Source organism: Citrobacter sp. R4, assembly GCF_026719175.1.
In the GTDB taxonomy this organism is placed as follows: domain Bacteria; phylum Pseudomonadota; class Gammaproteobacteria; order Enterobacterales; family Enterobacteriaceae; genus Citrobacter_A; species Citrobacter_A sedlakii.
Window position 1 is genome coordinate 57,672 of the sequence record NZ_JAPPSU010000011.1, and the last position, 94,461, is coordinate 152,132.

The 94,461-nt window shown below is 45.4% G+C and carries 98 protein-coding genes and 3 pseudogenes (1 of these 101 cut by a window edge); 65 read left to right on the plus strand and 36 right to left on the minus strand.

Going from position 1 to position 94,461, the window contains the following annotated elements:
- A protein-coding gene (locus OOJ60_RS19185) for a metallophosphoesterase (protein WP_046788422.1) crosses the window boundary here: on the minus strand, positions 1 to 933 show its 5' portion. It extends 15 nt beyond the left edge of the window; only the first 933 of its 948 coding nucleotides appear in the window; the start codon lies at positions 931 to 933; its stop codon lies off the left edge, out of view.
- 363 nt (positions 934 to 1,296) lie between these two features.
- On the opposite strand from OOJ60_RS19185, the gene parM reads away from it, so the two are divergent.
- The 10 genes from parM (at position 1,297) to trhN (ending at position 15,937) form a co-directional block, all read left to right on the plus strand.
- Positions 1,297 to 2,334 (plus strand): plasmid segregation protein ParM domain-containing protein, encoded by a 1,038-nt coding sequence (parM, locus tag OOJ60_RS19190; protein ID WP_000818955.1) that lies wholly within the window; start codon positions 1,297 to 1,299, stop codon positions 2,332 to 2,334.
- An 11-nt stretch (positions 2,335 to 2,345) separates the two neighbouring features.
- A complete protein-coding gene (locus OOJ60_RS19195; protein WP_001107537.1) occupies positions 2,346 to 2,984 on the plus strand; it encodes a hypothetical protein in 639 nt (212 codons plus the stop codon).
- Positions 2,985 to 3,387: 403 nt separating this feature from the next.
- Positions 3,388 to 3,840 carry a H transfer determinant A gene (hdtA, locus tag OOJ60_RS19200; protein WP_000952689.1) on the plus strand — a complete coding sequence of 151 codons (453 nt, stop codon included), beginning with the start codon at positions 3,388 to 3,390 and terminating at the stop codon, positions 3,838 to 3,840.
- Positions 3,830 to 4,255, plus strand: a complete 426-nt coding sequence (locus tag OOJ60_RS19205; RefSeq protein ID WP_000836980.1) for a hypothetical protein — start codon at positions 3,830 to 3,832, stop codon at positions 4,253 to 4,255. Before hdtA ends, OOJ60_RS19205 begins: the two co-directional genes overlap by 11 nt.
- Before the next feature lie 8 nt (positions 4,256 to 4,263).
- Positions 4,264 to 4,818, plus strand: coding sequence for a plasmid transfer protein (locus tag OOJ60_RS19210; RefSeq protein WP_205613051.1), 555 nt, complete (start codon positions 4,264 to 4,266; stop codon positions 4,816 to 4,818).
- Positions 4,819 to 4,937: 119 nt separating this feature from the next.
- Positions 4,938 to 9,242, plus strand: coding sequence for an IncHI-type conjugal transfer protein RSP (gene rsp, locus OOJ60_RS19215; RefSeq protein ID WP_001232107.1), 4,305 nt, complete (start codon positions 4,938 to 4,940; stop codon positions 9,240 to 9,242).
- 277 nt (positions 9,243 to 9,519) lie between these two features.
- Positions 9,520 to 10,032, plus strand: a complete 513-nt coding sequence (gene trhF, locus OOJ60_RS19220; protein WP_001286759.1) for an IncHI-type conjugal transfer protein TrhF — start codon at positions 9,520 to 9,522, stop codon at positions 10,030 to 10,032.
- Positions 10,019 to 11,530 carry a TrbC family F-type conjugative pilus assembly protein gene (locus tag OOJ60_RS19225; RefSeq protein WP_001256133.1) on the plus strand — a complete coding sequence of 504 codons (1,512 nt, stop codon included), beginning with the start codon at positions 10,019 to 10,021 and terminating at the stop codon, positions 11,528 to 11,530. Before trhF ends, OOJ60_RS19225 begins: the two co-directional genes overlap by 14 nt.
- Before the next feature lie 144 nt (positions 11,531 to 11,674).
- On the plus strand, positions 11,675 to 12,730 hold the full coding sequence (trhU, locus tag OOJ60_RS19230; RefSeq protein WP_181196458.1) for an IncHI-type conjugal transfer protein TrhU: 1,056 nt from the start codon (positions 11,675 to 11,677) through the stop codon (positions 12,728 to 12,730).
- A gap of 18 nt (positions 12,731 to 12,748) precedes the next feature.
- Positions 12,749 to 15,937 carry an IncHI-type conjugal transfer protein TrhN gene (gene trhN / locus OOJ60_RS19235; protein ID WP_000776705.1) on the plus strand — a complete coding sequence of 1,063 codons (3,189 nt, stop codon included), beginning with the start codon at positions 12,749 to 12,751 and terminating at the stop codon, positions 15,935 to 15,937.
- A gap of 28 nt (positions 15,938 to 15,965) precedes the next feature.
- On the opposite strand, the gene OOJ60_RS19240 is transcribed toward trhN, so the two are convergent.
- Positions 15,966 to 16,838 (minus strand): hypothetical protein, encoded by an 873-nt coding sequence (locus OOJ60_RS19240; RefSeq protein ID WP_000771832.1) that lies wholly within the window; start codon positions 16,836 to 16,838, stop codon positions 15,966 to 15,968.
- A gap of 179 nt (positions 16,839 to 17,017) precedes the next feature.
- Here OOJ60_RS19240 and trhI point away from each other — a divergent pair, with 179 nt between their 5' ends.
- From trhI to OOJ60_RS19360, 24 genes are all read left to right on the plus strand, one after another.
- Complete coding sequence (gene trhI / locus OOJ60_RS19245; protein WP_042634277.1) at positions 17,018 to 18,802, plus strand: IncHI-type conjugal transfer helicase TrhI; 1,785 nt, start codon at positions 17,018 to 17,020, stop codon at positions 18,800 to 18,802.
- Positions 18,803 to 19,196: 394 nt separating this feature from the next.
- Positions 19,197 to 20,069 carry a hypothetical protein gene (locus OOJ60_RS19250; protein WP_000041927.1) on the plus strand — a complete coding sequence of 291 codons (873 nt, stop codon included), beginning with the start codon at positions 19,197 to 19,199 and terminating at the stop codon, positions 20,067 to 20,069.
- 57 nt (positions 20,070 to 20,126) lie between these two features.
- Positions 20,127 to 20,504 carry a hypothetical protein gene (locus OOJ60_RS19255; protein ID WP_000120822.1) on the plus strand — a complete coding sequence of 126 codons (378 nt, stop codon included), beginning with the start codon at positions 20,127 to 20,129 and terminating at the stop codon, positions 20,502 to 20,504.
- Positions 20,505 to 20,564: 60 nt separating this feature from the next.
- Entirely contained in the window at positions 20,565 to 21,542 is a 978-nt protein-coding gene (locus OOJ60_RS19260; protein ID WP_042634278.1) for a hypothetical protein, read from the plus strand.
- A gap of 57 nt (positions 21,543 to 21,599) precedes the next feature.
- On the plus strand, positions 21,600 to 22,658 hold the full coding sequence (locus OOJ60_RS19265; RefSeq protein ID WP_205613052.1) for an ATP-binding protein: 1,059 nt from the start codon (positions 21,600 to 21,602) through the stop codon (positions 22,656 to 22,658).
- 131 nt (positions 22,659 to 22,789) lie between these two features.
- The gene (locus tag OOJ60_RS19270; protein ID WP_001176647.1) at positions 22,790 to 22,963 is read left to right on the plus strand and encodes a hypothetical protein; all 174 of its coding nucleotides are present in this window, start codon (positions 22,790 to 22,792) and stop codon (positions 22,961 to 22,963) included.
- Between the two features lie 63 nt (positions 22,964 to 23,026).
- Positions 23,027 to 24,154, plus strand: coding sequence for a DUF3150 domain-containing protein (locus OOJ60_RS19275; protein WP_000174395.1), 1,128 nt, complete (start codon positions 23,027 to 23,029; stop codon positions 24,152 to 24,154).
- Between the two features lie 77 nt (positions 24,155 to 24,231).
- On the plus strand, positions 24,232 to 26,244 hold the full coding sequence (locus OOJ60_RS19280) for a VWA domain-containing protein (protein WP_046788423.1): 2,013 nt from the start codon (positions 24,232 to 24,234) through the stop codon (positions 26,242 to 26,244).
- A gap of 71 nt (positions 26,245 to 26,315) precedes the next feature.
- Positions 26,316 to 26,537 carry a hypothetical protein gene (locus tag OOJ60_RS19285; RefSeq protein ID WP_042634307.1) on the plus strand — a complete coding sequence of 74 codons (222 nt, stop codon included), beginning with the start codon at positions 26,316 to 26,318 and terminating at the stop codon, positions 26,535 to 26,537.
- Positions 26,538 to 26,650: 113 nt separating this feature from the next.
- Positions 26,651 to 27,883, plus strand: a complete 1,233-nt coding sequence (locus tag OOJ60_RS19290; protein ID WP_000220381.1) for a DUF7146 domain-containing protein — start codon at positions 26,651 to 26,653, stop codon at positions 27,881 to 27,883.
- A 270-nt stretch (positions 27,884 to 28,153) separates the two neighbouring features.
- Complete coding sequence (locus OOJ60_RS19295) at positions 28,154 to 28,675, plus strand: hypothetical protein (protein WP_001010933.1); 522 nt, start codon at positions 28,154 to 28,156, stop codon at positions 28,673 to 28,675.
- A 78-nt stretch (positions 28,676 to 28,753) separates the two neighbouring features.
- Positions 28,754 to 29,632: a hypothetical protein gene (locus tag OOJ60_RS19300; RefSeq protein WP_000762004.1), complete on the plus strand. Its 879-nt coding sequence runs from the start codon at positions 28,754 to 28,756 to the stop codon at positions 29,630 to 29,632.
- A 70-nt stretch (positions 29,633 to 29,702) separates the two neighbouring features.
- On the plus strand, positions 29,703 to 30,638 hold the full coding sequence (locus tag OOJ60_RS19305; protein ID WP_000691118.1) for a hypothetical protein: 936 nt from the start codon (positions 29,703 to 29,705) through the stop codon (positions 30,636 to 30,638).
- A 68-nt stretch (positions 30,639 to 30,706) separates the two neighbouring features.
- Complete coding sequence (locus tag OOJ60_RS19310; protein ID WP_000991699.1) at positions 30,707 to 31,627, plus strand: hypothetical protein; 921 nt, start codon at positions 30,707 to 30,709, stop codon at positions 31,625 to 31,627.
- Positions 31,628 to 31,693: 66 nt separating this feature from the next.
- A complete protein-coding gene (locus tag OOJ60_RS19315) occupies positions 31,694 to 32,632 on the plus strand; it encodes a hypothetical protein (protein WP_000472043.1) in 939 nt (312 codons plus the stop codon).
- Between the two features lie 171 nt (positions 32,633 to 32,803).
- A complete protein-coding gene (locus tag OOJ60_RS19320) occupies positions 32,804 to 33,760 on the plus strand; it encodes a hypothetical protein (protein WP_046788424.1) in 957 nt (318 codons plus the stop codon).
- 263 nt (positions 33,761 to 34,023) lie between these two features.
- Positions 34,024 to 34,299: a hypothetical protein gene (locus tag OOJ60_RS19325; protein ID WP_001004201.1), complete on the plus strand. Its 276-nt coding sequence runs from the start codon at positions 34,024 to 34,026 to the stop codon at positions 34,297 to 34,299.
- A 44-nt stretch (positions 34,300 to 34,343) separates the two neighbouring features.
- Positions 34,344 to 34,934, plus strand: a complete 591-nt coding sequence (locus tag OOJ60_RS19330; RefSeq protein WP_000578892.1) for a hypothetical protein — start codon at positions 34,344 to 34,346, stop codon at positions 34,932 to 34,934.
- A gap of 7 nt (positions 34,935 to 34,941) precedes the next feature.
- Positions 34,942 to 35,199 carry a hypothetical protein gene (locus OOJ60_RS19335; RefSeq protein ID WP_001371933.1) on the plus strand — a complete coding sequence of 86 codons (258 nt, stop codon included), beginning with the start codon at positions 34,942 to 34,944 and terminating at the stop codon, positions 35,197 to 35,199.
- Positions 35,200 to 35,272: 73 nt separating this feature from the next.
- Positions 35,273 to 35,809 (plus strand): hypothetical protein, encoded by a 537-nt coding sequence (locus tag OOJ60_RS19340; RefSeq protein ID WP_000107168.1) that lies wholly within the window; start codon positions 35,273 to 35,275, stop codon positions 35,807 to 35,809.
- A gap of 16 nt (positions 35,810 to 35,825) precedes the next feature.
- Positions 35,826 to 36,272, plus strand: a complete 447-nt coding sequence (locus OOJ60_RS19345) for a hypothetical protein (protein ID WP_000549069.1) — start codon at positions 35,826 to 35,828, stop codon at positions 36,270 to 36,272.
- A gap of 90 nt (positions 36,273 to 36,362) precedes the next feature.
- Positions 36,363 to 37,325 (plus strand): DNA replication terminus site-binding protein, encoded by a 963-nt coding sequence (locus OOJ60_RS19350; protein WP_000119427.1) that lies wholly within the window; start codon positions 36,363 to 36,365, stop codon positions 37,323 to 37,325.
- A 9-nt stretch (positions 37,326 to 37,334) separates the two neighbouring features.
- The gene (locus OOJ60_RS19355; protein WP_001198594.1) at positions 37,335 to 38,240 is read left to right on the plus strand and encodes a hypothetical protein; all 906 of its coding nucleotides are present in this window, start codon (positions 37,335 to 37,337) and stop codon (positions 38,238 to 38,240) included.
- Entirely contained in the window at positions 38,176 to 38,520 is a 345-nt protein-coding gene (locus OOJ60_RS19360; RefSeq protein ID WP_001805195.1) for a hypothetical protein, read from the plus strand. Before OOJ60_RS19355 ends, OOJ60_RS19360 begins: the two co-directional genes overlap by 65 nt.
- Positions 38,521 to 38,541: 21 nt before the next feature.
- Here OOJ60_RS19360 and OOJ60_RS19365 read toward each other — a convergent pair whose 3' ends face one another.
- Positions 38,542 to 39,717, minus strand: coding sequence for a tyrosine-type recombinase/integrase (locus OOJ60_RS19365; RefSeq protein WP_000795947.1), 1,176 nt, complete (start codon positions 39,715 to 39,717; stop codon positions 38,542 to 38,544).
- A gap of 170 nt (positions 39,718 to 39,887) precedes the next feature.
- On the opposite strand from OOJ60_RS19365, the gene OOJ60_RS19370 reads away from it, so the two are divergent.
- Together OOJ60_RS19370 and OOJ60_RS19375 are read left to right on the plus strand one after the other, a co-directional pair.
- A complete protein-coding gene (locus OOJ60_RS19370; protein WP_001285422.1) occupies positions 39,888 to 40,100 on the plus strand; it encodes an Hha/YmoA family nucleoid-associated regulatory protein in 213 nt (70 codons plus the stop codon).
- Between the two features lie 360 nt (positions 40,101 to 40,460).
- Positions 40,461 to 41,543 (plus strand): competence protein CoiA family protein, encoded by a 1,083-nt coding sequence (locus tag OOJ60_RS19375; protein ID WP_001232449.1) that lies wholly within the window; start codon positions 40,461 to 40,463, stop codon positions 41,541 to 41,543.
- 166 nt (positions 41,544 to 41,709) lie between these two features.
- Here the strand turns inward: OOJ60_RS19375 and OOJ60_RS19380 are convergent, their stop codons facing one another.
- From OOJ60_RS19380 to OOJ60_RS19440, 13 genes are all read right to left on the minus strand, one after another.
- Entirely contained in the window at positions 41,710 to 43,209 is a 1,500-nt protein-coding gene (locus tag OOJ60_RS19380; protein ID WP_001284313.1) for a helix-hairpin-helix domain-containing protein, read from the minus strand.
- A gap of 25 nt (positions 43,210 to 43,234) precedes the next feature.
- A complete protein-coding gene (locus OOJ60_RS19385) occupies positions 43,235 to 44,872 on the minus strand; it encodes a PP2C family serine/threonine-protein phosphatase (RefSeq protein ID WP_000081622.1) in 1,638 nt (545 codons plus the stop codon).
- Positions 44,872 to 45,912, minus strand: a complete 1,041-nt coding sequence (locus OOJ60_RS19390; protein WP_001253653.1) for a TerY-C metal binding domain-containing protein — start codon at positions 45,910 to 45,912, stop codon at positions 44,872 to 44,874. Before OOJ60_RS19390 ends, OOJ60_RS19385 begins: the two co-directional genes overlap by 1 nt.
- A gap of 85 nt (positions 45,913 to 45,997) precedes the next feature.
- A complete protein-coding gene (locus tag OOJ60_RS19395) occupies positions 45,998 to 46,636 on the minus strand; it encodes a vWA domain-containing protein (RefSeq protein ID WP_001253658.1) in 639 nt (212 codons plus the stop codon).
- Positions 46,636 to 47,277: a TerD family protein gene (locus OOJ60_RS19400; protein WP_000116681.1), complete on the minus strand. Its 642-nt coding sequence runs from the start codon at positions 47,275 to 47,277 to the stop codon at positions 46,636 to 46,638. Before OOJ60_RS19400 ends, OOJ60_RS19395 begins: the two co-directional genes overlap by 1 nt.
- 22 nt (positions 47,278 to 47,299) lie before the next feature.
- On the minus strand, positions 47,300 to 47,938 hold the full coding sequence (locus OOJ60_RS19405) for a vWA domain-containing protein (protein ID WP_001388628.1): 639 nt from the start codon (positions 47,936 to 47,938) through the stop codon (positions 47,300 to 47,302).
- 462 nt (positions 47,939 to 48,400) lie between these two features.
- Positions 48,401 to 48,868: a tellurium resistance protein TerW gene (terW, locus tag OOJ60_RS19410; protein WP_001176767.1), complete on the minus strand. Its 468-nt coding sequence runs from the start codon at positions 48,866 to 48,868 to the stop codon at positions 48,401 to 48,403.
- 17 nt (positions 48,869 to 48,885) lie between these two features.
- Complete coding sequence (locus OOJ60_RS19415) at positions 48,886 to 50,094, minus strand: DUF4236 domain-containing protein (RefSeq protein ID WP_000506887.1); 1,209 nt, start codon at positions 50,092 to 50,094, stop codon at positions 48,886 to 48,888.
- A gap of 10 nt (positions 50,095 to 50,104) precedes the next feature.
- Positions 50,105 to 51,061 carry an HpcH/HpaI aldolase/citrate lyase family protein gene (locus tag OOJ60_RS19420; RefSeq protein WP_000797366.1) on the minus strand — a complete coding sequence of 319 codons (957 nt, stop codon included), beginning with the start codon at positions 51,059 to 51,061 and terminating at the stop codon, positions 50,105 to 50,107.
- Positions 51,061 to 52,140 (minus strand): cysteine protease StiP family protein, encoded by a 1,080-nt coding sequence (locus tag OOJ60_RS19425; protein ID WP_053287333.1) that lies wholly within the window; start codon positions 52,138 to 52,140, stop codon positions 51,061 to 51,063. Before OOJ60_RS19425 ends, OOJ60_RS19420 begins: the two co-directional genes overlap by 1 nt.
- A gap of 1 nt (position 52,141) precedes the next feature.
- On the minus strand, positions 52,142 to 52,915 hold the full coding sequence (locus OOJ60_RS19430) for a hypothetical protein (protein WP_001040059.1): 774 nt from the start codon (positions 52,913 to 52,915) through the stop codon (positions 52,142 to 52,144).
- Complete coding sequence (locus tag OOJ60_RS19435) at positions 52,908 to 54,050, minus strand: phosphoribosyltransferase domain-containing protein (RefSeq protein WP_001285478.1); 1,143 nt, start codon at positions 54,048 to 54,050, stop codon at positions 52,908 to 52,910. Before OOJ60_RS19435 ends, OOJ60_RS19430 begins: the two co-directional genes overlap by 8 nt.
- Before the next feature lie 9 nt (positions 54,051 to 54,059).
- Positions 54,060 to 55,118 (minus strand): ATP-grasp domain-containing protein, encoded by a 1,059-nt coding sequence (locus OOJ60_RS19440; protein ID WP_001035162.1) that lies wholly within the window; start codon positions 55,116 to 55,118, stop codon positions 54,060 to 54,062.
- A 323-nt stretch (positions 55,119 to 55,441) separates the two neighbouring features.
- Here OOJ60_RS19440 and OOJ60_RS19445 point away from each other — a divergent pair, with 323 nt between their 5' ends.
- The 8 genes from OOJ60_RS19445 (at position 55,442) to OOJ60_RS19480 (ending at position 61,883) form a co-directional block, all read left to right on the plus strand.
- Positions 55,442 to 56,023: a TerD family protein gene (locus tag OOJ60_RS19445; protein WP_042634303.1), complete on the plus strand. Its 582-nt coding sequence runs from the start codon at positions 55,442 to 55,444 to the stop codon at positions 56,021 to 56,023.
- Positions 56,023 to 57,180 (plus strand): TerD family protein, encoded by a 1,158-nt coding sequence (locus OOJ60_RS19450; RefSeq protein WP_001054787.1) that lies wholly within the window; start codon positions 56,023 to 56,025, stop codon positions 57,178 to 57,180. The genes OOJ60_RS19445 and OOJ60_RS19450 overlap by 1 nt, the downstream gene beginning before the upstream one ends.
- Positions 57,181 to 57,202: 22 nt before the next feature.
- Positions 57,203 to 57,658, plus strand: a complete 456-nt coding sequence (locus tag OOJ60_RS19455; RefSeq protein ID WP_000007448.1) for a tellurite resistance TerB family protein — start codon at positions 57,203 to 57,205, stop codon at positions 57,656 to 57,658.
- A 22-nt stretch (positions 57,659 to 57,680) separates the two neighbouring features.
- Positions 57,681 to 58,721 (plus strand): tellurium resistance membrane protein TerC, encoded by a 1,041-nt coding sequence (gene terC / locus OOJ60_RS19460; RefSeq protein WP_000255079.1) that lies wholly within the window; start codon positions 57,681 to 57,683, stop codon positions 58,719 to 58,721.
- A 48-nt stretch (positions 58,722 to 58,769) separates the two neighbouring features.
- Entirely contained in the window at positions 58,770 to 59,348 is a 579-nt protein-coding gene (terD, locus tag OOJ60_RS19465) for a tellurium resistance membrane protein TerD (protein WP_000116677.1), read from the plus strand.
- A gap of 67 nt (positions 59,349 to 59,415) precedes the next feature.
- Positions 59,416 to 59,991 (plus strand): TerD family protein, encoded by a 576-nt coding sequence (locus OOJ60_RS19470; RefSeq protein WP_000301242.1) that lies wholly within the window; start codon positions 59,416 to 59,418, stop codon positions 59,989 to 59,991.
- Positions 59,992 to 60,419: 428 nt separating this feature from the next.
- A complete protein-coding gene (locus OOJ60_RS19475) occupies positions 60,420 to 61,661 on the plus strand; it encodes a vWA domain-containing protein (RefSeq protein WP_001053338.1) in 1,242 nt (413 codons plus the stop codon).
- A 90-nt stretch (positions 61,662 to 61,751) separates the two neighbouring features.
- Positions 61,752 to 61,883 carry a hypothetical protein gene (locus tag OOJ60_RS19480; protein WP_000374059.1) on the plus strand — a complete coding sequence of 44 codons (132 nt, stop codon included), beginning with the start codon at positions 61,752 to 61,754 and terminating at the stop codon, positions 61,881 to 61,883.
- Between the two features lie 578 nt (positions 61,884 to 62,461).
- Here the strand turns inward: OOJ60_RS19480 and OOJ60_RS19485 are convergent.
- The 6 genes from OOJ60_RS19485 to OOJ60_RS19510 all read right to left on the minus strand — a co-directional run bounded on the left by OOJ60_RS19485 (position 62,462) and on the right by OOJ60_RS19510 (position 65,719).
- Positions 62,462 to 64,075 carry an IS66-like element ISEc23 family transposase gene (locus tag OOJ60_RS19485; RefSeq protein WP_000080193.1) on the minus strand — a complete coding sequence of 538 codons (1,614 nt, stop codon included), beginning with the start codon at positions 64,073 to 64,075 and terminating at the stop codon, positions 62,462 to 62,464.
- Between the two features lie 30 nt (positions 64,076 to 64,105).
- Positions 64,106 to 64,456, minus strand: a complete 351-nt coding sequence (tnpB, locus tag OOJ60_RS19490) for an IS66 family insertion sequence element accessory protein TnpB (protein ID WP_000624722.1) — start codon at positions 64,454 to 64,456, stop codon at positions 64,106 to 64,108.
- Entirely contained in the window at positions 64,453 to 64,878 is a 426-nt protein-coding gene (gene tnpA, locus OOJ60_RS19495) for an IS66-like element accessory protein TnpA (protein ID WP_000422741.1), read from the minus strand. The genes tnpB and tnpA overlap by 4 nt, the downstream gene beginning before the upstream one ends.
- Positions 64,879 to 64,892: 14 nt before the next feature.
- Positions 64,893 to 65,045, minus strand: a complete 153-nt coding sequence (locus tag OOJ60_RS19500; protein ID WP_205613053.1) for a hypothetical protein — start codon at positions 65,043 to 65,045, stop codon at positions 64,893 to 64,895.
- A 49-nt stretch (positions 65,046 to 65,094) separates the two neighbouring features.
- Complete coding sequence (locus tag OOJ60_RS19505; protein ID WP_000398480.1) at positions 65,095 to 65,286, minus strand: DUF7706 family protein; 192 nt, start codon at positions 65,284 to 65,286, stop codon at positions 65,095 to 65,097.
- A 91-nt stretch (positions 65,287 to 65,377) separates the two neighbouring features.
- The gene (locus tag OOJ60_RS19510) at positions 65,378 to 65,719 is read right to left on the minus strand and encodes a hypothetical protein (RefSeq protein ID WP_001151575.1); all 342 of its coding nucleotides are present in this window, start codon (positions 65,717 to 65,719) and stop codon (positions 65,378 to 65,380) included.
- A gap of 372 nt (positions 65,720 to 66,091) precedes the next feature.
- Here OOJ60_RS19510 and OOJ60_RS19515 point away from each other — a divergent pair, with 372 nt between their 5' ends.
- The 9 genes and pseudogenes from OOJ60_RS19515 to OOJ60_RS19555 all read left to right on the plus strand — a co-directional run bounded on the left by OOJ60_RS19515 (position 66,092) and on the right by OOJ60_RS19555 (position 72,041).
- Positions 66,092 to 66,484: a hypothetical protein gene (locus OOJ60_RS19515; RefSeq protein WP_000341066.1), complete on the plus strand. Its 393-nt coding sequence runs from the start codon at positions 66,092 to 66,094 to the stop codon at positions 66,482 to 66,484.
- Between the two features lie 603 nt (positions 66,485 to 67,087).
- Complete coding sequence (locus OOJ60_RS19520) at positions 67,088 to 67,381, plus strand: helix-turn-helix transcriptional regulator (protein WP_024136327.1); 294 nt, start codon at positions 67,088 to 67,090, stop codon at positions 67,379 to 67,381.
- 4 nt (positions 67,382 to 67,385) lie between these two features.
- The gene (locus OOJ60_RS19525) at positions 67,386 to 68,711 is read left to right on the plus strand and encodes a type II toxin-antitoxin system HipA family toxin (RefSeq protein ID WP_000088046.1); all 1,326 of its coding nucleotides are present in this window, start codon (positions 67,386 to 67,388) and stop codon (positions 68,709 to 68,711) included.
- A gap of 60 nt (positions 68,712 to 68,771) precedes the next feature.
- The gene (locus tag OOJ60_RS19530) at positions 68,772 to 68,978 is read left to right on the plus strand and encodes a hypothetical protein (RefSeq protein ID WP_000134171.1); all 207 of its coding nucleotides are present in this window, start codon (positions 68,772 to 68,774) and stop codon (positions 68,976 to 68,978) included.
- A gap of 101 nt (positions 68,979 to 69,079) precedes the next feature.
- Positions 69,080 to 69,490, plus strand: a complete 411-nt coding sequence (locus OOJ60_RS19535) for a hypothetical protein (protein ID WP_000985911.1) — start codon at positions 69,080 to 69,082, stop codon at positions 69,488 to 69,490.
- 12 nt (positions 69,491 to 69,502) lie between these two features.
- A complete protein-coding gene (locus tag OOJ60_RS19540; RefSeq protein WP_001572439.1) occupies positions 69,503 to 70,318 on the plus strand; it encodes an HNH endonuclease signature motif containing protein in 816 nt (271 codons plus the stop codon).
- 253 nt (positions 70,319 to 70,571) lie between these two features.
- Positions 70,572 to 70,997: a hypothetical protein gene (locus OOJ60_RS19545; protein ID WP_001043843.1), complete on the plus strand. Its 426-nt coding sequence runs from the start codon at positions 70,572 to 70,574 to the stop codon at positions 70,995 to 70,997.
- 453 nt (positions 70,998 to 71,450) lie between these two features.
- Positions 71,451 to 71,672, plus strand: a pseudogene (locus tag OOJ60_RS19550) (type I restriction-modification system subunit M N-terminal domain-containing protein); the annotation flags it as partial.
- A 69-nt stretch (positions 71,673 to 71,741) separates the two neighbouring features.
- Positions 71,742 to 72,041: a hypothetical protein gene (locus OOJ60_RS19555; protein WP_001572440.1), complete on the plus strand. Its 300-nt coding sequence runs from the start codon at positions 71,742 to 71,744 to the stop codon at positions 72,039 to 72,041.
- 312 nt (positions 72,042 to 72,353) lie between these two features.
- Here OOJ60_RS19555 and OOJ60_RS19560 read toward each other — a convergent pair whose 3' ends face one another.
- Positions 72,354 to 74,393 (minus strand): ATP-dependent helicase, encoded by a 2,040-nt coding sequence (locus OOJ60_RS19560; protein ID WP_032192809.1) that lies wholly within the window; start codon positions 74,391 to 74,393, stop codon positions 72,354 to 72,356.
- Positions 74,390 to 75,244 carry a hypothetical protein gene (locus tag OOJ60_RS19565; protein WP_074149649.1) on the minus strand — a complete coding sequence of 285 codons (855 nt, stop codon included), beginning with the start codon at positions 75,242 to 75,244 and terminating at the stop codon, positions 74,390 to 74,392. The genes OOJ60_RS19560 and OOJ60_RS19565 overlap by 4 nt, the downstream gene beginning before the upstream one ends.
- Before the next feature lie 762 nt (positions 75,245 to 76,006).
- On the opposite strand from OOJ60_RS19565, the gene OOJ60_RS19570 reads away from it, so the two are divergent.
- Together OOJ60_RS19570 and OOJ60_RS19575 are read left to right on the plus strand one after the other, a co-directional pair.
- Positions 76,007 to 76,345, plus strand: a complete 339-nt coding sequence (locus tag OOJ60_RS19570) for an HNH endonuclease signature motif containing protein (protein WP_223231361.1) — start codon at positions 76,007 to 76,009, stop codon at positions 76,343 to 76,345.
- A gap of 61 nt (positions 76,346 to 76,406) precedes the next feature.
- On the plus strand, positions 76,407 to 76,610 hold the full coding sequence (locus OOJ60_RS19575; protein ID WP_001194555.1) for a hypothetical protein: 204 nt from the start codon (positions 76,407 to 76,409) through the stop codon (positions 76,608 to 76,610).
- A 341-nt stretch (positions 76,611 to 76,951) separates the two neighbouring features.
- Here the strand turns inward: OOJ60_RS19575 and OOJ60_RS19580 are convergent, their stop codons facing one another.
- The 5 genes from OOJ60_RS19580 to OOJ60_RS19600 form a co-directional block, all read right to left on the minus strand.
- Positions 76,952 to 77,356, minus strand: a complete 405-nt coding sequence (locus OOJ60_RS19580; RefSeq protein ID WP_001287392.1) for an H-NS family histone-like protein — start codon at positions 77,354 to 77,356, stop codon at positions 76,952 to 76,954.
- A gap of 497 nt (positions 77,357 to 77,853) precedes the next feature.
- The gene (locus tag OOJ60_RS19585) at positions 77,854 to 78,090 is read right to left on the minus strand and encodes a hypothetical protein (RefSeq protein ID WP_000175476.1); all 237 of its coding nucleotides are present in this window, start codon (positions 78,088 to 78,090) and stop codon (positions 77,854 to 77,856) included.
- A gap of 41 nt (positions 78,091 to 78,131) precedes the next feature.
- A complete protein-coding gene (locus OOJ60_RS19590) occupies positions 78,132 to 78,587 on the minus strand; it encodes a hypothetical protein (protein WP_001572344.1) in 456 nt (151 codons plus the stop codon).
- Between the two features lie 59 nt (positions 78,588 to 78,646).
- A complete protein-coding gene (locus OOJ60_RS19595; protein WP_000490638.1) occupies positions 78,647 to 79,312 on the minus strand; it encodes a hypothetical protein in 666 nt (221 codons plus the stop codon).
- Between the two features lie 57 nt (positions 79,313 to 79,369).
- Positions 79,370 to 79,750 carry a hypothetical protein gene (locus OOJ60_RS19600; protein WP_001426317.1) on the minus strand — a complete coding sequence of 127 codons (381 nt, stop codon included), beginning with the start codon at positions 79,748 to 79,750 and terminating at the stop codon, positions 79,370 to 79,372.
- Between the two features lie 642 nt (positions 79,751 to 80,392).
- Between OOJ60_RS19600 and OOJ60_RS19605 the strand changes: the two genes are divergently transcribed.
- Both OOJ60_RS19605 and OOJ60_RS19610 read left to right on the plus strand, forming a co-directional pair.
- The gene (locus OOJ60_RS19605) at positions 80,393 to 81,211 is read left to right on the plus strand and encodes a DUF4942 domain-containing protein (RefSeq protein WP_000193209.1); all 819 of its coding nucleotides are present in this window, start codon (positions 80,393 to 80,395) and stop codon (positions 81,209 to 81,211) included.
- Positions 81,208 to 82,413, plus strand: a complete 1,206-nt coding sequence (locus OOJ60_RS19610; RefSeq protein ID WP_001572381.1) for a hypothetical protein — start codon at positions 81,208 to 81,210, stop codon at positions 82,411 to 82,413. Before OOJ60_RS19605 ends, OOJ60_RS19610 begins: the two co-directional genes overlap by 4 nt.
- Positions 82,414 to 82,692: 279 nt before the next feature.
- Here the strand turns inward: OOJ60_RS19610 and OOJ60_RS19615 are convergent, their stop codons facing one another.
- From OOJ60_RS19615 to OOJ60_RS19625, 3 genes are read right to left on the minus strand one after another with little or no spacing between them, the layout of a single operon-like run.
- The gene (locus OOJ60_RS19615) at positions 82,693 to 84,012 is read right to left on the minus strand and encodes a DUF1173 family protein (RefSeq protein WP_000078514.1); all 1,320 of its coding nucleotides are present in this window, start codon (positions 84,010 to 84,012) and stop codon (positions 82,693 to 82,695) included.
- 22 nt (positions 84,013 to 84,034) lie between these two features.
- The gene (locus tag OOJ60_RS19620) at positions 84,035 to 84,202 is read right to left on the minus strand and encodes a hypothetical protein (protein ID WP_000220758.1); all 168 of its coding nucleotides are present in this window, start codon (positions 84,200 to 84,202) and stop codon (positions 84,035 to 84,037) included.
- Positions 84,203 to 84,262: 60 nt separating this feature from the next.
- Complete coding sequence (locus OOJ60_RS19625; protein ID WP_000833382.1) at positions 84,263 to 85,690, minus strand: DNA cytosine methyltransferase; 1,428 nt, start codon at positions 85,688 to 85,690, stop codon at positions 84,263 to 84,265.
- Between the two features lie 214 nt (positions 85,691 to 85,904).
- On the opposite strand from OOJ60_RS19625, the gene OOJ60_RS19630 reads away from it, so the two are divergent.
- The 6 genes from OOJ60_RS19630 to OOJ60_RS19655 all read left to right on the plus strand — a co-directional run bounded on the left by OOJ60_RS19630 (position 85,905) and on the right by OOJ60_RS19655 (position 89,901).
- Complete coding sequence (locus tag OOJ60_RS19630) at positions 85,905 to 86,420, plus strand: thermonuclease family protein (protein WP_001572389.1); 516 nt, start codon at positions 85,905 to 85,907, stop codon at positions 86,418 to 86,420.
- Positions 86,421 to 86,422: 2 nt separating this feature from the next.
- The gene (locus tag OOJ60_RS19635) at positions 86,423 to 87,319 is read left to right on the plus strand and encodes a hypothetical protein (protein ID WP_000975182.1); all 897 of its coding nucleotides are present in this window, start codon (positions 86,423 to 86,425) and stop codon (positions 87,317 to 87,319) included.
- Between the two features lie 47 nt (positions 87,320 to 87,366).
- Positions 87,367 to 87,774, plus strand: a complete 408-nt coding sequence (locus OOJ60_RS19640) for a hypothetical protein (RefSeq protein WP_001572392.1) — start codon at positions 87,367 to 87,369, stop codon at positions 87,772 to 87,774.
- A gap of 694 nt (positions 87,775 to 88,468) precedes the next feature.
- Complete coding sequence (locus tag OOJ60_RS19645) at positions 88,469 to 88,666, plus strand: hypothetical protein (RefSeq protein WP_000710701.1); 198 nt, start codon at positions 88,469 to 88,471, stop codon at positions 88,664 to 88,666.
- 336 nt (positions 88,667 to 89,002) lie between these two features.
- On the plus strand, positions 89,003 to 89,464 hold the full coding sequence (locus OOJ60_RS19650; RefSeq protein WP_000185304.1) for a hypothetical protein: 462 nt from the start codon (positions 89,003 to 89,005) through the stop codon (positions 89,462 to 89,464).
- Between the two features lie 29 nt (positions 89,465 to 89,493).
- Entirely contained in the window at positions 89,494 to 89,901 is a 408-nt protein-coding gene (locus OOJ60_RS19655) for a hypothetical protein (RefSeq protein WP_000074418.1), read from the plus strand.
- Between the two features lie 50 nt (positions 89,902 to 89,951).
- On the opposite strand, the gene OOJ60_RS19660 is transcribed toward OOJ60_RS19655, so the two are convergent.
- From OOJ60_RS19660 to OOJ60_RS19670, 3 genes and pseudogenes are all read right to left on the minus strand, one after another.
- Positions 89,952 to 90,479 (minus strand): hypothetical protein, encoded by a 528-nt coding sequence (locus OOJ60_RS19660; RefSeq protein WP_001027750.1) that lies wholly within the window; start codon positions 90,477 to 90,479, stop codon positions 89,952 to 89,954.
- 166 nt (positions 90,480 to 90,645) lie between these two features.
- Positions 90,646 to 91,032: a hypothetical protein gene (locus tag OOJ60_RS19665; protein WP_181728339.1), complete on the minus strand. Its 387-nt coding sequence runs from the start codon at positions 91,030 to 91,032 to the stop codon at positions 90,646 to 90,648.
- A gap of 73 nt (positions 91,033 to 91,105) precedes the next feature.
- Positions 91,106 to 92,857 (minus strand): annotated as a pseudogene (locus OOJ60_RS19670) (Tn3-like element TnAs1 family transposase); the annotation flags it as partial.
- 3 nt (positions 92,858 to 92,860) lie between these two features.
- Between OOJ60_RS19670 and OOJ60_RS19675 the strand changes: the two are divergent.
- Together OOJ60_RS19675 and OOJ60_RS19680 are read left to right on the plus strand one after the other, a co-directional pair.
- Positions 92,861 to 93,253 carry a cysteine hydrolase family protein gene (locus OOJ60_RS19675; protein WP_001351729.1) on the plus strand — a complete coding sequence of 131 codons (393 nt, stop codon included), beginning with the start codon at positions 92,861 to 92,863 and terminating at the stop codon, positions 93,251 to 93,253.
- Between the two features lie 137 nt (positions 93,254 to 93,390).
- Positions 93,391 to 94,275: a DMT family transporter gene (locus OOJ60_RS19680; RefSeq protein WP_000058717.1), complete on the plus strand. Its 885-nt coding sequence runs from the start codon at positions 93,391 to 93,393 to the stop codon at positions 94,273 to 94,275.
- 31 nt (positions 94,276 to 94,306) lie between these two features.
- Here the strand turns inward: OOJ60_RS19680 and OOJ60_RS19685 are convergent.
- Positions 94,307 to 94,461 (minus strand): annotated as a pseudogene (locus OOJ60_RS19685) (TCR/Tet family MFS transporter); the annotation flags it as partial.

Sequence of the window (94,461 nt, forward strand, 5' to 3'; positions counted from 1 at the left end):
AATGTTGTTTTCAATCGAATCGAGTTCTAACGGATAGGTTTTAAGTGAATAAAACTTGTTTGTTGTTTGTATTAGCTGATGACACAATAAAACTGGATTGTTCTTCATGATTATTTCTACTAATGTAAGTGCTGGTGAGTCAGTTGGCGGTATACCCGGAGCAACTATTACCTGGTCTTCTAATTTTGACATATAGAGTGATCCAGTATTTATATGTAAACAATTACCGATCAGTACTGGAAGATTGTTTTGAGTACGACCATGGGCTTTTCGAATGCTGTTTACAGGATTCCTACCTAGGACCATAAGGTTGACGTCATTTATCATCATTGGTATTACGGCATGGTCCATACCGAATAGAAACTGGCTCTGAAAAATATTCACATTGGCATAGTTGAATGCTTGAAGCGCATTATAAGTATCAGTGAATGATGTGCGGATAGGGGCGTAATCAGAAGGGCAAACCCCAATTTTTATATCGCCTTTGAGTAAAATCTGCATCATCGTACCAAGCTGGGTATTAAGAAGTTTTTTTATCTCTTCCTCTAAATAGTAACGATTTACAGCTTTATGCCACTTTCCGCCCATTACACACCATCTCTCATTGAGGTATGTGCTGGGGTAAAATGTTCTCCGGTCTTTGTTTAATGGTAACAATTTTTTTAACATTTCTTCTCCGGCTCCGGCAGCTGAGAAATGCCTCACAAAACGTCCATCGAAAAAGCCACTGTTTATCGCCTTCATCAACTCTATGGGTTCCGGCCCATAGTCAAACAAATTTCCAGTAGAGAAAATTACTATCTCTTCTTCTGGCTTTGTAACTGATTGAATCAAGTTGCACAGCGCAGAGTAATGTCCATGAGGATCTGCCAGAAAGAAAATCCTTCCCGAGAAGTTTGTAAGGTCTATAGTTTGGACGTGCTCAGCTGCCATAAATTCCTCTACGTATGTTTACATCGATGATACGGTATTTCGAGCTATGATTTTTTTACATAAAGGCGTCATTTTGGATTCTAAGCCTAAGGACCTTTGTTACTTACTGGTAAAGGCTCCAGTCCTGGCTCTCAAACAGTTCATACTTAGGATGCAAAGTAACTTTCTGATTATAATTGGCTCCTTTATAAACATGTTTACTTCATGAATACAGGATATTTAACGGTAATGTATTTAAAATGGAAGGATGCTGAAATAACATAGAGTTACGTATTTTTTTAATAGTGTTGATGTTGATAATAGGTCACCATTAATGTATAAAGTTAATATCTAATATGGTCCTATTAATAAAAGAGAGTTTTTATGGCTGAACTATTAAAATCTGAAAGTCCTGTTTCACAATCATTGCAGGATATCACTGAAGCTTTAAAAATCGTTGTCGATGATGGAAGTAAAGCTGCAAAACTGGTTTGTCTTAATGAAAGAAACGAATTAGTTCCCTTGCTCACACAAAATAGTTTTGTTCCAGATTTCCGTGTTCGCCATGAGGGTCTCAATCCTTTTAACTATCTTATTGATGGGCTGGAAAGGTTTTCGCATCACAGCGAATCTAGTAACTCACTGGAATCGACTGATGTATCTCACCAATACGATGAAATTAGCCGGTTAAATGTTCACCATGCACTTCATGCTTCTGGTTTAGTTCCTCAGGATGTTCACCTCTTTGTTACTTTACCTCTTAGCCAGTTCTATACTGCTTTAGGGGAAACGAATATTGAAAATATTCAGAGAAAAAAAGATAACCTGATGAAACCAGTTGAGCGTTATCTTGACGGTAAACGCTATTCTTTCAACGTTTTGTCTGTGACTGTTTTCCCTGAATCTTTACCAGCTGTGACCCGGGCAGATGAAATTGAGGATATTGCTTCATTTGAATCAAGTTTGGTAATTGATCTTGGTGGTACTACTCTTGATGTTGCAAGTATTACTGGGCAATTAGAACAGATTTCGAAAGTAAAAGGTTTTGACCGTATTGGTTGTTCTATTGTTTACGATGAGATCAGCAGGTATCTTGAATCTGAGAAACTGAATACGAGTAATGCTTACATTCATCATCTTGTTGATAATCGTCATGATAAATCAGCTTTGAAGGTTGCAGAGGACAAGCGTGACGGTGTTTTTGATGCGGTAAACTCTGCGGTACAGAAGTTGCAAAGTAAAGTAATCAGAGCGGTTACACAAGTCGAAGAGAGGCCTCATAATGTTTTCCTTGTTGGGGGAGGTTCATATCTCATCGAAACAGCTATTCGTAAACATTTTGAAACGGCTAAAGTTATCATGGTAGACAATCCGCAGTTCGCATTATCTTTGGCAATTGCTGATACTATTTATTCAGAATAATGAGCTAGAACATGGCTAAAAACCCTATCTCAAATAAGGCAGATAACGACCGGATTCAGATCCGGTCTTTCTGGATATCCGAAAGAAAAGCACCCTATGTTTATAGTTTCTTGAAAAAAACAGAACTTTCTCATAGGGGTGACCAACTGGATTTAATTAGGTCGGCTATTAGTACCGGGTTGGTATTGAATAATTTATTTCCTGACTTGGCAAATTTTATAAATGGTTTAAACGAAAGATTAACACTTGCAGATCTTAATAGGTTTCTGAATGATGGAAATACTATAGATACTGAACCTAAGCCTCCTATTAATGTATTGCTAGAGAATGTCTTAGATCAAAAGTTTAAGGAGTATTTAACACCTCTACAATTAGATAATTCAAAGCAGGATTCTGTTTCTGTAAAAGAAACCTTCCTTGTACAAAAGGAACATGCCTGCTTTGGTGTGAAGATTGAAAATGAGGGAAGCGATACCTCTATACCATCTGAAAGCCCACTTTCTTCAGATGCATCCAAAATTTCAAAAGAAAAGTCCATTTCCGCTGTGGTGCCAGTGCTAGAAAAAGTATCGGATGAAAATCAAACCGCCTCCATAAGCATAAAATCTAAAGCTAAGGCAAACAAGCGACTGGCAACTTTGGCAAGATAGGTGAGAGACAGTACAATCGACTTCTGAGTTCCAACTTGTCTTACCAGGAAAGCCAGCATACTTGCTGGCCTTTTTTTTGTTATAATAATTTCAGGCTTCACCTGGGTATGTAAAATTACTGTTAATGAAACGGTATTTTAGGTTAATTTGGGTGCTGTTACAGGAAGTGCGGATTTTTCCTAAATTTGTAAAAAACCTAAGAATTATCTTAATAAATCTGGTACTTAATTATTATTTTACTTATAAAGTCTCTGTGCTTTAATGGTTATGTAAGGATTTTTTGATACCCTTATACCCGATGGACCTAAGGTCACTGACAACGATGTTCATGTAGAATCTTCGTTTCTGTAATCCCTTTTGTTCTTGTCCCAAATGTTTGATTATTATAATAAAGGCTGATCGAATGCTATCTCGCAACTCACTAATACATGGTTTACGCCGAGACCAGTTAATCGGAGTTCTGACTATTTCAGAGTTTCCGGTAGTTATGGTAGAAAGCCACTTCATTCAGTCTGAGGTTATGGGAATAAAACCCGTAATTTTTAATATTGATGAGCTTCTTGTTTCTATATCCCCAATTTCCTCTCTTAAGTTCGATTGGGAGTGGGCCCCAGTTGATACAATACTCATTGAAGTTATCATTCCACCTGTAGAGTCAGACCTTGTAAGTGCAGAAAATGACTTCCTCCGTGATTCTGGTATCGGCCATATCCAGTGCGAGCCTGGCGGAGCATCAATACGACGTACAGTTACCTTCGTTGGTGGAATAACCGCTGATAACTTACTGTATCAGTTGAGGCTTATGTGCGTAAGTGCGTTAAAACTTTTAGGAGAGGAACTGGGGGATGAAGTCTAAGATTAGATATGTTTTATCTGGTTTTGTTGTGATATGTGCATTTGCTGGAGTTTATAAAATCCTAAACAATGTTCCGGTTAAACCTGACCTTTTGGACTTCACTGGAAACACATTTAAAAAGACATCACTCTTCCTGCCATGTGATAAAAGCTCGCCTTCTTTAAACATTAAAATTGCTGATAACGAGAAAATCGTGATCAACGGCATCGCTTCAAAAGTAACTTTTGTTGAAAAGGCTGACCCCGTCAAAAGCCCTGGTTTTTGTGATGATCTTGATCTAAACAATTCTCGCCTTGTACATACGGCATCTTACAGCATGGTGATTTCTGAAACCAAAACAGGATATACACTCTCAAATTTCAAGCATCTTGCCGATGATGAATCATTAGGTGGTATGTGGTTTTATCAAAAGTGACTTTTTATATGGCAACTTCAGACTTCTCTCTTAAAAACCATAATGTAAAAGCTTTTGGTCAGGATGCAGCACTTGTCATTGAGATGAACAATGAAGATGTTAGCTCATCAAAACCTTCACCTTTTTCAAATGAGATTGATAATTATTATCTTACATTGCACGTCGCTCCGAGGAACGCCAAAAAAGATTATGACTGGGGCTCAAACCGTTCTGTACTTCTAAAATTGTCGACGAATGAAGTTATGCAGATGGCATCTGTATTTCTTAGAATCATGCATACTTTAAAAATTGATAAGAGGAAAACCTCACATCATGGCCACGTCGTATACAAAAATATAAGCGTTACCCCAAACGAGAGGGGCGGTTTGTTGTTATCAGCAGGGATAGTTCCAGTCGATAAAGACGGCTTAAAACCCTTCATGCACATGGTCCCCGTCTCACAAATGGACTGCGTTAAAATTGGCCTCTACATACTTGGATATCTTGCTCAAAAAAAGCCTTGGGTAAGCTCCGAGTCTATAATTACCGCGCTTCGCTTATCTGAAGCCAAGAATTCAAAATAGCGTATTAACATACGGAATACATGGAAAAATACAGGTTTTTTTAAATATTATACGAACGGATATTTCTGTTTTTCATCGTAAAGTGAGTTTAATTTTGCTCAGAAAAACAGGTATTCGTCATGAGAAAATCAGGTTTAGGTTTAGCCCTGTTGTTTTCTTTAATTGCTCCGATTAAAGCGGTCTATGCCGAAGCGATTATGATTTCAGGAAAGCTACAGGCTGATTTGCCAGCCGTATCCTTTGACCCGGGGCCGGGCGACTTTGTTGCATACGTTAATTCTAACACTATCACTGCCTCAGGTGCAGGCACAGCCTGTAATGTAACGGTTGATGATCGAGCGACTTCCTCTGTTGATAACCTCGTTTGTTTTTTTGAGTGGTTACCCAATACCTTGGGATTTACTTCTAACGGTTTCACTCTTTCAGGCGTTCCCAACACCACCGGTGATTTAAAACTACCTTACAAGATTTCTTACTTCTCTGGTTCTGAACGGAAAAAAGTTGAAATAGTAAAAGGTGAATATTCAATCAAAAGTGTGGCACCGGTAAAACCTACTATCACCGGTCTTAAATCATCCCTGAACGGATTAGTCTATGACGGCTTTTCTTTCAAATCGTATTTAAAGGATGAAGCGATCAAAGATATCGCTGTTTCTGTTGAGCCCCGCAATTATATTCAATACATCTCAATAGGTTCAGGCTCCGCCTGTGAAGTTCCTATTGGCGGAACTTCCTGTACCATTGAAGTTGGAAGCATTAAGGCCAGTGATACAGATGAACTTTTGGGTTCACGTGATATCACAATTACAGCAAACTCTAAGAATAATTATTTCGCACCTCCTGAATCCAAAAAGCTTGTTGTTAACTGGGATTATCGGCCTCCTGTAGTAGACCATACACTTTGGAATTTTACCGATGAGGCTAAAACAATCAAAGTAGGTGGCCAGGACATCTATACCGGAGCCAAAACCGTTGCTGTGGCCGTTAAGGTACCCCAGCAAGAAACAGAAGGTGAATGGTGGCTCCCAACAGCTATGTCGCTCACTATGACTCCGGATGGCGTGTTTAAACCGACGACTAAAGTGACTTTAGATGATGGCACTGAGATTGATTTCAAACAGTCCTGGGCAACCCCTTTACGTAGAACTTTACAGCCGGTAAGTGGACCTCAAAAAGTCGGTGATGAGTACCTCTATATCTTCGACTTAACGGATCTTATAAACGGGTCCTACGCAGCGACTTTTACAGTAGAAAATACGAGCAAAAACTCTTCTACGTACACTGAGCCTGAAAGCAAACTGATGCTGTCTGATAACCCAACGCTTATGGTTCTCAAAGATGGGCAGGTATTAACTAAACGAGCACCCGTATACTTCCTGAACGAGATTATCGTTGCAGCTTTCCAGGGGCAGGCTGGGGTTGCTGACATAAAATCAGTAACAATAGACAACAAAGTAGTTTCGTTAACACCTACAAATTATAGAGGTATTTACTACCTGCCGGTTGGAGACGATTTAGCAGTTAATTCGGATCACGAGATTACTGTGGTGGCTGAAAACCTTTATGGAAAAAACGTTAATTTCAGTACCGTTTTCACTTATCAACCTACTGGATTCACTCTCAAGAATCTGGAAAAAAACGTAACTCTTTACTCGCGTGTACGTCAGTATACGGACCTGCTTAGTCAAACAGCTGGTGATAAATGCACTCTGTTTACCACAGAGGAAAATGCGAATGCTTACCTCGCCTGGTATGGGGAAAAATCAGATGTTACAGCATGCTACCCTCAGTGGAACAATGTCCCTGATGGGTTGGAGTTCTATTTTAAAGGACGTACCCCGGGTCTAACTGGATTCTTTAATAAAACAGGTGAGAATCTGCTCGACTATCAAGTCTATATGATTAACGGGAAGGGCTCTAAAGCGGTATCCGCAAGGAATCGCCGTACTCTGACCACACAATTACCATACAACCCGATCATCTCTTACAAAAAGAATAAAGTCATAGCTGGCATCAATCCGAACACTGCTCTGGCTTATACGACCGGGGGGGAGGCCGCTCGAATATTAGCGAAGGTGGTACCAGCTGACGTTACGATGATCGTCTCTCAAAACGGCTCTGAGGCTGTCAAAACGTCATTTAAAAATCGTTCCTCAAACAACGATGCAACGACCTTTGTACAAAGGGTTAAGGTTGCTGCTGCACCATTGTGGACAAAGAACGTCTTTGACATAGCTGTAGAATACTCAAAGGATCCAGAATTAAGAACTACAGACACACTCAACGTATATACGGTGCCTGATTTCAATATTCGAGCATCGATGGAAGTGGATGACAGAAAAACAGCCACATCTCTTGAAGTGCCCTTAAAGGTAACAGTGGGGCGTTATAACAACTCCACACGTAAAAGTGCATTTGACCGTAAAACAATGGGAGAATGGGACGTCACGATATACTCGCAAAAAAGTGTATACGGCAAAGATCCAGAAACAGGCCGTTATAAAACTACATACGAAAGAACTGCGCTGACTGAAGCATTGCCGGTCAATGATGCGGGCATTGTCGAAACCAAGATTAAAATTGAAAATATGGATCTGGGTAATATGCGTCTGGTTGGTGTGGCTAAGGTCAGATCGCCATTCTCTGATTTTGAAATGAAACGTGAGACCAGTGCTGTAGGCATTCGAATCTATAAAGGTGAGGAACTGGAGGGTAACCTGTCGAAAAGCCTTATTATCGGAAGGATCCCACTTAGTACTCTGGTAAGCTTCAAATCTGCCAGTACTGCTAACTCTGACGCACTTGCCCCCACCGAATGGCAGCAGTCCTCTGATAATGGTCAAACCTGGAATATGCTTTCCGACATGACCGGAAAGAGAAGTGTAAGTATCAAAAAGACAGAAGTAGGAAAGTGGCTTTATAGGGCAAAAATGACCAATAAATTCACATCTAAGGTTTCCTACACAGATGCCTTAACGGTAGTTACCTACAAGCAGCCTAAGCTCAGTATAGATGTGACAGACATTCTTCAGGGCTCAGATGTACCTGTAACCCTGCTTGATAACGATGAGCCTATACCAGCAGGCACCGCTGAGGTTCTCTGGTCAGAGGATAAAGTCAACTGGGTGCAGGGAGATACAACTTACACTGTGGCTTCAGCTGATACCCTACCGTCTACGATTTATGCCCGGATGCGTTACCTTGATTCCGATGAACTGGCAGAGGAGTCTTCATGGAAGGAAACGTCTGCTCGGTTGGCAGCCGCAAAACCCAAGCGCCTTTCTGTCTCGGTAACGGGGGTTTCTAAGGTAGAGGTTGGTCAAAAAGTTACTTTGGAAGGTAAGTTCACGAACCCTAACAGTAAGTACCAGAATGGTAATAACGTAGTTGAAGAATGGAAAACACCGGATGGCCAGACATTTAAAGGCTCTACACTGTCTGTTACCCTTACTGAGCAAATGTTGGATAAACAGGGATATGCTGCTTTTGAATACAGTGCATGGTTAGCGGACAATAAGGAGAATACGGTTTCTACCCGTAGAGTTTCTGTCAAATCGTGGGTTTATAAATTCCCCGAAATGAAAATAAGCTCCAAACTTAAATACGACATGGCACCGACCACCCTACGCGTTGCGTTGAGCGGTATTAAGGATGGAGACTATCCTGGTGTTACTTATTCCCGAGAATGGATTTACGACAAAGAGAATCTGGTAATCACTAAAGATGAAGGTGACACCAAAGAATTTACAATTGAAAATCCTGGCAAATATACATTGATGGTTGTTTTCAAAGATAACCGCAACAATGAACAGCGTATCGAAAATACCTTTGTTGTCGATGAACAAACGCCAATGAACGTTGAGATGACACCCAAGTTCTCTAACAAATATATGAGAGCTCCACTCGATGTAACCTTAAGGTCAAACATCAAGCTATCTCATTCGGCGGACTCGATAGATACGGTCACATACAAGGTGAACGGTGAGGTAATACCCAGCGGCAAAAATTATTGGGCTCAACTGATTTCGGGTTTAAAAGAAAAGAAATACGAGATCACAATTGATGTTGTTAGTAAACTTGGACAGAGAGGTTCAGCATCTGTTGAGTTTGATGTCGTTAAAAACGCAGTGCCTAATTGTACATTGAGCTACACGGAAACCAACCTAAGCTGGAGCTTTACCAATAAATGTGATGATACTGATGGAAAAATGGTTAGATATGAATGGTTCATCAACGGCGAATTAAGGAACGTTTTCGGTAGTACGGCTACACTTTCTAAAAACCTTAACCGTGGTAAGCAGGACATAAAAGTAATTGCTTATGATGATAGTGGAGACTTTGCAACGCAGCACGTGACAGTTTTCGGACCGGCTGAAGAGGCAAGTAAGTCTGAAAACACTGTATCAATACCAAGCAGTGAGTAATAAATTTTTAAATATAAAGCCGGGACATTTTGTCCCGGCTTTTTTATGCCCAACAATTGGACCTTTGAAAAATTAATACCGGAAAGTAACTTTGCTACAAAGGTATCTTTCATGGCCGCTAACAAGGCTGCGTCTACATGCTGAGAAATTAACATCCTTATAGGTTAATATTAGGTTAGTTTGCAGACTTCCGAGCGTTGAAAAACATGGATAATAGTTACTTGGATAGAGGTGTATCTACTTAGTAAAAATATTCTTCAGTGCTAGTGAGAAAAATATGAGCGACTACATACCTAAAAAGAGAGGGCTGCTTATACTGGATTGGTATGTCCCCATTAATATTTTATTGCTGATTCTCGTTATGTGTGTCTTTTTCACCCGTTATACATTTGGATACGGTTTATTGAATGGGTGCCTGCCTGCTGATTTTTATATGATTGATCATTCGGATAAAACTATTAAAACTGGTGAACTCATAGCTTTCAACATGCCGAAATCGGTTCGTTTTATCCCAGAAAATGAACGAGTCATAAAAATTGTTGCCGGTGTGGGCGGTGACAAACTCAAAGTAACAATGGATGGGGTTTATAACGGGGACAAATTTTTTGAAGCTAATGCACGTCGTATTTCAAAGAAATACAGTATTCCGTCCATTTTGATTGAAAAAGAATTGATAATTCCTGAAGGCGAAGTTTTCCTAATTGGGCAAACCGATCACTCATGGGATTCCCGTTTTTGGGGAACAGTAAAGCTGAATTCAGTAATTGGGAAAACATATGCGATCTTTTAATGTAAATAAAAAATATTTACCAATACTTCCTGGACTTGCGTTATGTGCAGTTTTAAGTAATACAAATGCAAGCACTGAGTATCAACATGATGCTGACCTAATCGCTCAGCAAGCAAAAGGGCTTGGCGCTCAGGCTAAAGGTGCACAGCAGCCAGATGGGGCTCTTAGCCTTGATGCTACGCTAAATTCACCAGATGTGCAGAAGTACATTGCGCAAGCTGAAGCACTCAAAAAAAACCAGGACCTGAGCAGGCAAACAAACCGTGGTTACGTGCCCGGTATGAATGCGGATAGTGTTCAAGCAGTTATAGACCATACCCAGGCTATAAGGGCCCAAAGTAATAACTCTGATGCTGTCAACGATATAATTAGAAGACGTGATGAAATTCAGGAAAACGCCAGCCTTAATGAAGCGGCTCTGAAAGCTGTGGAAAATAAGCCGGAAGTCATGCGAGGACAATCTAAAAATATCGAAAAATTGTTTGGTTCCTCGGGCATCACAGCTGCTGACTTCGAAAGAAAAATGGATAGCACACGTGAAGAAGCACTATCAACTGAAAATGGTATAACGATCTTTGCTTCATTTAGCTTACCGGATTATGTACTGGAAGACCTTTTACGTACGGCCTCAGAGCATAAAGCTCGTGTAGTTTTCAATGGTCTAAAGAAAGGAACTACTCGGCTACCAGAGACACAGGCAGCAATAAACCAAATGATTGTCAAAGGAAAATTTGAATCTCCTTTGATTACAATTGATCCTGATAGCTTCAGTCAGTATCAAGTAACTCAAGTACCGACAATTATTTCTCGGGAGCAAGCTCGTTTTGCAAAAATGGTAGGGTCCTTCAACGTTGAGTTTTTTCAGCGAGAACTTGCTAAAAAACCCGATCAGGACATTTTTCCTGTTGCTGGTACGATTTATCCCGTTGAAGAAAAGAGCATCATTAAAGAACTGGAAGAACGCGCACAAAAATATGACTGGGAAGGTGCAAAAAAAAGGGCCGTTGCGGACACCTGGAAAAATCAATGGATGGTCGATCTCCCTCCTGCCCAGGAACACAAAGAATTTTTAATTGACCCTACAGTGAGGGTCACTCAGGACGTAAAAGATAAGCAGGGCCGTGTAATAGCTTCCGCCGGTGAGTTGATTAATCCACTTTCGAGATTTCCTCAAAACCTGACGATGATAATTTTCGATCCACTCAATCCGGGCCAGCTGGTATGGGCTGAGCAGCAGTATCGACAACGTCTGGGTAGTGGAAAAGTAATGCCAATGTTTACCCGTATCCAAAAAGATAATGGATGGGATCACCTAAATGATTTACGTGAAAAATTTAACGGTAAGGTGTTTAAAGTAAACGAACAGATTATCTCACGCTTTCAGATTAAAAATACACCTGCGCTTATAACTACTGACCAAGATAAATTCCGGATCACCCTGTTTAGCGAGGCAGAAGTCCGTGGAATCGGAGCCCCAAATCTTTCAGAGGAAAAATAATATGAAACTCGGATTTATTATAGGCGCTCTCTTTGCAACATGGCTGACGCTAAATTATCCGGACCAGATGAGAAGTTATTTTACCAAAGCCGTCGACTATATCGAAAGTGTTGCAACATTTATTACATCCAAGTGAGCATGATGGTGAAAAAATTCAAAAAGTTACTTTTAGAGTTCATTGTAGCAGTTATGCTTTCGCTTTCTATACCTGGTATGGCTATGGCAGCAGATGCTGGAGTCCCTGGGGCTATGTGTCAGTCAGCTGGAGTGTGGCAGGGCTTGATTAAGAATATCTGTTGGAGCTGCATTTTTCCCATGAGGATAATGGGCATAGGGGCTGCTCCAGAAGGCGCTGCACCTTCACGTCCGGGTTGCTACTGCACAGATCAGAACGGCGTACCGGAAATAGGTTGGCAATTGAGCTTCTTTCAGCCGGTGAAGATTGTAGAAGTTGTAAAGAGCCCCTGGTGCAGCCCCTTTCTTGAAGGCACGATGCTTCAAAAATCGCAGTTTGATATTGGTAAAAGCAACACTAATCAGCCAATGACAGCAACTGAAGCCGGATTTTACGATGTTCATCTTTGGGAGTTCCCAATCATGACAATGCTCAAATTACTGATTATTGGCGAGTGCACTGCTGAACCCTATATAGATGCCAGCCTGACCTATATAAGCGAAGTGGACCCTATGTGGGAAAGTGATCTGCTTACACTCGTCCTGAATCCCGAGGCAGTAGTTTTTGCAAACCCAATTGCCTCAATGGTGTGCGCTGCTGACTGTGTAGCAGTAACAGCAGGAAAGGATAATCTCGCTGCATACTTTTGTGCCGGATGCGATGGCAACCTTTACCCATTAACCGGCCACATTTACGCAAATGATGACGCTGTAAGGACGAGTTCACTGATTACCCAGCGTCTTCTGACAAAACTACATCGCCAAGGCATGCTGATGCGAACGATGGGAGCAGACGCAATGTGTGAGAAAACGTGGGAATACTTTACACCACGTTCCCAGTATCGGCTTTCAATGCTTTTCCCTACTCCTGAGGCGAAGGGACCGGATTGCTGTCATCGTCTTGGTGATTCGGTACACGACTGGTCAACCCTTAAAGGTGGGCGCAAAAAAATAGGCAACGATAATTATGTCTATATGTTGTGGCGTTACAATGACTGTTGTGTTCGCTACGTTCCAGGCGTTTGATTTCTAAGGAGAAAATAAGTGAAACTTAGAAAAACAATCACCTCAGCGATTATTGCATCAATGGTTGCCAATACTATGAGTTGGGCTTTTTATGTCACACTCATAAACATGGTAATGACACCACGTGTTTACGCTGCTGACGCTATATTTGACCAGCTCGAAAATAATTTTAACCTTGCAAATCCTAACGCAAATCGCAATGCAACCACCAGTGCTCAGGACATTGTGGAGAAATACAAGAACGCGGATTCAGGCGAGAATGTCAGTGGGAAGATCACCGAGAAATACGTGGGTAAAGCCGAATCCGCTAATCTTAATCTCGGGAAGTATGGGGCAGGGAACTCTAATGAAAGTGTCATGAAAAATGCCGCATCCGATGGAAAGTCTATTGGTAGCGCCGTACAACTGCCGAGTATGTCTGGAGGGACAATCAATTCAAACTACACCAAGGAAGGGGCAAAGCTGCTCTCTCGTGATGCTAATGGCAACATTGGTATAAGCAGTAATCCCAATACTACTCCTGGAACCAAAACAAATACGGGAGAGATTTTCAGCTCAGAGCAAAAGCACAGCGATATAAAGTTCAACGCCGCAGATCGTTATGGGGATGAGGATGGCTTTGTTAACGATATAAAGAATCGGAAAAGCCAGTTATTTGATGCTCAAAGTTATGATGGCGTTGCCTACCGCACCCTCGTAAATGCTAACAAGGACAACCCGGCATCGTCTGTAAAGCCTAACGATCCCATGTTTACTGCGGGGAGAAATGAGATAACCAATGCTGTTGCTGGTACTGGAAACTGGCTTCAGAACTGTAATGTTGAGACCTCCAAAAAAACAGTAACCACACACTATCCTGATTACAAAGAGTTCTACTGTAACTCGCCTAAGCAAGATAACTTCAGCAGCTGCACGATAACTCGTGACTTCTCTGTTCCTGTATACATTTCAGGCGGAAACGGAGACATGTCGATGTGCGGCGATAATTGTGTGCGTATATGGTTTGGTCGCCGTGATGACAACTACTGGAGTGACGGGGTATTTGATAACGAACTGACATTAAAATTCCATCCGGATGCAAAATTGGCCTCAGCAAAGATTGTTAACGCGGAGTGGGATGACCACATGCGGGTAACACTTGATGGCACGCAGATTTTTGCTCACATAGATGGTGCATATCGAGAAAGTGACTATCCGGCTCCAAAGGGATCTTGGGAGTTAAAAAAATCGTGGAAACTCGACAAAGTATACGATGTAACTGAAAAGGTCAGAAAATCAGTTTATGAAGAACCTGATCGTGAAGTGACAATGGCATCCAGAGTCTGGGTTGGTGGGGGAGGTGAAGGGTACTTTGAGGTTGAGCTGACGTTTGAAAATATGAAGCTCGAAGATAAGCACGTCCAGGAACCAGCTGGTTGTTACGATGCTGTACAAACACCAAATACATTCTGCCGTTTCGATCGGTTTAAAGATATGGATGTTGGCACGAAGCGGCTTCCGGAAAGCGTGCTTTCTATGGCAAAGCCGCTGTATGAAGGCGATAAAGGCTTTCTTACCTGGAAGACTAACCTTGAAGGCTATTTTTGTGATCCATTGGCTAAAGACAAGATTTGCTCTTATGACGCCAGTGGGAAAATTATGAAAGACGCTAATGGAAAGGACCTCTGTTACAACTACGAAGAAATTAAGAGTATGCCTGATGCATGTAGTTCTTATAAAAATGATGCAGCATGTGTACTCGATAAACAAACATGTGCAGAGGGTTGGTTCGATGAGGGCACTAACAGCTGCTACATGTATGAACAGAAATACACCTGTGACAGAGGTAAGGATGTAGTTCGTGAGGTTGAATCTTCTACAAATGCCTGTGTTGGCATGATCCCATGTTCTGGAGGAACATGCGAAACTGGGCCAAAGGAAGAGAACAACGATTTTGGAAAAGTTGCGGCTTATTCAAACATGGTTCAGTACATGCAGGGCGAAGCCAAATGCGAAGACCCTAACGATGCCAATTCCTGTTCTGTCTTTGAAGGAAAACCTGAATGGTGTGGTCGTTCAGTAGGCTTTGTAAATGGCCTGGCAAAGACGGACTGCTGCGAAGCACCGCAGGGAACCGCAGGAGCACTTGAAGGTATCATGCTTGCCGGATCTATGATCAGAAACACTAACTGGACCAGAGTTAATGCTCAGCTAATAAAATGGACCGGCGGTGATACAGGTACATGGGCTTCTATGTCCAATGCGGTCGGTGAGTGGACTGCATCAGCTGGTAAAACAGTAGGGCAAATGTGGAACAATGTCACGAGCTCCTTAACGAGCGTATATGAAAACGTCGCTGGTAATCTAAGCAGGGCAGTTGGGTCTTCCGCAACTTCTGGAGGGGCAGGAGGTGCTGGCCAGTTGGCACAGGAAACAATGTCCAGCTTCGGTATAGGTCAGCTTAAGCAGATGGCAATGAAGAAAGCCTACGAATTGCTACCAGATACAGTTCGAGACTTTGTCTTTAAGAACGTTGCTACTACCGGAGGAGAGGTTGTCTTCTCGGCTGCGGTTCAAAACTTTATGCTTGCATTAAACGTGATCGGTTGGATTTATACAGCCTATCAGGTCACTAAAATGCTTTTAGAAATGTTGGTAGCATGCGACCAGAAAGAGATGGAAGCTTCTATTCATAAGAATCAAAAATCCTGTTTTACATTAGATACGGAACGATGCGTCAAATATCTGAATGTTGGTTTCACAAAGAAATGCGTTAAAAAAGCAACAGACATGTGCTGTTATAATTCCATGTTGTCACGCGTTATTATGCAACAAGCTTATCCGCAATTAGGAATAGACCCTGTCGCCTCTAATTGCGTGGGGCTATCAATAAAGCAAATACAGCAACTGGATTTCGATAAAATTGATCTGACGGAGTGGATTAATGATGCAGTTCAGGTAGGAGAAGTTCCTGATCAATATTCAAAATTCTCCGAAGAATCAATTGTGGAAAACTTACCATTCCAGAATGAGAACTATCAACTTCCATCAGAACGTACCAAGGAAGCAATGGGCGGTGAAGAAAATATGATAAAGGCCAGACAAGAAAATGCTCAGGCTATAAAAGAGGAAAATGTAGATTGTAGCTATTTACCTCGACCGGCCATATGTGAGGTAGGTTCAACTACGCTGGATCCGGTTACGGGCAAGCAGTTGCCGAAATATTGAAGAAGGGGCCGTTAGGCCCCTTTTTTAATTACTTGGCTTTCAATGTTTTTTCTGGGAAGCCTTTTTTACCGTATTCACCGGTAAAGAGGTAATAATCTTTTCCGTTGATGGAGGCTGCAACACCCCCTGGAGTTGTTGTATTTGGGCTATCAGAACGGAAAATGATACCCGAAAAATCAGCGCTTGTTTCGTTTCCTTTAAATGGGATGAACACATAACGAATTACAGCGTAATCACCAGCGGGAAGGTTTAGCTGAGGAATTTCGGTTCCTGTTGCGGGGCGAATCGCCTGAAAGCTGTACATTGAATCTGTAGGGAAAACATCAGCATCAGGCTTAGAGGGCAGATCACAGGTACTCCATTTATTGACGACTGCCATATCAATTTTACATGTGGCCAGAGCTGCTTTCTGTTTTTCAGGGTTGTATCCAAATGAGGCCTGAGTTGCTTTTGTATGCTCAAAAACATACTTAGCTCCTTCACGTACCAAACTTTCATCATTGTAAGGCAATTTTTTTGGATTGGGGACGAACACTAGGTATTGATTGACCTGGATGTATTCGGCGTCAGAAGAACTGTACAAAGAGCCGAGGCTCATGATCCCAAAACCTTTTAGACCGCCTGTTACGTAGCCCATCGAACTATTGATGAGATACTTAGAAAGAAAGTTGTCGGCATCCCCTCCAGGAGTAACCTCTTGCTCCTTAAAATTAACGTCGAAACCAGCAAACGAATAGGCATTCTTGGCGACAGAATCATTTGCTTTAGCATGCCAGTACTGGCCGTGACTGTACGCATTCAGAGCGGTGCCTGGCGTAGTGCCGGTGTCACCGGCACAACCCGATAGGGAAAAACCAATGACGACAGAAGAGACCAGAGATACTAAACGTAAAAGTTTCATTTAAAGCCCTTTTTGTAATGTCTTTTGGAGATGGAACCATTATTCCATAGTCACGCGTTTCACAAACAACCTGATTGCATAAAAAAGGAAAAAAAGTGATTTCCAGTAGAACCAGCAGTACACAAGAAAAGCGCTTTTATAAAAATGTATAATTATTAAAACGAAGTAATGAGGTTGAAATGGGTAAGCCAACAGAAGAGCAAAGACCTGTTATCGAGAATGCTAGCGCAAACAATATGGTGATAGCAGCGCCTGGATCAGGCAAATCATTCACCATGATAGAAGCGGTTATATCGATTCTCAAAAAGTATCCATATGCAAGAATCGGGATGGTGACCTTTACTCGCGCTGCAACAAACGCACTTGCAGCAAAGTTACAAAAGCGATTGAGCAAGAAGGATCTTGACCGGGTGCTGGTGGATACTTTTCACGGACTCGTTAAGAAGCAACTGGACATGATTCGCTGGCCGGGAAAGATGTTGATAGGGCCAGCACAGAGATCTGTCATTCACCGGGCTTTGAAAGAATCCGGTGTAACGATGAAGTTTGCTGAAGCTGAATTCGTTATTGATGCTATCGGCAGAGAAATGGATACGGATGTGATTTCAGTTCGGCATAACAGACAACAGATCCATTTATTTAATACCTATCAGGCGTTATGCCAGAAAGACCATGTGGCGGACCTCAATGCTCTTTCAAAATTTGTTGTCGGTCAAATGCATTCGGGAAAAATGCGCACGTTAGATTTGACACATTTGATAGTAGACGAAGTTCAGGATACTGACTCTATACAATTCTCATGGATAGCATTGCATACAAGAGCTGGAGTCTATACGAGTATAGTTGGAGACGATGATCAGGCCATCTACTCCTTCAGATCCTCAGGAGGAGTCAAAATATTTCAACAGTTTGAAAAACACTTCAGACCTAACATATTTTACTTAAACACATGCTTTAGGTGTGAACCTGAAATTTTAGAGGTGGCCGGAGCACTGATAGGAAAGAATGTTTACCGTTATGCCAAAGAGTTACGCTCGGCAAAAAAGGGAGGAGGAAAGGTCACTTTTCGTTCATATGTAGATATGGAGGAACAGATACAGGGTATTTTAAGCCTTATAAATCAGGATCCACATGGATGGGCAATTCTAAGCCGCAATAATGCTCACTTGGATGAGCTAGAAAGTTTGATCGAACAGCCAGTAATTCGTTACGGAGGTAAATCATTCTGGGATGAAAAAGAAACAAGCGATGTGTTAAGCCTTATGGCCTTTTTCCGACAATCAAATGATCCTCGCTTAATGAAGAGAGTATTGGCATTGTTTGGAGAACAGGAATCAGTTTTGGATGATGTGGCATTGAGTATGAGAGGAAGAAAAGTTACTTTTGGCGACCTTGCCATCCCGGAGGACAGTTCTCTCGAAACAAAAACATTACATTCAAACTTCGTGCGCTTTACCCAGGAAAGTACTGATAAAGTTGAGATAGCAAAACGTTTCGCCAACCTTACGAAATGGATGGAATCGTCGTCAATCAAGATGAGGAGTAATAAAGGTACAGCAACCTTAACAAAAATTGCTTTAGACACTTGTAAACAGTGGGCAGAAAAGACTGGTTGGATGAATATGATCAATCGTGCTGCTGCAATGTCATTAGGCCCTAGGAAGAAGGACGAGGAATACAGCCCAGAGAAAGTAGTCCTATCAACCTTGCATGGTTCAAAGGGTCTTGAGTGGAATAAAGTAATAATAATGAGTTGTAATGCGGATCAGATACCAAGTAAAAGATCAGTTGGGGAGGAGGCAATAGAAGAAGAAAGACGTTTGCTTTATGTTGGATTTACGCGTGCAGAAAAGCAACTTTTTGTAATGTGGTATGGTGACCCTTCTTTCTTTTTAAGAGAATGCAGTGAAGAAAAGATAAAAGAAGCAGCTAATATTCGAATTTCTCCAGTTTATACAGAATAATTCGATATGGGCATTTACTTATGCTTAAAGCTATAGTATAAAAACAATGAGCTTAAATATCAGCTCCCAAATTTGAGTAACTTTGCTTAAAGTTACTTTCGCGTTAAGCGTTGATTTAGCCGTGAAAAGCGGCCAGCTTAAACAAGCTGTAAGACACCACCGGCAAAATGTCACCTTTGTCGCTGGTGCACTTCCCATGCCTGAAAAAGGCAATCTGAATTTACCAAACCGTAACTAATTTAGCTCCTCCTGGAGCTATTTTTGTTGCGTACTTCTAATGCCAGATAGTATAAATCAGGCGGTTCATAGCTTACGGGAGATGAATGACAGGCTTTGCCTTCGTGTTGAAACAAAAAATTGTTTCTTCCTTCTTACTATATATAGGTGACCCCAAATGTCTAAAAATAAAGCTCGCAGTAAAGCCCTTCATCAAACCTTTAGTGAAATTATTCCAGAGATGGATAAGGCGCTAAACAAACAGCTCTTAGAAGTTCTGATGAAATATACAGAACGTGATAATGAACTGATTGTTATTTTGAATGAGGACGGCCCAAATATCATTGAACTTAAGTCTCTTAAGCCTGTGTCTTTGTTGGCCGAAAAGCTTTCTGCTTATTCAAGCTATTATCATGTGGATGTTGTGGAGCTCGTGGTCAAGAAAATTGATTTCGAAGGAGCTTATAAGCTTCTTAAAGCTTCCCCAGATGTACCACTTTTTAAAAGCTTAACTGAACTGGATAAATATCTTGTTGAGGAGTTTGAAAAATACGGATTAAATTCATTTCTTGACGTGGATAATCTGGATTACTCACTTGAAAAAGCCAGTGAACTCAAAAATGAGCAGTTAATAAATTGGGTTTCGGACATCATTTGCAAACGTGAAAAATTAACTTTACGTAAGCGTTTTGATGTCGCAGTAAAGGCCCACTACGAAAATGTAGAAAAAATGTATGATACCATTCGTCCGTTAATGAAAAAACTGGGTTTCCCAGAAGATCTCATGACGCACACCTTTAGTGAGTTAAGCGTTTTTGAAACTAAAGGATGGGACCATGCAATAAAATCGAAAATTGAGACTCTCGCTAAGCGTGAAACTCAATATTTAGATGATGCGGCTAAAGCAGAGAATCGACGTCTTGTAACAGAGAAGTTGGAGAACTCTTTAGCGATTGCACCAACTAAACCAACAAGAAATTGGTTACATATTGCCGGAATTGCCTGTTTGGTAGTCTGCACGTTCATGTATGTAACTAATAAATTTATTTAATCCTGTTAAGGGGGAACCCTAACGGGGCTTCTCTTTGAACAAATCGAGGAGCGGAAAATGTCATATCTTGAATATATCAATGAAGTAAAAGTGTCCGGGATAGTTATCAGTGCTGTGGAGAAAAAAATGACTGACCAGAGTATAGGTTTGTTAATAAAGCTCAAAAATAGGATGAAGACAGAAGTTGATGGTGAAATCACTGAGAGAGAATTTTCAGTTCAAATCAAGGTGTCGCCTGAAATGTATTCAACCTGTTTCACTGGTATAAATCAGGGTGATGAGTTGATGGTCTCCGGTTATATTGTTGTCGATACTATTATGATTGAAGGGAGAGAACATCCTCTTGACTACATGAGAGTGGTAGCAACAAGTAAGTTGGCTCACATACCTAAACCTCTAAAAGGTTTTGGACAAAGTAGCTTTAATCAGATCTGACATTAAACCCACCCTAAAGGGGAGAAATCCCTTCATGGGATTTCTCCTTTTGGAGTCCCCATGAAACAAAAATTTAGGGCTACTGCAATAAGTAGTAATCAACTTAGTTTTTTTTCTATACTCGATATAGATGAAGATGAAATAACGCAAATAGTTGATTCACCCAAAGAGCATTTAAATGATGCTTACACGTCCGGATTAAACTTTAAATCAGAAGAAAGTAACATTTCTGAGATAAATTATGATTCTGAAAGGCGTGAAAATCACCTTTATGAAAAATCCAAATTACTTAAAAATCAGATTTTGCATACAATTAATTTTGCAGCAGAAACAGATTATCTATATACGGTTGAAGAATATAACCCAGATTTGGGTGGTCTGGTAATAGAATGGACCCCTGAGGATGTGTATGTTGTTTTTCTATCCGCTATGGAAGAGTCTTTGGAAATCATTAAAGAACTAGTGTTGAGGAGAAAGTTATTCTTCAAAGATGACAATGGTAATATCACAGTGAATCCACTTTTAGAAGCTGAAACACGGTGGTATATGTCAAAATCATTTGAATACACTTGTTTATGTCATGGACTTGATGCATGTGAATTTAGAGCGGAATTAAAATCATGGCTCTATTATCATTCGCATCGTTCGATTAGTGAAAACACGAAATTAGCTGAATGCAGGAATGATGATGAAATCATTTTGCATGATTGCAATGACGATATGGGCTGGGACATCTTCTTTGATCAGGATTATTTAATGTCAGAAAAAAAACTGGCTGTTAAATGGACTGACAGGGAAATTATGGATGTTTACATAAAAGCTTTTAAATCCACATTAGAGTTGTTTGACGAGCTTGTTTCATGTGATCTGTTAACTAAACGAAACGCTTTTGGCAAGTTAGAAATCAATCCAATATTCGAAAATCATTTTGAATGGATCATGTCTGAAGCTTTTGAAATAGTGGGAAATCATCTTGGTTATAATGTGCCTCAAATCAGGAAACTGATGGCAACTATTTGCCAAATGAATCTCAAATAAAATGCCACTGGCAAACATCTGCCAGAGGGCGGTGTTTGCATTTTACCGGAGTTAAAAATGTCTAATGCCGCTATGAAGTTAAATGAAACATCTTCTGATGCTTATGAAAAATTAGAAGCTCTTCTTTCCCCGGATGTTATAAAGTTAAAACATTATGTGGATAAAGGTGAGTATCTTTTAGTTCTAGCAAAGGACCTTTTTGGTATTCCAGAAATAGATCCAAAGATGGCTGTGCCTGTTTTCAAAACTAAAACCTCGTATCGAGCTCCGCTGAACAAAGACTACATACCAAATCCCCGAATACTTGAACAAGTGGTTAAACTGCTTATCAGTCCGGATATAGATTTAAGTGTGTGTCTTAAAGGTGAGTCCGGTTCTGGCAAGACTGAAATGGTAATGTACATTAGCCACATGATGAATTGGCCGCTGACAATTAAGCAGATCAACAGCAATATTCGAGTTGATGAGCTTGAAGGTGAGCGCAGTCTTAATGGTGGTAATACAGGTTTTGTACACAGCGATTTGGTAACGGGATTTCGTAATGGTCACCTCATTCTTCTGGATGAAGTGGACAAAATCGATCCTGATACGGCAGCAAAACTTCACATGCCCATTGAACGTAAGCCCTGGTCACTCAGTGCTAATGGTGGTGAGGTTATAACTGCTAATGGCTACACGCGATTTATTGGTACTGCAAACACAAACATGAGTGGAGGCGCTCGCCGGTTCGTTTCTTCTCAACGTCAAGATGCAGCTTTTATAAAGCGGTTCTTGATAGTTGAAATGGAGAAGCCCGACAAAGTTGCTTTAACCAATGTGCTTACTAAACGATATAGCTCTTTGCCTTTTCAGGTCATTGAGAAGTTCGTAAGAGTAGCGATTGCAGTAAATGACTCTGGTACAGAAGACAGTGTGATGGATATTCGTCAATTAGTAGCTTGGGTTGGCACGTCGATGACGTTAAAAACCTTTAGTCTTCTTGACACTTTCAAAATAGCTTTTGCTTCTGCTTTACCTTTACATGTGGTCGATCTTGTTCTTCAAGCTATAGATCTTTCTCTTGGCGAAGACAAGGATAAATCGCTGGAGTATTTCACAGCAAAAAAGTCGAGTTAGATGGGATTTGTTATGAAACCTCTGATATTTGTATCTCAGAGTTATCCCATCTTGAATTTAGTGCGTTTTTAAGTACGGATGGTGCTGCTACCATTGCTATAGCAAAAAACGGAACTAATTTTACTGGACTTATGCAACTGAATAACGACTATTCTTTATTGTTTTATCATGATGGTAAAATAAATATGGAAGGTCTGATTAAACAAATGGAATTAAAAGGTTATATGTATCAGGGAGCAATGGGCAATGATGATGTTGTTGCTGAGTTTCCCGGTATTCTTTTAATTTCACCAGAGAAGCTTTAATATCAACCCTATCGGGAAATCTTTCCCGTTGGGGAGGGTTTCCCCTTTTTTTTGGAGAAACCCATGACTTTAAATACTTCAATGCTTAACAAAGTATCTGCAAAACAAATCTCTGAGAATTTTGCAAAATCATATCCAGATTTACTGGAAGGTGCAGTTATAACAAAAATTGAAATAAGTGGCTGTCAAGGATCGCGTCGAACCGATAAAATCGATTTGTCTTATGATGGAGATGATATTACGGATCAAAAAAGCGTATCTAAAAGCGAAGTACGCTGGATTGACATAAAAGCCCTTAGCTTCAAAAGTACGATTACCAGCAGAATATCAACTCTTTGCTCACGCTTGTGCATCCGCTATAGCAATATGTGGATTTTACCAGTATCCAGTATGGAAGAGTTTCTGGAAGGGGCCCAAGAGATTGAACGAGAGTTTCAGGCAGGTATTCAAAACGTTGTAGACAATTATGAGATGCATATTGAGGCTGAAAAAAATAGAAGCCCAAGAATGTCTTCTTTGATTGATCAGTTGAAATTAACTAAAGATGATTTCATAAAATCCTTTAGATTTAATATTGCTCACTTTATTCCTTTTACGCCTATTAGCGTTGAAGGTGATGAAACCCAGGACTACTATCAGGAACAATTGATAACAGATCTGGCAGAAGAAGCAATGAAGGTTTATGAAAAAATTAGCAAAAATAACAATTTGCGCTCAAGTACTATTGACCGACTGAAGCAAATGCAAAATAAGATCATTAGCTTCATGTTTATACATAAAGAGGCGGCAGTACTTGCAGAAGCTATAAAACACATAATGAATAATTTACCTAAAGGTGCCATTTCTGAACCTCGCGACGTTGCGGTGTTACAGCAGTGGTTTTATTTCATGAGTGATGCTTCAATGTTAAAGCGTATTATTTCAGGAGAGCAAAAGGTTACTGACTGGTTGGAATCTATTACCAGATCATTTAATCAAAGCTCACAAACAGAACCGAACGCGCTACAGAACACAGGTATTGAAGCTATTTTAGATTCAACAAATGTGTTCCAGGTTGAACCTGTCGTAGAGAACGATATAAATAACAGCACGTTTTCAAACACTGATCCTGTAGCTGAACCTGAGAAATCAGTTTCGCAACAGGAAGACAATGTTGAAAATGGTTTTGATATCGAGCTCAAAGGCTGGTAACTGTTTGCTTTATTAAAAACCCCAGATGGGTACTTCACCATCTGGGTGAGTACCCCTTTTTTATAAAGAGGTATTCTATGAAATTAGATCTTAAATCATCACCGCGCCATATTAAGCGTTTACAGAATATAGCAAAAGTCATTAGCGGCTTAGGCGATGTAAGAGTTGTAATAGACGACAATACCAAAGGACCGTATTTTGATCCTGTAAATAAAGTTTGTGTTTTACCAAACGGCGATTATAGCGATGATGACTTTGTCAGTCTGATTGAAGGTTTTACCTGTCATGAAGCTGGTCATGGTCGCTATACCGACAGCGAGGTTTACAGTGACGCCTTTAATAGTGTTCTCAAGTCATCTGAAGGGTTTACACGCTTCGATGACGGAATGAATGCAGAGTTTGAGAGCCTCGCTGAGAAACGTAAAGCTTATAGCAGGGCAAAACGTCTTACCGGGCTTATAAATCTGTTCGATGATGTACAGATGGAAGAGAAGGTTGGTAACGATTATCCGGATGCAAAGCGGCGGCTTGCAGCCACTTACGCACTGATGGTTAAAGCCGGAAGGATGACTCCTGATATATCTTCTCGTCCGGAAAATCCTGTCCTATTTATTGAGTGGTATCTGCTTAACTCATTGCGAGTAAAAGTCCTTCAGCAGGCAGGTCACAAAGAAACACTCGATCCGTTTTTTGACTATGCCCAAAAGATACTTTCTCCAGTAATTTCTGATGTTGAGGAAATTTTTCATGATGCTCTTGGTTGTGAAAATACTCAGGGCTGTGAATCCCTTGCTCGTAAGACCCTGGCTCTTTTAGAGAGACTGCGGGATGAGGCAAGGGAACAACAGCAGCAGACAGAGCAGGAGGAGCAGGAGGCATATGATGAATCCGAGACCGATACCGATACCGATACCGAATCAGAAGATAAATCGCTTGAGTCGACTGATAGTCGTGAGGATGATTCTGAGGACGATAGTGAAGGTCAGGCAGATACTTCCGATAACTCTGATCTTGCTCAAGAGGGATGTTCTGAGCCTTCAGAACTTGCTGAAGATAACGAGGGAAATAATGAACCCACCGGTGGCAATCCCACAGGTGATAACATTATTGAAGACGATACTGATGCGATTAACCCTTCCGAGAGTGAATCAGATGAAGCCAGTTCGACTAACGTTGAAGATGAAAGTAACTTTTCATCGGCTCAATGGGAGATACTGGCAGATTTGTTGGATGCCTTTCTTGGCAGTGATGAGGATAGCGAAGATTATCACGATGCTTTGGCTAAAGAGATTGAAGGTATTGCATCAAAAGTATCCGATGACGTGAAAGCCGAATTCGGTGCTTCTGAATGGGATATCCCTGATCTCCTTATCGATTTGAATGTTTACAATGAGGCTTTGTCTCTGAGTCATTCAATCGGTAGCGACTTGTCTGTTTTACAGCAGGTTAAAATGCGTGGCCGAAACAAAACTCATGAGCGTGGAATTACCTTCGATGGAAATCGATTAATTCTGTCACCAATGGGAGTTCGTGATGTCTTCAGAGCTCAAAGCGAATCTAAAAATAGAGGGCATGTTGGCCTCGTATTAGTTCGTGATATTTCAGCGTCAATGGCTAATGATGAAAGATATATTCATGCCATTAAGTCAGATCTTGCTTTATCGATGGCCGCTGAAAGTTTGTCAAAAATGCATGTCTCCAATATAGTCTTTCCCTTCAAGGAAAGTGAATTTGAGATTATCAAAACGTTTGATCAAAGCGTTGAGGAATCTCTATCGAAATTCACTCTTGGATGTAAGGGTTATTATACCCCTACGGGATCGGCTTTAATGGCAGCTGTTGATCTGTTACTTGACAGCCAATTCGATAGGAAAATAATTTTTCTTATAACTGATGGTTATCCGAATAAATCGGAATTTACTATCGGCGAAGTTATGGAAAAGGCTAAATGTAATGGAATAGAAATCGTTGGTGTTGGTATTAAGACTGATGAAATAATTGGTTTTGAAACGGACACTTTCGTAACAGTTGATGATACTTCTTTATTGTCTATTGAAGTCAGTAAGCTAGTTCATCAAATACTTTCTTAATAAACTCTACCCAATCGGGGCAAAAGGCCCCGGTGGGTCTTTTTGCTCCATGAAGGAATAAGGAGCAAAATATGACTCAGATAAAAACTTACCGTGTAGAACATGAAAAAGTCGGTGCGATGCATAAAGTCCGTATTTTCGGACGTGTTGGTGAAGTTATAAGCAATGATAGCCCTCAGGAAAGAATCTTCCGCGAAGTCACTATAGCGGAGGGTAATAGCCAGCAGGCTGCGTTACTTGTAGATAACTACATACAGTGTCTTGAGAATAATGGCTTCACGACTGAAGCATAAATGTTGAGGGCCCCCGGGCCCTCTTTCTTAAATTCTGCGTTGTGGGTTTCTCCCTGTCTTCTGCACCGCAGAAGGCATTGAGAAACTCACAATGCCAGATAAGAGAGATCATCATGACTTATGCATCCCCGGCTCTTCGTCGTAATCCACAGGAAGTATCTGAACACTTTATTAAACTCGTTCATGCTCGAATTGCTGAAGTGTCTGGCTGGAAGTATATATTCGAAAGAATACCTGCTTTCAAAGACGCTTGTGCAAAAGCCCCGAGCCAGGTTCCTTGCCCGTTTACTGGCGCAGGGAAATCGAAGTTTCGTTTCCGACAAAAAGACCTTTATACCGGATGTGCGATCCATAATGACTTTCCGGTAAATGAGTTTTGCGACGGAATTGATGTTCTGGCGAAATATTATGAATTAAGTAAAACGCAGACTTGCAAAAAGATTCTCTCAGATTTTTTCGGGATGGATCTGCATGCTCCGTTAACTGACGCCGACATTGAAAATGAACGACGCTATAAATCAGCAGTTCGTGCCACAGAAACTCTTGACCGAGAGGAAGTGGCAAAGCGAATGCGAAAACTTGATGTGATGTATCACTATACCGGTGAAATCAAGCCTAATACTCCTGTTGCTTTGTACCTCCGTAATCGTGGGATCTCCCGCTTACTGAGTCACTTACCAAAGGATTTAGGCTTTAATAACCGGATCTACTATTGGGATAAAGATAAGCAGAAATCGATTATCTATCCGGGAATGATTGCGATCTATCGTGACACCCGAGGTCGGCCTCTGACTATTCATAGAACATACGTAGACAAAAATGGTGATAAGGCACCTGTAGAAAATCCAAAGCTGATGATGAAGCCTCCTGCCGATATGACAGGTGGCTCAATTCAGTTGTTTGACCCTCACTATGATTCAGGTAGTTCGACCTGGACACTGGGAGTGGCTGAAGGGATCGAGAACGCGCTTTCTGTTGTAGAAGCGACTTCAACACCATGCTGGGCAGCCAGCTCCGCATGGTGCCTTGAAAACGTTACTGTTCCTGATTTTTTACTGCCTCCGCCGGATGTAAAATCTATAAACTTTTATATCTGGGCGGATAAGGATATTGCTAACTCACAAGGCACTCGTGCCGGTATTGAAGCTGCTCAGCGACTTCAAAGCCGCATGGTTGAGTTTTTGGCTAAACGATATCCCGCATCAAAGCTGACAATTGAAGTCTTCGAACCAGCACAAGATATTCCTGATGGGAAAAAGGGTATCGACTGGAACGATGTTCTCCAGTTAACAGGGCAGGATGGATTCCCGATTCACTGGGCTCCTGAATGTCTTAATCAGCTGTAACAACGATAACTCCCCCGCTTTTTGCGGGGGGGGTTATCTTATCAATATTATATTTTAAAATTGTATTGATAAGATAACCGCTTTCCTTCGTGATAATTACCTGCCTTTAAGGTCTTTTCACGGCTGAGATGCTTGCTCAGTTAAATAAATGTGCGGTACTACTGGCTATGGTCGGTTGTATGACATGGTTATTCCATAAACTATTAAAACCCATAACGGGAGTATTACCGTTATGGTGATGCTCGTCGTTTTACATCGGAGAGCATTTTAATGAATTTTCAAATTAACGAAGTTTTTAATAAATTTGCTGCTGTTATAAAATCGCGCATCGTCAATGAACCATCGTCATGCTATTTGCTGCATGATAATGAGATAGATATAACGATTTTGAAACATAGCATATTAGAAAATGACAGAAACCTGTTGTACGTAGTTCGTCCTTCAGGAACGTGTTTGTTGCGTTGTGACAAATATTTCTATCCGAAATATTATCTTCGTTGCCGTGGAGATTATAAGTCATTCATATATGTCCATCTTGATCTACATAGTGGTGAAGCTAAAGAAATCACATGGGAGCAAGCAGACGATATGCTGTCTAGTCCAGGAAAACCCCCATTAAAAGGGAATCTTGGACGATTTGAGTATATAAAAGTTGTGGTTGAGGACCTTCGTATTCGAGGTTACGCTGATTATCTTCCTGCGTATAATCTTGATGACCTTCGCCGTTTTGCCTTACAGGACGACCGCCCATCCCTTGTCAGATACATTGACAATGTCATGGCAACGGTCTGATTGATTGCTAATTGATTTACATATTTTCCCTGATGGCCAACCTGCATCAGGGAGGCCTCAATAACGAATGGAGGCTGTATGAAGTTAGCTACGGACCTGGTAAAAGCTATTTTGATTAGAAATGGCGTTGAACCAGTAAATATAAGCGAATCATCTAAGTTATCTTTGAAACAACCACTGACAGAACTTAAATTCAGTTTATATTTGCGAACTGAGCATTTATCTCACTTCCTACCCGGTTATGTTTATTCTATAAAAGAATGTCCACTGTCATATGACATCGGGATCGAAATTCAGAAAATCTTCGAAAGTTTACATTTGTTAAACGAAGAATTTGAATCCCTCGGTTTTGTTTCTGTATGGATAGAAATGCATCAAAGCATTTTTGAACAAAGTCGGTTTAAGAAAAGTAACTTTACTTTTCGGGAGGAAGAGGTCGAGCTTGCTAAAGGGCTTGTTTGTTCTCACAATTCACAAATAAGTAATGCGGCTTATTTCTGGCTTCAGCACTTTGAGGAGTTTATGATTTATGTTCGTAATAAGCTTATCGACCTCTTTCGAGAGGCCTATGACCTGATCCTTGGAATGCAGCAAGTATTTTTCATTCGGGAAAAGGAAGAGCTGTTGAAAACTATAAGTTATGGCGATGAGCTGTATGAGGTGAAATTCATGGCGGCTGAGCTTTACTCTATCGAACAGAACTTAAAGTGTTCTGAATCGATAAGTACAAAATCTCAAGCTTCGGCATATATTAACCGCATCCGTGAGTTTGTGCGTTCGGGGTGGAGGCAGGGCTATATAGTCTGCCATCATAAGCGAAGTAATCAAATTTCATCATTGTCATTACCGATGTACTTGAAAGATACGTCAGGCCGAAGTGCTCGAAAGCGAGTAAAACGTCTTATATCTTCTACAGTTTGTGGTAGAAATAAAGATTTAGGTCTTACAGATTTTTAATTAAATTATACCCATGTGGGGATCACACCCCATATGGGAGTGATCCCTTTTTTTATTGAGAGAGGATCACATGAAAATTATCGAAAAAATCATTAATGCCTTTTTGGTTGTTCAACATAAAAAAATACAGGTTAAAAACATTACATTTTTAGACAATGGGCAGGGCATGTTCTCTGGTATGTCTTTTGATGCTGATGTTTCACTGGAGTTTATGTATGAATCAGCAAAAGCATATAGTTCTTGTTTCTGTGATATTCCCTTTCCAGGTTTTGAAGATGCAAATCTGGAGGAAATTACGAAATTTCAATTAGATGCTTTGAAGCAAAGAAAGAATCATTCTTTCTTTGTTAACCATTTGAGGTTTCCTATAGTTTTAAGGGAAGGGTGCAAAATCGAAAGAGGAGAAGTCTATTCAATTTCGAATTGCACTTATAATAAAGAAAGATTGCAGTATCTTTTTTCTCAGGATATTTACGGTAAGTTGTATAATTCCTTAGAGAAAGAATTAAGCTCGTTTTTCTCATTTATCAATGTTGAGGTGCACGAGTTGTTAAAAGATGCTGTATGCTTTGCATTAAAAATCCTGAATAAGATATCTTTGGATACACCTGAAAGACTTATTAAAGCTTTTAATTATCGTGACTGGTATTGTAGTTACGATGTTGAGCTTTTTAGGAAAGGCTTACCTGGTCATATTCTGGAAGAGCTCATTGCTCCAGATATCTTACTTTCAGACCTTAACGGTTGTAGAAAAATACTTAGAAATGCAAAACGATTTCTAAATGGACATACACAAACCAATTGTGTTTATATTAAATATGAATGGTGGTTGGGGCCTGTTGATACCTCACACTCAGCTAAGTTGATGTCTGACAAAGAAATTAATAACCGAAGTGACTTGAAGAATTTTTCAAAGGTCTTTTTCAAAGAGTGTTTAAGTTCTGGTAAGTCGGAATATGAAAACCATCTTAGTGAAAAAGAACATGCGCTTCGCTATAATTATTAATTAAAATTATTTTCTCCCATAGGGATTTCTCCCTATGGGAGAAATCCCTCTATTAAGAGGGTATTGAAATGAATGCTATACAAAAGTTAGTTGAATCTATTCTTGTTAAAATGGGTTTTGTTGGCGCTGTAGTGGAAAATATATATTTGGATTCAAAACCATTTCGGCATATTCGATTTGTGGCTGATATTCCAGTAATATCTTTTCTACCTCATTTGGTGAAATATCTTAAGGGTGCAGACCATCTTTACAGTGGTAACGATGATTTGCATCCTCTTTTCATTTATTTTTCCGAAGCGGCTACATTAAAAGCAGGTCCTGTAAATCTCGCGAACTTTCGTTTTGAAGTTTCTATAGCTTCAACTCATTTACGACTGGTCTCAGAGCAGCCTGATTTGCTTTTCAAAGGATTTAACCGGGATAATCTAGAATACGTTTATTACCGCTCAGATTTGGCCTCTAAGGATCTTATACTAGGCCTTGTTGAACACGGTTCTCCTTTCATAAAACATCTACATGGACTTATACAAAAGCGAATTTTAAACGAGTTCTCTCTGATTTTTTCTGTTCTTGAAAAGATTTTAGAAAGCGCGAAGCCACAAATTCTTGCTTGCTTCCATAGTGTTGATTATGAAATGAACGTAAAAATAATAGCCGAAGCTATACCTGAAACTGTATCTAATCAGATAGTCACATCTGATTATATAGTTAATTCTATATCAGATGCGGACAAGTTTATAAATCATGTTCGTCGCTATTTAGCAGGCAGGGTAATGAAGAGGCGGATATACGCTGAATTAGATGTTTGTGAAGAAACATCAAGTATTTCACTAGTGAACTTAGGATGCTTTACGTCTCCTCTGCTCGTTACGGAATATCAAATGTTTAAGCCACACTCTTCAGGGTTATATCGAAAAGCTATAAACAACTCCTTAAAACAGTTCAAACCAGAAATGCATGTACCTTCTGAAGAACTCTTTTATAATTAATCTAACCCATCCGGGAACCTGCTTCCCGGTGGGAAGCACTTCCTTTTTAGTCATGAGGTAGTGTAAATGTTTAAAGAATCTGACCACGTGGAATTTGTTAGTGCCTTTCTTTATCAAAATTTAGGCCTTAATGTTTCCGCTGACGATATAACCGTTCAATTATCTGATACTTCGTTCGACAAAGTAACCTTTGATTACGATGTAGATATCGATAATTTAAATTGTATGTTGGATCTCTACATATCTGAGCTAATAAAGCACAACGCATCTTACTCCGATTCTATTCTTTTGAAACAAAAAATAATTTATTTTCTTGGAGTATTTAAGAATTTCGGATTTTTTACGTTTGATATTCGCGGATATAGTAATACTTTAAGCCCAGTTAAAGTTATTGATATTGTTTCAATGATTATTAATGACTGTGAAGAGTTATCTAAAGCTAATTCTTCTACTGATGCTATAAGAAATCTTTATCTCGATAAAATGAAGGTGGATGGGAAAGTGTTAGTTGCGAAATTTGCACTTAAACAGTTTTTTCATTCCGACTTTGGTGACTTTATCTCATTTGTCGAGAAAAGAATTACAGATTGTCTTAATGAAACTTTAAGGATTATCAAAGCTGTTGAACATGGCTTTGTACGTGTAGGGCAGCATAAGATTAATCGCCGTATTAATGATGACTTAAAGTTATGCATTGATTTCAATACTGATGATTATCCGGCAAATATGCCAGATATATATATTAAGTTTAACGATACATTTGATGGGAACGGGGCGTTATATTGTGACAATGATGCCCTCATATCCCTCTATACCGATGTTGCTTCAATTATCAATGTGCCGGTGATGATGGAAGTAAGATTGATCAATAAAAGAGGGCGTGTTGTCTGTGATTCTTCGCATTCAACTTACGTATCTCTCGAAAGTAATGACCGATACAGAGTAACTGATCGCACATTACTAATAACTGAAGCTTTTGACGATTTTCGTAACGCGTCTCAATGATCCTTTTGCTTCAGTCCAAAAAAGTAACTTTGGTTGGCTGAAGACACTTGTCTATGACAATGTAAAATCTGTCGCTGGCATCTTCTTTTAGCTTAACCAAATTTTTATCTAACCCAGTGGGGAAGTCGCTTCCCTTCTGGGGCACTTCCTCTCAAATTCGAGGTAGTGTATATGACACATTCATCTGATGATAAAAACTATGTCCGAGCAGTTCTGAGTTATCTTGGCATAGATTTTGATGAGGCGGATATAGTATTAAGTGTTTGCCATTGTCAAAGTGACGAGCTTTCTTTTACCTGTAATATCAAAGCTATTGAACTCAAGAATGTTGTTGATTTATATGTCGATAGTATCTCTGAGAATGAAATAGAAGCTTTAAACAGAGAATCTTTAAAATCGCGACTCTGTTACTTTCTTGAGGTGTTTGACGCAGTCTCTGGTCAGTACCTTGAAATTTCAGGAAAACACTTTGCAACTAGTCGTTTTGAATATGATGATGTTTGTAGTGAAGTTCTTAGCATGTCTAATGATGTTTCTCAGTCGAAAGGTTATGACCGGGATGAATATAACAGACTGATGCAGGTTGATGGTCAGGTTATGATTGCCCGTTTTGCTTTGCAACAGTTCTGGGATACTCATTTTATTGGACTAATAACATTTGTATCTGAGTCTATAACATCGAGCCTCTATAAAGCTTATGAAACTTTTAGTGATATTAGTTTGGCTTGCTATAAACTGAGTGAATATTCTTATTCACGCTCTATCAACAGTGAATTGACCCTTAATATTTCACTTAAAGAAAATGACTTCTGTGAGGACCTATCTGATTGCTATATGGAAGATGAGGCTTTACCTTCTGGTAGGGTAATTTCTCGACGCAACAATGACTCCATAATAAGTATTTATGAGAGCTATGCTGCGGCTTCTTATATTCCGATGATTGCATCTTTGGAAGTCGTTGATGAATACGGCGAAGTGGTTACTGACCTCTGCCATACCGTTTATGTTTCAGAGTTAACCGGTGGGCGGATTAAAATCCACGACCGTAATGACTTAGTATCTGAAGTTTTCGATAACCTAAGAAATTTAAATCTTGCAGTTGGAGATTCAGTTTCACAAGCTGCTTGATTCTTTCCCTGATTTTGATTTTTTCTCACATACTCTTATGGCACGGTTTCCGTGCCTTTTTTTTGCCTCGCTTACAAGCGTCTACTCCTCTTCTACCTATCCCACCTTACATCACCACTTAAAATCTATCTTTCTAATTCCATTATCCTTTTCGTAGCCTCTAATGCTCTGGTATGAACATACTCTTTAAACTCAAAAAAGTGCTATTAACGAAAAAAAATCCCTAAAGAGATTTGTATACTGTTCTCAACCAAGGAGAGCTCATGAATGAACTAAAATCCAAAAACGAGAACAGTACCAAAAGCAACTTTCCCCCGGTTGATAATCAGTTTTGCTTTTACCATGTTGATTTCAGCATAGAACGACTACTTTCTACGGCCGAGGATCTCCAGCTTGAGTACATCTTCCAGAAACCTGGAAGTGAAGTAAGAAAGGATTTGGTTGAGCGATTCGAACGTGGAGAGCGCTTTGTTACAGCTTCACACTGTGACAATTTCTGTGAAATCCTTGGTTGTCAAGGCCATCAGGAAAATGCATAAACCCATAAACCTACATTTCCACTTTTAAGGATGTTCACTAAAGAATGATTGGAGAAAGTATTTTTGACTGGGTAATTTACGGAATATCCATTTTGATATTTGCCTCAGCACTAATTGAAGGAAAGACAACTCGCTACCCAGCACTTTTTTTCTATGGGAGTTTAATTTTAATGTTAATCCTGATAGTTGCTGGAGGCCTTAACTGGTGGTTCTACAGGTCAAAATATGGCGCAGTAATCGTTATCTTCACAGTGGTTTCTTTACTGATGACTCGATTCCGCCTGGTCATATATAAATTAAGATTAAGAAAGTTAGTTTCAGAGATCAGATTTCGTATAAAAACGGGTTTTCGTATAATTCTTGTTTTGTCGGATAATGAGGATGAGCGTAATGTTCTGCTGTCTATGCTTAGCAACGTATTGCCAGAGCAAACGCTTATTCACACGCGTGATGCTCTCGGACCTCATTCAGGGCCTATCCTAAAAGCTCTTGAGCTACATCATCAACAGGGAACAGGTTACATACTCGTCTGTGAACAACAAATCTCAGCGCGTACGTGGTTGAGTATCGTAGAAAATGGGAAACCTGATACATCTATAGCTGTTAATTTTCATTCGATCCCAGAAATGGAGTGATTTTTCAATGAGTAGAACCGTTTCACAAAGTGTCACAGAAGATTGTCTTTTTGATACCCGCACACAAGTCAGATTACAACTAAGTCGAAGCGTTCATAAAACGCTGGCATCTGCTAAAGAAATTTTACAGGGAAGGGGGGTTGATTCGGTCTCTATTGAAGATCTTGTGCGAGCCTGTCTTGAAGAGAACCAGCCAATTGATCTCGCCTCACTTTACCTTGAAAATCTCTTAAAACAGAAAGGTACCAGCATTTGCGATTTTTAGTGTTTTCAAACCTATTAGATAAAATGCCGGTTGTGTTTATATAACATCAATAATTTCATGCAACAGGTAAAACATGAGTACTCAAAAGCAACTTTCCAGAACAACCGGCACTGAACGTATGTTTAAGGAAGAGCTGGCGTTATCCTTAATTTGTTGGGTTTTCACCAGTCCATTTACCAACTGGACCGATAAAGTCTTCAGTGGTATTGAAGTTCCGTCTGAAGGACCGTCAACATTACTGGGTGAGGCTGAAAAATTCTTTCGTTTTGTCGTTAATGAAGAAGGCTACGACGCAGGAAGGGCTGCTCTTGGTCTTGACCTATGTTGTTTTTCACTTCCGTCGTGTTTGTTCCCGGACGCTGCCCTGTCTGAGGAAGAGGTTATGAGTAAGTTAACCGGAGAAGTTATCCATGGGATTCTTCTTTCCTTACCTGAATTTATTGATATGCCAGAAGTGCTCGCTTACCAGGTCAGGGATGAAATTCTTGCTTTTAACACTCGCTGTGGAGACGGGATCTTTCATGGTTGGAACACGGCTTCAGAATTGTGGAAGTTTGAAATCTTTCCCCGCACCACCATCATGATGCAGCATACTTCGGCAATACATTAAAATTAGGCGGGGCAGAATGCATAAAAAACTTTTTCTTCTCGAATGGAAACCCTGTCAGAGCCGCGTATGGGCCGGTTGGATGGCCCTGTGGTTGACTATCAGTTTTCTGATGTTATCTGCCTTGCTTATGACAGATCATCTCCTGAACAAAGTCATCCTGCCGCCAACATGGTTGTTGATCTGGTTTTCGCCAATGCTGGGGTTTTTGATAAAAGTTCGCGTCGTCGAAACTCAACATTTCCTGGAGCATGACCTCTGTGTTGCAGGTTTCTCTTTTTACCGCTGGAAGAGGTTAGTTTCTCCCGGGCTTTGGTCAGTTGACTGTATAAATGGTCGTTTTCGCCTCAATCGGATCACCCAGGTGGGTAAGACTATCCACTATCCATGGCGTCTCCATTATCATCCTTTGTTCATGAGCCCTATCGAACATAAATCGCATGCTGTGAAAGCTGTTTCAAAATGACTTCTTTAGAGGTTTACATGACATTTATGTTCTGCAAGGTCAGCCAGGGCAGCAAAATTGATTTGAAATAACATGAGCCTGGAGAAACGTATGAGTTATGACGATTTGCCCTATTTTCGTGACCAGATTCTGGAACGTATCGACTCGCTTAAGTGTTTTCTTTCGAACACCCCCCCGCTGATGGCAAACCTGATGACTGTCTCCACCGTATCTCGAACAGAAGAGCGACTGAAGCAGGTTAAACCCATCAGGGTTAGTGTTAAAGACGATGCTTCGGTTGAGGAAATTATTCAGGCACTTACTGACATCTGTGTGGATGACATAGAGTCATTAAGTCATGATTCCACCAAAGTGACCACTAAATACCCGGGTCTTATCATTGTCCCAGAAAGAGCAGATCTTCTCGAAAGCTTGATCACATCTATAAATGAAGCAAAAAATGATTTTGCTGCGGCAATGAGGCGTATCGATAATAAAAAGAATGTCCGTTTTGATAAAGTGCACAAGAAGCTCCCGGGCCTTGTCGCTATGCACTCAACAAGAAATGTCCTTTTCATCAAGTCCCAGCTTAAAAAAGTTACTTTTTCATGGCGGCTAAACCGAAACCAGGAAGTTAAAACAGCAGAGCAACTTGTGAGTTTGTTGGAGCGCAGGAGAGCCTCAGAAGTAAAAAATGTAGCAACTACCAATTTGAATGTCGTGTCTAATATCGATAAGGCTTTACACCGTCTTGAATTTCACCCACTGAAGCAGGGCGAATCTTATCGCCTTTGTCGAACTAACTCTTTCCCTGTTCCGATTGCTCACATTTTTGCATTTAGGCCTGAAGGGCAGGAACGAAACGGGAATAAATATGCTGAGACTGATTATTCAGTAGTAAAAGCATCCTTGCCCATTTTCGCAGCAGGCAACATACCTCAATTAAAAACGCTCTCTGACTGGGCTCCTGAAAACAGCCAGGGCCCGTCCAACCAACGGAAGCTGAGCCTGAAATATACAGAACTCGTGCCGGGGGCTGAGCTGGGCATTTTCATTGTCAGCCCCGAAAATTAAGGAACAACAATGCAATGGATTTCCACAGCCAGCCAGAAAATCGATGAGCGTCTCTATCGTGTCTGCGTCTGGGTAAAAAAATATCACGCTGATGCGATTAACCGCGTTGTGCTTACCGTTGATCTAAGTAAAGCCCGACATGACCCTGACGAGGACCAGGTAAGAGCAGAGCTGCTGTGCGGCCATTATTTTTTGCTTCGTAAGGAAAACGCTTCGAACTCTGCGCCTGACGATCAAAAGTTTGCTTTCCTGCCTGACGGGCGCAATCTGTGTTGGCAGACCGCAACCCCGGTGCTTCAGCATCTCCTGCTCAATAAAAACGTTCCTGAGTCGCTGAGGTTGCTTACGGACTACATACATATGCGTCTGGCCAGGCTGACAATGGTACCAATGTCCGGAACCATCATGAACGAGGCTCTGCTGGACAGCATCAGCTGGGTTAAGGTGGATTTGACCTACTTCTGGCAGTACGAACAGCTCAGCTCTCATCTGGGACCCATCCAGATAACCCACAAGGCACTAGTACGCTTCGGGCATCTGGCAAAGAATGATGAAAACTCCAGTGCCATAAGAATCCTGCGTCAGCGTCTGTCTTCAGAATTCTTACAAGAATTTCAGATGGCTGAGGATGAGCTAAAGCGCAAACAGTCGTTGATGGGCACCATGGACGTGAAAATGCTGTTTCATGCTCATTACCCCAGCCAGAAGATGCTGGTGGCTCGATATAAAAATGGTTGGGTAATGGTGGATTGTTTTCTGTTTCATCATACCAAACCTAAGAAAAAAGCAAAAAACAAAACTACTGTGGCTAAGCCTCAACTTAAAGAGACTAAAAGAGAAGGGAGTGAAAATGGAACTGGGCATTATGGTGTGCATCGTGTTGTTACTCTCCGTGGCGGCGGCGTGGATCAGTAATAAGACAGTTGATTTGCTCGAAAGATTCTATTTCAAGCGTCCGCTGAGCATGGAGTACGCGGCATGGCTACGTGTAATGTGTGCAGGCTTGTTATTGGTTTTTATTCAGGTTGCTCCACAATTTACACTTCTGTATACCCTTAAACTTGTCACGCTTATTAATCTTGGAATCCAGACAATGAAATTAAATGGCGTGTACAAATATAAAAGAACGGGAATTTTGCCTCCGGGAGGGGCACTCTCTAATCTCACCAGACTTAACCCGTTCAAGAAAAAATAAAGTTATGCGCCCGTGAGGGCGCTATTCATCAAAGGCATTTCGCATAAGCTTGATCATTGCTTTTTTACCAGCTTCAATATTACGAATGTAGCGCATAACCATTTCTTCATTCGACCAGTTCCCCATTTCCATAATCTGTGGTAGCGAGTAACCTTCAATATTTAGCTGTATCGCTCCGCCTACACGAACGCTGTGCCCTGTCCAGTAACGAGTTTTAGTCTCATTTGGATAAAGCTCATTCCACATCTCTTTAAATGCTCGTAAAAGGGAATTTTTGCTGAGCATACCGGCATCGTCCACAGTGTCTTCTTCATCTTCATCGTTCAGAAGACTTTGCTTAGCACGATAGGGTAGGTTATGCCTTTTAAGAAGTTCAGATAGCTCATTCCCCTTACTCCGAAGCTTCCAGCCGGGTGGCATATAGCCTGTATCATGGAAATTTACGGCCTGGAAAAGGAATTCATCCGGATGACTGTGCTGATCCATTTTCACGAGGTTCATCAATCTCAAGAGGCAGTTAGTTAACTGACGTGTCAGCCGGTAGGTAAGAAGTGTACTAATGTTCGTTTTTGTACGGTATACCGTCAGGTTAAATTCACCGGTCATACTATCCAGAGACAGATCTTTCAGACGTATACGTCGAATTTCGGATGAACGGAGCAGTGTTTCAAAGCCTGTCCAGATCAGGCACAGGTCACGAAGTTTACGAACTGAGTTTGTAGTACTGCGTAACTTTATCAGAGCCTTGAGATCGCCAATAAGAAAGGGAGTTGCCTGTTTAGTCGTCTTTCGCTTCCGGGCTTCCGATTGTTTTAAGGCTTCCAGCATGTACCATGCTTCAGACGTAATAATCCCGGGCAGGTTAAGCCCTTTTTTATGGATACTATTTAAGGCCTGAAGACAGCTGTTTATGCTGCTTCGTGACAATTTGCCTTCAAGATGCCCCATAAACGCAAGCAGAGCGTCCTCAGACACGGGGAGCGAACTTACTGGCCAGTCTGTATGCAACCGGGCATTCGCCAGATACCATTCGTTCCATACTCGTAGCCAGTGCAGATAGGTTTTAGCAGTGTTGTATCTCAGATGGGAAAAGTAACGGATCAAGCGTGAAAGCTGTTTATCATGGTTGCCGAACGTTTCCAGCTGCTGATGCAATTCGCTTTCCGAAAACTGTCTGATCACTGATTGATTCTTCATCCTGCTCACCGGGATACACTGGTTTTAATTACAGGTCATTTTAGCACTCATGTACCTGGTTATGAACAGGGTGGAAACAACGAAAAAGGTTGTGAAATCGTTAGGCTTAAGTGAAAAATGATATTAAGATTATCCCTGGCCAGTTGAGGCCTGTCTAAAGAAGGTTGATTATGTCTGACACAAAGCAGTCTTATTTAATGAAATTCCGTAAGTGTAGTTCGTTCGAAACGCTCGAAAAAGTATTTGAAAGGTTATGTGAAAAAAACTCGGGTGTCGCCTCTCTTGAAATTTCTGGTGCTTATGATCATCGTAAAGCCGAACTGACAATGAAAAAGTTATATGACAAAGTTCCTGCGAGTGTGTGGACCTTTGTTCGCGAGTAATTATTAATATTGGCACAACAAAAAGACTGTGCCTAGATTTGAAAATAGTTTATGCCCCTTTCGGGGCTAAAGGCATTGTAATAGCCTGTCTTTTAAAGTTGTTTATTAAGTTCGGAGAAAAACTTTAATCATAAGCCAAGCCCACTGCTAAATACATCCGATATTCTCCTTCATTTTATTAGAAGTGATAAAAGTTACTTTACCTAAACTTCTCTCTCAATATTTGTAAGGCTCTCATTTGATTTTTGTCAAACATTAATCTGGAAGACGGAAAAATCATTTCTTTTAATACGTTTTACAGAAATCCTCCTCCGTTATTTCGGATATAGTTTGAATCATTATCAAAAACGGGGTGCAGCCATGCGTAAGAGTTATACATTTGGTATTCCATTTGGACTCCAGCGAGAATCAGGACTCTTTTTAGATATTACAGAGGTCAGCCGGGGTATTGACTGTAACTGCATCTGCCCCGCTTGCAAAACTGATCTGTTAGCAAAGCAGGGGGAGGTCAAGCTTTGGCATTTCTCACACAGTACAGCTGTAGCCGGTGACTGTGATGGTCTGATGGAAGCCATCCGGGGAAAGATTATTGAAGTCATCAACGAGCACCAGGTTCTTGGTTTCCCAAATCTTCTCGCTGGCGACGATGGTGGGCCGGTTTCACTGAATGAGGTTAGTGGAAGCGGCAGTATGTTCGGAGGCACAGCTGATCTGTTCGTAAAGGTTAATGATTTATGTGTGGCCGTCTTTCTGGACAGGGATCGCAGCATTTCAGAGAAGTTAACCTTTGACCATCTTCATCCTTCCGAAAGAGTTGCCGCATTGCGTATCGATCTTCCTGATATTGAATATGAAATCAGTCAGGTGCAGCTCGGGCGACGTAAAACAACATACAGTGAGTGCATTGAAAGCCTGATCATTGATGAGACCAGTTCCCGGGAATGGCTATATCATCCATTAATGCATGAACTTGAATCTGAACCTCTTCAGGAGTATCGGGGACGGGAGCCTTCAGAGGAAGGGCCTCTTCTTCAGCGCCTTGCTGACTGTAAGATGAAATTGCCTGATATCCTTCCGGGCAGTCATAACGCGCTAGTCAGGTTACAGCAGGATACGATTGTATGTCTGTGTCGGTTAACGGTTCGGGCTTATGACATCGCTCAGACCGATGAATTTCCTTTGTTCCTTCGCTATTTCAGGTTGCACTGCCTGGAAAACAGCGAACATGTCAGTTACGAAAGACTGATCTGCTGGCAGGAAATGATTTCAAAAACCCAGGAAGGCCAGTCCTTGACACAAAACGAACTTGAATATCTTCATGAGATTGTCCGCATCGCCTTTTACAATCACCGGCTTAACAATGTCAGTATTTCAGATGTTAAAAACCATGACACTGGAAAGAAGAGCGGCAGGGTAGAGTCACAAAATTATTCACTTTTATAAATAACTTGGGCTTTGCGCATTAAACCCTTGCCGCAGGCGGTGTACCGCATATCCGGCACAGACAGTCAGTTTTTTCTGGCAGCTTAAATTTGACACTGCTTAATATAGTGATTCATTAAACAGGTTCAGTATGCTGCCAGAACGTTTTAGTCGTAATGGGCGTCCGTTAGTTTTCAACTAACTGAACGACGACCAGCCTGCCGCCTTCCTCCTTTGACAGAACAAACTGAGCGTTATTCGTCAGTTCAATTTTTTCCCCAATGGCAATCTGTCGTTTATCCGGTAATGACATAAGCCCATTTATGCCTTCATTTACTAACCACCACTGATCGTTATGGAAAACAAAATACCCAACTCGTTTCCTTTGTGCATCGGTTGTGCGCTCATTTGGCGCAATGAGGCGATTCACATGCCACGCATAGATTGACTGCCCGCTCCACACCATCAACCGGTGGTCGTCAGGACGATAACTGCCTTCCTTTCGGGATGAATATAAATTTAGAACCGGTAATTTACCCTTGTATGGCGTACCGCAGTAGGGACAAACCGGCTTTGTCTTACCTGAGAAAACGTACCATTTCTGTTCACACGCCTTGTTCTGGCAGGGCTGTATCAGATCGACTGTTTTAACCAGGGCACTTTCCCACTCATCGGCGGTCGGGCGTTTATTGGCATCGTGTAAGCCATCAATAAAGGCGCGTTCAAACAAAGGCGTCAAATAAGGGCCCATGATGGTGTAAGGAATTTTCTCCGGGTCAGCCCAGGGCAGTGAAAAGGAGGATAGCTGACTGACTTTGACTGCATTGCTTTTGTCTGTCGGATGTTCAATGAAGAGTGCCTTCTCACCCATAGATAAGGTCTCATCACGTACTTCATCCGACATGTCATGTATTTTTCCGCCACGTAGCGGATGACGGAAGAACAGATACATGTAGATAAGCACCGACAGCGCATGACGGTCAGTAGAAATGCTTGGCAATACGCGGTTCGGATCCTCTTTGGAAAGATGGCTGGTTTTCACCACTTCCGGAGCGATAAAATCCGGGGTGCCCACGACGTCGGGAGGATACTTTCCAGGGACAACCAGGCCGTCTACGTCAATGATGCAGGCATGTCCCATTTCTGGATCGATAAGCACGTTTTTATAGCTTAGATCGCTGTGACAGAGACCTGCCGCATGCATCCTTCTGACGGCTCTTGTTAGCAGCAGACAGACCTTGAGATAGGTAAGCGTATTGCCTCGTTCACGTGGGTCGAGAAATTTATTCTGGTTGCTGGCGCTGGCAAACCATTTGCCTTCCTTTTCACGGCCTTTTATGCCAAGAAAATCATCGTTTTTAGAGCCGTATTTAAAGAAAAAGTAGCTTTTGTAGGTTGGAACCACGATGCCGATTTTATCCCCATGCTCAACAACGTGGGTCGGCCAGCAAAACAGGTCCTTCCAGTATTCACCTCCGGACTGGCCAAAAATGTTTTGCCTGTAGCGTCCGGTGATCATATCAATCCGATCCCGGGCCTGCTCGTTCTGCGGTTTATGATAAAAAGCGACGACGTATGATTTATCAGGCGAGAAGTAAACATCCTTCATCGAGCCCGAACCAATTACCTCGTCAACATACTGGACTGTTTCGCCGTCCTTTGTTTTGCACGTAACAATATTTGCCATATTGATCACCGAAGAAGCGTATCCCTTACCACAACACCGCAATAGTGCGGTCATCGTGGTTCCCTGTGGAGAAAAAGTTAAGCCAGTCGCCTAACCTCTCAGGCGCAATACTGGCGTCTGTAAGGACAGGGATGAGCTCATCAAGGAGACGGGTCCATTTTTCGTCACTGCGAAGCCCGTTATCTGTCTCAAACAGAGGGTCTGATACGCCATCTGTCATGAGGATCAAGTGAGATACATCATTCCATTTACCCACGCTGATGCGGCCGCTAAACGAGGGGTCTGCGATAATGCTCTGGTCAAGAAAGCGGGTTTGTCCTGCGTATTCTCCGCTATCGGGATTTCCCAGTATCCTGACTTTACCGGAAGGGCTGTATGCACCTATCGCACCATCACCAAGCCAGAATGCAGCCGCAAACAGCTCGTTATCAGTTCGTAGCGCTACAGTTGCCAGTAGGGTTGTTGAATAGGATTTCACAGGTTGTTCTGCACAAATGGCTTCGTTCTGGATACTGTTGACCGCGAGCGTAGCTGCCTGTTTAAAATGATGAAGCATGGCGTTTATGGTTGCCTGCTGATCGCTCCCTTCCCACGCCGTGATGTGCTGCTTTAGATGGACGCCTTTCAAACCACTGAGCTGATTGAAAAGGTAATCGCCAGCCGTTTGGACTGCAATCCGGGAGCCTTCCCGGGAATTTACCGCACTACCGGCCCCGTCTGCGACCAGCATGACAGACCATCCTGTTTCCTGGCAGTGGTTGATATAGAAGTCGTCATCTCTGAAGCTCCCGGCATGCTCATGAGATCGTCCCCGGCGACTGGCGGCAGCAATACGTATGTCACCCCTGACCAGGCCAGCAGCGTCCAGATGGGACTTAGGGTAGGAAGCGTCTGCTGGTGGCTCTACCACCTTCCACAGGCTTCTCGGATCGGGATTGACTATAAAAAGCTGTTTTGTTTCGCATTCGTCGTGCGAAGCGCATGACCAGAGTACTGAAAGCTCTATATCGCCGCTTTCGGTGGGTGTACCTGTCAGCAACTTATGCTCTTTGTCAAAGGTCAGGCCAATGTTCCTGGGAAAGACAACGTCCCTGACAGTAGCCTGCTGGCCCTCATCCAGAACTATAGCAACCGGCGAAGAGAAACGTTCGCCTGCGCGGGCGTTGGGAATAACTATTTTAGCTCTCGGGGGAACGGCAGGTGGCACAGCTAATCCGGCCCGCTGCTGGCCTGTCGGTATCTGCCCGGGTTTTAATACCAGGGAAGACAGGTTTTCGTCTTCCCTCTGTGCTGGTTTATCAAATTCGTAATAAGGCATCAGCTTCCAGAACGGAGGATGAGGTTCATTTTCTGGCAGGGGTTGCAGTAATGGTGTATCGGTAGCGTCAATGCCCGGGTTATCAGCATCACTTACGACCGTTTGTTGCTGATCGGAAAGGCTGGATGCTGACGAGGGGGCGATCTCTGCGTCGTTATAACCTTCGCTAACCCGCGCAGATAAACCCTGTGCAAGGCTCTCAATCCGCTCTTTAAGCCGCATAATCTCTTCAGTAAGGGAAGGGTCGTGCGATAGAAGAAAAAGCCGCTCACCTTCTACAGGGTGGCCCAGCTCAGACAGCACTAAGCGGATAATCTTCTCTTCAAGTAAAACATTTTGCGACATCAACCTCTCCCTCTGTTTACGTCGAAGTTAGTGTTTCCGCCATCATTGCTGAATGACAGACCTGTTTCACACCACGGGCAGATCACGTCATCCGGGCCGTCAATGCACAGCAATTTTCCGCATGAGCACAGGGCAAACGCACTGGCATTACCGCAGTGAGGGCAACCCGGTACGCCATGCAGTTCGCTGGTGTTTACCTGCAAACCGGTAGCGGTGGCATCTGACCATGCAAAATAGTCTTCATCGATGGGATAGCATCCGGCAATATTAAAGCTGTTCAGGTTCAGGCTGAAATCGAGCCCGGAAATCCTTGCTGGTGGCCGTTCATACTTCATCAGATACGGACGACGGGTCTTGCTGCAACGGCCGGTAAGCGTAACGCAGTTTTCGTCGTACGCTTTTACTGGCTCGTCCTTGGCCAGCCGGACTATGTATTCAGTCTGGCTGAGCTCAGGTTGTTTGTCGTCTCCGACGCTGCGGCTGTGCGCCGTAACCGAGGCTGTGATCCATTTGATGAAGCGGGTAAAGTCCCCTTCCTGAGACTCGGTGAACAGCATGACATTCTCTGTCAGTTGCCGCAGGGTATTCAGGTCCGCTGACGGCCCCAGGCCAACGGCAATGAGATTCACTTTACTCGCGTAGTGATCCTTCCAGCGCTTCACTTCTGCGGTTGTGTCGTCAGTCGGACGTCCGTCGGTAAGGAGATACACGACGGGTTTCCAGTCGCCTTTAGCCTCATGAGTGGTTTTTCTGACCTGGGTATCAATTTGTACGGTCAGCTCACGCAATGCGGCCCCAAGGCTCGTACCGCCGCCAACGGGAAGGCGGGGAGGGTAGAACGAGGCAATTTCGTGAAGAGGTACAATCGTACGGGCTACACCGGCAAATGCGATTACCGAAACCCAGGCTGTTTCAAGTGCGTGTGGATCCTTTCTTAAATCTCCGATGATCATTTGCAGACCATCAGTCATTTTTTTCAGGTTTTCACCAATCATGGACTCTGAACAGTCCAGGACAAAAAACACGGGAAGGCGTCTCATAATTTTCCTCGTACGGCTGGTACGGCCAGCAGAAAACGTTGCTGTACAGAAAGGTGCTGCCCGGAAAGCAGCACCTTTCTGTCTGTCAGAGCACCAGCTGGATTTCTGGTGGAGGAGGGGGAAGGGTATCAGTTCCGTTATTGATCCCCGCGCTTGTGCTGCCGGAAGACACGCTGGCCGATACCCATTTAAAGAAACCTGCAAACGCGGTTGAATCTAGCGTCTCCAGAGACACAACCTTATCGGTAAGCTGTTTTAAGTGCTCATGGCCTGCTTTAGGACCAACGGCGCAGGCAATGATGGATCCGAATCCCCGGCCGCGAATCGCTTTTACCGCTTCACCGTACGCCAGGGCATCAGAAGGGGTTCCATCAGTCATCAGGAATACCAGAGGACGCCAGTCTCCTTTTGTATCACCATCTGAGCGACGTACATCCCGTTCAACACACTGCATCAGACATTCAAGGGCAGCACCGGTGAACGTCCCGCCTGCGCTTGGCACAACGATGTCAGAAAACTGGAAGTCTTCCAGCGGCGTGAGAGGAATGAACTCACGCGCCTCATTGTCATAGGTGATAATGGAGATATGAACGCTTTCGAGGGCGTAGGGATCCTGGCGAAGAGCGCTAAGCATCGCCTGAATTCCAACGTTAACGGAATGGATGGACTCACCGCGCATCGAGCCGGATGTGTCGATAACAAGGTAAACAGGCAGGCGGCGCATCACATGTAATTCCTCAGGTGCGAGACAAACGAATCTGATTCTGAAGGCTCACCAATTGCCCTGAGTTTCCAGCCTGTAGCCTCGCGTATCAGCTCGGCAAAAACCATGGAGCGCTGGCTGGCGAAGGCGGGTCCGCCAGAAAGATCGAATCGTGCCATTTCAATATTACGGGCATCTACTGCCCGGATGAAGGCATTCTGAACTTTACCAAAGTGCTGCTGGAGCTTTTCACCATTGTAGATCTGAACGATGAACACAATTTTCTCGTACTGAGCGTCAAGGGAATTCAGGCGCACAATAATTTGCTCATCGTCACCATCACCGGCTCCGGTTCGGTTATCGCCCGTCAGCCAGATATTTCCTGACTTATGGCGAAGGCTGTTGAAAAAGATGATATCGCCATTCACAAGCGTTGGTTTACCATTTTCCACATTGCCGAGATCGGTCACCTTTCCGGCTGAATTACACAGGAAAGCGATCACATCAAGGTCGTATTCTTCTTCTTTTTTACCAAAGATCCCGCCGAGGAAACCTTTCTTTTCCTCATTAATATCCCAACCCAGGCCGATAGTAACGGACGAGAGATCGTATTCATTTTTTTTCAGGCTTACGCCCTGGCCTTTGCTCAGACTGACAGACATGACATCCCCTTAATTAATAAAATTATAAGACCACGTTTACTTCTGGCGGCGGCGGTGGCAGGTCTTCAAGACCGATCACTTCTTTTTTGCTGGACTCCACTTTCTGACTGCCTACCGAAATGCTCGCACTGACCCATTTAAAGAAAGCTTTAATCGTCGAACTGTCAGCTGTATCGAGCTGAACCACGATTTCAGTGATTTCTTTGAGGACGCTGGTATCGGCATCATGCCCGGCTGCACATGCCACAACAACGCCGGTTCTGGCCGCTTTAAAGTCATTCAGGCCTTTACGCCAGTCATCATTCGGACTTCCATCCGTCATCAGGAATACAAGGGGACGCCAGTCACCTTTAGTGTCAGCCGTCGTTTTCTGTACTTCTTTGGCAATGGAGCTGGCCGTCAGGGTAAGCGCTTCGCCAAGAGAGGTGGTGCCGCTGGCTGTTAGTGCTGGCATCTGGAAACTCAGGAGGTCTGTCAGGGGGACTGCCTGTCGGGCTGAAGAATCAAAGGTGATCACTGACACGTAAGCCGTTTCGAGTGCATACGGATCCTGTTTCAGCGTGGTAAGCAGCGTCTGAACGCCATTCTTAACCGCTTCGATAGGCTCTCCGTGCATAGAGCCGGACGTGTCGAGTAGCAGATATACGGGTAAGCGTCTCAAATGTAATTCCTTCTTAAGAGATCGGAAGAGGAGAGTAGTTTCAGGAAGAGGCCAGAGTTTGTAGATTTGATAAAACGGCACGACATCTGTCGGGTGGAGATTAAATACTCAGAAGCGGCATTAAAGAAATAAGTTAACCACCATTGAATTACCGACATGTGAATGGCCTCTTATCAGAGAAAAAAATTCAGACCGTACTGGAATATAAATTTCTGAAAAAAACTCCGGCAAAAATAAACTTTCTTATGTATGAAAATCATCATACATCACAGATCTGCATGAATGGAGTGTAAATCGCCCAAAGATTGATGTGTAGCACAAGAGGATGTCAAGACACCAGGTTTTGTAGGCAGAAAGGCGCTGCTGACATTGCGGGAGGAGAATAGATCAAAACTCCGTCACGCAGATACAGAGGTGAAATATGACAAAACCGGGGTTTTCACCCCGGTCTGAGATTTAGCGTCAGGACTTTTTAGCGCTGTATTCTTTTATCAGTTCATCAACGGAGTGCAGAGCCAGCTTCTCTACCGCTTCACTTCGGGTCGAGCCACTCAGCGCAGCCAGACGGTCAATTTTTCTTAAAATCCGCATGCGTAGCGATAATGACACGGCTGTTTTTTTATCCTTATCGAGTACGACCTTCCCTGTGGACTCACCGGTTTTCAGTTCAGCATTCTGTGCGAGCGCTTCATTCATCCGGCGAAGGGTCTTTTTATCCAGCTGGCCCGGATTAACGAGATGGTAGGAATGACCTGCCTTGCTGTATTTGATCTCCGCAGAATATGACTCGCGTAGCTCTTTGAGTGCCCGGGTTAATGTCGGCTCTGAGCATTCCAGACTGGTTATAATGTCGGCAGCGGAAACGGGCTTGCCGGTGCCCAGTAAGTTGGCAAGCTTAAAAATCCGGGCCTGTCTGGTATTTAATTGCATCGTAAGATTTAGCCTGCTTAAAGGGTTAGTGGTTCAATAGGCTGAAAAATGAAGGTACTGCTCATCTTTCGAATAACCGGGTGATCGCCTAACGCTTCAACCGGATCAATGTGTTCTAAGCCTGCAAAATTTACTGACGACATCTGGCTGCGACTGCATTTGCAGGACAGGATATACTCATCCTCCAGATAGCCGGTCCGCTTACTGACCCGTTGCGTAAAGCCTGACACAATCACGTTGTCGAACGGTAGCGTATGTAAAACGATACCGACCAGGCGGAACAAGCAGCCATGGACGTGGCGGGCATAGTTTTCGCGTACGGCTTTTTGCGTCATGGCTTTTTCCGTCAGCTCCGTGCCCCGGGCATTAACGCCGTAAATCTTATCAGGGAAATCTTCAATCTCAGCTAAATCAACATCCAGCAGGACTGCTGATAGCTCCGGCTTTACTTCAAATGCAACAAGCGTTTCACGCGGCCATTCAGTTTCTGCCAGCACACCCGCCAGGTATGATTCGAAAAACGCGGCGTCTGTCCGGAACTGCTGCCGGGCATCTGCCTGAGCCGTGGCGAGCCGTTTTTCATGTTCTTCAGCCTCAAACTTCCAGTTTGCATACTGTTCGGCCCAGGCCGTCCGTTGTTGCTGGTACCGGTGCTGTCGAAGGGTATTCTCACGCTCCACATCAATCAGCTCCTGCTGCCACCGGCGAAGATTTTCGGCGTGGCGCTCAGCTTTAGCTGATTCCGATTCAAACCATTTACCCAGAAAACTAATGCCTTCGCTCTCGGCAGGCTTTTCCGGCAATGCAAGATAGTCTGGCTTTTCTGGACGCACCGGTGCCGGAACCTGAAAAGGCGACGTTCTGTTATGCAGGTATACTGCTTCCAGCTCTGCCCAGCTGATGCCTGTTTTAGGATCCGGCGTCAGCTCGTGAATATTACGGATTGCGGTCACCGCTGACATGAGATCAGCGGCTTCCTCCTCAAGCGCCTGTCTGAGCCCCGGGTCGGTAGCCGTCCGGTTCCCACCTCCGGAACGCGCGGCCCGATCAAGCCGGGTACGGTAACTCAGCCCGGTACCGGGCAAGCCCAGATTGGCATAGGTCCCCCGGCTTCCAAAAGAAACGGAAGCACCTCTCGGCCCGACACTCAGGCTCGGTGCACCGTTACTCAGGTTGAGGCGAACACCAGGAATAATGTTGATCGACTTTCTGAATCTGAACCCCATTATGATTTCCTTAATGATGCTGGGTCACGGTAAGTAATCTGATTCCATCAGCGCTTTGCTCGTTCTGTAACCCATAAAAACGAGCTCTGTCCAGAATGCCAGCCGCCCAGCGGCGATGTGTGGCGGGTTCACACATTGCTCCCTGCGACTTAAACACGGCCTGGGTAGAGTTCAGGATCCGCAGAGCGTCAGAATGCTCACCCTGAGTGACCATCAGCGCGTTTTGAATGACCTCTATCTGACCCGGGTGAATGGCCGTTTTCCCAACAAGCCCATGTGCCATATCAAGAGCCAGCTCTCTGGCCATTACGGCATGATCGTCAATATGCTCACATACGGGCGCGGTCAGGGCAAAATCACGCGGGCCGAAGACCGAAACGAGCATTTTGATGACGTAGCCCATCGGGCTGTCATACAGCGTCAGGTCCCGGGGACGGCGAAGCGACACAACGTTCATAAGATCGTTGCCGCCGATTCGAAGCGCAATAATGCGGTCGTGGCAGGGATGTTCCACCAGACGGGTGGCCAGCTCCCGCATCTGAACCACGTCAAAGACGTCTTCTGTTTCCAGCGTTGGCATCATGCACAGGTGAGTCCCGCCCATGATATCCCACCATTCAGCTAACGAACTGAGGGTAAATTTCGGCAACACAAACCCGTCGACAGCGGAAAGATCATAATGCGCTTTTAACCATCTGCCCATTTCGGCATGCCGGGGGCGAATGAACACCAGAGGCCAGTCATTTTTACCCAGGCTATGCATGCTGTTACTGAGCTCGTGCAGCAGGTGCTCCAGATTTTTGAGGGCGACGGGGATGTCTGCTTCACTGACAGCATCCTCCAGGCAAATCACCAGAGAGCGCAAACCCGGGATTTTCCCGTGCAGGACGGCATCAGCAATATCTTCCCGTGTTGCAGGCATGTATAGCGTGGCTCCCAGATTCCAGGGAGAAAGACGATTTTTCATCAAAGTACCTTCTTGATAATGGTTACAGCCCGATACTGGCCGAGGGTTCCCCCCATTTCTGTAACAACTATTCCCTTTTCACGAGCAAGCCCTACAAGCAAGGCAACGTCCGGGTCGTCAATAGAACGCACAAATACATGGTCCGGTACCCGACGTAATACAGCCCGGGTTGCTTCAGCAATACCGGGTTTTATACGATTGACGCTGTCCACTTTAAATTCATCGGCCAGGAACGCGATAACGTCGCGACTTGTCTGCCATAAGACCCGGGCTGACTCCGTATTCCAGCTCAGGGGAGCGAGGGATGACGGGGTTAACTTCTTACGGAAATGAGCGACGGTATCGACAAGCATCCGGCTGCATTCGAATTCACTGAGATGCTCGCAAACCATGCACCCGTGTAATCCTTCAGAGGACCACACTGACCGGGAGATCAGGCCTGACACCGGCGCACCCATGATGCCAAAAGGAATGAGCCAGTCATCATCACTGGCTGCAAGCCAGGAGCAGCCACAGGGATCGGCCAGGACAACCAGTCGCGGCTGCTCAGGATAGCCCGGGCGATCTTTCAGTGCGCGTACAAGCTCTCCGGTAATTGCGCCTTTACCTGTCCATCCGTCAACAAAGACAATACCGCTGGTACCATGCCGCTCTTCAATGACGTCGAGGGCTGCACCGTCAATTCCACGATCCCGGATAATGCTGATACCGTAATGCCATGAGGTTTTCCCCATGTCACGCAGGGCCTGGTGCAGCATAACGCCGAGCGGCACGCCAGCCCTGACAAGACTGGCCAGTACAATGGGCTCATCACCAAAGCGTTTGGCCAGAGCAATAGCGAGCTGTGTGACTTCTTTTGCAAGTCTCTCTGCGCCCCGATCCAGCGCCCGGTGAAACAAATCAAGATGCCATTGTGTTGGCGCTGGCTCCTGACTGAGCATGTCCGAATAATGTTTCTTCCCTGACTGAATCAGCTCTTCTTTTTGCTCAACCGGCGTCATCTCAATGACAACCGGCTTTAGCAGAAATTCCACGTCACCGGGCTGGTATGAGCCGGTAAATGTGTCATGTGGCTGCATTTTAATTTTCTCCAAAAATTCGCTGTGAAATGGCATCTGCAAACTGACTCTGACGCGGGATGCCAAACCAGCTGCACAGTTTCATAAAACGATGATCGCTCAGGCTGTCGCCCAGGCCAATTACGGGGAAGACTCCGCGTTCAGCCCGAAGTTTTTCAAGCAGCCATCTGACTGCCAGCCCTTTCTCAACCGGGGTGGGAAGCCAGGCCACGTTATTACTGTTGCGGTGGATGTAGAAGCCCTCGGTCGGAAACACCGTTTCTATCTCATCTGCAATGGCATTAAGCTCGTCAAGGCGGGTGCTGTCGCGGTGCTTCATCACCATATAAACCGCCGTTTCACCGTATTCGAAGTTCAGCCTTGCCCAGGCATTGATCCCTTTTGCGTCCATCATTTCAGTGATCAGACGCTGCATCGATGTCAGCTTTTCCTGGTAGGGAGCCAGCTGGCCAAGCATATGGGCCTTCCACTCCTCGTCGGGTTTGCCTTCAGGCGTGAGAATGACGGCCCCGTGCGTGGTGATTGCCCAGGAGTGGAAAGGGATCCGGACGCGGCTGATTTCTTCAGTTCCCCGGGCGGTAACAGGTATGAGTTCAGCCTGCTCCAGGAGCCAGTCCACCAACATGGACTGTTCTTCCGTCATAAAGCTTCGTGGATTCAGGGTGCGATCAACGGCACCGGTACGGAATGGCTCCAGGGCCAGCTCGTCCACCATTTTACGACGGGTCTGAAAGAGCGTGTCGTCAAGGTCGCTCAGAACAACGGGTTTATTCATAGGTAACAATCTCCACGACGGGCGCAACCTCAGCCAGGGCTTTAAGAAGCTGCGTGTCAATACTTTCTGCGGGTGTCTCAGTACACACAAGAATACGGTCAAACTGCTGGTGGGCGACGTTATAGACAAAATTGGGGATGCCCAGCCCGTAGTTATCCGTAAAGGAAATGGCGGACTCAATGGCATAACCAACGGCGATAGGGGAGCGGGTGGTCGAACCATAAAGTGCCTGTGCTCCGGCAGCTTCGAGCCGTTCAGCAAGCAGGAACGGCTCCCAGACGAATTCCCCGGTCCCGAGAACCAGAATACGTTCCCCCTTGCGGACGGAGACCTCATGGCCGAGATCGGCCGCAGGTGCGAGCATCCCCAGTCGACCCCAGGACTGTTTTCCCAGGATGTCCCATTCTCCGCGTGAAGTTACGTTGACTTTCGGCATGTCCGGGACAGGTGCATCAGGTAATGGGGTCCATCCCCACTGACCGCTTACAAGCGAAACCGAAGTGACGGGCAAGGATGTGCGCTCCGACAGGGCGTTGCTACTCCAGTCGGTAAGCGTAACGGCGATAACCTGTTCAATATGTTGAAGCTTGCCGGTATTACGCAGGGCAGAAAGCAGGTTAATAAAGGTATTACCGGTGGTTGCCTCGTCATCAATCAAAACCAGCGTTCGTGCGTTGGTAACACGACGTCTTTTCTCTTCATCATCTGGCAGATAGATCAGATGATCGGTGGCGTGGCTGTGTTCTTCCTTGAACTCGCAAAGTAACGTGCCATCAACCGGGTGACGGGTAGAGGTCAGATAGACAGATTCACGATGCTGGTGGCGCACTTCATCAAACACACCGGCCCCTAGCCCAACGGCGGTTTCAGCCATACCGATAAAAAGTACGGGCCCTGTCAGCGTTGCGGGGAACTGGCTGGCAAGCTGTCTGTAGGCCTGCCGCATGACTGAGGGTGGCACGGGAATGTGCCTGCCGAGTACTTTGCTGACAAACAGAAAGGCGCGTTTCGGGTTACGTCTTTCAGCGATATCAAACAGGTCATCGAGCGAAACATCACCCTGGTCGCGGGTTACCTGTATCGTACCGCATGAGAGGGTACGGCGATAAATCATATCTTCGAGGGTATCAGACATAAACACGCCTTAATTCAGATGGTTAGAGAGTGATTCCGGGTAAACGATGACATCTGTGATGGATCTCACTGCAACCGGAGAAAAGGTATTTCTGGCGCTCTGGATCACCGCATCTTCAGACATCAGACCGAGCTTAAAGGCAGCAAACAACCCGGGAAGGTTCACCCCGCTGTGAAGGGTATAACCCACCCCGCCTGACGGACGCATGTTGGTTTCAAGCAGCACCGGGTTGCCATTCACATCGTTTCGCGTCTGAACATTCACCAGCCCGTCGGCCTTCATAACCCGGGCGCAGTCACAAGCCAGTTCCCAGGCGCTTCCTTCGTTTACCAGATACTGGATAGCCCCTTCCTTACGGCGTCCCACGGCTGCGAGTATTTCGCCCTTATCCGCGAGGATATCGACGGAAAATTCCGGGCCTGGCAGGTACGGCATCAAAACAAGGGGTTTAAACGACTCAGAAGCCGATGCTGCTGCAATATACTGTTGCGGACTGACCAGACGATGTTCGGGATGATTAAAGACGGCCATGGGCGAAGCACTGTCATCAAAGCGCCAGAATCCCATGCCATAGATACCCGTCACCGGCTTCACGCATACCGGGCTGTCCGAGAACGGCGGGGCCGCGAGGTGCGTCTTTAATTCTGCCAGCGTATTCACCCGCCAGGACGGTACGACCGGGAGCCCGTTTTGCTCCATAAACTGAGCAAAAGTAACTTTTTCGTCAGCCAGAGTTAACCAGTCGACGCCTGTTGCACCGGTAGTAAGGGTGGCTCCGGTCGATTCAATGGCTGAACGGTGTTCTTCAAACCACTGGCTGTTACGGCCAGTATGAATATGGTGGATGCCGTAGGTCTGAATGGTTTCCTGAATAAACTGAAGACGTTTTTGAGGATCTTCAGGTTCAGTCAAAGAATAATCGGCAACGGAAAGAATTTCATGTCTTTCGTTACGGTGGGAGGCAAATACGGTAATAGCAAAATTATTTTTTTGTGCAAATGATTTTACCCCCTGAATAATATCTCGCTGGGAGGACAAACCTTCCATAAACCAAATTTTCTTGTTCATTTTTTTTAATTATCCGGAACGCCATGCAAATTTATGATTGAGAAGTGAGTCTATGAGTGTCTACGCTACATGTCAATCATAATATGATTAATAACTTCAGTGGTTATGGAGTGCGTCAGTGTTTTTTTTAGTGCCTTATAACGTATTGATATTTAAATTAAAAATAGAAAAATGAACACCATGAAAAGGATTTATTTTTGTGTTTTTGAAGAAAACTACCAAAATTTCCCTTGTCAGAGAACTTCATCATGATATGATTTTCTTCGTCAGTTACTAAATATACCTTTGATTGTCTCGGTCATTACCATTTTAAGGAATAAAACATGGTTTCATTAAGTAAGAACCAGACGGTATCACTCAGCAAAGAATCTTCAGCATTAAGCCAGCTTCAATTCGGTCTCGGTTGGGATCCGGTTAAGAAAAAAGGTCTTCTTGGAGGATTGTTTGGAGGCAACGACTCAATCGATCTCGATGCTGGCTGCGTATTAATGGACAGCACCGGTAAAACAATTGACACCATCTGGTTCCGCAAACTGGAATCCACCTGCGGCGCTGTTGTGCACAGTGGCGATAACCTGACCGGTGAGGGTGACGGTGACGATGAGGTGATTAAGGTCAACCTCTCCCGACTGCCTGCAAACGTTGAATACCTGGCGTTTACGGTAAACAGCTTCCGTGGTCAGTCGTTCAATGACGTCGAAAACGCGTTCTGCCGCGTTGTCGATCAAACCGGCAAAGAGCTGGCTCGCTACAAGCTGACTGAGCAGGGCTCACATACCGGGATCGTTATTTCTTCGCTGCGCCGTAATAACGGCAACTGGGACTTTACCGCCCTTGGCCATGCCTGTCGCGGCCGCACAATTGACGATATGCACTCCGATATCGTTTCAGCGGTTATTCGCTAATGAACCTGACGCCGGGGGGCAATGCCCCCGTTCCAGCCCAGGAGTTGCGGGTCCGGATCACCTCGGGCGGCCAGGTGGATGCTTCGGCGTTTCGCCTGTATGCCGACGGGAAGGTGCAGGGTGATGCGGACATGGTGTTTTATGGTCAGCCACGTAACGATGATGGTACCGTCAGCCTGGTCAGTGAAGGCCAGTACTCAACCTTTACTGTCGCGCTCAACCGGCTGAAACCTGATGTCCAGAAAATTGCGTTCACCGTGACCTGTGACGGTGGGCAGACGGTGTCCGGTCTTCGTAATCTTTCCATCGACGTGGAGCAAGGGGCTACCGGCCTGGTTAGCGGCAGTGTCGAACTGAGCGGCCGTCAGGAAGCAGCCTTAATTCTGGGTGAATTTTACCGTCGTAATAATGACTGGAAATTCCGCTTCGTTGCGCAGGGGTTCAACGGTGGACTTAAACCGCTGGCAGAGCATTTCGGCGTAAATATTGCCGACGAACCGGCTCCCGCAGCCCCGACTCCTCCGGTTGTAACCCCTCCGCCAGTTGAGACAAAAATCAGCCTGAGCAAGGTATCGCTGACAAAAGAGAAGCCTGCAATCAGCCTGACCAAACGGGATAACTTCGGTGAAATCCGGATCAACCTGAACTGGCACCGGGGCAGCGGCAAATCAGGCTTTGCAGGCATGTTCGGCTCCAAAGGAATCGACCTGGATCTGGGGGCCTTTGTTGAGCTTCAGGACGGGTATAAATCGGTCATTCAGGCGCTCGGTAATGCATTCGGTAATTATCGCGATGAACCGTATGTTCAGCTCAAGGGCGATGACCGGACGGGTGATGTATCAGACGGCGAGTGGCTGCATATCAATGGACGTGAATGGAAGCATATCCGCGAAGTGCTGATTTACGCCTTTATTTATGAAGGTGTTCCCAGCTGGGACAAGACTGATGGTGTGGTCACCATTCATGTGCCGGATCAACCGCCCATTGAGACCCGCCTGACCGAAGGTGAAAACCGTCGCACATTGTGCGCCATTGCCAGACTCGTAAACGAAAACGGCGCAATTAAAGTCGAGCGAATTAACCAGTACTTCAAAGGCCAGGACGAAATGGACCGGGCATTTGGCTGGGGATTTCGCTGGAGCGCCGGTTCTAAATAACACAGCAACAAAGGAAACAGGTATGAGCTTTTTCGACAAGGTAAAAGGTGCCATTAACTCTGGCCGGGACGAACTGACCCGCCAGGTTGGTCGTTTCAAAAACAAAAAATTTATGCACGGCACCGTTGCTGTATGTGCCCGTATTGCCGTATCGAGTGACGGCGTGAGTTCGGAAGAAAAGCAGAAAATGATGGGCTTTCTTCGCTCTTCAGAAGAGCTGAAGGTCTTCGATACCAATGAGGTGATCGAGTTCTTCAATAAACTGGTTTCAAGCTTCGATTTCGATGTTGAAATCGGCAAGGGCGAAACCATGAAATACATCCTGGCGCTGAAAGATCAGCCTGAGGCCGCTCAGCTGGCCTTACGTGTTGGTATTGCCGTTGCGAAAAGTGACGGTAACTTCGATCAGGACGAGAAACTGGCCTCCCGCGAGATCGCTATCGCGTTGGGCTTCGACCCGGCTGAATTTGGCCTCTGATCCACATCCCTAAGGGTAAAATATGGTTTCCACACACATCGGCTTCCCGACTGAAACGGTCATTGTTTTCATTGCGCTTTCAGTCGGTGCCATCTTTATTGACCTGTTTATGCACCGTGATGACAAGCCCATTTCCCTGAAGAGTGCGGCGCTCTGGTCCGTATTCTGGGTTGTGGTTGCGATGGCATTTGCCGGTTTCCTCTACATCCACCACGGTGCTGAGGTTGCCAGCCTGTTTGTAACGGGTTATGCGCTGGAGAAAGTGCTGTCGGTCGACAACCTGTTTGTCATGATGGCCATCTTCTCCTGGTTCGCCGTTCCTGATCGTTACCGCCACCGTGTTCTCTACTGGGGGATCATTGGTGCCATCGTCTTCAGGGGCATCTTTGTCGCCATCGGTACGAGCCTGCTGAGTCTGGGGCCGTATGTTGAAGTTGTCTTCGCTATCATCGTCGCCTGGACGGCGGTCATGATGCTTAAAAGCGGTGATGACGATGATGAAATTGAGGATTATTCCCAGCATCTGGCTTACCGCATGGTTAAACGCTTCTTCCCTATCTGGCCGAAGCTCAGAGGTCATGCTTTCCTGCTTAACCAGAAGGAAGTGGATGCCGAACTGGCGAAACCAGAAAACAGCGATGTCACCATTGGCCGTGGTAAAAAGGCGGCGCTGTATGCGACCCCTCTGTTCCTGTGTGTGGCCGTGGTTGAACTCTCGGATGTTATGTTTGCGTTTGACTCGGTACCGGCAATCATTGCCGTCAGTCGTGAACCGCTTATCGTCTATAGTGCCATGATGTTTGCTATCCTGGGCCTGCGTACTCTGTACTTTGTCCTTGAAGCACTGAAACAGTACCTGGTTCATCTGGAGAAGGCCGTTATCGTGCTGCTGTTCTTCATCGCGGCAAAACTGGGCCTGAATGCGACCGATCACATTTGGCATCATGGTTACAGCATCGCGGCGACAACCAGCCTGTATGTTGTACTGGGTGTTTTGGCGCTGGGCATTCTCGCAAGCGTCATGTTCCCGGGCAAACCTGAATCTGAGGAAAAGGGGAGCTGATCCCCTGAAGTGTTAACCTGAACAATTACTAATCGAAGAGGTTATTTTATGAGTGTTTCTCTTTCCAAAGGCGGGAACGTCTCCCTGAGTAAAGCAGCTCCGTCAATGAAAAACGTCCTGGTGGGCCTTGGCTGGGATGCGCGTTCAACAGACGGTCAGGACTTTGACCTGGATGCTTCAGCATTCCTGCTGGCCGCAAATGGCAAAGTGCGCGGCGATTCAGATTTCATCTTCTATAACAACCTGACGTCATCTGACGGTTCCGTAACCCATACCGGTGATAACCGTACCGGTGAAGGTGATGGTGATGATGAATCGCTGAAAATTAAACTGGACGCCGTCCCGTCTGATGTTGACAAGATCATCTTCGTTGTCACTATCCATGATGCTCAGGCTCGTCGCCAGAGCTTTGGTCAGGTATCCGGTGCGTTTATTCGCCTGGTCAATGACGATAACCAGACTGAAGTCGCTCGCTACGATCTGACCGAAGATGCGTCCACTGAGACTGCCATGCTGTTCGGCGAGCTGTATCGCCACAATGGTGAGTGGAAATTCCGCGCAGTGGGCCAGGGTTATGCTGGTGGTCTGGCATCTGTATGTGCTCAGTACGGCATTAACGCGTCCTGATCGAAAAGTAACTTTTCACCCGGGGCTGTTAATGCAGCCCTCATTCAACTGTTTGCAGGAGCTAAAAATGGCAGTTTCTCTCGTAAAAGGCGGCAACGTATCTCTGACCAAAGAAGCACCAACCATGAATATCGCTATGGTTGGCCTCGGCTGGGATGCCCGTGTAACTGACGGTCAGGCTTTTGACCTGGACGCTTCCGTGTTCGCAGTAGGCGAAGACGGTAAAGTGCTGTCAGATGCGCATTTCATTTTCTTCAATAACAAAACCAGCCCTGATGGCGCGGTAGAGCACCAGGGCGACAACCGTACCGGTGAAGGCGACGGTGACGATGAGCAGGTCAAAATCGATCTGACCAAAGTCTCAGCAGATATCAAAAAACTGGTGTTTGCCGTTACCATCTATGATGCAGAAGCGCGTAAACAAAACTTCGGCATGGTGAGCAACAGCTTCATGCGCGTTTACAACAACGACAACGGCACGGAAATTGCCCGTTTCGATCTGTCTGAAGATGCCTCAACCGAAACCGCTATGGTCTTCGGTGAACTGTATCGTCATGGCGCTGAGTGGAAGTTTAAAGCTGTCGGTCAGGGCTTTGCCGGTGGCCTGGCGGCTCTTGCCTCCCAGCACGGCGTTAACATCTAAAACAACGCTGAATCATACCCCGGCAATGCCGGGGTTTTTTTTGGTTGCGATCCGCTTTCAGGAGGGAGTAGTAGAAAGGGGACTGGAAATTTCAGAAAGCAGGTCATGTTAATTCAGACCTGAGCCTTTTAAAGGCAGGAAACGGATTTATCTCTGGTTGCTGGTTAAAGCCGGTATTCCGTGCCTTTTATCAACAGAATGCCCCTCTGATATATGTTACTTTTGCGGTTTATGAAGGAACGGGATCTGGAACATAAGATACCCGGTCAATCAAAATTCCAGTTCAACAGGTATAGAAACTTCAGCGTGATGAAATATGGTGTCACACCATATATACGCCTCACCAGAAATCCAGCGTCCTGAACTAAGCCTGGGGAACATATATAAGCGCTGCGCTTTAAAAATAATCAAAAATCAGGAGAGTTAATGTGAATCTACAATCCGGACAAAACATACCGCTTCAGCAATCTGCGATCAGGCTGAATCTTCAGTACCCTGCCAAATCCGGCTTTAAAGGCGAACCCGATACCTGCCTCTTCCTGCTTAATGCTCAGGGAAAGGTAACCGGCGATTCTGACTTTATCTTTTATAATAATCTGTCTTCTCCTGAAGGGGCAGTAAAGCTCGTTACCGGTTCTCAGCAGTCCAGCATTGAGATAGCACTGGATCGTGTTCCGGCGAACGTCAGTAAGATTGCGATCACCGTTGTCATTGATGGTGAAGATACTATCAGTGGGCTCAGTTTATTGAGCATTCAGGCTCCTGGTATCGCTGATTTTCAGGCTGAGACTCAGGGCCGCAGTGAGAAAGCAATCATCCTGGGTGAAGTATATCGGCACAATGGCGCCTGGAAGCTTCGTGCGCTCGGGCAGGGTTTCAACGGTGGTCTTGAGCCTCTGGCCATTAGCTTTGGCGTTGATGTCGCACAGCCAGCTCCGCAGCCAGCAAAGCCCGCTCGTATCAGTCTGGAAAAGAAACTTGAAACCAGATCTCCGCGCCTCGTAAGCCTCGCTAAAAAAGCCTCGGTCAGTCTCACTAAAAATAAACTGGACACCCTTGAGGCAGCGGTTGCATTTGTACTTGACGCATCCGGCTCAATGAGTGGCCAGTTCAGTAAGGGCAACGTTCAGTCTGTGCTGGACCGCATCGCCGTTCTTGCCGCCCAGTTCGACGACGACGGTGAAATGGATGTCTGGGGATTTGGAGAGAAGCACAAGAAGTATCCAAACGTCACACTGGACAACCTGGACACATATATTCAGTCCATTCGCGGGTCTGGAAAGCGTTCAGCCTGGGAGAACCTGCCGGGACTTGGTGGGACAAACAATGAGCCCCCTGTGATGGAAGAAATTGTCGACTACTTTAAGGACTCGAAAATCCCGGTATATGTTGTATTTATTACCGATGGCGGGATCAGCAAGACCCGGGCGATTAAAGATGCAATCCGGCGTTCTGCCAACTACCCCATCTTCTGGAAGTTTGTCGGCCTGGGTGGTTCAAGCTACGGTATCCTCAAAAATCTGGATGACTTTACTGACCGCCGGGTTGATAACACCCACTTCTTTGCCATGGATGATTTCGGTTCGATCAGCGATGAAAAGTTATATGATAATTTACTGGAAGAATTCAGACCGTGGATCGATGAAACAAAAAGGTTAGGCATCCTGTAATACGCACAGTTTTCGCATGGTTAAAGGAGCTCTACAGCAGCTTAATACTGTAGAGCCTTTGTTCACTGGAAATCGTACAGGGAGGAGCATATGGACCGCATCAAGTACCTGAAATGGATAGCTGAAGAATCACCAACTGATGATGAAATCGACAACTACGATAGTATCATTAGTCGGGGCGCAGAAAGGGCCGAGAAGGTTCAGTTGTCTTTAAGACGTTAATATACGGGAGTTTAAATGTTCGCAGAAATCAAAGATAATTATTCGTTAGGTGGATAAAGAAAGGTTGCCATTACCAGCTTTCGACGAGTCGAAAATAAAAACCTTATTTATAGTGACAGGGAGTATGAGCTGACGCTTGCCAATGGAACAATAATTAAAAATGTACTTAGAAAAGAAGAGTGGGAACTGTTAGAAAGCAATTCAATTAAGGTTATATTATAACGAAAATATATTTACAGTTTTGGATAGGTTTCAAACAAGTCCGGACATTTGTACCTGAAGTATCTGACATTACAGTTAAGTGACGATTATGTCAGCACGTCTGTTGCTGGCAGCTTAGCTATCGGTCTAAAAGCTGATCCATTAATAATTCTTCGTAAAGCCCAGAGGTATCGGGCTTTATTACAATATCCGTTATTTCGAAGCGTTCAAGTACAAATTGCAGATATTCCGGAGTAACGTAGTAGGGATCAGGTTCAGCCAGATTAGTATAGAGTGGGTCTTCTGCTGCATTAATGTCATAATCAATGCACATATGAAACCACTGCGTAAGCGTCAACGGAGCACCGTATTGACGCTTATTTATTGGTGAGTACTACGTTCCATGGCAGGAGTTCATCAACTCGGTTGGAAGGCCATTCCGGCAGTACGCTCAGGATATGGCGCAGATACGCTTCAGGATCGATACCGTTCAGACGGCAGGTGCCGATCAGCCCGTACAACAGTGCTCCACGCTCGCCGCCGTGATCGCTGCCAAAGAACATAAAGTTTTTCTTTCCGAGACAGACTGCACGAAGCGCTCTTTCCGCAGCATTATTATCCGCCTCCGCCAGACCGTCATCACTGTAATAACAGAGGGCATCCCACTGATTCAGTACATAGCTGAACGCTTCGCCCAGTCTGGATTTTTTCGACAGCGTACCATTCTTCTCCACCATCCATTCATGCAGCGACGTCAGTAACACTTTGCTTCGCTGCTGCCTGACGGCAAGACGCTCTGACTCCGGTAATCCCCGTATTTCATCCTCGATGGCGTACAGTTCACTGATTCGCTTCAGTGCTTCTTCTGCCGTCGCACTTTTGCTGCTGATGTATACATCGTGGATTTTTCGCCGGGCATGGGCCCAGCACGCAACTTCTGTCAGTGCACCACCTTCACGTTCTGCACTGAACAACCTGTCGTAACCTGTGAACGCATCCGCCTGCAGGATACCCCGGAAGGGGCGGAGGTGTTGCTCCGGGTGTTTCCCCTGCCGGTTCGGCGAGTACGCGAACCAGACCGCTGGAGGAGATGACGAACCCACATTGCGATCATCCCGGACATACGTCCAGATACGCCCTGTTTTCGCCTTTTTCTGACCCGGTGCCAGTACCTTTACCGGTGTGTCATCAGTGTGAATCTTGCGGGTGTTCATTACATAACGGTACAGGGCATCATTCACCGGTGTCATTAACTGGCAGCACGCGTCAACCCAGTTGGAGAGTAAGGCCCGGCTCAGTTCGACACCCTGGCGGGCAAAGATTTCACTCTGACGATACAGTGGCAGATGTTCGCAGTATTTTCCCGTTAACACGCGGGCAAGTAATCCGGGGCCCGCGATACCACGCTCTATCGGGCGGGACGGCGCCGGTGCTTCAACAATACAGTCACATTTTGTACAGGCTTTTTTTACCCGTTCTGTGCGGATCACTTTCAGGGCACTGCTCACCAGTTCCAGCTGTTCAGCGCTGACTTCCCCCAGATAATCCAGCTCACCGCCACACTCCGGGCAACAGCTTTCTTCTGGCTCCAGGCGGTGTATTTCACGGGGAAGGTGTGCCGGTAACGGACGACGATGGCGCGACTGTCGCAACTGGCGGGGAACCTGAGGATCGTCTTCCCGCCCACTGTAACGATCGCTGTCCTGTTCACGTTGTTTCAGCAGAGCCTCAGCCAGTTCAACTTCACGACGCAGTTTTTCAGAACGGGTACCGAACAGCATCCGGCGCAGTTTTTCTATCTGAGCCCGCAGATGTTCTATTTCCCGTTCATCTTCTTCGATCTTTTCTTCGGCACGTGTCAGTGCAGAGCGCAGGAAGGCTTCCGTCTCTTCAACCAGACTCAGTTGCTGGTCTTTCTGACGGAGGGCTTCAGCCTGCTCAGAGAGCAACCTTTCCAGCTCTGCGATGCGAATGAGGTATTTCTGACTCATGACCGTTTTTATAATGCGGTCAGGAGTTTTTTACAACATTGTCAGTGAGTTACGGCTGGATGTTTTTGGCTGACGCCAGTCCAGCTTATCGAGGAGCATTGCCAGTTGCGAGCGGGTAATGGATACCTTGCCGTCACGTACCGCAGGCCAGATAAACTGGCCTTCCTCCAGGCGTTTGGTGAACAGGCACAGACCATCAGCATCAGCCCAAAGAATTTTGACGGTGTCACCCCGTCGGCCACGGAAGATAAACAGGTGACCGGAGAAGGGATTATCATTCAGCACATGTTGTACCTGTTCTCCCAGTCCGTTGAAGGATTTACGCATATCGGTAACGCCGGCAACGAGCCAGATACGGGTACCTGATGGGAGTGAGATCATCTTCCCCTCCCGGTCAGTTCACGGATCAACACTGTGAGCAGCTCTGGCGATGGATTTTCCAGCGTCATGTTACCGTGACGGAATTCCACCTTGCAGGAACTGGCACTGACTCTGGTCTGAGTGGAAGTGGATAAAGACGGCGCAATGGCCGCCACAGGTTCTTTCTGCTCATCCGGCGTTATTTCTACAGGTAATAATTCAACGCCAGTGTCAGAAGAGGTCGTTACCGGAAGACGCCGCGAAACACGCCCTTCGTTCTGCCAGAGCCTGAGCCATTTGAAAATAACATTATCATTGACGCCATTTTCACGTGCAATCTGTGCAACACAAGCTCCAGGTTGTGATGCCAGTTCCACCATACGAAGTTTGAATTCATTCGAATAGTTTTTACGAGGTTCTTTTCGCCAGTCCTGTAATTCCATACTTAGATGTCCGTCTATATCAGATGGGCGTCTAAGTTACCAATTCTCGTCTGATGGCTACATACGGCGGTCAGTTTACGCTTACACCACTGCAAAGGTGGATCCCAGCCTAACATCACCTGAACAATTCCCTGATTGCTTTTCACCTCATACCAGTGCTGGCTCATACTTAGTCCTTAAGAAAATTTGTCATCGGAAAATAACACGAAGCCTGCATCATCGAGGCGCATAACCTTCTTCCCTTAACGCCTGTTGTAATTTATCAACTGCGCTTTTCATTACCCAGGCTTCTTCGTCACTCACAGCACAACCACGTAGATCGCTCCAGCTCAGACGTTTAACAAATTGAGCAAGGGCCATAGTTTCGTTCTCATCAAGCCGCAAACTCAGTGTCTCAATACCTTCCACTATCTAACCTCCCTTATAATGAAAAATGGCGCTTTACTTCTGACCAGATGCCGAAGCCTTGAATGCAGCCGGAACTGTCGTTGTTTCTACTTTACAGAAATGGAATTAAAAAGTGGTGATGCTGGGCACGTTTCTTTTCCAGCCGGGGTTTAAGCCAGAGCTGAAACTCATTCAACTTCTCAGCAGCCAAAACCGCTTCAACGGGGAAAACTTTATATTTACCCTGTTGCTGAGGTTCACCCAGCCATCGCCTGATGGCTCCGTCAGTCCATAAACGAGTCTCTTTTAGCCTAGTTACAGTGACCCATTTTCTGGACCATTCATCAAATTGTCGCTGGCGATCCCGATAACGTTGTTCTTCCTGCTGCCGAAGCCACTCGCGATCAACAGCAAATTTTCGGTATCCAACAAAGAGCCCTTGTACTTTGGCCATGTCATATTCCGGTTGCTTAGAGTTACTCATTCAACCAAAACCTAAACGTCGATACAAACTCTGTTTCATAACCAGGGTTTTATCCTTACCGCGACAGTAAGTAACAGGGGCTGCATAAACCGGTCATTTAGTCCGTTATGCAAAAATTATTGAGGATCCGGGCTGTTAAACTGTTCTTCCTCTTTCGCTTCCGGTGAAAAGGGGAGGTGTCACCCTGCGAGCCCGTGTAGTGAAAGGGATTCGTCTTAATACAGGCCAAAGGCTAACATGACCGCAAAGGACGCCCGGGCGACCGGATACCTGCCGGGTTGTGCGATGTAAAATCCGGAAGCAGTGATAACACAAACAGGCCCCTACAGCGTAAGGATTGTGATGGACGATAAAGAGCAGTTTACGAATCTTGTGGCAAAGCATGCCTCCGGACTCACCGAAGAGCAGCTGGCCGGGTACGATGCCTGTTCCCTGGATGGTGAATGCGTCACGCCTTCATACGAGGTTTTCCGGGGGTATCGTACCCGCCACACACTGGATGAATTTCTGGAGATGGCCATATCGCTGAATGCCATCCACCCGGATGAATATTTAACGGATATGCTGCTGAAGCCTCATGAGGTGATCGGCGCTCTGGCCGATGAAGGCGACCAGCTGAACAACGCCACCCCGGTTTATTTCTTTCCGGATACCGGCGTCTATGCAGCGGCCGTTAGTGAAACCCGGGTGCTCGATGCCTGGCTTTGCTGGCCATGCTACCCGGCGAACTGGTAACGCGGCCGTTGGAATTGCACCGGCCGGATACGAATTTAACCGACCCCGTGGCGGGAAGGCTATCAGAGTTGCATGTCCTCATCCCTCAAGCCCCCTGCCAGGCCCCAACGTGCTGTCAGGCTTCGCCTGATTCCCGATCTGCGCCGATACTTCAGCCGATAACTTTTTGTTTTCTTTTTATTTTCTTCCCATTTCCTCAAAAATCGCGGGCGGCGTGGACAGGGCACCATTGCCGCATGTGGGGTCTTAATAAGGGCAGGGTGGTCAGTTTTGCTCGATGCCAGGGTTAGGCCCTCCCCTTCATGGGATGAGGACATGCAAGTAAGCTAACTATCTGAAATGACGAAGGTTCATTTGGTGAATGTCGCTTCATATTAATGTTGTGTCACTTATGATCGTATGTAGCTGGTTGCAAAGAGGAGCGATGAGACAATAAAGTTGTATCGCTAACAAGATTTATGCTGCCACATAGTAACAGCCTAAAAGTTGTACGCCCTATTTAACAGCTTTTAGGCTGTTAATTTGATATTACAGCTTTTAGGGTGTATGTTTAGGAAACAGCCTGCAAGGTGTATCAGAGGAAACTACTGAGGCCAGCTTATGATCAATAATGATTACCCGTTAAACACGCTCAACCAGCTGCGTCCCTTGCTCATTGGTTTTCGCAAGGCGAATGGCCTGACGCAAAAAGACCTGTCCGAAAGGTTAGGCGTCACTCAACAGACATACTCACGTCTGGAAGCCAACCCTGCCAGTGCGAGCATTGAACGGCTATTCAAGGTGTTTTCCATCCTGGGCGTAAAAATCAGCTTCTCCTCGGCAACCACCTCTTCAGAGAGGAAGCAGACGGAAGAAATGCTTAAATCAAACTCACCTGCACGACAGGAGGATTGGTAACGATATGAGCCGGAAACAGCAACGTCTGGTAATTTGGATGAACGGCATCAAAGTCGGGTACTGGGAAAAAAGCAAAGGGGTAGACAGCTTAGAATACCTTCCTGAATGGGTTGCTGACGAACAGGGAAGGCCGCTGTCATTGTCCCTTCCTTTTACTCCCGGGAACCAGGTCTGGCGTGGAAATGTGGTACGTGACTATTTTGATAATTTACTGCCGGACAGCGAAGGCATACGCAGACGTCTGGCAATGCGTTACAAGGCCGATAGCCTGGAGCCTTTTGATCTGCTGACGGAGCTGGGAAAAGACTGCGTGGGCGCGATACAGCTGCTTCATGACGGAGATGAACCCACTGATTTATATTCCGTGAAGTATCACCCGCTTACTGAATCAGAAATTGCGGCAACTTTGCGTAATACCACGGAGACATTGCTACCGGGCAGGCCAGAAGATAACGACGACTTACGTTTATCTATTGCCGGTGCTCAGGAGAAAACAGCCCTACTGTGGCATGAAGATCGGTGGTGTATGCCGGAGGGTAATACACCAACGACGCATATATTCAAGCTACCGCTCGGACTTGTGGGGAACATGAAAGCCGACATGAGCTCGTCGGTTGAAAATGAATGGCTCTGCTCGGTACTTCTCGGCCAGTACGGGCTCCCCGTGGCAAGAACGCAGATTGCTCACTTTGAAGATCAGAAAGCGCTGGTGGTAGAACGTTTTGACCGAAAATGGTCAGGAGACGGACAATGGATCATTCGTTTACCCCAGGAGGATATGTGTCAGGCCCTGGGCGTTTCGCCATTACGAAAATATCAGGCGGACGGCGGGCCAGGTATATCGGAAATTATGGAGGTTCTGAGTAATTCAGACCGTGCTGAGCGTGACAAAGCGCAGTTTTTTATGACGCAGATAATTTTCTGGATGATGGCCGCAACAGATGGCCACGCTAAAAATTTCAGTATTTCTATTGGGCCACAGGGACGTTATCACCTTACACCAAACTATGATGTGTTGTCGGCATGGCCGGTGATCGGTCATGGGAACAATCAGATATCCTGGCAGAAGTGCAAACTGGCGATGGCCGTACGTGGCAGTAGCAACTATTACCAGATATATCGAATACAACGACGCCACTGGATCAGGCATGGTGAGATAACCGGCCTGAGTAAACAGCAGACAGAGGCGATGATAGAGGAAATCATCGCCAGAACCCCGGGTGTCATTGAACGTGTTAGCGGGCTTCTTCCGGACCAGTTCCCCCAGCAGCTTGCGGAAAGTATTTTTGATGGAATGAGGCAGCAATGCAGGCGCCTGGCTGAGAAATGACAGCCGCAATTTATAGTGTGCATGTTTTCAGAATAGCTGATGTAAGCGTGAGGATTCAGTATGACTGAAGAACAAAAAAGAATAGAGCGGGCTATTGAGTTGGCTTGTCGTTACGGCGGAACCGATGAAATGCATCATCTGCAATGGGTCGTGGATCAGATGGTAAGAGAACTTGCTGGAGAACGTTATGCACAGATTGTAGCTGATGCCACCAGCGGAGAAGATGGGCCTGATACTTACAAATGGAGTGTTGGGATCGCGCCTTAACAGCTGTCGGTCTGGGGGTGAAAACGTATTCTTCATTCAGCGAATTCCCAGGCTTCACATTAAGACTAAAGCGGCGGCCGCAGTAACGTAAGAGAAAATAAATGGCTATTTTAGCAATCATTGCAGTTATCGCCCTGGGTGGGTACGCCTACGGATTTATTAAAACCCGTGAGCTGAGCGCTTTGCGTAAAGAAATGAAACTATACGTGGATCGCATGGAAGCGGCGGAGCTGGACTTACACGCAATCAGAAGTGTAGCGGAGCACCGGTTGCACGGTGCAGGTAAACAGTTTGCCGACCTTTACAGCCGTATCGACGGTGCAACTGTGACGCTGACACCCGAAGATCAGCTGTTACTGGCAACGATGCCATTTAATATTCAGGATGTAGAAGACATCGTAAACGAGCGCGGTCCAAAGACAATTAGCGGCCGTCCATTCTGGGAAGTTGAGCCAGGCCCGCATGATTATGAATATGGCCCGCAATATCCGTATTTCCCAGACCAGCGCTAGGAAGAGATCAAGATGAGAGAGCCAAGACCACGCCATACCTTGCAGGTCATTCGTGTACCTTCTCTGGAGGTTCAGGACCTGGGGCTGACCAGCTTTGATAGCTGGCTTGACGAGCACGGGTATGACAAAACGAATGCCAGAAATAACCGTACCATCTGGGCGAGAGAAGGCGGATGGCATCTGAAACGTTGCAGAAATCTTGAAACTGGCACGGACGATTTCTGGTTTATCGCTTTCGATGGTAAAGGCGGGAAGATTTACCCGCTGAAAACCCAAAGAGACTACCGGGCTGCATATCGTAAGCTGGAAGCAGAAGGTTATGCGCCTGCGGTCATCGAGCAAATGACCACAGGCGCAGCATATAACCTGGCCTATCCACGTTCCACCCTAAAACAAGCTGAGACGGCCACCAGCGAGCCAATTCGGAAACCTGACGTAGATATCCAGGGTGAGCACTGCGAGCGCGTAGTGACGCAACGTAGTGGCGTGGCACAGGGTAAATTCAAAGCTCTGCTCATCGAGAATTTCGCAGGCCGTTGTGCGGTAACCGGTTGGGTTAATGGAGGTGTCCTGGATGCGGCACACATTGAACATGGAACCCGGTACAATCCGTCTAATGGCATCCTGATGACTCCAACAATGCATGCGCTGTTTGATGCCGATCTTATGGGCATAGATCCGGCCACCCTGACCGTTCATTTTAAGCCAGGCATTGAGGTGGGCGAGCTGTTTGAAGGCCGTAAAATCACACCGCTGGTGTACGATCTGGACTTAGAGCGGCTGGCCGTACGCTGGGCAGAATACCAGGGCCTTGCTCAGGACCAATGAAGGGTGACAGCCAGGTTGTGCCTAAACCTGGCAGTAAAACCTGCATGCCACAAACCTTTAAATTCTGACTCAAGAGCCTGGCACAAGATAAAAGCGAAATGAAAAGGTTAAAACCGGTGCACCAGACCTCTTAGGTTTAATACCTGAGCCAGTATACTGGCAGTCTCAGGTAAGTGGGTATCATACACTTCAGAAATATCCACACCGAGATAACCGCAACAGTTAAAGAGCTAAAAAGGACGGTTTTAATTTTATGAATAAAACAGCTTTAATTATGATTCTGGGAATCCTCGGATGTGGTAAAGCATTTGCAGCCACTGAATTACAGCTCCAGCAAAAACGCGTTATGCATTTCTGTGCCAATGCCAGCCTTCCGTTGTTGATTGCCGGTACAACTTATGCGAATACGTCTGACAATGGACGACCAGAAAAAGAAAGAGTGGCAATCCTGAAAAATTCAGTTGCAAGCTCGACAGCTTATAAAATGGCATCTCCCGGAGTTCAGATGGCCATGATGAGCGTGGTGGAAGATATTGCCGATCCGAAAGAATTAGCTCTACATCAAAAAGAAGTTAGACGTCTTGGGGCTAGTTATCTTTCCGACAGCGGTGTTTCATGGGCTTCAAAAACTGTTTCACCATTTACAGCCTGGTGTAACTTTAACCGTTTAGAAAGTTAAGGCTGGCAAGGCGGTTCCTGTTCAGGAAAGTTACTTTCCGTGCGGGGACCGTAAGATACAGATAAAGCTTAAGGCCTTTGAATTTTTGGAAAGCATTTGAAAATTTCATTGCGCTTGTCTGATATGAAACAGCCCTGCATTTCTGCAAAGGCTGAAAGAGTGTGTACGGACTTTGGAAGGAGTGATGATATACGCCTGAGCCATCCCATCACCGCAGACAGGGTAATTAACCCTGACTAAAGCTTTCACCTATTCCGTCGCTCGCAAGCGGCTTTCGCACACTAACGAAGGTATGGCCTTTCGTCGGTGTTAAATTTTTCGGCTATTTGCAATCTGAGGTTGGATTGTAGATTTTAGTTAGAAATGGATCAAAGTCCGTTTTGTGCAAAACTTGGTTGACAACCCTCTTTTGGATGATGTGCCGTTTCGTGCAAAAGTTGGTTGGAGGCCAAGATGGCAGAGTTCGTAGGTTCGGCTGCTTCGCAAGCTGATTTCATTTGGAAGAACGCGGAAGACCTGTGGGGGGGGGATTTCAAGCATACCGACTTCGGCAAGATCATTTTGCCGTTTACCCTGCTGCGTCGATTGGAGTGCGCACTGGAGTCTACACGGGAAGCATCGCTCGATAGCCAACCAGCCACGATTGAGTTCTTAGAAGCAGAGTTCAGTGTTGATTTCGATGCGCTGCTATCTTGACCGCCAATCAGACCCGCATGGTTCAGGTTTGTGTATGAGAGTCCCCAAATGGCTGTAGTTCTAACCAAAGCCTTGATTGAAGCCGGCCGCACCGGAAATAGTGGGTACAGAAAAAAGCAGTTGCTTGCGCTGGGCGTAAGTAACCCGCCGAAAAGCGGCTGGATCGAACGACTGATCGGCACTGAGGTATCTGACGAGCAGTACGAACGCTTTCTGGGGCACAGCACGAGCAAGCTGCATATTCCGGTCGAAAATGAACACCTATTCCGGTTTAAAATGAACGCTGATTCCGGCTTGCGTGTACACCGATTCCGGACACCTCAGTGCACGTACTCTGATGTCAGATGAACCGTCCTGTTCCAACGTCTTGGATCCACAACTGCCGCGCTGCGCTTGGCTGCTGGCTTGTTCAGTGAGTCGAAAAGATGCCTCCCCTCAAAGCTCAGCTTCTGCTCGAAGAATCCCTGTCCGCATACTTTCCGGAATCACTGTTCAACTTCACCGGAATACGCACAAGCAGGCTGAACAGATCCTACGCGGAGAGCAGCCAGCCAAGGGGCTTCAGTATGCAAAGCGAGCGAAGAAGCTCGCTTCTGAAAGAAAAGCCACAATTGATCTGGATAACGAGCACCTGTCTGAAATCGAAAAGTATCGGTAGCCCTAGACTTTTAGCCGCTGAAGATCTCTTAGATACCATTGGTGAAACTTGCTGAAGTCAGCCTTCTGTTTCTCTACCGTGCTTTTATAGATCGCATCACTGGTAACCGCACAAGCAGTCCAGCCAGCCTCATAGACGAAGCGAGTAGCTATCGGTGACTTCTTCGGGGTGCTATCCCAGCGGTTTTTGAGCCACCGCGCAAGCCCTTCATCAAGAGGGACAACCAGATTTAGCTGCTGTTTTGTGCGAGTGATACCGACATAAAACAGCCGACGTTCCTCCTCGATTACCTCTTCGGTCGGAGGGGTGTTCATCGATGTGCGAACGCTGTAAACATCATCGGGTTTGCCGCCAGGAAATTCCTGCTCATTCAGCCCGACCAGTATTACGTTATCCCACTCCAGCCCCTTGGAACCATGCAGTGTGGAAAGGATGAAGGGATCGCAGTCAGTTGCAGCCTCGCCTGGATTCAAGATAAGGTTTAAAAACGTGCGGGAATCGATCTTACTGGAGACAAGTAGCTCCTCGATCCTCTTGACCCCTCGTTGCTGGTCGTTCGATCCAGTGCGAGTTACACCCTCAGAGCCAACACTATCAATGAAACCCTCCATACGCAGGCGTAGTAACACATCGATAGCAGGCGTTTCCTCTCCGTCTTTCTGGCAGATAGTGGCGAGCCTGCCCAGCCGATCTTTTTGGTTTTGTGCGCCCTCGAATAACTGGCCTAGAGCAGACCATAGGTCGGCGTGCGGAGCCATCAATCCACTGAGCGCCGCTTTGAATTGCCCTTTCTGCCAGCTAAAACCAGCCTCCTTCAGAAAGCCGTAAACAATCGCTTGTTTGTTGGGATGGTTTTCCAGTAGCCGCAGATCGCCGTACACAGACAGCAAGACGCCAACTACCAGTATCCCGATTTCAGTGCGGGTGTGTAATGCGCTTGAACCATTGAGGTAGCGATAAGGTAGCCCACACAGGCGTAAAGTAATTTCCGCCTCAGCAAGGTTCGCCTTAGTGCGGGACAATATGGCTTGTGTTCCACTGCTCACCGAGAGGTTTGATAGCACCTTGGATAGGCAGTTATCAAAGTGCAATCTGACCTCTGTTTTGGGGGTGCTAGGATGACTGACACAAAGCTTGGTCAGCTTTGTAGAGTTGCGCCGAATTACCGAGTTAGCCATCAAGGAAAGCTCATGGCCAAATCTGAACGTGCATGACAGTTGAAACACCTTCGTATTCGGGTAGTGCTTTTCAAACAGTCCGCCGATAAAGTCTGGTCGAGCACCACGCCACTCATAAATACACTGGTTAACATCACCAACAGCCATAACTGACGTATCCGACTTAGATAGCAAGCGGGTCATGTCATGCTGTATCAGGTTAACGTCCTGATATTCATCAACAATGATGTGCTTGAAGTGGGCACCAAGGCTGCTGTCATTACGCAACAGTGCGACAGCCTCAACCAAACAGTCATCAAAGGTTCGCAGACTGTTTTCCTCCAGCAGCTCACAATAGCGGCCATAGGCGCGAATAAACTCCCGTTTGATGTTGCTGAACGTTGGATCATTGGCAGCATCAACAGGAGTTACGGCCGCCGCCCGGCAGCGAGCAATAAACAGCTCGAAGTTTTCAATTTCATTGGGGTCAATAAAATTCGCCTCATGGTCAAAGCCATAGCAGTAGGCTTGCTTTACCAGTTGCTCATAGCGGTAGTCGCTTGGAGTAATGAGGTCTTTCTTCTTGATTATCTGTTGGCGTTCTCCGTAACCAACAATCTTTAAGGCCAAGCTGTGGAACGTGCGGATTTCTGGAATCACGCTCGACATCAGTGCCGTCTTCAACTTCTCCGTGAAGCTCACCTGCGCCGACTTGTTGTACATCAGGATCAGAATGGAGCGAGGATCAGTTCCCGTCTTGACCAGCCGCTCAACGCGCTTTACAAGTATGGTTGTTTTCCCGCTACCAGGTACGGCTTTTACCAACGCATGTCCGGTGTCATGGCTGACAATACTTTTCTGCTCCCAAGTCAGTCTTTTTGTCATGCCTTAACCTTGTAATTGGCGCACTGACGGGCCTCGGTGTAGGGAACGATCTTTGCTTTACTGTGACATTGCAGATAGCCATCCTCCCATCGGCCTGCTTGCTCGCACATAATGCAGTTGGGAAATAGTGAATGAGGATCGGCGTGACGGATAAAAGCTCGTAAGTTATCTGCCAGCTCAGCGGCCCCTAACGATCTAGGCCATGTGTTCACGTCAGAATTGATTGTTAAATCCACTTCAGCGAGCGGCATCGTTTGTTCGTTGAGTCGGCCGGAACCACTTAAACTCCAGACAGACATATCCACGTTACCTACTGAGCAGACGCCGCTACAGGTGTCCACAGATTGAAACGGGGGAAGCCAGTTGAATACTCTCAGGATCTTCTCCTTGATCGAGTAGGCCCCGGTAAGCAACATCTGAATATCAGAGGCAGATTGGACCTTAAACTCAAGAATCGGGATACCGGCTTCGATCTTGTCTTGAGAGCAGGGGTGTGTGACACAAATCTCTACGTAGCAACGCCTTTCGCCAGTCGTATCATACAACATCACGTCTGGTCGCAGCCCTGTGACCTTATCGTGTTTTTCCAGCTCTGCCTGATCGAAAAATTGAGTCAAGTTGTAGCGTGCAGGCACGGATTTTACGCACTGACGTGCTTCGTCTCTAACTAAGGCTAAATGAGGACCATTACAGGCAACCCGGCGCTCCAGCTCAAGGCTAATAGGCATTTCACGGCTGAGAGCTTGTTGGTAGCGATAGAAGAATGCTTCTTTGCCGCACTTGTGAAGATAGGTTTCAAGGGCACAGCATTCTTCCGAATGGCGAAAGTGCTTAGCGTTGAACTCGCCCATTACCGGGGTCAGGGGGCTCTTACAACCTGGGCAGGTGTAAGTATGTGAGCGCAGGGCAGCGCCAATGTGCGTGAGGGTGCCCTCGTCGTCTAGCGCGTAAGCGTATTGTATTGAGCTGGATTGAGTTGTCATGACTGCGTAGCCTCCCAAAAAAATCCAGCTAAGAACAGACCTTACGACAGGGAAATGGTAAGTAGTGCTTCTTGAAGCAGTCGAGTGTACAGCGGCTCAGTGAAAAAGCTAATCGCCCGCTCAACAACCTAGTGATACTGGTGCAGATTCGACAATGAGTTAATGCCCGGAGAGCATCTGCAAGACTTCTAGCTGGAAGGCATTCCAACCAGCCCTCGCTTCTGAAAAGCCGTCAGGAAACGGTAAAATCCAACCAAGTGAGCAACTTCACTTGATCAAAGATCTAAGGCTAGAATGATGGAATTACAACCTTAGTTTGCAAATAGCCAATTTTTCAAACTTTGCTTACTTTGTCAAGGAAGGTGACCGCAGTAGCAGGCACAACTACTTTAATCTGTATGAATAATAAGGTAGAACCGGCCAGTGAATGAATGCTTACCCTGAAATCAGGCGGACAACCTTCAGGAATATTGATAGCAAGACTGAATCTCTCGCTGCGGCGATAAACATTTCGCCATAACCCTGAACGAGAGTGGTTCATCCATCATATACAGGAGCGTTACATGCGCAAATTTAAGTACATAATCTGTCACCAGTCCTGACCAAGGTCCTTTCGCCCGGGATGTTAGGTTGAATTGCTACGGGCGATGTGTTGTCACCGGCGTAAGGTCCCCCTGGCGTACTGAGGCCGCGCACTTAACGCCACGTCATGAAGAAGGCATTCCCGACGTAACGAACGGAATTTTACTTCGCCGTGATATCCATACACTGTTCGACAATGACCATTGCGCCATAAACCCTGACACTATGAAAATTTACTTCAGCCGGGAGGCCCGGGAGTTGGATGATGATCTCCTGAAATGGCATGGGAATGAGATAGAGACGACACGCATGCAGGTTCCGGTTAACATCGAAAACCTTCGGATACGATGGCAAAAATTTAAGGCTAAGGATCGTCAGCGTAAATAAAGCCATAAGCTGAACCACGGCGAGGATTAGTCTTGTTCACTAAATGACAGCGAGAGATTAAATGCAAACCCAAAAAGAAATTACAGTTGGCCAGATCTGGGAAGAAGTGGATCCAAGACTGATCCGGAAAGTGCGGGTTGTTGAGGTGGCCTCGTTAGAAGGGCCCAAAGGCATCCTTATCGAAAACGTGGAGTCTGGTCGTAAGAACTGGGCGTCGTCATCCCGCTTTAATGGAAAGCGTGGAGGGTATCGTCTTATTTCCTGACGGTTTTGCCAATATGGGAAACTGAAGAGGTTGAAACCATCCCGGTGAGGGAGCATATCTGGTAAAGAAGAGTCTTTAAAAAGGTTTTACGCGACCTGGGATAATAAACGGGAAAACGATACCCAAAAAAAGAATACAGCGATGATAACGATAAGGAATGGTAAGGGCTTCAATATTTTGAGAAATGCCCTGGCTTCCTTTGCATCTGCATTTCTAATCAAACTGTCCACATAGGGATCACAGCTCTTAGGTTCTGAATTTTTCATATGTTCTGTACCTGAAATTGATTCCGTATGAGAAAAGGCCACCGAAGTGGCCTCTATCAAAACTGGTGGCAAAAGTTAGATCAGGAAATCATCAAGACTTTTACCGGCTGCAATTTGTTCTGCCAGAGCTTTGGGGGTACGGCCCTGTCCAGTCCACGTTTTTGTTTCGCCATTTTCATCAGTAAATGAGTATTTGGCCGGGCGTGGTCCACGGCTTTTCTTGGTAGCCGTAGATTTGGCCTGGAATGAGCCAAGCAGCTCTTCCGGGTTGATACCATCTTCTTCCATTAACTTACGCAGGGCGTCAAGTTTCTCCTGACGAGCTTGCAGTTCGGCAGCTTTGGATGATTCTTCCTGACGACGCTCATCAACAATGACATTAAGCTTTTCGAGGATTTCCTCAAGTACTTCTAAAGGCAGCTCGCGGCCCTGGGCGCGAAGAGTACGAATATTGTTTAACGATTTGAGTGCTTCAGACATACGACCCCACTTTCTAATTCTTTGATAAGGATTTACTTAATCATAATACACTCTATAAGGAAAAAGATGCCAGCTTTATGTCTTCAGGTACAAAGATATCTTGCTAAGAATACTCCTTATCTTCCTTGTGCAGACTGTTTCGTGCTTTCGATGTTGTTCATGAGTCTTAAAATCTGCTCACTGTTTAGGGTACTCATGCTGTAAATCAGCAAGAAGGAAGCGCAGAACAACATAAGCAATCGGAAAAGGAAACCATGCCAGTGACAGGCCATATATAGCGGAGATAAACATAGGGTAATTTAACTCACTTACAAAATTCGCTTCATTGTATTGTTGAATCGAAATGGCAGAAGCAAAAATTATAATTAAAGTAAGAAAAATCCACTCTAGCCATCTCTTTTTATAACAAGCATAAGCGAAAGCTGTAGGGTAAAAAATAAAGCAAAAAAATTCCAGCTGCAATTACGTTCATAAAAGTAACTTTCCTGATAGCGCCGTTATTTTTCGAATGCAGTATCATGAACAACTGCCATAACATTGATGATTGGCTTTCTTTTTCTGAAGAACCTTCCGCGCGGCAAAGTTTCTCCCGCTTTGAGACGATAAAGCCAGAAAACATAAGCCGGAGGAACATTGCTGTCAAAAATATCTGAACAAGTTTGAACTGTGATGCCTACTGTATTGTCTTTCCTCATCTCTTTAAAAGTGCCTTGCAATGCAGCGGATAACGTCATTTTTAAGAAACCTTTTTTCTGTTTGAACGGATAGACTTGACTTAGCTGGCTTGACTGTAATGTTTGCCACTAAAGATCCCTCGTTCTGAGGATGCAGGCACTACAAAGTTACCGTCAGGTCTAATCATACGAGTTTGGATGAAATTTTTGCCGGATTTGGTTTTTTCAACCTGGTGCTCGATCTTCCATTCTTCTTTGACGGGACCGGATGACAAATGAACTAGAACCGGTACTTTTTTACGTGTTCTATCCAGAACAATACAATTTGATTTATCCGTATCAAAGCTTCCCTGAAGAGTATTCAAAGAGCAATTATCATATCCCTCAACCGGAACTGCATTACCTTGGATATCAATTTTGAATCCTCCAGCTATTACAATTTCGGGTGCGTTATCATTTAAAGTCTCGTCATAGGCAGCATCAACTACATCGCAAGCAGTAAGAGTAAGTGACGATGCCACAGCAAGACACAATAAAGAAAATCTGTTTTTGAACATATTTGAGACCTTTTATAAAAATAAAATAACAGGAGAATTGTATCATTAACAGTCTAGTTCTAACGACTACCACTTTTAAGTATGTATTGAGCCAGTTTTATATTCAGGCACACCATATTGCACTCTAGCTCTTTCATCATTCTTGAAGAACTCTTAATTAAGTATTCTTCAAGTGGGCCAGCATATGCCCCTGATGTCACGATCGTTAGTTGCGTAAGAGGATGAGTCAAACTCTCAATGCCCTTCAGGATGTCATTCTGGACAGCAGCAATATAAACAGGCGAAGCCGCAATCAAATATTCATCATTCGGGCTGGACTGCATTAACTGGCTTATAGTTGCGCAACGGTTATGCTTACCTAGTGATTTTGTGATGGCTTTCCACCAGAGATCATGCCTGAATGGTACTTGATGAAATGTCGCCTCGTAAGAGGGCACCCGATCTCGACTATTTAAAAACCCCATCCCGGCAGAGATTATCCACAACTCCAGATTTCTGGTTGAGTTTAAAATTTCCTTTGCCGTAGACCAGTGATTACCTGAATACAAGGACAATGCCGGTACCGCCTGATTACTTCTGGCGTCGTCTACAATGTTACTCCAGGCATATGCTGCGTCGTCCGGGGTTTGTTTTGGATCTATGTCCAATGTCGGCCAGACGTGGCCCTGATGATTCTTGCCCTTTGTACAGGAAGTGATTAAGTGTACTGAGCGTTCAGAGAACATTATCTTCCTTACATACCCATAGAACAGCTTTCTAAGAACGGTGGGCTCGCCTGAAAATTACAAATCAGCCCCTTTCACGGCATCATTTTGATTCTTCGCGTCTGCCCCCAGTAAGATGACCGGTTTTCTGCATGACAGTGTTATTCCTAACAAACGCAACACAAAACCACGCCAGCCAGAGCAAATTTTTTCATTTGCTGCGTAAAGCCTATTGTTTTCTCTTTTAAGCTTCGCCCACTCGTTACAGAGGGTAACATCATCAAGCGCTGTTATATGCTTCGCCTCACCTTCGACGATAACGGTATGGATACCGTATGCTGTAAATCTCATACTATTTTCCAGAACCCAGTTGCGGTATTCGTCGAGTCCACCTTCGGAACCGGTAGCTCTGCGCCACATTTCAATTTGCTTGTGTGATGGGTCAAGTGTACTTGTCATTGAAGCCTCGTCTCAGCGATAACGCTTGAAATAGCCCGCTTTGGTCATCATGAAATTAGCCATCTGACTGGCGATTTGATTGTATCTTACTCATAGTGCCCTACCTATAGGTTAAAAAGGGGCATTTTCGCTTTATAGCGTGTTCAGCAGCATCAATCCTCCCAAGAAAGGCTGGCTTATTAAGCCGGTCCATCATTTTCTGTATATCTCTCATCAATTTTTATATCCGCCCTGGAGTGCACCGTTCAAGCACACCGATTAGGCAGATAGTCACTAGTTAACTCTTTACTAGTGACTAAATTCCATTGATATACGTGACAACGTCACGTCATGAAAGCTTATAAATGCCTATTTTTCATACAATGGGATTTAATTAGGAGTAAATCCCATAGGCTTACATAAGGATGACAATTAAAAGCGTTAAATATCAACCAGATAGAATGATTACCCCCAATTAATGGGCTCATCACATTATTTCACTGGCTGGGGTTATTGCTGGCATATCTGAAAGTGCTAATATGTTAGTCATTAGTAATTAGTAAAGCCTTTACTAAACGCGTTTCTACGTAAATTCTATAGGTTTTATAGTGTCCTACCTTTGCTCAAATCAAAATGTTCTGACATACCAAAATGGAGTGTAAAATGACTCAAAACCAGGGTTCTGAGCCAGTACCGGCGAGCCGGACAGGGCAGCTCATCAGCGCCCGGGATATGGCCATGCAGAAATTCGAAGAAGGGATGCGGTTAATCTCGGAAGCGTCGGAACTGTGCGGTCTCTCTCTCTTCACCAGCAGAATTATGCAGCCCAACGCATTTGGTCTTCCGTCGTCACTGGATCGCACCATCGAGGAGGGGCGTAAGGAAATTGACCGTAAAACGTGGAAAAGGCTCTTTGAAGAAACAGGTATGGACCGGTACTGGAACCATAAGCAAAAAGAAGCCTTTAACGAATCCCTTCGTACGGATCCGCCCGTCGCTTCCCTGGAGATTGTTAAGGGAACATTACAGCATGCACTGGCTAACAGACGAGACACCCTTGCAGAAGGTTTCGTTGATGTTCTCAACAAGCTTGACCGAAGTTTCAAAAGCAATGCCAGGCAATATACAATGCCAAAAAAGCTTGTTCTTCGGGGGATTTTTCCTGGTGTGAACGTGCTGAGGTACAACGGTTTCTCGCAGGACAATCACTTTTGTTTACGCGACTTTGAGAATATTGTATGCATCTGTTCTGATACTCCAACACCTGCAACCGGCGGTGGGCTGAGTATGGTCGACAGGCTGACGGCCATGAGAAATACAGAATTCACAGGCGAGGTCAGTGATGAGAATGGCTGGCGGTGTCGCCTGTTTGAGAATGGAAACGTTCATATTTGCATCGACAGTATCTCGCTTCTGAATGCTCTGAACGATCTTATCAGCATATATTTTGCAAACCAGCTTCCGGCCGCAGGAAAAAAATGATGATTGAAAATGATAAAGAAAAAAGCCTGAACGATGCTACCCCGCCAGAGGTGCAGAATGACATCCGCAGCGAATCCACTGAAAAATCAAAGGAAATGGGTCGTTCAAGGTACTCATCTATCGCGATGATCGATTACTTCAATGCAATCGAACGTCTGTGCAAAGAGAAAGAAATTAACCCGGAAAATATCGATCTGAGCTTCAAAGTTCACTGGCTCAGAAACGCTGTTGGCGGCTCGTTTGCAAGGTCACAGGAGATGTTCGCGGAGTACCAGAAGTATGTTAAAGAGGTTCCTGAAGAGGCCCGTTACCTGGATATACCCGATGAGGTAAAGGTTGCACTCGGCGATATTATCTCGTACATCACCTGGCACTACCGTAGAAGCTATACCGCAATACAGAATGATAGTGTTAAAAAAGCTGAAGCACGTAGCATGCAGCTGGAGGAGGAGGTAACGCAGCTGTTACAGCGGCTTGAGCAAAGCGCTACCGATATGGATGAGCTGAAACTTGAGAATCAGGCACTACAGGGTCGATTAGAGATCCGGGACAGTACCGTCAAGGAGTTAGAAACAAGGCTGAATGTTGCCGAAGCAGAACTCGAAACCTGCCATCACCAGTTAGATAGCACACGGCATGAATTGAGCCTCGCACAGCAGTCAAATGACTCACTCTCCCAGCAACTGGCTGAACGTAAAACAGAGATCGCTGGTCACCTTGAATATCAAAAAAAGCTGAACGAAGAGATCAACACGCAGCGTTCTGATAACGCCGGTCTTTCCAGACAATGCGACCAGTTAAGTCAGACTGTGTCAGATACAAAGGCAGAGAGGGACAGGTTTGAACAGGAATTGATTGCTGCACAGAACCTTTGTACTGAGCTGAAAAGTGCACTGTCCGGGAAAGAGGGTGACCTGGTGGCGGTGAATGCCGAGCTTACTGAACTCCATAAACTAAACGAGTCGCTGAGCGCCGACCTGAATAAAGTAACTTTGGTCAGCCAGGGCTATGAAGCGGAAGTGGCTGAACAAAGCAATGAACTCAAAACGCTCCAGGCCAAAGTAATGAAGCTGGAAGCTACCCTGGAGGCGGAGAAAACAATCTCAGAATCCCTAAAAGGCACCATTGATACATTAACTGGTGCAATGGCAGGGGGAGGTACTGGAAAGTCAAAACAGCCGCGTAGCAGAAAAACATCATGATAAATGAAGCCAGGTTGATACACTTCTCTGCATCCCCTGGCACATAAGAACTTCTGCGGACATTCAGCCCGTCCGCAGGAGTTTTCGTCCTTCAGTCAACAAATGCACTACCTTTTTTGAGTCTCCACTTTCCAGAGCAGAAAACACGTTACCGATTCTACCAACAGCTTGTATCTGAGTGATAACCCCAGTCTTGTAATCATCTAGGATCCCTGACAGGAAAGCGTTCAGTTTTGTCTGTTCGCTTAGCGAAAGCATGTAGGACATTTTTTCTCCATTTTAAGCAGGTGTGTCAGTTGAAAGAGGTTTGCGTGATTCTGGAAAATGAGGCAGCACCATAGTTTCAGATGCTGTGGTCGCATCCCAGTGCCACCATCCATAAGGCCCATATTCACGGTTGTAATAATCTTTTTTGAGTTGCTTTCGGGCCAGATAAGCAGGAGTGGCCATACCAAATACTTCCATCGGGAACGGCTTATCGCTTTTTGTGTCGAGCAGGTAGAAGTCAGGGAACACCTCACTAATACTCGCATCATAACGCATGGGCTTAACGTACTGCCGGTGCTCTGCATCCAGCTTTTCTGCAACAACCGCCTCATAGGAGGAGTCCAGAGGTATCCAGTTCTCGCTAACGTGCATCAGCACAATTTGATGAGCTCTTACAGAAGGGCCTCTGCCGGTTACCGCAGCTGGTGACGTCAACGCAAAGACAACTATTTTCGCCCCGGATTTCCATGCTGCGTACTCCGATGAAAATCGTTTCTTTACGCTATCCCAATGGACTTCTGAATTGAAAAAAATCAGCGGTAGCCCCCCAAAATTCCGCAGGGGTAAAAATTTAAGTGGCTTCTCATGCTTTTCAGCATCGTAGCGAGGTAAAACTGACAGGAGCATGAGACGTTTATCACTCATCGCCTGTGATGAAAGACGCTGAATTTGCGACTGAGCGACAGGTTGTTTCGGGTCAGGTACACCAATGAATAAATGGTCACCTATGCAGGCTCTGCCGGTACGAATTTGTTTAGCGGTTTCAAGCAGACGATACCGTACCAGTGAATCGTTACGTTTCCCTGCCATTTTCGGGTACCAGACATTCAGACCAGACTCTGTCCACAAAAGACTAAGCAAGCCCAGGAGGGTCATTGAGGCCTGACCTCCTTCTGGTCGCTGAACATGGGGCAGGGGAGGCACTTCTGATTTTTCAGGAGGATCTTTCTCTGTCATACCGATACCGAGCCTTACAGCCATATCACCTTCGGTTGTAATCCGGACCACACCACTCGCATATCCTTTCAGGCCGGTATGCCGGGCATCAAGGGAGAAGAATACACAGGAAGGATCATGCTCAATGCCCGTGTTAGCGGCTTTGACGAGAATAAAGGCATCACCGTTCGGTAAAGCACGAACATAAAGTCGCTTTTCTCCTTTTCCACGACATCCGCAGGTGATGACTGATTTTTGACCTGAGGTGTGGTGTGCCTTTTTAAGAGCCGACTGCCACCCTTTAGCAAACTCATCCTGCGTTTGAAAGTCAGGTGAATACCTTTTGACGTTTGGATCGTCGTCGTAAGCAATCATCACTGCGAATTTTTGGCTCATAGTAGTCTCCTAAACAGGAAGTTTAATATCCCAACCAGAGCAACACTTCCTGAGCGTCATACTGTTCCTTTACGCCCATGTCGCTAAAGAATTCTTCGAAATCTGTTTCGGGAACGCAATGCCTGGACAGTTCTTGTAATGCTCGTTCTTTAGATACCGTCTCACCTTCAGCTGATTCGAAATACGTCATGGTTGACCTCTGACATTATTACAACAATCTTAAGCATTTAAATTGATGAAGGAGCTCAGGTCAGCTGACTTCGTCGTAAAACTGCCGCAAGCGCTGGGAGGCTGCAAATTCAATTCGTGACTTCAGCAGTTTGGCGACGGCCGCAAAGACATCAACGACCACGGAGTTCCCAAACTGTCTGTAAGCCTGTGTATTGGACACAGGGATACGGAAAACACTTTCCCCGGGTTTATCGAAGCCCATTAGCCTGCTGCATTCACGTGGCGTTAGCATGCGTGGCCGACGGTCCATGTTGTATGTGTTATGGAAATCAGTTTCTCCCAGTTCATGAGACCAGCCCCGATCAATAAGAATTTCAGATCCGTCTTTCATATAGCGGCTTGAGAGGGTTCTGGTGACACTATTAACATTGGAAGGATCTACTAGTCCAAAACCAAAACCATTGCCTTTTGCCGCATGTTTCTTTGCATAGTTGTATAAGTACTCCCAGAGTTTAGGGGAGAGGATGTATTTACTATCTACGCTCGGATCCAGTAAATCTGAGAGAGAAGGGCGCTTGTCCGGATAAAAGTCTTTAATGTCTCTCAGAGTAAAACCGTCTTTCAGACGTAGGTCGCGGCGAAAACCAATAAGGACGATACGTTCACGGTGCTGGGGTCGGAAATGACGGCCATCGATGACTTTAGGATCATCCGCGCCCGTGCTTTCGCTGTTTGCGACGTCGTAGCCAAGCTCATCGAGCGTTTTCATGATGATGTTAAAGGTATTACCCTTATCGTGACTCTTCAGATTTTTTACGTTTTCCAGAACAAAAATTGCAGGTTGTTTTGCCCGGATGATCCTGGCCACATCAAAGAAGAGCGTACCCTGAGTGTCGCACTCGAAACCGTGTTTGCGACCCATAGAGTTCTTTTTACTGACACCGGCGATGCTGAATGGCTGGCATGGAAATCCCGCAAGAAGAACATCATGATCCGGGATAGAGGCATCGATAAATTTGTATGCCTCGTCATCAGTAACCTCGGGCCGGTTGCTAAGAGTGATGTCACGGATGTCTGAATTGAAGCGGTGCTCGTTCTCATCGCAATACCAGTTCGCCCGGTAAGTACGGCTGGAATAAGTATTCCATTCGCTCGTGAAAAGACATTTACCACCGATGGCATCAAATCCGCTTCGCAGTCCACCTATCCCTGCAAACAGATCGATAAAGCTAAAGTGCCTGTCCTCATAATCAGCAGGTCGTGAAGGTATTAAAGTCTGTAGATAGCGTCCATCTGCGATACTCAGCTCACAATGCTCAGGTATGCATGTAACCTGACGTTTAAGGGATGCACGGGACCAATTACTGCCATTTTCATCATTTAATACCTGAGCCAGATATTTCAGGTCATAAATGGTCGAAGCTGTTAACAAAGTTTTGTGGATCAGAGATGGTGTTTTATCCACATCATTCAGGTCTGTCTCAAGATCATGAGTGTAACGTTTCATCCAAACTCTCTCAGGAATAATATCTTTGAGATAGATTAACACGCTTAATTTGGATTATTTTTTGGTTCAGGTTCTAAATTTATTGTGATTATTCTGCCTTTAAGTTGCAAAAAGATTGGTTTTAAGCCCGCCCATGAAATAATGACTTGTTAAAATACTGCCTGTAAATAGGCTTGTGGATACATGTCTGTACTCAACAAATCAAGGTGAAATGATGTTTTTTTTAACAAAGTTACTTTTGCCCATCATGATTGTTGTATTCCCAGTGGCGTCCTGGGGGAACTCAACAACTTTTGAGGCAAAGGTGGTTAAGATTGTTGACGGTGACACCATAACTGCGTTGGATGCTCAAAACACAACCATCAAAATACGGATGTATGGTATAGACGCTCCTGAATCTAAACAGGCTTTTGGCCAAAAAGCAAAACAGGCCTTAACCACAGCTATAGCAACTAAAATCGTTACCGTGATAGACCATGGTACGGATATCTATGGCCGTATGTTAGGTACCATCTGGTTAGATGGATATGATATCAATGCCTCTATGGTGGACAGTGGATATGCGTGGGTTTATCGGTTCGAAGATAACGCCATTGTCCCTGGCTATATCAAATATGAATCCGCAGCACAAAAGGAGGCAAAAGGGTTATGGGCAGACACCAACCCTGTCCCACCATGGCAGTGGAGACAGGCAAACGAAAAGCCCAGAAAGGTGAAAGAGAAGAAATAACCATGATGAAAGAGCCTCATCCGTTACTTCAGTTGGTACTAAACGATTCCGGTCGTCTAACCATGCCTGTTTATTATAGAGATCAACAGTATTGCCCGACTTGCCTTACAAAGGTGTTGAAGAGTGAGGATGGAAGTTTGGCGCACCTCGGGGAAATAAATCAAAATACATGTAGACCTTCTATTTCAGTAGTTGTGACAAAAGCAATTATTGAAATGTTATGTGACGGGGAAAAAATATATGTAAATCCAATACGACACCGAGGCCGGGTGCTGGCACCCTCAGTAATTTTTTCTCCCGACACTCACACTTTCAAACCGTTTATAAATACAGACTATCAGCCTGTGGGAGCAAACTGGAAAAGTGAAAAGGGATATAAACTCGGTCTGTTTTATCTCAAAGATCGAGCCAACTCTATCAATAAAGAGGAATTTGATTTCATTGCCGTTATAGACCCTGAGGCAATGCAGAAAGAATTTATTTCGGCCTGGTCTGAGGTTGATGAAAAAAATCCATTGGAAACGCTGAAGCAGATCTTACGATCTAAAAACAACTCTTCTTTATGGGTAAAATGGCCTGGCAAAATTGAGCATGCGCAAAAAGGAAATTACAACGAAAATTACTGGTTCGATTATCAATCTGATAATCAGGAAGTGAACTGTACGGTCTCTGTTGTAGGTATCGAAGGTAACAGTTCCGGTGAGACAATTTATAGATTGCAAACTTTGCTAAAGCGTAAGCTCAATGAATATCAACTGGTTCGGTCTTTAGGGACTATTATGCTTCTTGATAATACCGGGAATATGATTCCATCAAACCATCCTTATTTTGAAGTCATCTCAAAAGCATGTATAAATGGAGTGCGTGACTTTGTTCGTCAAAACCCGTGGGTAGTCTGACGGTCAACTATAAAGCATAATATAATTAGTAATAACAAGGAACAGACATGAATGAAAACTCAGTAATCTTAATAAGTTTATTTTGGTTTTTTTTGGGATCGAGTGTTGTAGCTGGTTTTATGGATGCATCATTATATTGCTGGATTTTTGCAGCCATAAGCGCATTGTTTCTTCTTTCGGTGATACAAACACCAAAGGAGTTAACGGTATCTATTAGTCATATGACAAGCAAAACGCTGATCTCAAAGACAGATGATGGATACACATTTAGCATTTCACCTTACGGAGACGGGTACCGCTTATCAGTCTCGCCTGAAAATCGTCACAATGGTACCCAAAGCTTTGACGGCTGGTTCCCACGTTTTTTTTCCGAACCACAGTATGCCAAATCATCTTTAACTAAATTTCTCGGTGAGTCCTTAGTATGGGAAGAAGATTCAAGTAATGCTCTATGAGATTACTTATTATAAATTTTTCTATTAATCTCCATGGAGTGATATATGAATTTGGCCTATTTTTTATTTTTGTCTATAACTGTTATGCTTACGAGCTTTATTATTAAATCACTTGTCGTATTGGTAAAGTTCAAATTACTTCGTGATGAACGTCTCGAATATACCAGCAATAAAAATATTGATGAGATGTACGATTTAATGAATGCGAAGGAAGAAATCCTCATAAGGCATCATAAGCAGATGTTGGCATTGCATCTTTCACTATTAATATTCGTTCTATTTATTGCTTACATTTACTAAAAATAATTTTATTCAACATTTCAACAAAGGGTTTTCAATGGAAAGCTTCGAAACTGAACAAATGATTCAATATGCTTTCTACATAAATATCGTAATAACGACTGGTTTGGCATGGTTTTGCTTGCGGTCAGGATTGCATTACAATTTTTTCAGAAAAGCAGAGAGTGCCAGAACAAAAGGGCTGAGTAGTACCTCTACTGAACACGGTCCAGCAATAGTGAGACTAAAGAAGCTACAAGCATTAGTAGATTTTATTAGTAACTGTGCTTTTCTAATCCTTTCAATTGGCACAGCTTATATTTTGTATGTTTGGAGCCACAGTTAACTCATACGAGGTAACTTCGGCAGGTAACAACTTCTAATGCAGGACTTTAATAACTCTAAGGGATTCTACATGAAAAAAGACGATCTAATTACGCGTTGTAAATTACTTAAAGGCGAACGCGATGAGTCTATCTTTACCATATTAATTGGGATAGTAGTAAAGCTGGGGCTGGTAGGCCTGGCATTCTATCTGTTGCTTGGTTCCACGATTGATTGGTCAAGCTGGAAAACTTATGCCGCCATGTTGATCTTGGGAGCATTTCTCTAAAATCTTGAACCTTTTTTCACTCATTACAAGCCATGACCTAGTGCGTAGATCATACGATCTTTAAACCTTATGTCATTGATTTATAAGTACATATAACAAAGATTATGTTAAATACTGTATGTATGTACAGCATCAACAGTTGCCCCCCTCATATTGAGGTAATTGCTACATTCATACCACTATTCTTCTTATAGTATCGACATCCTGAATTATTGCACCCTACTGCTTTGTCTTTAGCTGTTCCGAATTAAAATTCATTGCTCAATTTGGATCACATGACGATCAGCGTATTCCTTTGCTTTATCAAAGTTAAGTTTTTAAAACATAAGATATGTAATGACAAATTCTCAATCTGATTTTCCTTTGAACGATCAAAATTTTCAGGCAGATTTGCTGAAAATCAAAAAGGTTTTCGCCGACCTTATAACGCAGGCATCAGATGGTAAGATACCCATAAGGTCTTCTCATGTACACGGCTTACACCATTTCGAGGAGCTCTACATCCGGGCAAGAGCAGGCATGTGTTCGGTCCTGGGATATCCGGTCATGGTTGTTTCAACTATCTCAGTTAAAGAGCCCGGCACAGGCATTTTTAGAGCGCTTCTTGCAGAATTGAAATGTATTGCAGATGAACAAAATTACATTTTGAAAATTGAAAATGTACTGCCTCCCCTATTCCGCAAATACCTTATTCAAGAAGGTTTTGTTTTCCCAGGTGAACCTTGGATGTGTGGTTCCGGCTATTGGTTTAAGAACCCACAAGTACTTCATGAAAATATTGAGTTATTATCTGTTTAAGTCGATCTAACAATTTCACTGGAGCTAACATGTCCCCGGAATTGGTATCAGACATTGCAAGAGTGGCGCATGAAAAGCTACTTTCAATTTTAACGGAGTGCGGCATAGAGAAGACGGCAGGCACTTGCCTTTTTGCAAGCTATCTTGTGTGTTATTTAGCAAAAACTAAAGGTCTAGATGCTGTTGTCCGTGGGGGTAACGGTGCAGATGATGGCGGTATATTTATAGAGTGTGGTGGCTTTGGCCATTATTGGTGTGAGTTGAATTTCGAAGAAGTGCAATATTATATTGACATCACTTCCGAACAGTTTGGGTTTCATCCATACATAGTGAAACTCGCCAACGATATAACAGGATGGCCTCGATATATTCCTGGTGATCAGGAAACGGTCGATAGTCATTTAGAACAATTATTACGCGACGGCTATACAGAATAGGCTGCGTATACCCTATCGCAGCCTTTCAGGCTCTTAACCCTTGTGACCTGTTAACGGAACCACTCAGGATGACGCTGCCGATCAACTTTGATAACCTGCGAATTAAATTCAACGACATCCGCTGGAGTAAGCATTAATTCATCAGGATTTACAATAAATGGTCTTAAAACCACTTCGCCACCGTCTTCTTTTGCACCGTAGATATTAATAAGAAAGTGCAGTCGTTGATTTCCTTCAGCATTGCGTTGCCATTCTCTAAAAGTCAAAGTTTGTTTAATATAGTTTGTTAAAAGAAATGCGAATTCAGATTCTTCCGTTTGTGAGATACCGATTTTGTTAGACATTTTTTTTAGTATCTTTCCGAGCATGGACACACAGGCATCTAGACTTAACGATGTTGAAATTTTGGTCGTATTAAAATCCTCCTGCGAAAGTGAAATCATCCATGTATTATCTTTATGATAGTCGGTAATATAAATAAAATGAGATGTAAAAGGCGTTGAGTGATTGAACTCTCCTAAGTTCCATCCATACTGACTCACTGTATTTGAGCTAAGTTCTTTGTCGGTAATGTTCATAATTCATACCTTTCGATAAAGTCTGTAATGATAATTAGCTATCTCAAAGGACCAGAACAACTCTTGAAATAACCACACTCGAAGAATTTATCATATTGAACACCCCTACCTAATAACCTTGCCGACTTAATAAATCACAATAGCCCTCCCCTGACATTTTAAAATGCTACTTGAATTTTTGATAGCTTATGGTTGTTTTATGTTCTTTGTGATACGCATATGTCATCTTCTCTTTCCAGTACCAATCTTGTAGATCCTGCAAGTCTAGCCCATTTTTCTCACGTATGCTTTCGTGTAATTCGCTAAGCGCGAGTTTATCATTAGGTTTATAAATGGCTAATTTTTCTTCAAATAAATCCAGCCAACGTTTCCCCATCTTACGACGCAAAACAAACACCATCGTGATAAATGTAATGAAATGCACAGCAATTAGTTCCAACTTATGCGATTGCTGACCAGATAAAATTACTATTGTAACAACAGGGATGGCCGTATATAAAGCAATCAAAGCGACCATAAGTTGGTATGGTTTTTCCCGTATTACCATGTTCATGGGTAAACCAGAGGACGCTACTGCTTGCCAAAATCTTAAAGGGGAGCCCGCAGAATTCGGAAAAAATCGTACGCTAAGGTTTTCCGGGCATCCGTAAGGGCCGAAACTTCCCGTCTTCCAGTCTGCGGCTCTGCCGCCAGACGTAATCGCCGGTTAGGTTGATGTGCTCCCAGCCCAGCGGCGACAGGAATTGCAGCAGCTCGCCGTCCACCGGCTTGCCGGCCTCGACCAACCCCTGGGTGGCGCGTTCCAGGTACACCGTGTTCCACAGCACGATAGCCGCCGTCACCAGGTTGAGGCCGCTGGCCCGGTAGCGCTGCTGCTCGAAGCTCCGATCCCTGATTTCCCCAAGGCGGTTGAAGAACACCGCCCTGGCCAGCGAGTTGCGCGCCTCACCTTTGTTCAGGCCGGCATGCACGCGGCGGCGCAGTTCAACACTTTGCAGCCAGTCCAGGATGAACAGCGTGCGCTCGATCCGGCCCAGCTCGCGCAGGGCCACGGCCAGTCCGTTCTGGCGCGGGTAGCTGCCGAGCTTGCGCAGCATCAGCGAGGCGGTGACGGTGCCCTGCTTGATCGAGCTGGCCAGGCGCAGGATGTCGTCCCAGTGGGCACGCACGTGCTTGATGTTCAGGGTGCCGCCGATCAGCGGGCGCAACGTCGGGTAGGCTTGCACGCCCTGCGGCACGTACAGCTTGGTTTCGCCGAGGTCGCGGATGCGCGGCGCGAAGCGGAAGCCTAGCAGGTGCATCAGGGCAAAGACGTGATCGGTGAAGCCGGCCGTGTCGGTGTAGTGCTCCTCGATCCGCAGGTCGGACTCGTGGTACAGCAGGCCGTCGAGCACATAGGTGGAATCGCGGACGCCGACATTCACCACGCGGGTGCTGAACGGCGCGTACTGGTCGGAGATATGGGTATAGAACAGCCGTCCCGGCTCGCTACCGTACTTCGGGTTGACGTGCCCGGTGCTCTCGCCCCGGCCACCCGCGCGGAAGCGCTGGCCATCGGAGGATGAGGTCGTGCCGTCGCCCCAGTGGGCGGCAAAGGCGTGGCGATACTGGTGGTTGACCAGCTCGGCCAAGGCCGCCGAATAGGTTTCGTCGCGGATGTGCCAGGCTTGCAGCCAGGACAGCTTGGCGTAGGTCAGGCCGGGGCTCGACTCGGCCATCTTGGTCAGCCCGAGGTTGATCGCATCACCGAGGATTGCGGACAGCAGCAACGTCCTGTCTTTGGCCTCGGCCCCGTCCTTCAAGTGGGTGAAGTGGCGGCTGAAGCCCGTCCAGTCGTCCACGTCCATCAGCAGTTCGGTGATCTTGATGCGCGGCAGTAACTGGCTGGTTTGGTCGATCAGCGCCTGCGCCCGATCCGGCACCGCCGCATCCAGCGGGGTGATTTTCAGCCCTGACTCGGTGAGGATGGCATCGGGCAGCTCGTTGTCCTTGGCCAGGCGGGTGACGGTGGCCAACTGCTCGTCCAGCAGCTGCAAACGCTCTTCCAGGTACTGGTCGCTGTTCGGGTTGATCGCCAGGGGCAGGGCCTGCTCGCGCTTGAGTGCGGCGAACTTCTCGGCCGGCAGCAGGTAGTCGTCGAAGTCGCGGAACTGCCGCGAGCCCTTGACCCAGATGTCGCCGGAGCGCAGGGCGTTCTTCAGCTCGGACAGGGCGCAGATTTCGTAGAATTTCCGGTCGAGGCCTTCCGGGGTGATCACCAGCGGCTTCCAGCGCGGCTTGATGAAGGCCGTGGGTGCATCGGCCGGCACCTTGCGCAGGTTGTCGGCGTTCATCTCACGCAGGGTCTGCACGGCTGCCAGCACGCCTTGCGCGGCCGGCCCGTGCTGTTCCCCAACTTTTCGCTCGGCGAAGAGTATGAACATGCGCCGCCGGCGACGAATCGCCAAATCTCACCGTATCTCCCGAGCGGACGATTTCGCACCGGTCTGCCCGTCGAAGGGCTTGCGATCGAACGGGGCGACCTTTTCTATGCATGTCCGCGAGCCAGCGTCTTTTATGGCACGGCGCTCGACGCCGACCTTCGGACGCGCGGCGTAAGCACGCTTGTCATGGCCGGGATAAGCACCACCGGCGTTGTTCTTTCAAGCGTCGCCTGGGCTAGTGATGCGGACTACGACGTGCGTTTGGTCCAGGACTGCTGCTACGACCCGGATCGGGATGCCCACGAAGCTCTGTTGCGTTCCGGGTTCGGCGGACGTGTACAGGTCGTGTAATTTTCGGGCCTCGCATGATCGCGGCCATAGCCGCAGGTGGATTGGTGCGAGGCAGGGCCAGTCCAAGTCAGGGTGCGGTCATCGCGGCGCCTGCAACTCTCAAAAACCCATCGCCGTAGCGGAGGTCTTGTAATCGCATGTCATTACGCACGCCCGATTTATTGTTCACAGCGATAGCACCTGCCATTTGGGGCAGCACCTACATTGTCACCACCCAATACCTGCCGAACTTCTCACCGATGACGGTCGCGATGCTGCGGGCGTTGCCGGCGGGTTTATTGCTCGTGATGATCGTCCGACAGATTCCAACGGGAATCTGGTGGATGCGCATCTTCATCCTCGGCGCACTTAATATTTCGCTATTCTGGAGCTTGTTGTTTATTTCGGTCTACCGCCTGCCGGGCGGGGTCGCGGCGACGGTAGGCGCTGTGCAGCCGCTGATGGTCGTGTTCATCTCTGCCGCTCTGCTAGGTAGCCCGATACGATTGATGGCGGTCCTGGGGGCTATTTGCGGAACTGCGGGCGTGGCGCTGTTGGTGTTGACACCAAACGCAGCGCTAGATCCTGTCGGCGTCGCAGCGGGCCTGGCGGGGGCGGTTTCCATGGCGTTCGGAACCGTGCTGACCCGCAAGTGGCAACCTCCCGTGCCTCTGCTCACCTTTACCGCCTGGCAACTGGCGGCCGGAGGACTTCTGCTCGTTCCAGTAGCTTTAGTGTTTGATCCGCCAATCCCGATGCCTACAGGAACCAATGTTCTCGGCCTGGCGTGGCTCGGCCTGATCGGAGCGGGTTTAACCTACTTCCTTTGGTTCCGGGGGATCTCGCGACTCGAACCTACAGTTGTTTCCTTACTGGGCTTTCTCAGCCCGGGGACCGCCGTGTTGCTAGGATGGTTGTTCTTGGATCAGACGCTGAGTGCGCTTCAAATCATCGGCGTCCTGCTCGTGATCGGGAGTATCTGGCTGGGCCAACGTTCCAACCGCACTCCTAGGGCGCGTATAGCTTGCCGGAAGTCGCCTTGACCCGCATGGCATAGGCCTATCGTTTCCACGATCAGCGATCGGCTCGTTGCCCTGCGCCGCTCCAAAGCCCGCGACGCAGCGCCGGCAGGCAGAGCAAGTAGAGGGCAGCGCCTGCAATCCATGCCCACCCGTTCCACGTTGTTATAGAAGCCGCATAGATCGCCGTGAAGAGGAGGGGTCCGACGA

Bases quoted from the DNA above. Each gene is read 5' to 3' on its own strand.
- parM (WP_000818955.1), top strand. From the start codon at position 1,297: ATGGCTGAACTATTAAAATCTGAAAGTCCTGTTTCACAATCATTGCAG.
- OOJ60_RS19195 (WP_001107537.1), top strand. From the start codon at position 2,346: ATGGCTAAAAACCCTATCTCAAATAAGGCAGATAACGACCGGATTCAG.
- hdtA (WP_000952689.1), top strand. From the start codon at position 3,388: ATGCTATCTCGCAACTCACTAATACATGGTTTACGCCGAGACCAGTTA.
- OOJ60_RS19205 (WP_000836980.1), top strand. From the start codon at position 3,830: ATGAAGTCTAAGATTAGATATGTTTTATCTGGTTTTGTTGTGATATGT.
- OOJ60_RS19210 (WP_205613051.1), top strand. From the start codon at position 4,264: ATGGCAACTTCAGACTTCTCTCTTAAAAACCATAATGTAAAAGCTTTT.
- rsp (WP_001232107.1), top strand. From the start codon at position 4,938: ATGAGAAAATCAGGTTTAGGTTTAGCCCTGTTGTTTTCTTTAATTGCT.
- trhF (WP_001286759.1), top strand. From the start codon at position 9,520: ATGAGCGACTACATACCTAAAAAGAGAGGGCTGCTTATACTGGATTGG.
- OOJ60_RS19225 (WP_001256133.1), top strand. From the start codon at position 10,019: ATGCGATCTTTTAATGTAAATAAAAAATATTTACCAATACTTCCTGGA.
- OOJ60_RS19240 (WP_000771832.1), bottom strand. From the start codon at position 16,838: ATGAAACTTTTACGTTTAGTATCTCTGGTCTCTTCTGTCGTCATTGGT.
- trhI (WP_042634277.1), top strand. From the start codon at position 17,018: ATGGGTAAGCCAACAGAAGAGCAAAGACCTGTTATCGAGAATGCTAGC.
- OOJ60_RS19250 (WP_000041927.1), top strand. From the start codon at position 19,197: ATGTCTAAAAATAAAGCTCGCAGTAAAGCCCTTCATCAAACCTTTAGT.
- OOJ60_RS19255 (WP_000120822.1), top strand. From the start codon at position 20,127: ATGTCATATCTTGAATATATCAATGAAGTAAAAGTGTCCGGGATAGTT.
- OOJ60_RS19260 (WP_042634278.1), top strand. From the start codon at position 20,565: ATGAAACAAAAATTTAGGGCTACTGCAATAAGTAGTAATCAACTTAGT.
- OOJ60_RS19265 (WP_205613052.1), top strand. From the start codon at position 21,600: ATGTCTAATGCCGCTATGAAGTTAAATGAAACATCTTCTGATGCTTAT.
- OOJ60_RS19270 (WP_001176647.1), top strand. From the start codon at position 22,790: ATGCAACTGAATAACGACTATTCTTTATTGTTTTATCATGATGGTAAA.
- OOJ60_RS19275 (WP_000174395.1), top strand. From the start codon at position 23,027: ATGACTTTAAATACTTCAATGCTTAACAAAGTATCTGCAAAACAAATC.
- OOJ60_RS19280 (WP_046788423.1), top strand. From the start codon at position 24,232: ATGAAATTAGATCTTAAATCATCACCGCGCCATATTAAGCGTTTACAG.
- OOJ60_RS19285 (WP_042634307.1), top strand. From the start codon at position 26,316: ATGACTCAGATAAAAACTTACCGTGTAGAACATGAAAAAGTCGGTGCG.
- OOJ60_RS19290 (WP_000220381.1), top strand. From the start codon at position 26,651: ATGACTTATGCATCCCCGGCTCTTCGTCGTAATCCACAGGAAGTATCT.
- OOJ60_RS19295 (WP_001010933.1), top strand. From the start codon at position 28,154: ATGAATTTTCAAATTAACGAAGTTTTTAATAAATTTGCTGCTGTTATA.
- OOJ60_RS19300 (WP_000762004.1), top strand. From the start codon at position 28,754: ATGAAGTTAGCTACGGACCTGGTAAAAGCTATTTTGATTAGAAATGGC.
- OOJ60_RS19305 (WP_000691118.1), top strand. From the start codon at position 29,703: ATGAAAATTATCGAAAAAATCATTAATGCCTTTTTGGTTGTTCAACAT.
- OOJ60_RS19310 (WP_000991699.1), top strand. From the start codon at position 30,707: ATGAATGCTATACAAAAGTTAGTTGAATCTATTCTTGTTAAAATGGGT.
- OOJ60_RS19315 (WP_000472043.1), top strand. From the start codon at position 31,694: ATGTTTAAAGAATCTGACCACGTGGAATTTGTTAGTGCCTTTCTTTAT.
- OOJ60_RS19320 (WP_046788424.1), top strand. From the start codon at position 32,804: ATGACACATTCATCTGATGATAAAAACTATGTCCGAGCAGTTCTGAGT.
- OOJ60_RS19325 (WP_001004201.1), top strand. From the start codon at position 34,024: ATGAATGAACTAAAATCCAAAAACGAGAACAGTACCAAAAGCAACTTT.
- OOJ60_RS19330 (WP_000578892.1), top strand. From the start codon at position 34,344: ATGATTGGAGAAAGTATTTTTGACTGGGTAATTTACGGAATATCCATT.
- OOJ60_RS19335 (WP_001371933.1), top strand. From the start codon at position 34,942: ATGAGTAGAACCGTTTCACAAAGTGTCACAGAAGATTGTCTTTTTGAT.
- OOJ60_RS19340 (WP_000107168.1), top strand. From the start codon at position 35,273: ATGAGTACTCAAAAGCAACTTTCCAGAACAACCGGCACTGAACGTATG.
- OOJ60_RS19345 (WP_000549069.1), top strand. From the start codon at position 35,826: ATGCATAAAAAACTTTTTCTTCTCGAATGGAAACCCTGTCAGAGCCGC.
- OOJ60_RS19350 (WP_000119427.1), top strand. From the start codon at position 36,363: ATGAGTTATGACGATTTGCCCTATTTTCGTGACCAGATTCTGGAACGT.
- OOJ60_RS19355 (WP_001198594.1), top strand. From the start codon at position 37,335: ATGCAATGGATTTCCACAGCCAGCCAGAAAATCGATGAGCGTCTCTAT.
- OOJ60_RS19360 (WP_001805195.1), top strand. From the start codon at position 38,176: ATGGAACTGGGCATTATGGTGTGCATCGTGTTGTTACTCTCCGTGGCG.
- OOJ60_RS19365 (WP_000795947.1), bottom strand. From the start codon at position 39,717: ATGAAGAATCAATCAGTGATCAGACAGTTTTCGGAAAGCGAATTGCAT.
- OOJ60_RS19370 (WP_001285422.1), top strand. From the start codon at position 39,888: ATGTCTGACACAAAGCAGTCTTATTTAATGAAATTCCGTAAGTGTAGT.
- OOJ60_RS19375 (WP_001232449.1), top strand. From the start codon at position 40,461: ATGCGTAAGAGTTATACATTTGGTATTCCATTTGGACTCCAGCGAGAA.
- OOJ60_RS19380 (WP_001284313.1), bottom strand. From the start codon at position 43,209: ATGGCAAATATTGTTACGTGCAAAACAAAGGACGGCGAAACAGTCCAG.
- OOJ60_RS19385 (WP_000081622.1), bottom strand. From the start codon at position 44,872: ATGTCGCAAAATGTTTTACTTGAAGAGAAGATTATCCGCTTAGTGCTG.
- OOJ60_RS19390 (WP_001253653.1), bottom strand. From the start codon at position 45,912: ATGAGACGCCTTCCCGTGTTTTTTGTCCTGGACTGTTCAGAGTCCATG.
- OOJ60_RS19395 (WP_001253658.1), bottom strand. From the start codon at position 46,636: ATGCGCCGCCTGCCTGTTTACCTTGTTATCGACACATCCGGCTCGATG.
- OOJ60_RS19400 (WP_000116681.1), bottom strand. From the start codon at position 47,277: ATGTCTGTCAGTCTGAGCAAAGGCCAGGGCGTAAGCCTGAAAAAAAAT.
- terW (WP_001176767.1), bottom strand. From the start codon at position 48,868: ATGCAATTAAATACCAGACAGGCCCGGATTTTTAAGCTTGCCAACTTA.
- OOJ60_RS19415 (WP_000506887.1), bottom strand. From the start codon at position 50,094: ATGGGGTTCAGATTCAGAAAGTCGATCAACATTATTCCTGGTGTTCGC.
- OOJ60_RS19420 (WP_000797366.1), bottom strand. From the start codon at position 51,061: ATGAAAAATCGTCTTTCTCCCTGGAATCTGGGAGCCACGCTATACATG.
- OOJ60_RS19425 (WP_053287333.1), bottom strand. From the start codon at position 52,140: ATGCAGCCACATGACACATTTACCGGCTCATACCAGCCCGGTGACGTG.
- OOJ60_RS19430 (WP_001040059.1), bottom strand. From the start codon at position 52,915: ATGAATAAACCCGTTGTTCTGAGCGACCTTGACGACACGCTCTTTCAG.
- OOJ60_RS19435 (WP_001285478.1), bottom strand. From the start codon at position 54,050: ATGTCTGATACCCTCGAAGATATGATTTATCGCCGTACCCTCTCATGC.
- OOJ60_RS19440 (WP_001035162.1), bottom strand. From the start codon at position 55,118: ATGAACAAGAAAATTTGGTTTATGGAAGGTTTGTCCTCCCAGCGAGAT.
- OOJ60_RS19445 (WP_042634303.1), top strand. From the start codon at position 55,442: ATGGTTTCATTAAGTAAGAACCAGACGGTATCACTCAGCAAAGAATCT.
- OOJ60_RS19450 (WP_001054787.1), top strand. From the start codon at position 56,023: ATGAACCTGACGCCGGGGGGCAATGCCCCCGTTCCAGCCCAGGAGTTG.
- OOJ60_RS19455 (WP_000007448.1), top strand. From the start codon at position 57,203: ATGAGCTTTTTCGACAAGGTAAAAGGTGCCATTAACTCTGGCCGGGAC.
- terC (WP_000255079.1), top strand. From the start codon at position 57,681: ATGGTTTCCACACACATCGGCTTCCCGACTGAAACGGTCATTGTTTTC.
- terD (WP_000116677.1), top strand. From the start codon at position 58,770: ATGAGTGTTTCTCTTTCCAAAGGCGGGAACGTCTCCCTGAGTAAAGCA.
- OOJ60_RS19470 (WP_000301242.1), top strand. From the start codon at position 59,416: ATGGCAGTTTCTCTCGTAAAAGGCGGCAACGTATCTCTGACCAAAGAA.
- OOJ60_RS19480 (WP_000374059.1), top strand. From the start codon at position 61,752: ATGGACCGCATCAAGTACCTGAAATGGATAGCTGAAGAATCACCAACT.
- OOJ60_RS19485 (WP_000080193.1), bottom strand. From the start codon at position 64,075: ATGAGTCAGAAATACCTCATTCGCATCGCAGAGCTGGAAAGGTTGCTC.
- tnpB (WP_000624722.1), bottom strand. From the start codon at position 64,456: ATGATCTCACTCCCATCAGGTACCCGTATCTGGCTCGTTGCCGGCGTT.
- tnpA (WP_000422741.1), bottom strand. From the start codon at position 64,878: ATGGAATTACAGGACTGGCGAAAAGAACCTCGTAAAAACTATTCGAAT.
- OOJ60_RS19500 (WP_205613053.1), bottom strand. From the start codon at position 65,045: ATGAGCCAGCACTGGTATGAGGTGAAAAGCAATCAGGGAATTGTTCAG.
- OOJ60_RS19510 (WP_001151575.1), bottom strand. From the start codon at position 65,719: ATGGCCAAAGTACAAGGGCTCTTTGTTGGATACCGAAAATTTGCTGTT.
- OOJ60_RS19515 (WP_000341066.1), top strand. From the start codon at position 66,092: ATGGACGATAAAGAGCAGTTTACGAATCTTGTGGCAAAGCATGCCTCC.
- OOJ60_RS19525 (WP_000088046.1), top strand. From the start codon at position 67,386: ATGAGCCGGAAACAGCAACGTCTGGTAATTTGGATGAACGGCATCAAA.
- OOJ60_RS19530 (WP_000134171.1), top strand. From the start codon at position 68,772: ATGACTGAAGAACAAAAAAGAATAGAGCGGGCTATTGAGTTGGCTTGT.
- OOJ60_RS19535 (WP_000985911.1), top strand. From the start codon at position 69,080: ATGGCTATTTTAGCAATCATTGCAGTTATCGCCCTGGGTGGGTACGCC.
- OOJ60_RS19540 (WP_001572439.1), top strand. From the start codon at position 69,503: ATGAGAGAGCCAAGACCACGCCATACCTTGCAGGTCATTCGTGTACCT.
- OOJ60_RS19545 (WP_001043843.1), top strand. From the start codon at position 70,572: ATGAATAAAACAGCTTTAATTATGATTCTGGGAATCCTCGGATGTGGT.
- OOJ60_RS19555 (WP_001572440.1), top strand. From the start codon at position 71,742: ATGGCTGTAGTTCTAACCAAAGCCTTGATTGAAGCCGGCCGCACCGGA.
- OOJ60_RS19560 (WP_032192809.1), bottom strand. From the start codon at position 74,393: ATGACAAAAAGACTGACTTGGGAGCAGAAAAGTATTGTCAGCCATGAC.
- OOJ60_RS19565 (WP_074149649.1), bottom strand. From the start codon at position 75,244: ATGGGCGAGTTCAACGCTAAGCACTTTCGCCATTCGGAAGAATGCTGT.
- OOJ60_RS19575 (WP_001194555.1), top strand. From the start codon at position 76,407: ATGCAAACCCAAAAAGAAATTACAGTTGGCCAGATCTGGGAAGAAGTG.
- OOJ60_RS19580 (WP_001287392.1), bottom strand. From the start codon at position 77,356: ATGTCTGAAGCACTCAAATCGTTAAACAATATTCGTACTCTTCGCGCC.
- OOJ60_RS19585 (WP_000175476.1), bottom strand. From the start codon at position 78,090: ATGACGTTATCCGCTGCATTGCAAGGCACTTTTAAAGAGATGAGGAAA.
- OOJ60_RS19590 (WP_001572344.1), bottom strand. From the start codon at position 78,587: ATGTTCAAAAACAGATTTTCTTTATTGTGTCTTGCTGTGGCATCGTCA.
- OOJ60_RS19595 (WP_000490638.1), bottom strand. From the start codon at position 79,312: ATGTTCTCTGAACGCTCAGTACACTTAATCACTTCCTGTACAAAGGGC.
- OOJ60_RS19600 (WP_001426317.1), bottom strand. From the start codon at position 79,750: ATGACAAGTACACTTGACCCATCACACAAGCAAATTGAAATGTGGCGC.
- OOJ60_RS19605 (WP_000193209.1), top strand. From the start codon at position 80,393: ATGACTCAAAACCAGGGTTCTGAGCCAGTACCGGCGAGCCGGACAGGG.
- OOJ60_RS19610 (WP_001572381.1), top strand. From the start codon at position 81,208: ATGATGATTGAAAATGATAAAGAAAAAAGCCTGAACGATGCTACCCCG.
- OOJ60_RS19615 (WP_000078514.1), bottom strand. From the start codon at position 84,012: ATGAGCCAAAAATTCGCAGTGATGATTGCTTACGACGACGATCCAAAC.
- OOJ60_RS19620 (WP_000220758.1), bottom strand. From the start codon at position 84,202: ATGACGTATTTCGAATCAGCTGAAGGTGAGACGGTATCTAAAGAACGA.
- OOJ60_RS19625 (WP_000833382.1), bottom strand. From the start codon at position 85,690: ATGAAACGTTACACTCATGATCTTGAGACAGACCTGAATGATGTGGAT.
- OOJ60_RS19630 (WP_001572389.1), top strand. From the start codon at position 85,905: ATGTTTTTTTTAACAAAGTTACTTTTGCCCATCATGATTGTTGTATTC.
- OOJ60_RS19635 (WP_000975182.1), top strand. From the start codon at position 86,423: ATGATGAAAGAGCCTCATCCGTTACTTCAGTTGGTACTAAACGATTCC.
- OOJ60_RS19640 (WP_001572392.1), top strand. From the start codon at position 87,367: ATGAATGAAAACTCAGTAATCTTAATAAGTTTATTTTGGTTTTTTTTG.
- OOJ60_RS19645 (WP_000710701.1), top strand. From the start codon at position 88,469: ATGAAAAAAGACGATCTAATTACGCGTTGTAAATTACTTAAAGGCGAA.
- OOJ60_RS19650 (WP_000185304.1), top strand. From the start codon at position 89,003: ATGACAAATTCTCAATCTGATTTTCCTTTGAACGATCAAAATTTTCAG.
- OOJ60_RS19655 (WP_000074418.1), top strand. From the start codon at position 89,494: ATGTCCCCGGAATTGGTATCAGACATTGCAAGAGTGGCGCATGAAAAG.
- OOJ60_RS19660 (WP_001027750.1), bottom strand. From the start codon at position 90,479: ATGAACATTACCGACAAAGAACTTAGCTCAAATACAGTGAGTCAGTAT.
- OOJ60_RS19665 (WP_181728339.1), bottom strand. From the start codon at position 91,032: ATGAACATGGTAATACGGGAAAAACCATACCAACTTATGGTCGCTTTG.
- OOJ60_RS19680 (WP_000058717.1), top strand. From the start codon at position 93,391: ATGTCATTACGCACGCCCGATTTATTGTTCACAGCGATAGCACCTGCC.